Genomic DNA, 115,343 nt, shown 5'->3' on the forward strand with positions numbered 1-115,343 from the left:
CAGACAGACGAGAAGGCCCGACAACGTTTCCTTGTAGCGTTCCCGGGCTTTGTGTTGGAATGAGATGTTGTTATGGCAGATCGAGTTATGGCGACATCGCGGCGTCTATCGCATGGCCATCTTCGATGATGACGGCGGCTACCATTTGTCGTTGGTGAGGCAAACGGCGGCGGCACTGGCTCTTGGAGCACACGTTTCAGCCGCGCGGCCGGACACGGAAGGCGGCGCGTGCCACGGAGTCTTGTCACCGATTCTAACCACATTTAGGAGCTGCCATGAGTTCATCCATCGGTCCCCGTGCATCCGCGACGTTTGCTCTCGCGGCAATCTACGCCGCGCTCCCAGCGTGCCACACGAGCGAAAGAAGTATCCAGACTGTGGAGCTCGGCGCGCCACTTCAGCTTACCACTCCTGTCAGTGGTGATCCGTGCGAGCTGCACTTGGCAGCGGCTGTGGCCTGCGGCCGCACGATCGCCGTTCGCATAGTGGTTACTCCACAAACCGAAGAGACGCGAGAAGTTGCGAGAATTCTCCGGCTCGCTCTTTATGCAAATGCCGACGCGGTGATTGCCATGCGCGATGCGATGGGAAACACGGTCCATTTAACTGCTACTGCTGCACGATCAAGAGCGGATCAGTTGGACGCCGCGGTTCTCGATGAAGTCACTTGGGACGGCACAGCCGGCATTGCATTTCAAGAACTGCTTGACGTCCAGCCTCCCGAACCAGAAGGACGTTGCGAACTTAGTTGGAGGTGGGAAGCAGAATCAGACTTCGCAAGGCACCGCATTCGCGAGTATGAATACCTGAGACTGGACGCTCAAAAGAGGATTCGCAACTAGATCCTGGCCGATTGCAGACGGAAGTTCGCTCCACACTCAGGACATATACCTGCGGAACTGCCTCGAGGGCCGGGGAAGAAAGCGGGACAGGTACGTTTATTTTTGCCAGAGCATTGCGCTTTGCGGGCGGCGCGGCTGGAACTTCTCTTGCCTCGCATCGCTCGACCGACCCTTGGCGGCTACGTGTACCGCGTGCTCCATCGCGGCGTCGATCGCATGGGCACCTTCGCCGGTGGTGGCGGCTACCATTCGTCGTTGGTGAGGCGGACGGCGGCGGCGCTGGCTCTTGGAGCACACGTTTCGGCCGCGCGGCCGGCCGCGGAAAGCGGTTACGGCATGAGCAGACCTGATAAACGTAACTGTCCCGTTTTCTTACCCAATTTGAAGTGATCCCCAATCTGAGACATCCCTGCAAACCTTGCGGCATGCGCCCTTGTACCCCGGGATGCCCCTGCTGTGCCTAAGGATATCGCCTATACGCGATGGGGAGGCGCAATGTTGAAACTGGGCATGGTAGTGTTCTTCAGCATTTTAATTGCTTTGACGTCATTGGTCGCAAATATCTTCATTTGCTCGCTCCTGCCAATTCATGGACCAGCCGAAATGGACTGGTTTGTAACGGACACCCCAAGGGTGGCTACATGCATCTTGAAGTATTCCGTCCCCGGTGCGCAAATGGTGTCATTTGCACCAAGCCCCGAACTGGGCCCACTCCTCAAGCCAAGGCCAGCGTCTGAATTTGCCATCTGGACCCGGTCACAGGCATCCTGGCTCGCGTATGCAAATGCTGAGCCAATGGCAAGTAATTCATCTCCCTCGCGAGGGATGGTCGCATGCGGCTGGCCGCGTCCGCTTGCATGGTGCGAGATCGAGCCCATTTCCGGAGGCTTTCCCCTGCCGAAAGGATGGGGCGCATCAATGGTTCTCGGAACGAGACCCATGCCGCTCCGTCCAGTGTGGGTAAATGCTTTAGGCTATACACTAGCGATGGCATCAGCGCACATCCTGCTGTTCATAGGTACTCGACTCGTGAGGGGACGATTGCGTCAGGCTCGAGGATTGTGTCCATCTTGCGCGTACCGTATCACCGGAGCACAGTCATCTAGATGTCCCGAGTGTGGGGAGAGTATACGACGACGCGATTAGCGCATTTCAATTCCAAGTGTGGCCGGACTCGCGGCGCTTGCTCGGTTGCGCGATTCGGCTCATGGAGACGACCTCGCTCATGGTCGCGCTGGGTGTTTGCGGCCCCCGCTGCTCGGGGAAGAAACCGGGACAGTTAGGCGCGTGTCGGAGCAGTGGCGTGGCGCTTCGGGTGTGCCGGGCGCTTCTCTCGCCCCTTCGGGGCTTTGATCGTGTTTTGATGCTTTCCACGGGTTGCGCTTCGGCGCGGCGCGGCGGCGCTTCACGCGTGGCTGCATTCTCTGACCCCGCCGGGGTCGAAGTTCCCGGGAGCAGCATCGAAGACTCGCTTCACGCCCCGGCTGCTGGCGGTCACGCCTTCATCGGCGCTTTGCGCGTGGCCGATTGGCGCGGTGCGCCTTTTTCTCAGTGGGGTTTCGGCGGGGCTATTTCTACCATGCCGTCGCGGACGCGGCTGGGATACTTGCGCACGCGGAAGGCGTTTGTGTCGGCACACACGCCGTCGGCGAGGCGGAAGGGCCATTGGTGCAGGGGGCACACGAGGCAGCCGTCTTCGACGTGGCCGCCTGAGAGCGGTCCGCCGGCGTGCGGGCAGGCGTCATCGAAGACTGCGGCGTCACTCTCGCCGATGCGCACGACGCACAGCGGCCGGTCCGCCGCCTCGATGTAGCGCGCCAGGCCGATGCCGATGCTGTCCAGCCGGCAAAGTGGGATCCAGTTCTGCCCCGGGCTCGTCGGTGTTTCCGCCATGCACGACAAGTTTAGCGGCATCGCGCGCGATGATGTTAGACCACGCGCTCGCCCTGCTGCGCGGTGAGTTGGCTGAAGAGCGAGCTGAGGCGCTGCGTGATCGGGCCGACCTGGCCGTTGCCGATGATCCGGCCGTCTACGCGCGTCACCGCCGCGAGTTCGCCCATCGTGCCGGTGCAGAAGACTTCGTCGGCGCGGTAGAGGTCGGTGAGGGATAGGTCGCACACTTCGCAGGCGATTCCATTGGCGGCGCAGAGTTCGAGGACGGCAGCGCGGGTGATGCCCTCGGGGCAATGCAGCGTGTGCGGCGTGCGCACGATGCCCTGATCGACGAGGAACACGTGCGTGGCGTTCGTCTCGGCGACGAAGCCGCGCGGGTCAAGCATGAGGGCATCATCCGCCCCGGCCGCGTTGGCCTGGATCTTGGCGAGGATGGACTGGATCAGATTGCAGTGGTGGATCTTCGGGTCCATCGCATCGGGCGCGAAGCGCCGGATCGACGAGGTGATGAGCGACAGGCCCGTGCGCCCGTAGACCGGCGGTTTGTGCTCGGCGAGGACGATGAGCGTCGGCCCGGCCTGATTGAGCCGCGGGTCCATGCCGCTGGTGATCTTCACGCCGCGCGTGAGCGTCAGGCGGATGTGCACGCCGTCGGTCATCCCGTTGGCGGCAAGCGTCTGGCGGATCGCCTCGATGATGTGCTCGTGCGAAGGGATCGACTCGAACGCCAGCGCCAGGGCCGACGAGCGCAGCCGGTCGAGATGCTCGCGCAGTTTGAAGATGCGCCCGCTGTAGAGGCGCAACCCTTCCCAGACGGCATCGCCGCCCTGCACGGATGAATCAAATGGGCTGACTCCCGGCTCATCGCGCGGGATCAACAGCCCGTTGACGTAGTAAACGATGTCGCGATTTTTTTCGTTGAAGGTCTGGAGCATGGGAGAGTCGAGGCACTAGGCACCAGGCACTAGGCATTAGGGAAAGGCGTCGAATCCGGACGATCTCGCTTGAACTGAATCATGGTTCCACGGCTGTGCGCTTTTTCCCCTAGTCCCTGGTGCCTGTTGCCCATGCCTCTCCTATCGACTCAACGTCAGCCTAAACCCCATCAACCGCTGGTAGATCCCCAGGCACGACTTGTACAGGCCGTGCACGTTGCTGGGCATTGGCTCAGCCTTTGGCTTGTATGTGCCGAAACGCGTCGAATCTTCCACGGCGGCGTACCAGTGCTTGCCCCACACGCCGTCGGTCGGTCGCGGTCCCTTCTCCCAGCGGAGCATTTCCTCGCGAAACTCGATGCCCAGCGCCTTGCACAGCAGCCGCAGCATGCCCGGCGGATTCGCCAGCACTTCGCGCGCATCGAGCACGGGCGGCACGATGCCGGTGCGCCGGCGGACCTCTTCGAAGATCTCCGACTGCTGGGGCAGGCCGGTGTCCGCGAGTGTCGGGTTGGGGATTGCCTTGTGCAGGGAGATGAGCATGTCGCGCGGATCGCGGATGAGAAAGCAATGCACGACCTGGTCGAACCAGCCGCGACTGATCTCGGGCAGCATGTGGTGAGCCATGTGTTTCTGGTACCAGATCGCCTTGCCCTCGGGGATCGGGCCGGTGAGATGGTCGATGATCTTCTGCCAGTCGGTCTCGTGTTTCGCGATGACTTCATCAGCCCCGGGATGTTCGCGGCCGGTCTTCTTGAGGTAGTACGCGTAGAAGGGTTCATCGCTCACAAACGTGTCGGGCCGGCTGCCCCACGAGCGCATCATGGCGGTGGAAATGTTGCGCGGCCCGGACCACATGGCGATGCGCACGCCGCGCGGCGCCGCCCCCGGCGAGCGCGGCTGCTGCACCTGCCCGGGCGATTCGGACGATGATGCATTGGTCATCGACGCCTCCCGCGGCCACTGCCGACCACGGCATGTTAGCTCCGCGGCAGGCCCTGTTTCGACGGAGGCGCCTCATGAAAGCCGTTCTCTTCGCGCTGCTCACCGGCCTGTGCTGGGGCGTGGGCGAACTGTTCACGAAGATGGTGCTGGGCAGCGGGCGCGTCGGCGCCTTGACGGCGCTGGCCGTGCGCGCCAGCGTCGCCCTCCCGCTGATTCTCATCGCCGCGGCCATTCCGCTCTACGCGACGCGCACCGAGCCGCGCGACTGGATGCACGCGCCGCCGAAGGTCATGCTCAGTCTCATCTTCGGCTCGGGCCTGCTCGCGGGCGGCCTGGCGCTGGTGTTTTTCTTCATCGCGCTCAAGGCGGGGCAATTGAGCGTCGTCAAGCCGATTGCGTTCTGCGTCGCGCCCGCCATCGCCGTGCTGCTGGGCTGGCTGGTGCTCGGCGAGCCGATGACGGCGCGCAAAGGCATCGCCGTGTGCCTGATTCTCACTGGTGTGGTGTTGCTGACCGGGAAGTAGCGGCGCGCTGCACGCGTACCAAAACCATCGGCTCCCGCCGACGGCTATTGCCTGATGCCTCGATGCCTTGCTGCCCCGACGCATCGGTTCACAACATCCGGTCCAGCAGCCGATACTGCACCGCTTCGCTCACGTGAGGCGACTCGATCGTCTCGCTGCCTTCAAGATCGGCGATCGTCCGCGCCACGCGGCGGACCTTGTCGTATGCTCGCGCGCTCAGGCCCAGTTCACTCACCGCCTGGGCCAGCAGCGTGGCGCTTACATCGTCGATGACGGCGTACTTGTCCAGCGCCTTGCCGCTCAGCGCGCTGTTGAGCAGGCCGGCGCCCTGGCGCTTCGCCTGCCGCTGCCGCGCCACGTCCACCTGCTGGCGCAGCGTCTCGCTCGGCACGCCATCCGGCTTGGCGCGCAGCTTCGCATAGGGCAGCGACGGCACCTCGACGTGGATATCAATGCGATCGATCAGCGGCCCGCTCAGGCGCGAGAGGTACCGCTCCATGATGCGCTGGCCTTCGGCGCCCTTGGGCATGTCGCCGCGCGGCGTCGGGTTGAGCGCCGCGACCAGCATGAAGTCCGCCGGGAACTGCAGCGTCGAATGGGCTCGCGAAATCGTCACGATGCGATCTTCGAGAGGCTGGCGCAGCGTTTCGAGCACGGTGCGGCTGAACTCGGGCATCTCATCCAGAAACAGCACGCCGCGATGCGCCAGGCTCACCTCGCCGGGCCGCGGAATCGTGCCGCCGCCGATGATCGCCGGCCCGCTGGCGGTGTGGTGGGGCGTGCGCACCGGCCGGCGCGTGATGATCCCCTCGCCGCGCGTCACCAGCCCGCAGGCGGAATAAATGCGCGTCACCTCGAGCGCTTCATCCGGCGAGAGCGGCGGGATGATCCCCGGCAGCGCCTTGGCGAGCATCGTCTTGCCCGTGCCTGCCGGTCCGAGCATGAGCAGGTTGTGCCCGCCCGCGGCCGCGATGATGACGGCGCGCTTCGCCGCCTCCTGACCCTTGATCTCGGCAAAGTCCACCGACGCCTTGGCGCGGGTGATCATCTCCTGCACGTTCACGGGCGGCTCGGGTTCGATCGCCGGGCCCGTGCCGTTGAGCAGCGACACCACCGCCGCCAGCGTCGCCACGCCCAGCACCTGCACGCCCTCGACCGCCGCCGCCTCGCGCGCATTGGCCTGCGGCACGATCACGCCCTGCAACCCGCGCCGCTTGGCGTGCAGCGCCATGCTGATGGCGCCGTTGATCGGCCGCACGCGGCCATCGAGCGCCAGTTCGCCCGCGAAGAGATACTGGCGATAGTCGAACGTCAATTCGCGCTGCGGCGGGCGGATCGAGCCGTTGGCCATGAGCACGCCGATGGCGATGGGCAGGTCGTAGATCGGCCCTTCCTTGCGCAGATCGGCCGGCGCGAGATTGACGAGCAGGCGCCCATCCGGAAACGCGTAGCCGCCGTTGACGATGGCGCTGCGCACGCGCTCGAGCGACTCTTTGACCGCCGCATCGGGCAGGCCGACGACGGTGGTCTTGGGCAGACCGCTCTCGGCGAGGTCCACCTCGACCTCGCAGGGGTGGTCATCCAGACCGCTGAGCACGAAACTCTGCACGCGAGCCAGCATGGCCGGCAATCCTACCGCCGTCGCCCGTGCCTGACGAGAACCGAACAGTCATTGGTTTATGGCCCGATGCGCTGTGCGACTTCGGGACGTAACATCGATCGTTGCACCACCACCTTGCGGAGAACGCCATGCACGGCTGGCATCGACTCACGCTCCCCACGAACGCATGGACGCCCATCGCCCTTCTTCTCGCCCTGCTCGCGCTGCCCGGGTGCTCGACGGACATCACCGTCAATTCGTCGATTCACCTTTCCGCCGGGTCTACGGCGATGATGCGTTTCCAGCCGATCCCGCCCAGCGGCACCATCGACATGCGCAACGCCGGACCCGATCGAGCCGTACTCGAGTTCTACGGTCCCGACCAGGATTCACCCGGCTACGCCTATCGGCTGCTCACCGTGGATCTGCCCGCCGGCGCCTCGCGCCTCGAGTCCGTCGCCGGCGTGCAGCGCATCGAAGTCTCGATGCGCGGCGATGATGAGACGACGCTCGTCTACTCCATCCGCTCGCGCGAGGGCGTGGGCCTCACCATCAACGCCGGCCCGGGCGCGGTCATCACCGCGGGCGAGAAGGCAGAGCCGCCGCCCGCCGCCCCCGAGCCGCCCATCGAGCCGGAGCCGTGATGGCGCGCCGTCTTCGCCATTGAGGCCGAAGGCCTCATCGAGAGTAGCCGGTCGTCCAGGGAGCGCAGCGAGCGCGACGCCCGGAACGCCGGGCAGAGCACAACTCGTTGATGAATCGAATGTCATTGCACGTGCGTGGATTCCTGCCTGCGCAGGAATGACTGACTCCGGCATGCGCCGTCGGGGCACTATGCCGTCATGCCTGCGCAGAGCCCGCCCCTGCGCAGGCAGGGGCAGGCAACCAGTCGGACGTACTTGCGCGCTCGCGACGGGATCCCTGCAAGGCGTCCTCCGCCGAACGCGACGGACGGGCCAGAAAACGTCGCGAAAATTTGATCCGTTCCCCGATTTCGCCCCCTGTACGGGGGGAAAACATGTTATCATGCCCAGGTCCAGCGCCGCCCCGCGCAGCCGCGGGCTGCCCGATACGCCAGGATCGGCGGCGCGAGCCAAAGGGAGCCACATCATGACCTCGACCAACCACCGCTTCGCCTCGCAGCGCCTCTTGCTCGTTTGCATCACCTCCATCGCAGCGGCGTGTGCAGGGCCCTCTCTCGCGCAGAACGGCCTGCCTTACGTCATCGAAGCCCCGCCCGACACTATCGAATTCGGCAGCGCCGTCATCAGCGCCGGCGACGCCAACGGCGACGGCTTCGACGACGTGCTCGTCGCCGACCAGAAGTTCGAAGTGCAGGGGCAGCGGCGCGGGCGGTGGATCATGTACTCCGGCCGCACCGGCAGCGAACTCTGGCGGGCCATCGGCGCTCAACCGCTCGAAGCCTTCCCGATCTACGTGGCCGGCTCGTTCATCGGCGATCTCGACGGCGACCAGTGCGATGACCTCATCCTCGGCCAGCCCGGCGCTGCGGGCGGCCGCGGCCGCGTCGATGTCTACTCCGGCAGGTCCGGCGCGGTGCTCCGTTCCTACACCGGCGCCTCGCCTGAAGACTTCCTCGGCCGCGATGCTTTCGCCGTCGGCGATGTGAACGGCGACACGACGCCTGACTTCGCCTTCGTAAGCCGCTTCGACGCGCCCGGCTTCGTCTCCGTGCGCTCCGGCCGCGACGGCGAGGAACTCTTTCAGATCACGCGCGACTGGCCGCGCTGCATACGCCCGCTTGGCGACATCAATCGCGACGGCCGCGATGACCTCGGCGTGGGCTCGTGGGAACTCACGCGCGATGGCATGGGCATCGGCATCTACTCCGGGCGCGACGGGCGGCAACTGGCCAACCTCGGCCGGCCCAACTTCCAGGACGGGATGTTCGGCTGGCGCTTCGCCGGCGGCGTCGACCTCACGGGCGATCAGACGCCCGACATCATCGCGTCAGGACGCTCGGACGGCGCCAGTTACGCCTACCTCATCGACGGCCGCACGGGCCAGGCCACGCGCCTCTACGAACTCGACAGCGGCGTGCTCTACGACGAACTCTTCGGCGTCAACGTGCACCTTGCCGACGTCAACGCCGACGGCCGGGTCGAAGCCATCTTCGAAAGTTTCCTCGCCATGTATGTCTTCGACGGCTCGACGGGTCAGTTGCTGCATTTCTCCCAGCCGCATCTTGACTTCGACAACGCCTGGCAGGGCACCGAGGTTGCCATGGGCGATGTGAACAACGACGGCGCGGCAGACTTCATCACCGCCGACCAGGCCCCGCCCGGCCGCGTCATCGCCCGCGCCGGCGCGCCGATTCTCCTGCATCCGTTCCGCGCCAACTGGCGCATCAGTCGCGGCGTCGAGGAGTACACGGTCCAGGCATTCACCGGCCAGCCCGGCCGCCGCATCCACTTCCTCGCCTCGCGCGCCGGCACATCGTGCACCTACGTGCCGCAGCTGCTGACCTGCATCGACCTCACGCGCCCGATCGTCCGTCTTGGCGATGCCGTCACCGGCGCCGACGGCGTCGCGTCGCTGACGATCAATCCTTCGCAGGCCGGCCCCGGCCCCGTCTGGCTCCAGGCCCTCGACCGCGCCGACCCGGGCCGCCCCGCGGTGACATCCAATGTGCTGGAACTGCAGATCTTGGAGTAACCCCACGCGGAATCTGTTACACTCCCACTGATGACGGGCACGCTCGACACGGCGTGGATGATGGTGGGCTGGGGCCTGGGGGCCCTGGCCGCACTCGCGCTGCTGCTGGCCGTGCTGGCCGACCCGATCCGCCGGCGCTTCCGCAAAGCACGCCGCTGCCCGAAGTGCTGGTACGACCTCTCTCACACCCAGGGCCTGACCTGCAGCGAATGCGGTTACACCGCGCGCCGCGAGAAGCAACTCCTCAAGACTCGGCGAAGCCGCGGCTGGATCGTTGCATCACTGCTGCTGGGCGTCACTTCTGCCGTTTCCTTCCGTGTGCCGGCCGTGCGCGATCGCGGCCTCAAGGCGCTCATGCCCACGACCATTCTTGTGCTCATCGCTCCGGCGCTCGAGTCGGAGGATGCCTACGCCATCGGACAACAATCCGTGATGTCCTCGGCCTATGGAGGCTTCGGCTTGCCCGTGACCATCGCGCCGCCGCCCGACAACCTCTCGGCCGAACTGGCGGTGCGCATGGAAGACCGCGAACTCGCCAACTGGCAATGGGATCTGCTGCAGCGCCGCGCGATCCGGGCGTGCGCCGCTCAGTTCCGGCGATCCTTCGCGCCCGGCGAACCGTGGCGCACCACGCCGGAGCAACTGCTCGCGGCCAGCATCGCCAGGCACTATCCATCCGATCCCGACATCCTCAGCGACTCGCTAACGCTCGCCGGCTGCCAGGTCATCACGCGCCCGCGCTGGCCCGCCGGCCAGCCGCTGCTCATCGCCGTCGAGCCTCGCGCCTGCGCTTCGGCAAGGCCCGTCACTCTCCGACTCTCGCTTCCCGCCGAGTCTGATCGCGTCATCTATGACGCGGTCTGTTCTCCAGCGCTATCCGACACTTCGCCCAGGCCATTCGAACGCTACTGGACCGACCGTCTCCTGCTCGTCAGCGCCGATCCGCAGCCGGGCCAGAAGTTCACGCTGCGACTCGATGGCGCGCTGAATCGTGCCGACAAGCCTGCCGGACCGAACGGGCGCGACGCGATCACCTGGAGCTACAACGTCCCGCTGGACACAACCATTGCCGGCGATCTCGATGACATTCTCGTACCCGTCGCGAACGAAGCGTTTGTGCACGACTTCAAGAGCATGGTGCGCATCAGCATCATGCGCGATGAACTCTGGCTGCCTCGGCTCTGGCAGGTACTCGAATCGCTTGATGGCGCCACGTTCGCTGCGACTTTTGAGGTGCTTCATGGCGACCGAGTGATCGCCTCGGCGCAGGCATGGTGGGCTGAGGGTGAACCGATGCGGCCTCTGCCCTCCAGCGGCACGCTGCGTATCACAATGGTGGACGATGCGGCCATGCCGGCAGAGCGCGAACTGAACATGTTGACGCTGCGCATCACCTCGAACCCCGCGATGGCGCTTCGCCGCCTCGACGAGAATCGGTACTGGTCAGGCAGTTTCACCGTGCCCGTAACCTGGCACCCTGCGCTCGAGTTCAACGCACACGAGCGCGATCCCGCCGTGGAGCAGCCGCAATGAGCATCGAAGAGATGTGGGACATCATCGGCTGGAGCCTGGCGGCACTCACACTGCTCGCGCTGCTGCTGGCCGTGCTGGCCGACCCGATCCGCCGGCGCTTCCGCAAAGCGCGGCGCTGCCCGAAGTGCTGGTACGACCTCTCCCACACCCCCGGCCTGACCTGCAGCGAATGCGGCTACACGGCGCGGCGCGAAAAGCAGCTCTTCAGGACCCGCCGCCGCAAACGCTGGATCGTCGCCATGGTGCTGCTCTGGCTCGGCAGTTACTTCGCCTTCCGCGCACCGGCCATCGCACAGCGCGGCTGGATCGCCGGGATCCCCACCACCGCGCTCGCGCTGCTCTGGACGCAAGAGCGCATCGACCTCACCCAGACGCGCGAATTCGCAACGTTCGGCGGCGATCAGTTCTACCTGCGCCACCTCGCCGATGCACCGTTCACTGAGGAGATATTCGCGCGCCTCAGCGACGACGAACTCTCCGATTTCGACTGGCGCGTGCTCATCGAGGTTGCCCTGCGCACGGCCGATCAGCGCGATATCCACACCGACGTCCTCGGCGTGAGCACGTTGCACAACGCCGTCCTTTCGCACGCGCGCTACCGCGATCACCTCGACGACCCCGCGCTGCTCCGCCGCGCGCTGCTCGCCGGGTCATTCCAGGTGTCCACGCGCCGCCACTGGCCTCTCGGCGCGGACATCTACGCCGTCGCGTGGACCGATCTCATGCTGAGCTCAACGGCTGCCGAGGCGACTACGGTGTCGGCCGCGCCGCTCACGCCCGGCCTGCTGCCCATCAGCGGCGAACAGATGCGCGAGACGACGCGACAAGTGGACAGAGGATCGCGACTCAAGTATTTCCCACGGCGCGTGCTAGGCTGCGTGCCCTGGACCGACCACGCCATCCCCATCGGCAGGCCTGCGCAGCCGACATCTTCGCTTGAGTACACCGTCAGCGCCCGCCGGCAACTCAATAACATCGAAGAGGCGGATATGGGCGCGGAGTACGTCAGCGCCGAGTTCGTCGCCGAAGTTAGCACTCGCGTCTCCGGCTCAGTTGCCGACATGATGACGCCGATCATCGTACCGGAATTCGACGCTGCTCTGCGCACGCGCCTGCAGCCGCGCATTCACTACGGCCACATCGAACTGCCGCTCGGCAGTCTCGAGGATGCCTTTGTGCTGCTCGATGGCGCCACCTTCGCCGCGCACATCGAACTCATCCACCTCGGCCAGGTCATCGCGGCCGGCGACGCGTGGTGGTGCCTCGAAGATGACCCCAGCGCCAAGCCGCCCGCCAAATCCGTCGCGCCGCGCAGCACCTACGTCGATCTTCAGCCCCTCATTCCGCGCATCATCAACCCCGCCGAGCGCGGCTACACGCTACGCCTCACCGCCAGCCCCGCCGTCGCCCTGCGCCGCTTCGAATCGAACCGCTACTGGTCCGGCCAGGTGGAATGGACCGTCCAGCCGCAAGGCGAACTCACGAACGAACCGCCGCAGCATGAGGCCGTCGGTCTGCCATAACGGCCGCGGTTTGGAAATGCAGATTTACCGCAGAGACCGCTGAGCACCCTGAGGGGTTCAGGCAAATGCTTCTATCCCAACTCAAATGGTCTCATCTCCGCGCTCTCAGCGCTCTCCGCGGTTAGAAAATCTTCCCATCACCCCATCACCTCTTCCTCTCCCACACCAGATGCGACAGCTCCGGCACGATCAGATTCTTCATCGCCGTCTCGATCGCGTTCACCGAGCCCGGCATCGCAAAGACAAACGTGTCACCCTCGCCATCGCGCATCACCAGCCCCGCGATCGCTCTGCTGAGCATCGCCGCCGCCCCGACTTCGTTGTAACTCAACATGCGAAACAATTCGCCGAACCCGTCGAGCCGGTGCGTCAGCCGCGCTGCCACGATGTCGATCGTCGAATCGCGCTTGGCGATCCCCGTCCCGCCAGTTGTCAGAATGACCTGCACGCGCGCTTCGGCGATCCAGCGGTCCAGCCGCGCTGCAATCTCGCCCGGCTCATCGCGGCAGATCGCGCGATCCACCACCACCTGCCCCGCCGCCGTCAGCAGCTCGGCAATCAGCGGCCCGCCCCGGTCCGTCTCCGCCGTGCGCGTGTCCGAGACCGTCAGCACCGCGCACGCAACCGCCTGCTCTCCCGCCGCTTCCCGATGTTCACTCGTTGATTGTGATGGCATCGCCCATCATAGGAGCGTGCCCGAACGCCATGGCGCGCTGCGCATTCGTCGCCCGCATCACCTCGAACCAGCCGCCGCAAGAGCGCGACACCGACCGCGCACGGATAGCAGCAGATCGCGCCGACGCCGGCCCTTTTTCCCACGCCATCCCCGCCGCTCAGGCAAACGCTCAGGCGTGCCGCAACGCGCGGCGTATACAGTCGAAAGCACCCCAAGGAGAAAGCCATGTCACACACGATGCCCTCTCAAGATATGCTCTCTTGCATGCGCGATTGCGTCGAGTGCGCCAGCATCTGCGCGCAGTGCCTGCATCATTGCCTGCACATGGGCGGCGAACACGCCGCGCCCGACCATCAGGGCCTGATGCGCGACTGCGAAGAGATCTGCGGCGTCGCGGCCTCATTCATGTCGCGCTCATCGCATCAGATCGCCGACCTCTGCCGCGTCTGCGCCGCCGTGTGCACCGAATGCGGCGACAGTTGCGATCGACTCGCCAACGGCGATGCGCTCATGAAACAGTGCGCCCAGACCTGCCGCAGGTGCGCCCAGTCCTGCGAGCAGATGTCCACCGCCAACGTGTGAACGGCCCGCCGCCCCACGAGGGCGCAGGTCAAGACGAGCCGCGCCTGTGCGAAGCATCCTGAGTCAATCGAAGGGTGAGGAAGCTGCCGTTTGCACGCTCGTGGATGCCTGCCCCTGCCTGCGCAGGGGCGGGCTCTGCGCAGGCATGACGGTGCTGGCGCACCTTTGGGCCACTAAGGAAGCGGTGCTCGCCGAACACCAGCCTTCGGCACCCCAATCGCGCGGACGATGCACAAAGAGCGCAGGTCACGTGCAACCTTACGCGTCGCCGGCGCATCACCCCGGCGCTTCGCCGCCCTGAGCGCGGCTCCGCGAGTCGAACGGGCCACCCCACTACCATCCCCCGTGGCCATCATCTCTCACGGCATCGACCTCATCGAGATCGCGCGTCTCGGCCGCATGCTCGACGACCACGCCGAGCGCTTCCTCGAGCGCTGCTTCACCCCGCGCGAGGTGCAGTACGCCGCCGCCGCGCCGCGCAAGCGCCTCGAGCGACTCGCCGGCCGCTTCGCCGCCAAGGAGGCGATCCTCAAAGCGCTCGGCACCGGCTGGCGCGACGGCATCGCCTGGACCGACATGGAAATCCTCCCCGACCCCCTCGGCCGGCCCGTGCTCACCCTCACCGGCAAGGCCGCCGATCTTGCCGCCCGCGCCGGCATCACCGCCTGGACCATCAGCATCAGCCACACCGACACCCACGCCATCGCCAGCGCCATCGCGCTCGCCAGCGCCTGAGCCGCAAGCGGCGATCTCCGCGCAGCACTGAGCATCCGGTTTGCCGACGTGCCGCAGGGCCCGCGGCGCGGTCACTTCTTGAGGAACATCCAGGTGTGGGTCTGAAGGTAGCCGACGGGGACGGGGTCTTCGGTGACGACGACCTTGACGTTGCCGTTGGTGGCGCGGAGCGAGACGGGGTTGACGCCGTCGCCGAGCGTGGCGATGTATTGCGACGGGCCGCGCTGCTCGATGTTGGCCATGCCCTTGTAGCCGCGAAAATCGGCCCGGCCGTTCACGGCTTCGACGTCGTACACGCCGTGTGAATCTTCCTTGATGCGGTACTCGATGCTCCCGTTGACGGCGTTGATGTCCACGGGCTGCACGACGGGCTTTTCAGTGCGCACGATGACGTCGCCGTTGTCGGCCACGACAGTGACGGCGCCGCGCACGTTGACCAGATCGACGTTGCCGTCGGTCGTGTGGATGCGCACGCCATCGACGCGCGGCACGTTGATGAGCAGCCCGACCCACTGGTCGTACTCGTATGCGAAGCGCGTCGAGGTGGTCACGCGGAGCACGCTGTGGCCGGCATCGTCCTGCTCGATCTCGGCGGTGACGTCGATGAGATCGAGCGTCTGGTTGTCGCCGTAGGGGTAGACGACGTTGCCGCGCTCATCGCGAATGTCGTTGAAGGCGCGGAGTTTGCAGCGGACGACGACATTGGGAATGTCGGGATCGGCGATCACGGTGACCGGTCCACGGAACGATTCGACATCCACGGCGATGGCGTCACCCTGCAGCGGACCTTTGTCGAAGACGAGCCAGCGCTTGGCCCGGCTGCCGCACCCGCCAAGCAGGAGCAGAGCCAGGGCGAGGGCGACGGGCAGAGCGAGGTTGAGAGTCGATCGGCGCATCTGGTTCCTTATCGTCGCATCGCCGGGGCGGGATTCAACCTTTGCCGGCGGCGAGGAATGGTAGTGCGGCGTAGCCTCGCCCGGCGACGCTAAACTCAAGGTCATGATTCACTCACTGGTGCAAGCGGCAAGACCAAGCATTCCCGCCGGATTCATCCTCGCTGCGGCGCTGCTCGCCTCGGGCGCGGCCCGGGGTGATGAAGTCACCGTCACGTTTGATGCGGGGCTCCGCGCTGAGCCGGCGACGGGCCGGCTCATCCTCCTGATGGCCGAATCGCGCAGCGGGCTCGATCCGCTCGACGCGCCATTCTGGAATGACCCTCAGCCGATCTGCTCGATCGCGGTGACTGATGTCAAGCCCGGCGAGGCGATGCGCATCGGCGATGTGGAGGCGAGCTTTCCGGGGCCGATGTCGTCGCTCGACGGCGCGTATCGGGTCCGGGCCGTGCTCGACGTTGATCGCACCACCGGCGGGTTCAGCAACTGCGCGGCGAACCTCGTCAGTGAACCCGTCGAGGTCACCTGGCGCTCCGGCGCGGATGATCGCATCGAGATCGCGCTGAGCGGGCACATCGACGTGCCGCACATGCCCGACACGGACCAGGTGAAGGAAGTGGCGGTGCGCAGCGAGCGGCTCAGCACTTTCTTCGGCCGCGAGGTCATGCTCCGCGCCGGCGTCGTGCTGCCGAGCGATTATGACGAGCATCCGCAGCGGCAGTATGCGGCGATCTACCACGCGCCCGGCTTCGGCGGGCGGCACTTTGACGCGTGGCAGCGCGCCGGCAGTCGCGGCGGTCTGGGCGACCAGGTCATCAACATCTACCTCGACCCCGACGGGCCCAACAGCCACCACCTCTTCGTCAACTCAGCCAACAACGGGCCGGTGGGCGATGCGCTCGTGCACGAACTCATCCCGGAACTCGAAAAGCGGTTCCGGCTCGTGGCCCGTCCCGAAGCGCGACTGCTCACCGGCCACAGCAGCGGCGGATTCACCAGCGTGTGGCTGCAGGTGAACTACCCGGAGACCTTCGGCGGGTGCTGGGCCACCGGGCCCGACCCCGTGGACTTTCGCGCGTTTCAGCTCGTGGACATCTACGAGGATGAGAACGCGTACGTTGATGCAGCCGGCAATGACCGGCCGTCGGTCATCATGGGCGGGCGCACGGTGTGCACCATCCGCCAGGAGAACGGCATGGAGTACGCGCTCGACCCGACGGGCGGCGCGGGCCAGCAGTGGTCGTCGTGGATGGCGTGTTTTTCGAAGAGGGGTGACAACGGACAGCCGGTGTCGATCTGGGATCTGAAGACGGGCAAAATCGATCCCGCGCTGCGCGAATACTGGCAGCAATACGACGTGCGGCGGATCCTGGAAGCACGCTGGAACGACATCGGACCGCTCATGTGTCAGCGGCTGCGCATCATCTGCGGCGAGCAGGACAACTTCAGCCTCAACGAGGCGGTGACGCTGCTGCGCGATTCGCTCGAGCAACTGCCCGGCTGGCAGAGCCAGTGGGACACGCCCGAGCAGCGGGCCAGCCACGGTTACATCACGCTGGTCCCCGGCGGGACGCACATGAACCTGATGGTGTACGGCGTGCCGCGCCGCATCGCCGAGGAAATGGAAATCCACCTGCGCCGGAGCGGGTTGATCGAGTGACCGTCGCCGCAGCCGCGCCGCTATCATCGCGCGGGATGACGCACATCTGGCAACTCGCGCACGGCCGGTCTCTGGCGCTCGACCGCTATCGGCTGATGGCGATCGTGAACGCCACACCCGATTCGTTTTCGGATGGCGGCCGCTTTGCCGATGCATCGGCGGCGATCGAGCATGCGCAGCGCTGCATCGATGACGGCGCGACGATCATCGACATCGGCGGCGAGAGCACGCGGCCGGGCGCGCAGCGCATCGATGCCGCCGAGCAGTTGCGCCGCGTGCTGCCGATTGTTGAAGGTGTGGCCGCGCTGCCCGGTGAGGCGCTCATCAGCATTGACACGACGCGGTCGCAGGTCGCGCGAGCGGCCATTGAAGCGGGCGCCCACATCATCAATGACGTCTCGGCCGGGACGGAAGACCCGGAGGTATTCGACCTTGCGGCCAAATCGGGTGCGGGCCTGATTCTCATGCACCGGCTGCGTCCGCCAGATGCCGATTCGTACAGCGATCAATACGCCAGTCCGCCGCGCTATGGCGACGTGCTGGGCGAGGTGAAGGCGTGGCTGCGTGAGCGGGTGGACGCCGCGCTGGCGGCGGGGGTGCAGCGCGGGCAGATCGCGCTCGACCCTGGTCTGGGCTTCGGCAAGACCGTCGAGCAGAACTTCGAACTGCTGGCGCGCGTATCTGAATGGGCCGACACGGACCTGCCGATTCTCTGCGGCGCCAGTCGCAAGAGTTTCATCGGCCGGGCGACGGGTGTTGAGGATCCGGCCCGGCGGGTGATGGGCTCCGTCGCTGTCGCGGTGCAGCAGTATCTGCACGGCGTGCGGCTGTTTCGCGTGCACGACGTGTCGGCCCATCGCGAGGCGCTGGACGCGGCGGCGCGGCTCGGTGGAAGGGCGTAGGCCCGGGGTTACAATCGGACTCGGGCGACCGCGTCGCTCCAATTCGCCCCTTTGCAACAGGAAAGAGATCAGTCATGGCAGGCGCAGACACACTTGAATTCACCGATGGCAACTTCGAAAACGACGTGCTCAAGAGCAACGTGCCGGTCCTCGTCGATTTCTGGGCCGAGTGGTGCCAGCCCTGCCGCATGCTCGCGCCGACGATCGAGAAGCTCGCGACCGAATTCAAGGGCCGCGTCAAGGTCGGCAAACTCGACACCGACTCGAACCGCCAGGTCGCGGTGAAGTACGGCATCACCGCTATCCCGACGGTCATCCTCTTCAAGGGCGGCTCAGTCCATTCCAAGGTCGTCGGCCTCAAGAGCGAAGCGGACTTCAAGACGATGCTCGAAGGCGCGATCGCGGGTTGAGGGCGGCGTCTCAGGAAATCACGTGCTCGGTGGACTGCGCGCCTTTGCTGATCTGGTCCCAGCGCGTCTGGTCCATCATGGGGCCGTCGAGGTCATTATCCTCGAAGACTGACGCCGAGCGGCGCAACTTCAGGTACATGGGCAGGCCGAGCAGCAGCAGCGTGCCGACCGATGAGCCGAACGCGATGCCCGCGATCTGCACCCGGTTGTCCTTCGCCGGCAGGGCATCGACGGTGGCGGGTACGGCGAGGTTGGTCGTCGCGCCGTCAGTCCGGCGGCCGCGCTCGGCGTTGGAAGCGCTCACGAGTCCGATGGAATACGTTTCGAGCAGGCGCTGGACTTCGTCGCGGCCGGTCGTGGTGAGTTCGAGATTGATCGTGCCCGGCTCAGGCGAACCGATGACGAGGTTGGCCTCGAGGAAGGTGCGGAGATTGACCGGCTCGGCGAGGTCGGTGTAGCCGCGCTGGCGCAGGCGTTCGGCGATGCCATTGACGACTGTATCGCTCATGAGCATCTGCTCGTGCACGGTCTGCCAGAGGTTGATCTGGTTGGCGGTGAGCGGGAAGCCGGGCTTGCCCTTGGCTTCGATGGTGGCGTGGGCGGTGTAGGCGGTGGGCCAGAAGGTCATCACGCCGAAGTAACTGGCAGCGCCGAGAATCGAGATCGTGAGCACCATGAGAAAGAGGTTGGTGACGGCGCTGGAGCGGGCCCAGCGGCGGATCATGCGCTGCTCGGCGAGTTCGAGGTTGCGGCGGACATCCTGCAGCGTGCGGCGCTCATCGTCGAAGCCGCGCGCCTGGTGGGCTTGCTGCTTGACCACGTCCCGGGCCTTGTTGAGCCGCTGCGAGCGGTCGCGAATGGCTGTGCGCATGCGCTGCAGGCGCTGGCGGCGGAGCGCGGTGAAGGCGTCGCCGCCCGAGGCCGGCTGCTTCCCGGCCTGGTTGTGCTTGATCGTCTCTTTGAGTTGAGCGATCTCGGCCTCGCGCTGGGCCGTCTCGGCGGTTGCGGCTTTGAGCGACTGCTGCATCGAGCGGATGTGGTTGCTCAGGTCTTCGATGGCCTGGTCGCGGCGGGCGAGTTCCTCGCTGCCGGCTTCGGATGAACTCGATGCGCTCCGGGCGGCCTGTAGTTGAGTTTCGAGCGACTTGGTTTCCTCTTCGAGTGCGGCGATGCGCCGGTCGCGCTGCGCGAGTTCTTCGCTGCTGGCCGAATCAGTCTGGTTTGAGGCGGCGTCGGCGGCGGCCTGCACCTGGGCCTTGAGCGATTCGATCTCCTGCTCGAGCGCGGCGATGCGCTCATCGCGCGCGGCGAGTTCGGCGGGATCGGCGCCGGCGGACGGTCCTGCGGCGGGCGCGGCGGCGAGTTGGGATTCGAGTTCGGCGATGCGGCGGTCGCGGTCTTCGAGGGCCGACAACGCGGCGGCGCCGGCCTGGAGTTGCTCGGACTGGGCGTCGAGCGCTTTGCCCAGTTCCATGAGTTTGCGCTTGGCGGCGTCGAGTTGCTCACAGCGAGCCTTGAGTTCGGCGCTGGTCTTGCGCTGGGCGGCTTCGAGTTCGCTCACCTTCGCCTGGGCGGCGTCGAGTTCGGCCTGGAGCGAGTCGGCGCGCAGCGCGGCCTGCTCGAGTTGGGCCGCGTGGGTCTGCTCAGTCCTGCTCGACTCGGCCCGCGCGGTTTCGAGGTGTTCCTTGAGCGCGGTGATCTGCTTGCGGGCTTCGTCGAGTTGCGACTGCAACTGCTCGCCGCGCTCATCGCGGGATTTCGTGATCTCCTCGAGGCGCTGGTCCACGGCCTGCATCGCAGCGCGATGCTCCTGCTCGCAGCGGTCGCGCTGTTCCTGCAGGCTCGCGAGCTGCTGCTTGAGCTGCTCGCGGCTGGCGTCGAGGGACTCAGCGTTGGCCCGGTGCTCAGCCTGCGCGGCGGCGAGCTGCGAGCGCTCCGCATCCAGGGCGGATTTGGCCTTGCCGACCGCCTCGCGCTCCTGTGCCAGCGCGGTGCGGTCGGTTTCGATGCTCTGCTTGACCTGATCGAGTTCGCGGCGTTCGGTGTCGGCGAGTTCGCACAGCGATTCGACGTGCTTCTCGCGCTCGTCGAGTTCTGCGGTGCGCTGCTGGAGGGCCGCGACGGCCTGCTGCAGTTCGTTGCCGCGCTGGTCGAGTTCGGTCTGGCGCTTGTCGAGGGCCGCCTGCTTCTGGTGGATCGAGTCCACGACGGCGCCACTCTCCTTGGAGACCTTGCGCAGCCGCTCGAGTCGTCCCTCGACGTCGGCGATGATGTCGAGCACATCGTCGGTGGACGAATCGGCGCTTGCGGCGGAATGGGTCTGGGAAGCGGCGTTCTCCACGTCGTGCGAATCGGTCATGATCATCACCTCGAGGCTGCGGCGGGTGGTTCGAGCGCTCGGGGTCGTTATCGGCGTGAAGCGGGGCAGACTGAACCGCCCGCGGCCGGAAGGCAGGCGAGATTACGGCCTTTCCCGAAACGCCCGATGATTCGGCCTCTGCTAGGATTTCATGGCCGATCCTGGCCATTTCGCTGTTGAGGGATGTTGCGGAAAATGACGCCCACGCTCAGGGACATCGCAGCCAAAGTGGACGGCGGAGAGCGCCTCAGCCTCGAAGAAGGCATGGCGCTCTTTCGCACGAGCGATCTGTGGGGACTGTGCCGCGTGGCGAACCGGGTCCGCGAGCGGTTACACGGCCGGCGGGCATACTACAACGTCAATCGCCACGTGAACTACACGAACATCTGCGCGCTGTCGTGCAAGTTCTGCTCGTTCTACCGCAAGAAGGACGATGACGGTGCGTACGAGTACGACGTGCAGGCGATCGCCGACGAAGCGGCGGCGGCCGAGGCGGCGGGCGCGACGGAGATCCACATCGTCGGCGGCCTGCATCCGTGGCAGCCGTTTTCGTATTACACCGACATGCTGGGCGCCATCCGGGAGCGGGCGCCGAAACTGCACATCAAGGCGTTCACGGCCGTGGAGATCGTGCACCTGGCGCGCATCGCCAAGCGGCCCAATGACATTGCGGGCGTGCTGCGCGACCTCAAGGAAGCGGGGCTGGGCTCGCTGCCGGGCGGCGGGGCGGAAGTGTTCGACGATCGCGTGCACGACGAGGCGTTCAAGGGCAAGATCCGCAGCGACAAGTGGCTGCAGGTGCATCGCGAAGCACACAAACTCGGCATGAACACCAACGCGACGATCCTCTACGGCCACATCGAATCGCTCGAAGACCGCCTGCATCACATGGACTTGCTGCGCACAGCGCAGGATGAGGCGATCGCAGCCGGGCCGGGTTCGGGACGGTTTCAGACGATCATTCCGCTGCCGTTTATTCCTGATGACAGCGAACTCGAGCATCTGCCCGGGCCAAGCGGCGTGGAGAACCTGCGCATGCTCGCGGTGTGCCGGCTCATGCTCGACAATTTCGCGCACGTCAAGACGTTCTGGATCATGCAGACGCTGGAGATGGCGGAACTCATGCTGCAGGCCGGGGCGGATGACATCGACGGCACGGTGGTGTGGTACGACATCACCAAGGTCGGCGGCAGCGACACGCACCAGGAGACGGATGTGAAGCGCCTTCGCCGGGCCATCCGCGATGCGGGTTACGAACCCGTGGAGCGCGACACGCTCTATCGGCCCGTGGTGCGCGAAGGCGCGCAGTGGCGCGTGGCGGAGGCGGTCGCGGTCTGACGCGGCGTTAAGACGCAGGCGTGTTCGCGTTACTTTCGCGCCAGATGCCAGAGGATGATCCCGGCGGCGACGGCCACGTTGAGCGAATCGGTGCCCAGGTGCATCGGGATCGTCAGCCGCCGGTTACAGACGTCGAGCCAGTAGCGATCGAGGCCCTGCGATTCGCTGCCAAAGAGGATGGCGGTGCGCTCGGCGCGCGTCGTGGCGGCGCTGAGGGTCTCAGCGCTCGCGTCATTGGCCACCGTGGCGATCAGTTCGACGTTCCAGCGCTGGCGCAGCACACTCAAATCGGCGCGGAGGTCGGTCGAGCACACGATCGGCAGGGTAAAGACCGCGCCCATGGAGACGCGCACCACGCGGCGGAAGAACGGATCGCAGCAGCGCTGGCCGAGGAGCATGCCATCGGCACCCAGCCCGGCCGCGATGCGGATGATCGAGCCGAGGTTCTCGGAGTTGTGTGTCTCGGGGCAGACGACCAGCGTCGTGCGGCCGGCAGCGTTGATGAGCGAGTCGAGCGGCGGATTGACGGGCCGGCGGCCGCAGCCGATCACGCCCGAGTGGAACTTGAAGCCGAGGATGGCGTCGATGATCGAATCGGGCGCGACGTAGACGGGGCAGCGGCCGGCGGCCAGCGGCGCGATCTCATCCACTTTTCGCGACGTCACGAGTACGGAGTGCGCCCGGAGGCGGCTGGCAAGCAGGCGGCGCACGAGGTGCTCTCCCTCGGCGATGAAGAGCGACTCGTCGATCGCGGCCAGTTCGCGGTCGCGCGTGTTCATGTAGGGCCAGAGGCGCGGATCATCGGGCGAATTGACCGCGATGCAGTCATCGGACATGGCGAGATCGTATCGCGTCGCAGGGCCGTCCAGAGCTTCGGTTCGGCGTGGCGTGCCTATGCTCTCTCTTTGGAAAGTTCGGGAGATGGACATGCCCCTGGTGGTGACCGGTTCGATCGGGATTGACACGATTCACACGCCCAGCAGCAGCGCGGCGGAGGTGCTCGGCGGGTCGTGCACCTACTTCGCCGCGGCGGCAAGTTTTTTTCATCCTGTGCGCGTCGTGGCGGCGGTGGGGGAGGATTTTGACCCGCGATTCCTCGAGACGATCCGCACGTTTCCCGGCGTGGACCTCGAAGGACTCGAAACGCGGCGCGGTTCGGAGACATTCCGCTGGACCGGCCGGTACCACGACAACATGAACGACCGCGACACGCTGGAGGTGGACCTGGGCGTGCTGGGTGAGGCGCCGCCGCCCGTGCCCGAGTCGTTCCGCGATTCGCAGTTCATCTTCCTGGCCAACGCGTTTCCAAAGAACCAGATGCAGTTCCTCGAGTCGTTTCCCAAGCGCCGCCTGGCCGTGGCCGACACGATGGATCTCTGGATCAGCACCGAGCGCGATGCGCTCAACGAACTTCTCGATCGCATCGACGGGCTGGTGCTCAATGACAGCGAGGCGGAAATGCTCACGGAGATGAGCAACCCCGTCAAGGCGGCGCTGACGATCCGCGAGCGCTACAACCTCAAGTTCGTCGTGCTCAAGAAGGGCGAGCACGGCTGCCTGCTGGCGCACGAAGAGGGCATGGCGGTGCTGCCGGCGTACCCGGTCGAGTCGGTCGTCGATCCGACCGGCGCGGGCGACTGCTTCGCCGGCGGGATGATGGGCTATCTCGCGTCGATCAACCGCACCGACTTTTCGTCGATCCAGCACGCGCTGACGCACGGCACGGTCATTTCGAGTTTCACCGTCGAGGCGTTCAGCCTCGAGCGGCTGCGGCAGATCGGCATTGGCGACATTCACCGGCGGATGATCCAGTTTGCGCGTGCAGTGCGCGTGGTGTGAGCGATGGGCTTTAAAGTTGTTGACATCGAGACCACGCCGAACCCCAACGCGCTGAAGTTCAACCTCGACCAGCAGATCAGCACGGGGACGCTGAGCTTTCTGAGCGCGGCCAGCACGGCGGAGCATCCGCTCGCGGCGACGCTGATGCGCATCGACGGAGTGGTGACGCTCATGTTCCGCGGCGACTTTGTGACGGTCAACAAGCGGGCCGACGCCGACTGGGGACCGATCAAGGCGAAGGTGCGCAAGGCGCTGGCGGAGGCGGAGGCGCTGCCGGACGCGGGGTTTTGACGCGTCGCCGAGTCGGGCTCCGCTTCGCCGAACCTTCGGGTCGCGGCTACACGGGCGCCGCATCGCGGCTCATCCGTGCGATCTACAATGCGGCCGCATGAGTGAAATCAAACGCATCGAGTCTGAAACGCCGCTGGTCGATCTGATGCACGGCAGCGCGCGGTGGGAGATCCCCGTTCACGATCACGGCTTTGTCGCGCTGTGCGATGTCATGCCGCGCCTCGTGCCCGAGGGCCACACGGCGGACTTTGCAATCGTGCAGGCGGCGCGGGTGTCGTACGGCCAGGGGACGAAGAAGGTGCAGGAGGATCGCGGGCTGGTGCGCTACCTGCTGCGTCATCGGCACACGACGCCTTTCGAGATGGTCGAGTTCAAGTTCCACATCGCCATGCCGATCTTCGTCGCGCGGCAGTGGATCAGGCATCGCACCGCCAACGTGAACGAGTACTCCGCGCGCTATTCCGTCATGCCCGACCGCTTCTACCGGCCGACGATCGAGAACGTGCGCCAGCAGTCCACCGTGAATCGCCAGGGCGGCGACGAGCCGATCGACGTGGGCACGGCGCAGGAGTTTCTCGACTACCTCACAAGAGCCGAGAGCCTCTACGGCGAGTATGAGAAGCTGATTGAGAAAGGCGTGTCGCGCGAACTGGCGCGGTGCGGCCTTCCCGTGAGCGTGTACACCGAGTGGTACTGGAAGTGCGATCTGCACAACATCATGCACTTCCTCTCGCTGCGCATGGATCCGCATGCGCAGCAGGAGATCCGTGATTTCGCCAACGCCATGTACGCGCTTATCGAACCCATCTGCCCGGTGGCGATGGAGGCGTTCCGCGACTACCGGCTCAATGGCGTGTTCCTCACCGGCCTCGAACTCGAAGCGCTGCGCACGGGCGAAGCGCTGCGCACGGAGAACAAGCGCGAGTCCGCGGAGTGGGAAGCGAAGAAGAAGCGCCTCGGGCTGGGGTAGGGGTGGCGCATCGTCATTCGCTCGAAGGCGCTCGAATGTCTACTGAAACGAACAGCGGCTTTGACTGCGGCTCACGTCAGCGAGCGGCCGCCGTCGAGGCGGATGATTTCGCCGGTGATGTAGGTGCTGCGCTGGGCGAGGTACACGATCAGTTCGGCGACGTCTTCGGGTGTGCCCGATCTCTCGAGCGGGATGCGGGCTTCATAGGATTCGATCTCTTCCGGTGAGGCATCTGGCGGCCAGGCGACGACGCCGGGCGCGATGCCAACGACGCGCACCTTCGGCGCCATTTCGCGCGCCAGCGTGCCGACCATCTCGGCGATCGCGGCCTTGCTCATCGAATACGCGGCGTAGCGCTTGCGGGCCCGGCCGAGCGTCTGGGCATCGCACATGGCCACGACCAGCCCGCCGGCCCGCTGCAGCGGCGCTTCAAGCCCCTGTGTGAGCAGCAGCGGCGCCAGGGCGTTGATGCGCAAGTGCGCTTCGGCATGCTGCGCGTCGATTTCACCCCAGATCGTGCGCTCGTAGAGCGAGGCGTTGTGCACGAGCACATCGAGCCGCTCGTGCGACTGCGCGAAGCGCGCGGCAAACGCTTCGACGCCGGGCAGGTCGTTGAGATCGAGTGATTCGACGCTCGCAGAGACGCCCAGCGCGCGACAGTCGCCTGCGGTCTGCTCGGCTTCGTCGCGGCTCGTGAGGCGGGTGAGGATGACGTCATATCCCGCCCGCGCCAGGGCGAGGCACACGGCCCGCCCGACGCGCTGCGCGCCGCCGGTGATGAGCGCCAGCCTGCGGGGAGCGCCGCTCATGCGGCCGGCCCGCCGCTTTCGCCGCCGGCGCCTGGTTGGCCGGGCGGTTTGCCGGGCGCTGATGGGCCGCGCGGCCCGGCGATGCGCTTGCCGGCTTCGGTCCACGGATCGGCGAATTCCACGTGCTTGCGCGACGTCGGCTCATCGACGAGGCGCCGACGGGCAAATCGCGTGAGCAGCGCCACGCACACGGCCAGTACGATCAGCACGATCACCAGCAGCATGAGCATCGGCCCGGCCATGGTGAATGCGTGGTCGGTCGGCGGGCTGGAGCCGGAGGCGAGAGAAAGGAACCTTGGGGCCATTGCAGCAGTATAACCTCTTGAGAAAGACAGGAGGGCGGCCGTTTTCGGTCCCGAGCATGGGGGCCAGCCGACGTGGGTGGTCCGCGAACCTCCCGGTGTCCCGCAGAATCGTTCCAGAAGGGCGGAATGTGGCCCTGACGGCGCCGGTGCAGGGAATCGGCGGCAAGATCGCCGGTCCTGCCAACCGATGACACACCACGACCGCGCGGCTCCGTCCGCCGGTATCATCCCCACGACCCGTTCGATAACAACTCACGATGAGGCACGCATGACGCAGATACAAGCCGCGGCAACGACCCACACACGATTCTTCCGCCCCGGCCACCTGGCTGCGGTTGCCGCCGCTGCGGCGCTCGCTCTTGCCTCGGCGATGCCGGCGCGCGCGATGCAGGACACCGAAGTGCAGCCTGTGAGCGTCGCGGGCGGCGTCGATCTGGCCGCGCGGATGTGGGACGACTCGCTGCAGAGAGATCGCGAAGGCGTGTACACGATCCTGCGGTCCATCAGCGCCAGCGGCAACGCCGCCGAGAAGGCCTCGAATCTGACGGCGACGGTCGAGACCTATCTCGACTTCCTCCGCGCGCAGGGGGCGGAGCGGCTCAAGACCTTCAACGAGAGCATGGAGAAGCTCGACGGGCACCTCAAGGATGGCAATCTGCGCGAAGGCCTCGGCGATGCGCTGGCGGCGCATGAAGCGAGTCTCGAACCCGATGAACTGCTCGCGCTGCAGCCCGAGACGGGCCTGCCGTTCAAGGACGCGGTGCTCGCCGACCCGCGCGTGATCGAGCTGGTCACGCGCGCCACCAAAGCGGCGCGTGACGCCGAGAGCGCCGGCGAGTGGATCGTCGCGCAGGACCTCTTTTACCGCCTGAACACGCTCGTCGACCACCGCTACCAGAAAGACCTCGACCGCGTGTCGTATCGCCTGGGCCTGCTGCGGCTGTACGCGCCGGCGCGCCTCGATGAACTGATGAACGCGCAACTCGTGGCGATCGGCGAGAAGCCCCGGCCGCGCTGGGAGCACCAGGAACTCGACACGTGGGATGTCCATCTCGCAGGCGTTGATCGGGCGATGGTCAACGACGTGCTGTACATTTCCGCGACCAAGCACCTGTCGCAGACGGGCTACCCGGCGCTGCTGGTCGGCGGGCTGGGCGCGCTCGAAACGCTCGTGACCACGACCGATCTCAAAGAGACGTTCCCCGGCCTGAGCGACGCCAGGGCCGTGCAGAAGTTCACGGCATTCCTGCGCGAGGAGAGCGACTACTGGCAGCGCCAGGCCGCGGCGGACCGCTCGCGGGCGTCGCGCGTGATTGAGCGGATCGAAGAGAAGAATGCCGAGACGGTGAAACTGCCCCCCGAGGTGCTCTACCACGAATTCGGCGACGGGTGCATTTCGGTGCTCGACCCCTTCACCGACATCGTCTGGCCCGACGAACTGCAGGTCTTCCGGCGTCAACTGGAGGGTTCGTTCAGCGGCGTGGGGATCCAGATCATCATCGACGAGAACAACCAGTTGACGATCGTTACGCCGCTCAAGGATTCGCCGGCGCACCGCGCGGGCATCCAGGCGGGCGATGACATCGTGGCGGTGGACGGCCGCTCGACGGTCGGCATCACGACCTCGCAGGCGATCGACCAGATCACCGGGCCCAAGGGCACGCCGGTGACGCTGACGGTCCGCCGCGAGGGCGAGCCTGAGCCGATCGACTATCGCCTCGTGCGCGCCGACATCCCGATCGAAACCGTCAAGGGCTGGAAACTTCAGGACGGGAACGAATGGGATTACTTCATGAACCGCGAGCAGGGCGTCGGCTACATCCGCCTGACCGGCTTCATGCAGCAGACGGTGGACGACTTCGACATGGCCATTGCCGAGATGGGAGAAGATCTCCAGGGGCTGGTCATCGACCTGCGCTACAACCCGGGCGGGCAACTGCAGGCGGTGATCGACCTGTGCAACCGCTTCGTGTCGCGCGGCGTGATCGTCTCGACCGAGGGTCCCGGCAAGAAGGTTAATCGCGTGCACCGGGCCATGGCGCACCGCACCGCCGAGCGGCTCGCCGACATTCCCGTGGTCGTCCTCATCAACGAAGGCTCCGCCTCGGCCAGCGAAATCATGGCCGGATGTCTGCGCGACCACCAGCGCGCCGTCGTCGTCGGCACGCGCTCATACGGGAAGGGCAGCGTGCAGCAGATTTCCAACCGGGTGGACGGCGGCAACGCGCTGCTTCGCATCACTCTCGAGCATTACCTGCTGCCCAACGGCGACGAGATTCACCGCGAGCCTGAATCGACGCAGTGGGGCGTGGAGCCGCACATCACCGTGCGCATGACGCCCAAGCAGATCGGCGACTCGCTGACGATCCTGCGCGATGTGGATGTGCTGCCCGACGCCGAAGCCCAGCTGACGCCCGAGCAGGCCGCCCAGCGCGACCCCAACCGCCTGCTCACCGAAGATCTCGATCTTCAACTCCAGACGGCCGTGGTGCTGATCCAGTCGCGCCTTGAAAACGGCACCCACCTCGTCAACAAGGTGGGGAACCAGCAATAGGGGCCTCGGTGCAGACCAAAAGGTCGGATGAGCGATAGAAAAGGGGGTCTATCGCTCAAGATTCGGTGGGTTCTTGAGCGATAGCGGCCAGCTGCCGGGCGCGCGAAGCAGGTCGGGACCGCCGCTCTGGGCGCGGCCCGGCGGTCTTGCGTGTGGTGTGAATTGAACGCGTCCGAGCGTTTCACGTCGAACTGCCGGGCCGGCGCCGAGCCTTGTCCCGACCTGCGCGGACTCACTGCCCGAGGAGTTCCTCGAGCGCGGCGCCGGGGTCTTCCTGTTTCATCAACTGCTCGCCGACGAGCACGATGCCCACGCCGGCTTTGCGCAGGCGCTCGACGTCGTCGTGGGTGCGGATGCCCGACTCGCTGATGAGGATGCGCTTGTCTTCGACCATGTCGAGCAGGCGCAGCGTGTGACCGAGGTCGGTGGTCATGGTGCGCAGGTCGCGGTTGTTGATGCCCAGCAGCGTGTAGCCGGGATGCGGAAAGCCGATGTGGTGCCGCACGCGCAGCAGGCTCTCGACGTCGTGCACCTCGACGATCGAAGTCATCTTGAGTTCAGTGGCGAGAATGAGCAGGTCGACAAACTGGCCCTCGGTGAGGATGTCGGCGATGAGCAGCACGGCGTCGGCGGAAGCGGCGCGGCTCTCGTAGATCTGCCAGGCGTCGATGATGAAATCTTTGCGGAGCACGGGAAGGGGCACGCGGTTGCGGATGCGGCGGATGTAGTCGAGATCGCCGCCGAAGCCCTCGGCGTCGGTGAGGCAGGAAATCGCCGCCGCCCCGGCGCGGTGGTAGGCTTTGGCAATGGGCGCCGGGTCGAAATCATCGCTGCGATACTCCTCGCGGAGCCACCCGGCCGAAGGACTCTTTCGCTTGATCTCGGCGATGACCGATACCGTGCGCGGCGGCCGGTCGGCGGTGACGGCCTGGAAGAAGTTGCGCGGCGGCTCGGCCTCGGTCGCTCTGGCCCGAATCGATTCGAGCGAGACGGCGGCGCGGCCGCGCTCGACTTCGAGGCGTTTGCGTTCGACGATCTGGCTGAGCGCGTTGGGGATGGTCATGGCGGCGCCGGCTGTTATAGCGTCGCCGCCTCCGGGCGACCACGCCGCCCCAGCCGAGTCGAGCGGCATGAGTTGGATAGTACTGACCATCGGCCTGCTCGCACTCGGAGGATTCGCCGCATTTCTGATCGGCCGGCCCGGCTGGCTGCAGCGAACCGCCTGCCCGCGACCGGTTTCGCCGCCGCGTCTGGTCATCATCCTCACCTGGCAACTGCTCATCGCGCCCGTGCTCATGGCGGTCCTCGGCCCGCTGGTGCTCTCCACGGTCGCCGCCGAGCAGGCGACGATGCGCGACCTGGCGCAGCAGACGCTTGTCGCACAGGCGATCACGCTGCCGCTGGTGGCGCTGTTCTTCTGGATGGGTCGGCTGGACGCCGAGCGCGCGTGGGTGCGGCAGGCGCTGGCGGGGCTGGACCGCGCCGGCCGGCGCGCGGGCCCGGGCAAGGCCGTCGGCATGGGCATTCTCGGGCTGGTCGTCGGCTGGCCGATCGTGCTGCTCACGAGTGAAGCGGCGGGCTTCATCCGCGAGATCATTACCGGGCAACGCTCGCCGCTGATCGCGCACAAGACGCTCGAGCAGATCGGAGCCGCGAGCCCGGGCGATCCATGGCTCATCGCGATGGCGCTGGCGGTGGTGGTGATGGCGCCGGTGATCGAGGAAGTGATCTACCGCGGTGCGTTGCTCGGCTGTCTGCGCGGGTTCTCGCGCTCGCCGTGGACGGCCATCGTGCTCTCGGCGGCGCTGTTTGCGGCGATGCACATCGGCACCGCCGCCGACGTGGCGATTCCCGGCCTGTTCGTCTTCGGCGTCGGCCTGGGGATCGTGTACGAGCGATCGGGCACGCTGCTGGCGCCGATGGTGATGCACGGCCTGTTCAATCTCGGCAACATCGTGCTGCTGCTGGCGCTGTCGCCGGGCGCGTAGCGCAGAGACTCGCTTTCCAGATGCAGATTCACTGGCCCGGAACAGGCTCTGCCTGTCTCCGCGCTCTCGGCGATCTCCGCGGTGAAAATGCTCCTCGAACGACCTGCGGCGGCGCATCGTGCCGGGAATTTGCATCAGAATCGTGTAAATCGGGCGCAGGATTGCGCGGTTTTCGGGCATAATGATGGCGGCCCGCCGCGCGGCGGGCGAACCTGTGGCCCGGTGCGGGATCTGACCCAAGGAGAGTGGCGCATGAGAGGCTGTGCGAATCGGTGGGCAAGGGCGATCGGGACTTTCGCAGTGGTCGGTGCGGCCGCCGGCGCGGCGGCGGTGGCGGCGGACACCATCACCTTTGAAGAACTCGGCCCGCAGCCGTGCAACTTCGTCGATACCCAGGCGCTGAGCGACGAGTACGCCGCGGTGGGCGTGCTCTTCGCGGGCCCGCAGCCGGGCCAGGGCGGTGCGATTCTCGATCAGTGCAGCAACTTCGGCATCAACGCCCGCAGCGGCGTGCACTTTCTCGCCTTCAACACGTCGGTCGGCTACCCCCGCTGGCCCGAGACGATCACCTTCACCGAAGGCGCCGGCCGCGTCGAACTCTTCGCCTCAGCCGGCATCCAGAGCGGCGTGCTCACGGTCGAGGCGTTCGACGCGGCCAACAACCTCGTCGACACACAGTCGGTCAGCATGTCCACGGGGCTGTACTCGATGGTCGAGGTGCTCGGCGACATCGATCACATTGTGATTTCGGCGAGCACGACCTTTCTCGTCATCGACGACCTGTCGTGGGATGTCAGCGGGCGCTACAACCTCAACGTGAGCGGGCAGTGCCCGGGAACGGTAACGGTGCGCTGGAGCGGCGCGACGCCGTCCCAACAGCAGGGTCTCGTCTTCGGCGCCGACCAGGGATCGACCATCATTCCCACCGGTCCTTGCCAGGGCACCATGCTCGGCGTGCAGGGCCAGGTGCGGCTGGTCAACACATTTGGCACCGGCAATGGCGCCGGCACGATCAGTGGCCTGGCCGGAACCAGCGCCTGCGGGCACTTCCTGCAACTGGTCGAATCAGGATCGTGCAACACAAGCAACGTGAGGCAGATACCATGAGGATCGCGGAGGATGCCGACGAAGGTCGCCGGCACCTCTGAGCATCCGTGGATTTGAGCTAATGAAGGAGAAAGAGATGAAAAGTCGGATTTGTGCGGCGGCCGGACTCGCAATCGCGCTGAGCGGTGCGGCGGTCCTGGGCCAGGACTACGTCTACATCCCCAACGACAACGAGAATTCGCCGGGCCCGTCGAACAACGCGTTCCCGTTCAACGGCGGCTCGCCCATGCGCGTTCAACAGGTCTTTGCGGCAAGTCAGTTCGGCGGGCAGGGAGGCGCCATCACGGAAATAGCCTTTCGCGTGGATGAGAGTTCGGGCGGCCCGTTCAGCTCGGGCAACATCGACACCGAAGTTCGGCTGTGCCACACCTCGGTGAATCCGACCGCGATGAGCACCACATTCGCCGACAACTACGGCGGCGACGTGACGGTGGTATACGACGGATTCCTCAGCCTCTCGAGCAGCGGCAGCGGCTTTGACATCGTGATCGATATCGATGACTCCTTCATCTACGACGGCGTGAGCAACCTCCTCGTCGAGTACAAAGTCTTCAATGGCGCGGGCACCACGCAATTCGACGCCGCTGGCACCGGACTGGGCAACGGCGGCCTGTCCACGATCGATCGCCTCTGGGCCTTCGGGGCTGAGGCCACGACGGGTTCTTCCAATGGCGACGATGGCTACGTTACGCGGTTGACGATCGAGGCCGCCGGCGGATACGTCCTGACGGTGCGCGGCACATGCCCCGGCACACTCACCATCGAGTGGCGGGGCGCCACGCCCAGTCAGCAGCAGGGTCTCGTCTTCGGCGCCGATCAGGGATCGACCATCATTCCCACCGGTCCTTGCCAGGGCACCATGCTCGGCGTGCAGGGCCAGGTGCGGTTGGTCAACACGTTCGGCACCGGAAACGGCAGCGGGTCGGTCAACGGTCCGGCGGGCACCGCTGCTTGCGGTCACTATCTGCAATTGGTCGAAGCGGGTTCGTGCAACACGAGCAATGTGCGGCAGATTCCGTAACGACTGCTCGACATCGCGATCATCAACAAAGCCCAGGCAAGGCCTTGCCTGGGCTTTTGTCTGTTTTTTCGGCGCCTGAACACAGCGCCCTTGCATTTCGCGGCGAAACGTGTCACAATGGCGCCGAACCAAGGGTCTGAACACGAAGGGGAACCGAGATGAACTTTTCGAATCGTCTGCTGCCCATCGCGGCGGGTGGCGCGTGGCTTGCGGCGGTGGCCGCCGTTGCCGCCGACACCATCACGTTCGACGAGCTGGGCCCGCAGCCGTGCGACTTTGCCCAGACGATGCCGCTGACGGATGAGTATGCCGCGCGAGGCGTGACGTTCGAGGGTCGCCAGCCGGGCGAAGGGGGGGCGATACTCGATGGCTGCAGCGGCTTTGGCGCACAGCCGCGCAGCGGCGACAACTTTCTCGCGTTTGACATCTTCAGCAGTTACGCGACGCTGCCCGAGTTCGTGTACTTCGCCGGAGGGGCGACCCGCGTCGAGTGCTATGCGACCTCGCCGATGAACGGCGCGTTTATCCTCACGGCCTACGACGGCGCGAACAACGTTGTGGACATGGCCGATGTCACGCTGGTGGCGGGAACGTGGTCGCGCATTGAAGTGAGCGGCGCGATCGATCACGTCCGCATGTCGTCGATCTCGTTTCTGGTGGCGGTGGATGATCTGTCGTGGGAAGCGCCGGGCGGATATCGCCTCGAAGTGACGGGCCAGTGTCCCGGCGCCGTGACGGTGTCATGGAGCGGCGCCACGCCGGGTCGTCGGCAGGGGCTGGTGTATGGCGACCTGCCCGGCAGCACGACGATCCCCGGCGGGCCCTGCCGCGGAACCGTTCTGGGCATTCAGGGGCGCGTCCAGCTCGTGAGGGTGTTCGGGACGGGCGATGGCGCGGGGTCGGTCCTGGGCATCATCAGCGCGGGCTGCGGCGGCCAACTGCAACTCGTCGAAACAAGTTCCTGCGACACGAGCAACGTGGCGGCGATTCCGTAGCGCTTCGTGGCAATCTGATTGGCAGTCAAAGCCCAGGCCACGCCTTGCCTGGGCTTTTCATTGCGTTCAGAAACCGCACCACGCGGCCCATACACTTGCCGCGATTATGACCAGCGACAGCTCATCCCGGCCGCGCATTCTCACCGGCGACACGCCGACCGGCCGCCTGCACCTTGGGCACTACGTCGGCAGCCTCGAGCGGCGCCTGGCCATGCAGGAGACGCACGACTGCTACTTCCTCGTCGCCAACGTGCACGCCATGACCACGCGCAGCGACAAGCCCGACGAGATCCGGGCCGACACGCTCGAAGTCCTGCGCGACTGGCTGGCGGTGGGCATGGACCCGGAGCGCAGCACGATGTTCGTGCAGAGCGAAGTGCCGGCGATCGCCGAACTGACGTTCTTCTTCTCGATGCTGCTGGGCTTCGGGCGGGTGATGCGCAACCCGACGATCAAGGATGAGATCATCGTCAAGAACCTCGGCGACACCTATTCGTTCGGCTTCCTGCTCTACGCCGTGGGGCAGACGGCCGACATCCTCGCGTTCCGGCCCGAAGCGGTGCCGGTGGGCGAAGACCAGGTGGCGCACATCGAGATGACGCGCGAGGTCGCGCGGCGGTTCAACCAGGTGTACTGCGGCGTTTCGGACCAGGTCGCCGACGAGGAGCACCTTGCAGCCGGTGGGCTGTTCCCGATTCCGCGAGCCGACGTCGGCCGCGTCGGCCGGCTCGTGGGCACCGACGGTGTGAACAAGATGAGCAAGTCGCTGGGCAACGCGATCTACCTCTCGGACACGGCCAAGGAAGTGCAGAAGAAGGTCAACAAGATATTCACCGGCCGGCAGAGCGCGACCGACCCGGGCGATCCGAACAACGTGCTCTTCCAGTATTTCGACGCTTTTCACGGCGACAAGAGCCGCGTGGCGGAGCTGCGCGAGCAGTATGCCGCGGGCAAGGTCGGCGACGGCGACGTGAAACGGGAACTGGGCGAGACGATCAACGCGCTGCTCGAACCCATCCGCCAGCGCCGGGCCCAGTATGAGGGGCAGGATCAGAAGATCCTCGAGATCATCCGCGCCGGCTGCGCCAAGGCCAATAACACGGCCGAGCAGACGCTCGCGGCCGCCAAGAAGGCGATGCGGATGCACTTCGGCGAGCGGTCGTTCTCTTATCGGTAAGGCCCGCACAGACGGGACCAGTTGCCCGGACTCCCGCGCCTGGCGGTTGATGCCCGGGCGGCGTTGCGCCGATGAAACCAACGGTTATCCGTTACTGCGCCGCCATGAACCGCTGCACCACCTACGCGCGCTTTTCCGCTTGGCGCCTGCTCGCAGGCGGCGCTGTCATTGCTCTTACGGCCGGGGCGGCGCTGGCTCAGAACGGCCTGCCCGTCTTCGAGACGCGCTATGCGTTGAGCTACGAGTTCCCGCCTGAGAGCATTGAGGTTCTGCCCGGCGCGTTTCGCACGTCGATCACCGGTTCGGAGAAAATCCAGCGTGACGAGCGCGAGACGACGATGCGCTACGACGGCTCGCTGGGCTTCACGCTGGCGGCGCGGCCGCTGACATCCAGCGACAACCTGCCGCAAGGCGCGGTCGATCTGTACGTGCGGCTCACCGACGTTGAAATGCGCTGCCGCGCCGGCCGGGGCTCGTATTCGATCATCGTCAATGGCGAAGGCCTGCGCGAGGTGCGGCCGATGTCGGGCGAGACGCGCTTCGGGCCGCACGATCAGTACGTCGGTTCGCACACGGTTTCGAGCCTGCTGGCCAAGCCGAGCACGCTGCGGTTCTCGAATGGCGCGCTGCTGGCCGCCCCGGCCGAATCGCCGATGCTCTCGACGCTCGAGTGCTCGTGGATGTACACCGGCATCACCTCGATCCTGCCGCCGCTGCCCTCGAAGGGCATCGTGCCGGGGCAGACCTGGACAGCCGGCATGCCCGTGCGCCTTTCGGTGTTCGGCCAGCCCCAGATCATCCGCTTCGATCTCAAGTTCGAGGAATACAACGAGAGTACGCACGTCGCTCGGGTGTCGTGGAAGGCGAACCTCGTCAACACGTCCGTCATGCCCGCGGCGGGAATCCACCACGTCGGTCAGGACGCCGTGGCCAGCGGGCTGATCTCCGGCGAGGTGCGCTTGCACGTGGACAGCGGCACCGTGCTGGGCAGCACCATGAGCGTGGACCTGGACATCAGGCACATCAAGTCATCCAAGACGACGGTTCACTGCGACCTGAAGTACGTCCTGGAGAATCTCGATCTGGCCCAGGCCGGGCAGCCATCGCTTTCGACCGCCGGGCCGGAGGAGATGGGCGGACAGCCCTGAGCCGGGGGGCGGGCCCGGTGCGGCCGATCGGCCGGCGGGGCCTCGCGTACCATTTGGCGTCGGGCGGGAGTGGCTCGGACGAGGGCCGGGCTCGACGGGGGAGCGCCAAGCGCTGCCGCCTGCGTGTCTGAGGGGCTTTGCAGGGCTCCGGAAAGGGACGGCCTGACGTGTGTGGAATCGTCGCCTACATCGGCTCCAAGCCGGCGCTGCCCATCCTGATGGAGGGGCTCAAGCGTCTCGAATACCGCGGCTATGACTCGGCCGGGCTGGCCCTGATCAATGGCGGCCTGCGGGTGGTCCGCTCGGTGGGTCGCGTGAGCGTGCTCGAAGAGAAGGTCCGCAAGGAAAAGGGCCTGGATGGCACGCTGGGTATCGCCCACACCCGCTGGGCCACGCACGGCGTCCCCTCCGACTCCAACGCCCACCCGCACCGCGACGACCCCAAGCCGCGCGGCCACGGCATCGCCATCATCCACAACGGCATCATCGAGAACTACGCAAGCCTGCGCACCTGGCTCGAAGAGAAGGGGCACACCTTCACCTCCGACACCGACACCGAAGTCCTGTGCATGCTCATCTCTGAATTGTACGACAAGGACAGCGGCATGACGCTGGAGCGCGCCGTGCAGGCGGCGCTGCGCGAGGTGACGGGCGCCTACGCCATCGCCGTCATCTGCGAGGAGGAGCCTGATGTGCTCGTCTGCGCGCGAAAGGGTTCGCCGCTGATGATCGGCGTGGGGCAGGGTGAGTACATCGTGGCCTCAGACGGCAACGCGATCGTGGCGCACACGACGCAGGCGTTCGCGCTCGAAGATTACCAGGTGGCCCGGCTGTCGCGCGACGGTTTCCGCACGACCACGCTGGATGACGTGCACGTCACGCCGCGCATCCAGGATCTGGAGATCGAGCTGCAGGAGATCGAACTCGGCGACCACGAACACTTCATGCTCAAGGAGATCTTCGAGCAGCCCAACGCGCTGCGCAACACGCTGCGCGGGCGCACCGATTCGCGCGAGGGGCGCGTCGTGCTCGGCGGGATCGCTGAATATGCGCGCGAGCTCGTCAAGGCGCGGCGGTTCATCCTGCTGGGCCAGGGAACGGCGCTGCACGCGGCGATGATCGGCGATTACCTGCTCGAAGACCTCGCCAAGATTCCGGCCGAAGTCGAATACTCCAGCGAGTTCCGCTATCGCAATCCCATCATCGAAGATGGTTCGGTGGTCATCGCCGTCAGCCAGTCGGGTGAGACGGCCGACACGCTGGCGGCGCTGAGCGAAGCGCGTGACCGCGGCGCGCTGACGCTGGGCATCGTCAACGTGGTGGGTTCGTCGATCGCGCGCGGCACGGACGCGGGGGTGTACTTGCGCGTGGGGCCGGAGATTGGCGTGGCGTCCACCAAGGCGTTCCTGGGGCAGGTGATGGCGCTGACGCTGCTGGCGCTGTTCATCGGGCGGCGGCGGTTCCTTTCGGCCGACCAGGTGAGCCAGTACCTGGCCGAACTCGAAGCGACGCCGGACCGGATTGAGAAGATTCTCGGCCAGTCGGAGGCGATCCGGGACGTGACGGCCAAGTACATCGACCGCGAGAACTGGCTGTTCCTGGGCCGGGGGCACAATTACCCTGTAGCGCTCGAAGGCGCGCTGAAACTGAAGGAGATCAGTTACATCCACGCCGAGGGCATGCCGGCGGCGGAGATGAAGCACGGCCCGATCGCGCTGATCAACGACGGCATGCCGTGCGTCTTCGTCGCCACGCGCAACAGCCAGTACGACAAGATCGTGACGAACATCCAGCAGGTGCGCAGCCGCGGCGGCCGGGTGATCGCCGTGGCCACGGAAGGGGACAAGGCGATCCGCCAGCACGCCGACGAGGTGTTCTACGTGCCCGACATGCCCGAGCCGATGCAGCCGCTGGTGACCGCGGTTCCGCTGCAACTGCTGGCGTACCACGCGGCGGTGCTGCGCGGCCACGATGTGGACAAGCCGCGGAACCTGGCCAAGAGCGTGACCGTCGAATAAGCCTGCAAGTCAGCGAAATCCCCGTATCCCGGAGCCGGCGGCGGCGCTACAACCGCCCGCGTCGGCCTACGCTATTGGCGTTTTCCACGACGCACGGGGAGCAGCAGTCCGTTGTACAGCCGGCTGATCCGAAACTGGGAGGTGCGCCTCGCGCACCGTTATGGCCGCGACCACGTGCCGCTGCCATTTCGCGTGGGTGCGGACTGGTGGAGCGATGAGTTTCCATCCATCGCCGACGAAGACGATCTCGATGGCCTCATGGCGGTCGCGGATGAGTGGACCATTGACCCGGAGCGGTTCCTTCCCCGTTTCGAGGGCGATGTTCCCTTCACGGTAAAGGAAGGGCTGATTGAGTACCCGAGCCGGGGCGTGACCAGCGAGGTTCGCAACCGCACCGGCTACATCGCCTACCGGCCGCTGCGCAAGGGCTGCCCCATGGTGCTGGCCGTGCCGGCGTGGAACACCGAGCGATGGAAACTCAAGACGCTGCTGCCCAGCGTGCGGCAGTGCGGCTTTGGCGGGGCGTCGCTGAGCCTGCCCTACCAGGACGAGCGCCAGCCCGAGAACTGGAAATACGCCCAGGCGCTCATTTGCTCGGACCTCGGCCGAACCATGCGCTCGATGCAGCAGAGCGTGCTCGACACGATGGATGCGGTGAGCATTCTGCGCCAACTCGGGCACGAGCGAATCGTGCTGGTGGGCTTCAGCGTGGGCTCGGCGGTGGTGAACATGCTCGACGCATTTGATCCCCGGCCGACGGGCGTCATCTGCGTGCTGTGCGGCGACAACTTTGCCCAGTGCGTGATGCAGGGCATCTCGACGCGCCACGTGCGCAAGGCGGTCGAGCCCCACATCGACATGGAGCGCCTGCACCGGGTCTGGCGGCCGCTCTCGGCGTCTACGTACGTGCACCGGCTGCGCGACATGTCGCGCCCGCAGCGCATCATGCTCACCTCGCGCTATGACTTCACGTTTCCGGTCGAGACGGGCCGGCGGCTGCGGTCGCAGTTCGAGGAGCACGAGGTGCCGCACGAGTGGCGGGAGATGGGCTGCGGGCATTACACGCTCTCGTGCGCCCCGTTTTCGCTGCGGTTCCTGATATGGCTCAAGACGAAATTGCGGCAGGCGGCGGCATTACCGGACGCGCCCGCGAGGGTCTGACGGCGGCGCGGCCTGGCGCGGGCGGGGGCGACCGCACGCTCCAACTGGCGCTCAAGTGCGTGCCCCGAACGCCGATACTTCGAGAGAGGCCCGCGCGCTCGGCCGCGCGGGCTGCGGCGGTCCAGCACGCCAAAGGGGATGCTCCTTGCCGGCCAACCGACTTCGCAACGAACAGTGGCGACGCAGCCTCGAACAGATCTTCGAGCGCGGCGGCGGCCTCGAAATCTCCTTCCCGCGCGCGACAGGCGACGACGCCGGCGCGGAAGATGGCGCCACGTCCAATCTCATCTGGCGCGTGCGCATCCTCAGCCTGTGCGATGACGAGATCGTGCTCGAACAGCCCATGGCGCTGGGCGAGATGATGAATCTCGAAACAGGCGTCGAACTCGTCGTCGTCATGGCGGTCGGACAGAACCGCTGGATGTTCACGACGCGCGTGCTCGGTTCGGCGGAGTTCTCGCCCGTGCCGGGGCGGTCAGGCGGCGCGTTCCGCGTGGCCGTGCCCGAGAGCGTCGAGCGCTGCCGGCGGCGGAGCTTCTATCGCGTATCGACGACGCAACTCGTGCTGCCCAAAGTGACCTGCTGGCCACTGCTCAATCCGGATTCGGTCGTGCTCGCCGAGAAGACCAACGAGATGCGCGTGCTCGCATCGCAGAATCCCGCTGAGGATGAGACGTACGAGAACGTGGATGAACATCTGACGATGCCCGAGGTGGGGCCGCCGTTCACGGCCACGCTGGCGAATATCGGCGGCGGGGGCATCGGCCTCGTCGTCGAGGCCGGCGATGCGCAGGCGCTGACGCGGCATCGCGTGTTCTGGCTGAGCATCGCGCTGCCGCCCGAGATCGCCGTGCCCCTGGCGGTGACGGCCAAACTGGTGCACACGCACATCGACTCGAGCCAGAAGACGTACTGCGGTCTCGCGTTTGAGTTCGGCCACAATCGCAGCCACCAGAAGTTCATCGTGGACCAGATCCGCCGCTGCGTGACGATCCAGCAGGAAGCCCAGTTGCGGCAACTGCGCAAGAGCGCCTAGGGCGCGCACCGTCGTTCCCGCGCGCGGGTGTGCACGCTGTATCAGTTGCATTCAAACACATAATACGGCCGGCTGCACGTTCGTGGATGCCTGCCTGCGCAGGCATGACGGTGCGGGCGCACCTGTAGGCAGCGGGCCCTCACCGGCGCGGGCTCGTCTTTGCCTCCGGGCTCGCCCGGGAATGACGCCACGCGCGGCTGGCCGCTATCATCCCCGCCTGCCAGCGGAGGATTTCGCATCATGGATCGGACGCTCATTGCCGACGCGTTTCAGAGCGGCCAGGTCGGCTCAAAAGTACGCATCAAGGGCTGGGTGCGCACGCGCCGCGACAGCAAGGCCGGGCTGAGCTTCGTGCACGTGAGCGACGGCACGTGCTTTGACCCGATCCAGGTCGTGGCGCCCAGCAGTCTGTCCAACTACGACTCGGTCGTGCTCAAACTCACGACCGGCTGCAGCGTGGATTGCACGGGCACGCTCGCCGCGAGCCAGGGCAAGGGGCAGCGATTCGAGATCCAGGCCGAGTCGATCGAACTCCTCGGCGACGTGGAAGATCCGGACACCTATCCCATCAGCCCCAAGCAGCATTCGTTCGAGTACCTGCGCACCGTTGCGCACCTGCGGACGCGCACGAACACCTTTGGCGCCGTCGCGCGCGTGCGGCACCGCCTGGCGCAGGCGATTCACCAGTTCTTCGACGCGCGGCGGTTTCTCTGGGTGCACACGCCGATCATCACGGCTTCGGATGCCGAAGGGGCCGGCGAGATGTTCCGCGTGAGCACGCTCGATCTGCTCAACCTGCCGCGCCGGCCTGACGGGCACGTGGATTTCGAGCAGGACTTCTTCGGCCGCGAGTCGTTTCTCACCGTTTCGGGGCAATTGAACGTCGAGACCTACTGCTGCGCGCTGAGCAACGTCTATACCTTCGGCCCGACGTTCCGCGCCGAGAACAGCAACACGGCCCGTCACCTGGCCGAGTTCTGGATGATTGAGCCGGAGATCGCCTTTGCCGATCTGCGCTATGACCGGCTGCTGGCGATCGATCTCATCAAGCACCTGCTGCGTACCGTGCTGGCGGACTGCGCCGATGACATGAAGTTCTTCGACGATCGCATCGAGAAGGGCATCATCGACGCGCTGCAGCACGTCATCGACTCGGAGTTCGTGCACCTCACCTACACCGACGCGGTGAAGGAACTGCAGGCCAGCGGCAAGAAGTTCGAGTACCCGGTCAACTGGGGCGACAACCTGCAGTCCGAGCACGAGCGCTACCTGTGCGAGCAGGTGCACAAGAAGCCGGTCGTGGTGACGGACTATCCCAAGGACATCAAGGCGTTTTACATGCGCCTCAACGACGATGAGAAGACGGTGGCGGCGATGGATGTCCTCGTGCCGCGCATCGGCGAACTCGTCGGCGGCTCGCAGCGCGAAGAGCGGCTGGCGGTGCTCGACCGGCGGCTCGACGAGATGAAACTGCCCAAGGCGGGCTACTGGTGGTACCGCGACCTGCGCCGCTACGGCACCGTACCCCACGCGGGCTTCGGCCTGGGCTTCGAGCGCCTGCTCATGTACGTCACCGGCATGGCAAACATGCGCGATGTGATCCCGTTCCCGCGCGCGCCGCGGTTGGCGGAGTTCTAGACCGAGTCAAAATCAGGGAGACGCGGGTGAAACGGCGGGATCTAGAACAGCATCTCCGGGATCATGACTGCGAGCGCGTCCGCCACGGTCGCCGGCACGACGTTTGGCACAACCCGATGAATGATCGCGAATCGACCGTGCCTCGTCATCGGGAAATTGCGAATCCAACGGCGCGCGCGATCTGCCGGCAATTGGATATTCCTGTGCCCCGCGGTATCTGATCAGGCACTCGCGCGTCGACTGCGAGACTTCTCGACTTTCGACTGCCGATATTTCCGTAACTCTGCCATGGCGTCTCGTGCCCGCTCGAAGGCTTCGGGAATACTCTTCGCCTGCGTCTGGACCGCTGGATCCATCGGAGAGGTCACGGCGTACCAGCCCCGTCCAGCATCCTCAAGCGTCAGGACGAGCTTTCCGTCGGTCACGTTGTAGCGTTTCGCTTTCGGCATCTCGTGATCTCGGGAGATGGTATGCGATTGGCCGACTCGACTTCCAGCGCGTGACGCCGATCCATGTACGACGCGCTCACACAAAGCCATCACCGGTACTCCACCAGTTCCACCTCGATGCCATCGGGGTCGTAGAAGTACGCGCGGCGGCCGGGCTCATAAGAGTCTTCGATCTCCGTCTCGATGCCGCGCTGGGTGAGCCAGGCGACTTTGGCGTCGAGGTCATCGACGACGAAGCCGACGTGATTGAAGCCGACGCGGCCGTACTCGGGTTCGTCTAGCCGACCGGCCTCGGCAGGGTCGGCCTGGAAGAGCGCGAGATACGAACGGTCGTCGCCGATGTGGATGGCCGGCGTCTCGGGCGAGCCGGGCTCACGTCGCCAGCGGATCTTCAGGCCGAGCAGTTCGCCATAGAACTTCGCGGCTGCATCGAGGTCGGAGACGGTGAGGTTGACGTGTTCGAGCCACATGAGAGCCTCCGGAATAGCGGGTGAACGGCTTGGTTATGGAGCCTACGCGAGCAGATCGGGCGCCGCGACTAAAGGCCCGTCGGACCGGTCGAGGGAAAGCCCGAGTCGATTCAGCGGCGCTCGTTCCTACGATCCTCGCCCTGATTGGCCGGAATGAGCGGGAGAAGAAATGTCATGAGCCACACCGTGTGTCTGCTGCCCGGCGACGGGATCGGCCCGGAAGTCACCGGCGCTGCGCGGCGGGTGATTGACGCGGCCGGCGCCGACCTCCAGTGGATCGAACTCGACGCCGGGGCCGGCGCGCTCGAGCGCACCGGGCACCTGCTGCCCCCGGCTACGCTCGAAGCGATCGCGCGGCACTGCGTGGCGCTCAAAGGGCCGCTGACCACGCCCATCGGCACCGGCTTTGCCAGCGTCAACGTCCAACTCCGCAAGACCTTCGACCTCTACGCCGCGGTGCGGCCGGTGCGATCGATGCCGGGCATCCGGACCCGCTTTGAAAACGTCGAGATCGTCGTCATCCGCGAAAACACCGAGGGCCTGTATTCGGGCATCGAGCACGAGATCGTGCCCGGCGTGGTCGAGAGCCTCAAGATCGCCACGCGCAAGGGCTGCGAGCGCATCGCCCGCTTCGCGTTCAACTACGCCAGAGAGCGCGGCAGGAGCAAGGTGACGGTCTTCCACAAGGCCAACATCATGAAGATGTCCGACGGCCTGTTTATCGAGTGCGCCCGCCGCGTGCACGAGGAGATCGGTGCGGGCGTCGAATACCAGGAACTCATCATCGACAACGGCTGCATGCAACTCGTGCAGAACCCCGGGCAGTTCGACGTGCTGCTGCTTGAGAACCTCTACGGCGACGTGATCAGCGACCTGTGCGCGGGGCTGGTGGGGGGCCTGGGCGTCGTGCCGGGCGCGAACTTCGGCGATGCGTGCGCCATCTTCGAGGCGGTGCACGGCAGCGCGCCGACCATCGCCGGGCAGAACATCGCCAACCCGCTAGCGGTAATCATGAGCGGCGTGATGATGCTGCGGCACCTGGGCCTGCGCGAGCCGGCCCGGCGCATCAAGGACGCCTATAACGCGGTCTTGACGGACGGGAGAGCCGAAGAACTCACGCGCGACATCGGCGGCAGCGCGGGCACCACGGATTTCGCCGAGGCGATCATTCGGCGGTTGTGAGCCCGTGACCGCCTCTTCCGGGGCAATTCGGGCCGCCGGCGGCGGTTTTCGCTTGAGTCGGGCGGTTTTTCGTGTATCTTCTATCAGTAACCGCGTTCGCAACCGGCCCAAGGAGCCCCACATGGCGATGAAGATGGCGAATGAGATCGAGGCCTTGGCGCCGCTGTTTGAACACCTCGACGCCCTGACCGGCCGGGCCGACATCGCCGAACTCGAACGCGCCATGCGGGCCGTGCACGTCACGCCCGATGACGTGGCCGAGCACCTGCGCTACTGCGATGAGCACTACAAGCGCAACCTCATCCGCGAGGGCAAGTGGTACCAGGTGTTCGCGCTGTGCTGGAAGAGCGGGCAGCGCAGCCCGATACACGATCACACGAACACGACCTGCGGCGTGCGCGTGCTGCTGGGTCGCGGCGTCGAGACGGTTTACGAGCCGTCGCCGTGCGGCATGATGATGGCGACACGCTCGCACGAACTCAACGTCGGCGACATCTGCGCCAGCCAGGACAGCGACACGCACCAGATTTCGAATCTCCAGCCGGCGGGCCAGAACCTCGTCACCCTGCACATCTACTCGCCGCCGCTGCGCGAGTTCCATACCTACAGCGCGACCGACGGCACGGTGAACCGCGTGCGCGACGTGGGCAACGGCTGCTGCGAGGTGGTGGAGACGATGGACATCGCAGAGTTCATGAGCCGCTAGCCGGCGTCGATCCCGCCCCCGCCTTCGCTCGGGTCAGGCTCTGCGCCGGAATGACGGGTTTGAGCAACAGATCCTCAGAGGCGCGGCTCGTCTCGGCCTGCGGACCAGTCAATCCCGGAACTGCGGATTGCAGCATTTCCATTGACCGCATCGTCGTCCCGTTACGAGTTCTTCCTTGTAAGCAGGCGATGGTCGCCTGCATCTGAAGCCGACCTGGTGCGAGCCGGTGCGCCGGGTTCTGGGCAGTCATCGCAAGGAGAACCGTCATGCATTTCACAAATCGAAACGCCGGCTGCATCCTCATCGTGGCGAGCGCGCTCGCCCTGGTCGGCGCCGCGGCCAGCTCTTCTCTGGCGCAGAACCTTTTTACGAACGGGGACTTCGCCTCGGGCTTTACCGGCTGGACGCAGCGGAACACCGCCAACGGCTTGGGCTCGCCTGGCTCGATCGTCAACTTTCAGACCAACCAGGGCCAGCCGGCGTCGCCCGCGGCGCGCTACGTCGTGGGCCAGCGTGTGTACTACATCGGCCAGGCCGAGGGCGTCGAACTCGTGCAGCAACCCAGCCTTGTGAGCGGCGGCACGTATGAGATCACCTGCGACTGGGCGGCGGTCTCGCACCCGCAGTACATCAACGGCGAAGGCGGCATCTTCGAGATCCTCGTGGACGGCCAATCGATCGCGTACGACCGCGTGGGCATCATCCCCAGCAACACGACGGTGCGCGGCACACTCACGGTGCAGTTCACCGCACAGCGCAACGGCGCGCACGAGATCGGCGCGCGCATCAGCCGCCCGCACACGATCGATCCGTATTCTCCGACGCAGTACGTGGACCATTTCAGCCTGACATCCATCGGCCGTCGGGCGCTCACGCTGACGCGGACGGGCTCGTGCCCGGGCACGATCAACTTCACCGTGAACGGCGCTACGCCCTTCGGCTACGTCGGCGTGGTCACGGCGCCGAGCGTGGGCGTGTTCATCATTCCCGGCCACATGACCTGCGCCGGCACACAGTTGAACCTGTCGCCCAGTGGAATCCGCCTGCTCTTCACGGCGCCGGCGGATGGCAGCGGCGTCATGTCGCGCAACGGGTACATCGGCAGCGGCGCGTGCGGCTGGGTGTACCAGGCCATCGATGCGACGACCTGCCGCGTGAGCCAGTAAGCGCCAGCAGCACGCGCGAACGTATTGCGGGACAGGTGCGGAAACAAACGCACCTGTCCCGTTTTGCCTTTCCCGTCGCGACGATGGACATTGCGGAGTTTAAGAAGAAGTAGGACGTCGCTTCAGCCAGTCCGCTGCGCAGGAGCCAAGCAGGGCGGCTGCGAGCATCACGATTCCGTACGCAAGCCAATAAACCGTATCGATGACGGTGAGTACACCGAGCGTGCACGTCGGCCATGCGAATACAGTGGCAAGCAGCCGAGGCTCGCTGGCTGTCAGCAGCAGTCGCCCGATGAGACCCGCGCCAAAGGAACTCAGAAGTCCACCGAAACCGATCGCTATCACGGTGCCAGGAGCGGATGCGAGTTCGAGGTTGACAAGAAGGAACAGACCGGGAACGCAGCCGGCGATCAATGCCAGAACATAGTACTGTACGTGGGTGCGCACCCTTTGCTTGCGCTCAAGCACAATCGCCCTGGTAGTCCACACGGGTAACCCGCACTCTGGGCAGCACTGATCCTCGGTGTGGGCTCGCAGGTCGTACTGGCAGCGGGCACAGAGCATCGACAGATGCTATCACGCCGGGCGGCGCTGAAGACGATTAGGCTGAGCGGTCACCCGTCGGCTTCCGCCGGCGGCTATTCACCTTTTGAAGTGTGTTCAGTCTCGATGCGAGCTCGATGCATAGCGGCGGTCGAGTTTCTGCGCGCTGCGAACAAGGCTCATGAATTCAGCGCGGTAGCCGGCTTCGTCGAGGCCGCGCGCTTCGCCTGCCAGTTCGAGTGCGAGGTCGAAGTCGGCGTCGCCCCGGCCGATGGAATCGCGCAAGGTCATGCCAAACGCCGCCACGGCCGCCGCCCAGCGGAAGTCGGCCGAAGCCTGCCGCCAGTCGAGTTCGCCGTCGCGCACGGGGACCTCGAGGTAGCGGCTCGTCACGCCGTCGGGCTGCTTGTAGCGGAGTTTGACGGTGCACAGCTCGCCGGATTCGAGGCCCTGCTCGGAAGTCACGAACTCCGGCTCGCCCGCCGGCCGCTGGTAGCGCAGCGGGTCCACCCCCCACGGCACAGGCCGGCCCGCCGGAACGATCTCGTAAAGGGCGGTTACACTGTGTCCGGCGCCGATGTCGCCCGCGTCTTTGCGGTCGTCGTTGAAATCGCGATCGGCCAGCGCGCGATTCTCGTAGCCGATGAGGCGATAGCCCGCGACGGCGGCCGGATTGAATTCGACCTGGATCTTTACGTCTTTGGCGATGGTTTCGAGCGTGCTGGCTGCCTGCTCGCAGAGCACGCGGCGGGCCTCGTGGAAGGAGTCGAGGTACGCGTAGACGCCGTTGCCGCGATCGGCGATGCTCTCCATCATCGATTCGTTGAGGTTGCCGCGCCCCACGCCGAGTACGGTGAGGTAGACCTTGCTCTGCGCCTTGCAGGCGATGAGATCGAGCAGGGCGTGGTCGCTGGTCATGCCGACGTTGAAGTCGCCGTCGGTGGCGAGCAGCACGCGGTTGATGCCGCCGGGTATGAAGTTGTGCTCGGCAACCTCGTAGGCGAGTTGAATGCCCGAAGCGCCGTTCGTGCTGCCGCGAGCGCAGAGGTCGTCGATGGTGTGGAGTATCGAGCCGCGATGCGCCACGGCGGTCGAGGGCAGTGCGACACCGCTGTGTCCGGCATAGGTGACGATGGCCACGCGATCGTCATCGCGCAGTTCATCGACGAGCAGGCGCATGCCCTTCTTGATGAGCGGCAGGCGGTCTTCAGGCTCCATCGAGCCCGACACGTCGAGGAGGAACACGAGATTGGCGGGCGGCCGCTGGGCCGCATCTGCCTCGCGGCCGACCAGGTGCACGCGCATGAGGCGATGCTCGGGCGTCCACGGGCAGGAGGCAACTTCGGTATGCACGGCAAACGGCTCGCCGCCGCTGGGCGGCGCATCGGAATAGGAGAAGTAGTTGATCATCTCTTCGACGCGCACGGCGCTGTGGGGCGGCAATTCGCCGTCAGTGATGAAGCGGCGGATGTTCGAGTAGGATCCCGTGTCCACATCCACGGCGAAGGTGGACAGCGGCTGCTGGGTCACCCGGGCGAACGGCTGCTCTGCGACCCGCTCGTAGCGATCGCGGCTGGGCGGCAGCTGGCGGTAGCGGTAGTCGTGATGCGTCGATGTCGGGCTCCAGCGGGTGGAGGGGCTGTGGAGATCGGAGGACGCATAGGACAGGCCGGGCGCGGGCCGGGTGGACTCGTAACTGGCCACCGAGTATGAGTTTGTGCATCCCGGCAGCAGAGAAGCCGCCGCCAGGCCTGCCCCCATCACTGCCGCCAACGCCAGCCGTCGGTTTAAAGACCTGCTCACGATCTGCTCCTTCCAGCGCGGACAATGGCACAAGCGCCCGCCCCACGGGCGGTCTCAGCCATGAAGACGCGGGTCGCGGCGGGATATTCCCCGCAAGCGGTGGATCGCAAACGCGTTGGCCGAGGTCGAGCAGGAGGCCGAACCCGGGGCTCGCCACCCTGATTCCCCCGCGCGGGGTAGAACGGCGCCCGTTCATGGGCGAGAATAGACGATCGTGCATACTTGGGGCGCAAGGGCGGATGGCGACACATCTTCGAGGCTCTCGGGTGCTGGTGCCGGCCACGGTGTTTCTGGTTGTGGGCGGTTTGTTTGCTGCGCTGTGGCGCGTCGTCGGCGAGCAGGATGCGCGAGACATCCGCCTGCGGAGCCAACTGTCCTCCGAACAGGTGGCGGTGCGGATCAAAGAAAAAGTCGAGGTCTGCTTCAACGTGCTCCGGCAGTTCCGCGAGGACTGGGACCGGGGGCAGGTGGAGTCGCGCGAGCAGTTCGAGCAGCGATCCGAGTCAATCGTGATTTTCTTTCCCGGGATTGTCGCGCTCGACCTGGTCGATGATTCGGGCGGCGTGATCTGGGCGGTTCCGCTCGCCGACGAGGGCGGGCAGCGCGTGGGCCGCAACGTGGCATCCAACCCGACGGCGCGCGAAGCGTTTCGCCAGGCGGCCTCGAGCGACTCGATGTGCGTGACGCCCCTGCTTGATCTGAGGGATCGCATGCAGGGCGTTGTCGCCTACCTGCCGCTGCGCAGCCAGCCCGACCGTCTCATCGGCGCGTCAGTTCTGGCGCCGGCGCTGATCGAGAGTTCACTCTCCGTGGCGCTCAAGGACGCGTTCCGCTGGGTCGTGTACGACGGGGAAGAAGTCATCTACGACTCGATGCGGGACGAGAACAGCGGTGTGGGAGCAATGTTCGCGTTCTCGCCGCCCTTCAAAGTTGCCGACCGGCAGTGGACGGTGGCGCTGACGCCGCTGGAGGGCGCGTCGGGCGGCGTGCAGCAGATGGGCACGCACCTGATCCTCGTGCTCGGCCTGCTGGCGGCGGCGGGTGTGACTTTTGTTTCTTCGCGTCTCATGTCGAGCCAAGAGCGGCTTCGCGACAACGAAGAGCGGCTGCGCGCCGTGGCCGAACACATCCCGGGTGTCGTCTACTCGTACGAGTCGTCGCCGGGCCGGCCGCGTTCGCTCATCTACCTCGGGCCGGGGCTGGATGTGATCCTCGGGCCGAAAACAGCCGCGCGCGTGGAGCAACGATTTGACGCCTTGTTCGAGCTGCTGCATCCGGACGATCGGCCGCGCATTGCCGAGGCCGCCACGCGAGGCGCCGCCCGGGGTGAAACGGTGGATTGCGAGGCGCGGCTGTTGACAGACGACGGCAGCTACCGCTGGATCCGCACCCTCAGCCGCCCGCTCATCGTTGATCGGGATCGGACGCGATGGCACATCGTGCTCATCGACATTTCCGAGCATCGCCGCGCGCTCGATGCGCTGCGCGAGAGCGAAGAGCGCTACCGGCTGCTGGTCGAGTCGAGCCCGGTGGGCGTGATGATTCACCGCGGCATGAAGTTCGAGTTTGTGAATCCGGCGGCGGCGCGGCTGCTGGGCTACGACCGCGCCGAAGATCTCATCGGCCAGCACGTAAACGTGACCGTCCCCGCCGACTCCCGTGAGACGGTCCGCGAGCGGATTCGTCAACTGGACGCCGACTACACCCCGCATCGCTACGGCGACGAGCGCCTCCTGCGGCGCGACGGCACGGAGATCGACGTTGAAGTCATTGCCAGCACGATCATCTTCGGCGGTGAGCCGGCGAGGCAGGTGCTCATCCTCGACACCTCCGAGCAGCGCCAGATCGAGCAGCGCCAGCGCCTGCTCATGCAGGAACTCGATCACCGCGTGAAGAACAACCTCGCGTCGGTGCTGGCCCTGCTCGATCAGACCGCCGCGAGCACCAGCGACATCGAGGAGTTCCGCGCCCGGTTCGCCAATCGCATCAAGGCGATGGCGCGAACGCACGAGATGCTCGCGCGGGCCAAGTGGAGCGGCGTGCGAATGATCGACACGATCCAGCTGTGCCTGGCGCCGCTCATCGTGGAGGGTTCGGACCGCATTCGCGTCAGCGGCCCGTCGCTGCTCGTGCGGCCTCGCTCGGCGGTGCCGCTCGGGCTGGCGCTGCACGAGCTGGCGACGAACGCGCTCAAGTACGGCTCGCTCTCGACCCCGGGCGGGCGCATCGACATCTCCTGGACGCGCGAAAATGGCGCCGTCTCCATCTGCTGGTCCGAGAGCGGCGGGCCGCCGGCGCAGTGCCCGGCCGAACTCGGCGTGGGGCTGCGCCTGGTGCGGGGACTGGTCGAATTCGAACTCGGCGGCAGCGCCGCTTTCGACTTCACCTCCGCCGGACTCGCGTGCACGCTGCGCATCGACGCGGCGGCCTTAACGCAGGAGCCCGCCTGAAGACCAGGCGGGCTCGCCGTGCGGATGAGAAGTGCAAGACTGGTGCAGCGAAGATCAGCGGAACGTGTAACGCAGCACGTTGCTCACCTCGCACCGCGCCGGATCGATCGCCTGAAGATACACGGTCCGCCCGCGGGCGGCAGCGGGTACGTTGACTCGCAGCGTGGCCTGCTGATTGGCGTCGGCGACGGCGCTGCCGGTGAGGCGCGGCTCCGCGATGCCGAGATTCACTCCGGGGCAGCCGGGCACGCCGCTCGAGCCCATCGCAAAGCCGACGATGAAGTAGATGCGGCTGCCGGGCGCGGCGCTCACGGCAATGAGTTCGTTGCTGGCGCCGGCGCCCTGGCCGCGCGGCCCGAGAATCGTCAACTCTTCGGGAATGAGCAGCACCGGCTGTGAACCGTACCCATTCGGGTCGTCGGTTGCGTCGGCGAGGATCACGCCCGTCTCGTTGATGCCCTTGGCGCGGAGCACGTGCCACTGCGCGTGGGCCGGCGCGAGCAGATCGGTCAGCCAGGTGACCTGTCCGCTTTCATAGATCCACCCCTGCTTGGGCTCCTGGAATGACTCGTAGTTGCCGACGACCTGACCGCGGTCATTGACGTCGTTGGAAATCGCGCTGGAGACGGATGGATCCCAATTGCCAATGTCGGTGCGCACCCACTGGCCGTTTTCCTTTGTCCAGAGGACGGCGGAGTCGAAGTAGGACACGAGCGGCCCGGCGCCGACGAACATGGTGCCCGAGTCGTTGATGGCCGTGGCGAGCAGGCCGTCGAGGTACGTCGGCGTCCAGCCCGATTGGCCCGGCTCCCACACGGTCGTGGCGCCGAAGTAGCGGTTGCTCTGCCCGACGATGATGCCGTTCTCACTGATGTCGGTCGCCTGGCCGGCGCCGAGATTGATGTACTGGCCGCCGCTGACGACGAATGCATCGCCATTGGGGTGCCCGCCGGGCGGATAGTAGAAGCCGACCACCTGGTCGCGCTCGTTGAGTCCCTGCGCGTAGGTGTAACTGTGGTGTGGATCGATGAGCCAGTGGTTGGTCTGCCCGTCCCAGAGGAACGCCTGCGGCCAGATCACGCCCCACTCGTACATCCAGCCGGTGATGTGGGCTTTGTCGTTGATGGCATAGCCCGAGGTGTAGATGCCTTCGATTTCGGTAAGGATGGTGACCTCGCCGTCGGCGTAGTGGAACGGGCGAACCTGCTGGTTCATGAGCACGCCGCCGGTGACTTCGTTCGAGTTGTTCAGGCCCAGGCCGTCCGCGCTGGTGGCGCCGTTGGGCAGCGGCAGGGGAACGACGCGATAGCGGCGGTCGCCCGCGGAGGCCTCGGCGGCGAGGGCGGCGCTGAGGGCGAGCGCGGCGGCGAGCAGGAGGCGCTGGGGTCGCGCGGCAGGGGTGCGGTGCTTGACGGTCGTGGCGTTCATGGTGGATTCCTCCCGGCGCCGCCGATGGCGGGCCTGTTTCACTCGGGAATGGCGGGTTCGATCCGCTTTTTGCGCGCGGCCGACCCGGCACTGCATCGGATATGTCCCGGCGTGTGGGCGGTCTTGCAGACGGGACGATTGTTTTTGGCCGAATCGGCTGTCGCGTGCTTACACTCGGCGCACAAACCGTTCGAGCAGCCGGATGAGCAGGCTGAGCATTACGGCCATGACGGCGGCGGGTACGGCCCCGAGCAGGGTCAGACGCGAGTCGTTGCGGGCCAGTCCGCGGGCGATGAAGTCGCCAAGTCCGCCCGCGCCGATGTAGGTCGAGAGCGTGGCGATGCCGACGGTGAGTACCGTCCGGGCGCGGATACCCGCGATGATCACCGGCGCCGCCAGCGGCACCTCGCGCAGGGAGGTGTTGAGGACGATCGGCAGCAGGGCGTAGAGCACGAGCGCCGTCACGGCCGGGGCTCTTCCGAGCAAGCCATACAGCGCAAAGAGAAAAGCGAGCATCGCCAGGCTCGGGATGGTCTTGGTGAGATGTTCAATGAGAATCACTCGCGCAAGCCTCCGGGCGCGGTGGAGAAATAATGCAGTACTCTGGTTCAGGGAGTTTTAGGCGGCCACTCCGCGTTCGGAGGGAAGAAATGGCAAACAGGTGGTCCGCCCTGACGGCATGATCCGATCAGCCGTGCTACAGATCATGCAGATAATCGCCGGTCGTTCCGAGGCCGCGTCGTGAAGAAAGAGAGAGAACCATGAATTACTCGCGCGTTTCCTGTTACGCAGCTCTGCTGGCCGCGCTGATGCTCACCGGGTGCCAGAAGGCCTACTACGGCACGATGGAGGCTTTTGGTGTGCACAAGCGCGAGATCCTCGTCGATCGAGTCGAGGAGGCTCGCGATGACCAGGAGGAGGCAAAGGAGGAGTTCCAGACGGCGCTGGATAAGTTCACTTCCGTCGTGACCGTGCCTTCGAGCGAACTCCGGGCCAAATACGATGAACTCAACGCGCAACTCAAACGCTGCGACGGCAAGGCCGAGGATGTGCGCGATCGGATCGCCGCGATCGAGAGCGTCGCCGAGGCGCTCTTCAGCGAGTGGGAAGCGGAACTCGAACAGTATTCGAGCGCCGATCTGCGGCGGCGCAGCGAGGCGACGCTTGAGCAGACGCGCGATCGCTACGACGAACTCATGCGCGCGATGAAGCGTGCCGAGTCGAAGATGGAGCCGGTGCTCGTCGCGTTTAACGACCAGGTGCTCTTTCTCAAGCACAACCTCAATGCGCAGGCGATCGCGTCGCTGCAGGGCGAGGTGGCCGGAATCGAAAATGATGTCGCCGCCCTGATCGCCGAGATGACGGCGGCGATCGCCGAGGCCAACGAGTTCATCAGCCAGATGAACGACGAGAGTTAGCTCCTGCGCAAGAGAACGCGGCTCCGGGATTCCGGAGCCGCGCTGGACATGATGGTGCCGAATTGGGAGATGCGACCTCAGCCGCCGCCGTTGCCGCCTCCGTTGCCATTTCCACCGCCACCGCCGGGACCGCGGCCGCCGCCGCGCCCACCGGGTGCGGGCGCCGGGCGCTCGTTGGCTTCTTCCTCTTCATTCTGGAACTGGTCGTGGCCTTCCTTCTGGACGGCAAGGAGCTTTTCGAGCGCCGCCTTCGAACCGGCCGAGTCGCCGGCGATGATGGCCTCTTCCAGGACGATCGCGGCCTTGATGGCCTTGATGATGGCCAGCCGCACGTCGCGCGTGTAGGTGGCGGTGTCGCTGCCGTATTTCTCTTTGGCCTGCGGGGCCATGTGCTCGGGGTCGATGAGCTGCTTGGCGCCGATGAGCGACGCCTCGATGACGCCGATGCGCGTGAGATCATCCGCCTGCGTCTCGGCGGTGAATGAGGTGCGGCGCAGTGCTCGAAGCGCCTGGCCGGCCTGGCGCATGTGGCTCTCGAACGTGGCGGGCGGCCCACCTTCGCCGCCGCGGGGCTGGCCGACGCCGGCGCCGCCGCGCGGCCGGCTTTCGAAATAGGTCTTGAGTTCTTCGCGCGTCAGGAAGCCATCCTGGTCGGCGTCGGCGACCGGGAACATCTGCTCGACGAAGCGGCCGGGCATTTCATCCTTTGCGAGTTTGCCGTCGCTGTTGGCGTCGTTCTCCATCATGCGCTCGACGACGGCGTCCACGTCGAACGGTCGCTCGCCCGGCGGCGGGCCGCCTTCGCCCCCGCCCTGGGCCAGAGTGGAAGTCGTCAGGAACGCGCCGGCGATGACCGCCGCGAGTGTGGCTGCTTTGAATGTCCGCATTTGATTTCTCCTCGTGAATGCAAGGTGTAGTTGACAGATGGATGCTCTGTCCGCACAACGGCGGATCAGCAAGGCTATTGCTCCTGTTCGCGCCGGTGAACTGCTCATCTACCGCACCGGACCATCGCCGGTTGCGGGCTGGTCACTCGGGCTGGCGATTGGGGTCCGTGTATTGCGGGTACCACATCGCGTTTTCCACGGTCTCTTCGATCGATTCATCCCGCAGCAGCCGGCCGAGATCGAGTCGCTTGGCCTCGCGCACCACCGCAATCGCGATGCGTTTCGAGACGTGGCGCAGGTCCCCCTGGTCGGGGTAAAGTGCGCCTGCCGCCAAGCGCTCGGCGGAGATGCAGTCAGCCAGCGCGCGGGCGGCGACGAGGAACATCGAGTCAGTAACCTGCCGCGCTTCGGCGATGATGCAGCCCAGGCCGAGACCCGGGAAGACGAAGACGTTGTTGCCCTGGCCGATCACGTGCCGCCTGCCGTTGTACTCGACCGGATTGAATGGGCTGCCCGTAGCGATGAGGGCCCGCCCGTCGGTCCAGCGGATTGCTTCTTCAGGCGTGCACTCGGCTTTGGACGTGGGGTTCGAGAAGGGCATGATGATGGGCCGCTGCACGTGTTTCGCCATTTCGCGGATGACGTCTTCGGTGAACACGCCGGGTTCGGCAGTGGTGCCGATGAGAATGGTCGGTTTGACGCGCGCGACGACTTCGAGCAGCTCAAATGGACCATTGCCGCGCAGGTCGCATGCGTCGAGGTCCTGTCGATCCCACGCGAAGGCGCGCTTGTGCGCATCGCGGATCATGCGCTCGCTGAAGATCAGCCCGCGACTGTCGAGGAAGGCCTGGGCGCGTCGGATGGTGGTTTCGGTCGCGCCTTCCTCGCGCATCGCGTCGCGCACGAGCCGACCGATGCCCACGCCCGCGGCGCCGGCGCCGAGATAGACGATGCGCTGGTCGCACAAACGCTCGCCGGTCTGGCGCAGCGCGGCGAGGATGCCGCCGGTCGCCACCGCCGCCGTACCCTGAATGTCATCATTGAAACTCGTGATGCGCAGGTGATATCGATCGAGCACCTGGAACGCCGTGTTCTTGTGGAAATCCTCCCATTGCAGCAGCGCGCGCGGGAAGACTCCGGCGACGGCTTCGACGAACGCCTCGATGAATTCTTCGTACGGCTGGCCGCGCAGCCGGCGGTGCCTCCAGCCGCGGTAGAACGGGTCGTTGAGCAGTTCGGCGTTGTCCGTGCCGACGTCGAGGCTGATGGGCAGGCACTGCGACGGGTGGATCCCGGCCGCGGCGGTGTAGAGCGAGAGTTTGCCCACGGGAATGCCCATGCCGCCCGCGCCCTGGTCGCCCAGGCCGAGGATGCGTTCGTTGTCCGTCGCGACGATGAGCCGGATGTTGCTGTCGGGCGAATTGCGCAGCACTTCGGCGATGCGGTCAATCTGGTCCGGGGTGATCCACAGGCCGCGCGGCTGGCGCATGATGTGGCTGTAGCGCTGGCAGGCCAAGCCGACGACAGGCGTGTAGACGATGGGCATGAGTTCCGGCAGGTTTTCGATGAGCAGCCGGTAGAAGAGCGTTTCGTTGCGCTCGCGAAGCGCATCGAGGCCGATGAACTTCTCGAGGTCATCGCGCTTGGCGCGGAGGTGTTCGAGTTCGAGCGTGACCTGCTCCTCGATGGTCTGCACCGCGGGCGGCAGCAGGCCTTCGAGGTGAAACTCGCGCCGCTCGTCCACGGTGAAGGCGCAGTCCTTGTTGGTGCGGGGGTTGCGGAGCAGCGCCTGCCCGGTGGCGACGGCGGGCGTAGCGTGACGACGCGGCATCTGAACGACTGACATGGGTGGTTCCTTTCCGGCGACCGGACGATTCGCTCCGGCGGCGGCCAGAGGAACGTCGGGCGTTACGAAGGAACGATCGCCGCGCAGCGTCGCGGGACCAGAGAGAATCGGACCCCGATTCTTGCCGAGCCCGCGGCCCCACCTGGTGCGTGAAATCGGCCAGCGGGTCCGGAAAGTGGGTAGGCAAGAGCAGCATCTCGGCATCCCGAATGCAACAACGTGAGCATTCCCGCCGCCTCCGCTCTCCGCGCGGAGGCGGCTGTCTGCGCCGTTTTCAGGAGCCAGCGAGGCGAGAGAGGGCGCCAACCAGGCGATTCAGCGCCTCGGCGCCATGGTGAAAGTGCAGTGAAGGCTCGATGAGTTCGAGTTCGGAGAGCAGAATCACGCCATCGGTACGCTCCACCACGTCGATGCGCGCGAACAGCACATCTTGTTTCGCGGCGTCAAGCGTGGCCCTGGCAAAGGCGACATGCCGCGGATCGAGCCTGGAACATGGTTCGACCCGTTCAACGCCGCCATCGAAGCGAGGGGTCTTGCGAATGGCGTGAGTTACCTTCCCGTCGATCCAGACAATGGAAACCTCACCACCCGCGTTGACTTCTTCAATGAACGGCTGAACGAGCATATCGCGACATGCGACCTCTTCGCGCAAGAACGACTCCGCGGCGTCGGTCTCACCCGTGCCAAAGCGGCGCGTCTTCCACGATGCGGCCGAAACAGCAGGCTTAATGACGATTTGCGTCGAGTCGAGGACGCTGATGGACTCCGTGACGGTCTGTGGCGATCCGCGCCGGATCAGCGCTGTGGGAATGATCGGCACGCCCGCCTCGGCCAGTTGAAACAGGTAGCGCTTGTGCATGTTCCACAGGACCGTGGAGAGTGGGTTACAGAGCACGGACTCTGACGCCGCGCGCCGCAGCCAGGCCGCGAATTGGTCGGGCCGTTTGTGGTAGTCCCACGTGGCGCGCAGCACACAGACGTCGAAGTTCGCGGGATCGTGCGCCGGGTCATCGCTGTCCCAGTGAAGCACCTGCGCCTCGAACCCCGCATCGCGCAGCGCGGCGAGCAGCGGCGCTTCGTCGAAGTCCGGCTCGGGCAACTCCTGCATGCCGACAAGCGCCATGCGCCGAGGTGAGCGGTTTCGGGGCATCGTGAACAGCGCAGGTTACTTCGCCGCTTCGAGCACGACGCAGTCAAGCCCGAAGTAGGCATTCTGGTCAACTCGCTTTGGATTGCCTCCGACCACTTCGGCTCGCAGAAGCAGTTTGCCGCCGACAGGCCCGTGCACACCGAGGTCGATCGGGCCGCTGGCCTTGCACACGCCCTGCGCGCCGCTGAAGAAGTCAACCGGCTCGCCGGCCTTCTCCCCGTCGATCGAGAACTGCACGATGCCGTAGTCCCAGCTCCTGGTCGCGTGCAGCATCACCTTGACCGGAGCGTTCGATTCACTGGGCACTTCGATCTCGATGAAATCGCCGACGTTGGTCGCGCGCACCCACAGGTGGGCGTCGTTGCTCCACGTTTCGCGGCCGAAGCCCTGCATCGCCTGCGGGCCATAGGCGAGTTCGTCCGAGTGGCCCGCCACGTTCATGCCTTCGCATTCAATAGCGCCGGCGATGGTAAACGGCGGGGGCAGCGGTGGCGGGTCGAGCGCGCCGCGTGACGCTTCGCCCGGCTGCGGCGACCGGTTGTGCGAGACACCCGGCCGGGCGTAGAAGAAGGTCGTGGCGGCGTAGCCCACGTTGCAGTCTTTCCAGTGCCACACTTCCATGTCGAACTTCAGCGATTTGCGGAACGGAATGGCGTCGAGCAGGCGCACGCGCGATACGGCGGTGTGGCCGTAGTTGCCCGGCCCATCGCAGCGCGGCTGGGCGTGGAAGGGCCCGGCGAATGGATCGGGGCAGCACCAGGCATAGCCGTAATAGTCTTCCGTGCCGGTTCCAAAGTGAGAGGGGAACGATTCGCCGTCCACGTAGATCTTCTCATCGCCCTCGCCCCACCACTCGATGACGGGGTTAGTCACGGCGAGCGAGTCGCCGACGTACACGCCCTTGCCGCTCAGTTCGATGTAGTTCCAGTCCTGCATCGGGCGCGTCGGGATCGGATCCTGCTGGCGCCAGGCGGCGTGGAAGTGCATCGAGCGGTTGTCCCAGATCCACCACGTGGTCGAGACGGTCAGCTCGGCTTCGATCTCCGCGTCTCCGAGGTATTCGAGGCTGATGGCGCCCTTCTTCTGATAGGGCATGATCCATCGCGAGGTCAGCACCGCCGCGCCATCGGATTCGACGGTGCGATACCAGTCGTGGAAGGTGTTCACGCCGATGCCCGAGCCGAAGAAATCGCCCGCGGGCGCCCAGACCGTCGGCGCATCGTCGAAGTTGGCTTTGATGACCAGTTGCCGCAGCGCATCGTCGTAATCATCGGCCTTGATGCGGCAGGTGATCGTCTCAACCGCGGCTGGTCCGGGCGCGAGCGTCACTTCGAGCCCCGCAGTAGCCTGCAGCATGCCCTGTGCGCGCAGGGTTGGTCCACCCGACCTTGTCGCCGCCGCCGCGAGGGCGCGCTGCACGGCGTCGACGCGCCCCGCCGCCTCAGCCAGTTGCGCGGTGGTGAACGACTCGACTTCGGTCCCCGGCTCATAGGTGCGGTAGTTCACCTGGTAATAGAAGCCGCTGCTGTCGCTGGTGATCTTGCAGTGCTTCGCGTAAGGAACCGGGAGATAGAGGTTCCATCCTCGGCTGCGCGTGGCAGAGAGCGGCTCGCCGATGGTGACGCCGTCGACCGACCACGTGCCGCCGAGCAACTGGTCCATCGGCGCTTCGAGTGCCGGCGTCTCGCTGCCATCGAGGTAGATGCGCAGTGTGCCCTTGGGATTGGCCGACCAGATGCGCACGACCGCGCCGGGTCCGTCGGCGTCCATCATGACCCACTCGGTGCGCCCGCCGTTGACTTCCTCGCGGATGTACTGGCTCGCATCGCCGTTGGCGAACCAGGTCTCAGCGTCACTCGCGCCGGTGGACTTGCGGTCATAGCTGCTCGCCTGGCTGCACGTGAACCACGGTTCGGGCAGCTGCGCGATGGCCTTGCGGTCAGTCATCTCGCGCAGCAGCGATTCCAGCGAGATCGCGTCAGCGGCCCGCGCCGCCGGGGCCAAAGCGGCGGCGCAGCAGACGATCAGAAGGAACGAGCATGCGGCGAAGGTGCGGCGGTGGAACATCACAAACCTCCCGGAGAAACGGTCGATCCGACTGCGAAACGGTATCGCACCCGACCCGCCGGGTCGTGCCGCTCAGGCAGATGCCGCGAGCACTTCATGGAGCAGAATCGTCGTGATGATGCGGTCGAGGTCCTCCCGCTGCTCGATATGGTGTACGTGGATGCCCTGCGCAGCGAGCCGGCGATAGAAGACCTGGTGACGGGCCGCGTGATGCAGACGATAGAGGTTGCGAAGCGCCTCGAGCGGCGTCGAGAAGTTCCCCAGCGACTCGGGCAGGATGTAGCGCGAGCCGCGCATCGTCACGGGCTGCGGGCACGCCACATGCACGCTGCGATGGCCCGCCGCGGCCAGCGCAAGATGCGACGCCACTTCTTCGCATGGTTCGCCGCCGGCGAACGCGGAGATGAACACGAGCATCTCGCGACCCTTTGACTGGCGCAAGCCCATTGCGAGCGCTTCCACCGCCCGCGCTGCACGTGGCGGGAGCGAACCATCGCAGCTTCGGCGCTGGCAGCGCCGGCAGGCGCACTCATCGGGCTGCACGATCGCGCCGCACTGCGGGCACCGCTGCGGCATGTTGGCCACGAGGTCCGGCGCGAACTCGCTGAGGAACTGATCCATGCGACCGCGGGGCGTGGCGTGATCGGGGAATTCATCCGCGAGCACGTCGTCCAGGCGTCTGCCGGGCCAGAGGTGTCGCGATCGCTTCCACGCCCGCCGGACGGTTGCCTCTACAGGCTGCTGCGCCTGGTGGTGCAGCGAGGTCAGCAGCGCCTGGCGCGGCATTTCGACCAGGCGCCTGATGAATCGGTGCATGCCGATGCCGCCGCGGCCCATCGTCTGCCGATGCACGCCCCATTCGTCATAGAGCGACAAGTGCAGAGAGATGTTCTCGTCTCGCGCGAGGGACGCAAGCCGAGCGACCAGGCTGGCGGCGTTTGCAAAGCCGCCGCTCTCCCGGGCGCCGAAGCACATGTCGATCGACGCATCGAAGATGATCCGGATCGTGAACTCGCGCGGCTCCTCGTACTCGCGCACCATCAGCCGGCCGCGCCTGGCCGTGGCTTTCCAGTCTACGCGGCGCACGCTGTCTGCGGGCTGGTGTTCGCGCAGTTCGCGGAAGTCCGAGCCGGCGCCTCGCGTCACGTGCCGGCGGGCCGTGTCGCTCGTGAGCGAACGGCGCTGGAGGAGTGCCGAACTGAGCTGCGAGCCCGAGAGATAGTCGGGCGCCACCACGAATCCCTGGCGATCGCCGAGCAGTTGCGATTTCGAGAACAGCCCCAGCAGACTCCGCGTGCTGACGATGACGCCGGGAATGACATACGACCCGGCGTGATCCAGCGAGAATTCGAAGTCGAGGTGGAGGCTTGAATTCGAGCGGAGTGATCCGCAGTACCCACCGGGCTGCAGCATGCTCACTCCCGCGGGCACGACCGGCACGATGAGGCAATCGAACACGGATCGCAGAGGATGCAGATCAACGCCAAGGTGAAATCGTCCGCCGATGATTGCGGCGTTCTGCTGGGCGAGAGACGTGATGGTCAGTCTCGCTGAGCCGATGCTTGCCTGCCGCCACCGCACGAGTTCCAGCACAAGGAAATCGACGAGCATGTAGAGGACAGCAAACACCCCGCCGAGCAGGGGCGAGCGCAACAGGACCGCGGTCAGCACGGATCCGGCGACCAGCACGGCCATTGCCAGCGCGAGGCGATGGTCAGACCAGGATCGTGGATTGGATGGCTTCATCGATCACCTGCCGGGCGGTTATGCCCGAAACTTCGGCCTGCGGCGTGAGCATGATGCGGTGGTTCGCTACGTGCACCGCCAGCGCCTTGACGTCATCGGGCAGCACGTGATCGCGGCCGCCAAGCAGCGCCCTCGCGCGACTGAGGTGGAGCAGGTCGAGCCCGAGCCGAGGGCTGGCGCCGAGCACGACGTGCCGATGCTCTCGCGTCGCGGCGCACAGTCGTACGATCAAGGACAGGATCTCGTCAGAGATCGTCACATGCGAGGCAATCTGCTGCGCGAGGCGAATCTCGTCGGGCCGGCTCGCAGGTTCAATCGCAGGCAGGGTGCGCCGATGCGCCGCCAGCAGCTGCTTCTCCTCGTCCGCGGCCGGATAGCCCGGCAGCAGGCGCATGGCGAAACGGTCGAGTTGCGCCTGGGGCAGCGGATAGGTCCCTTCGTGCTCCACCGGATTCTGCGTCGCAAACACGAAGAACGGCGGATCGAGCGCGATCGTGTCTCCCTCGATGGTGACCTGCCGCTCCTGCATCACTTCGAGCAACGCTGACTGCGACTTCGCGGGCGCTCGATTGATCTCATCGGCGAGGATGACGTGCGCGAAGATGGGACCGCGATGCAGACGGAAAGTCGCTTCGCGCGGGTCGAAAACGTTGCCGCCGAGAATGTCGGTGGGAAGCAGGTCGGGCGTGAACTGGATGCGCCGGAACGTGCAGCCCATCGCGCCGGCCAGCGTCGAGACCAGCAGCGTCTTGCCCACCCCGGGCACGCCCTCGACGAGGACGTGCCGGTCGGCGAGGATGGCGCACATGAGCAGGTCGATCTCCGCCTTCATGCCCACAACGCGCTGGGCGATCCGTCCGGCAATGCGCTGCGCGATCTCGGCGGCAAGTGCGAACTGATCAGGAGTCGCTGCAAGTCGGTCGTTCAATGTCGCCCATCCTCTCGAGATGATGCATGATGCGAAGGCTGTCCCAGTAGCAGTCGTCGAGCACGGCCGGGTCGGTGCGCGCATGGAGCGATCGGAGATCGAGTTCCATGACGTGAATCATGCGCTCCTGTACGCCCTGCGGGATGCGCCGCCGCTTGCACGCCGCGCGCAGGCCGTGTGGCGGCTGCGGCCGAAGATCGAGCCGGTCGATGAGCGTGATGCGCACGAGGCGAACGAGATCGGCCGTCACTTCCCACGAAACGCCGCTCCTGCGATCGCGCCAGGCACGATCGAGCGACCGATCCAGCGGGACGGAAGCGTGCACGAAGTGCGCCGCCACGTCCGCGCGGCGCCGCGAGCCGATGAGCGCGAGCAGGAGCACCGCGACGATCGACAGACCGATGATCGGCACGAGTGATGAGAGCGGGAAGTAGCGAGGGACATAGCCGGCGCCGCCGCCAATGCCTGGGGCGCCCTCGGCTCCCTCGAGGCGGAACTCGATGCGCCGCCAGCTGCCGTCGGGCAGGCGCACCTCACAGAACGAGTGCCGCTGGTTCTCCACGAGTCGGGTTTCGACGCCCACCGCGTTGGCGACGACGAAAAAAGCGCGCGAACGATGTCGGCACACGCCGCGGCGCTGCAGCGCGACCGTAAGGAATTCGTTGCGCTGCATGCGCGTCCGATCGATCGGCCCGACGGTGAAGCCGGCGAAATACGACTGCAGGCGGCGCACGGTTCCGGCGTAGGTCGGCGCCGGCAGGTCGCCGATCGCGGCCACCACCTGCTGCGCATCGGCGGCGACGTTGGGCGGCAGCGGCGCTGCGGAAGGCTCGAACGGAACCTCCGGCAGCGCCGCGAAGGCGTAATCCGGCGGCGCGATGATCGTGTAGCGCAGCCGCACCTTTCCGCGGTAGTTGCTCGACACATAGAGGCCGTCGCCGTCGTCCTGCGCGAACGTAATGTCCACGTCAGGCGATGTGCGGCACTCGACAATGATGCTGCCCGGCGCGGGCGCGGGGAGGGGCACGGGCTGGGTTGAACGGAAGACGACCTGGACGTCGGCGCGATACGCCTTGCCCCGTTGCGGCGCCGGGCCCAGCGGGCCACCCTCGACCATCGGCGCAGGATGAAACTGATACGCGGAGTCGACCGTCGAGAACACATGCAGCCGATGCGTCCAGTAGAGCGGCGGGTCGAACGCCTCATCCCGCCGCGCATACACGCCGTCAATCGAGGTCTCGAGATCCATGTCCGGCGATCGGCCGAAGTCGAGCGTGGCCGGATCGAGCGTGGGATCAGGATCGAATTCGCGGTAGACCGGCTGGCTGGGCATCGAAGACCAGCCGCCTGCAGCAGCCTTGGCGGCTCTGGCTTCGGTTGCGTATGCGGCCGACCACTTGGCGCCGGTCGATGCGCGAATGGAATCGAAGGAAAATGAAAGTCCGCCAACGCGGCTGAGCGCATAGACGCCGCACGCGATCGCGGCGACGACGAGCAGCGGCGCCAGAAGCGCGCGGTATCGAGATAACCATGCGCCGATGCGGCCGAATCGATGTGCGACGGGTTCCGGCTCGACTGCGTCGGGGAGCACGGCCGCAAGCCGCTCGGCGAGAGTGGCGCCGTCCCGGCACTCGGCGCTGCTGCCGCCCTGGCCGTACACGCAGCGCTCGAGCAGTGCGGTGAGTCGCTGAAACTCCGCGGGGGTGGCAAAGCCGCTTTGCTGCAGGCGGTCGCGCAGTTCGGCAGGAGTCAGGCCGCCGGGGGGACGATCCGCCCCCGCGCCGCCTTGAGGATGAGGCGCTGGTAGAGGTGGAAGAAGGTGTCCTGCTCCCGATCGGCCACTGTCACTCCCGTGCCGCTGCCACCGGCGCGGCGACTTATCCTACGGAAAGCCGGGCGCGGCGACCAAGGTCGCGGCAGCCGGACGTGCGCTGGGTAATCGCATGAACGGGATCACTTCCGCGAGGCGGCCGGCGTTTTCTTCCGCGTCCGTGCACCAACCACGGCGAGTTGGGCCGAGCTTCAAAGACAATGTGGTCGTGGACGGCCGCATCATCACCGGCCAGAACCCCGCCTCCGCCCGCGGCGCCGCGAACGAAGTGGTCAAGACGCTGGCGACGAATCAGCGCGACGACGACAATTAAGGCCGCGGGCGCAGCCGCCGCTCAATTGCCCGCCGCGCTCGTGCGGCCGCGCGCGCTGCCCCCCGTCGCCCCCGCCGCTTCGCGCGGCGTACGGCCGTACAGGACGGCCAGGCCAATGAGGGCGAGGATGGTCATGTCTACGAACAGCAGCGGCGCGAAGACCGGGGCGCCGTAGATGAGCCGGTTCATCAGCGCCACATCGCGCTCCTCAAGGCCCGCGGCAAGGTGGAGGTAGAACCCAACCAAACCTACGAGCGCCCCGGCCACCATCACCAGCATGCACATGCCGATCTCGAATCGCGTCAGACGCCGCACGAACGGCAGGACAAGAAACGCCACGCCGAATGCTCCGGCTGCGACGGAAACCCACTCGACGTCGTAGAAGAAGCCGTTCTGCGCGTGATCGGTGACGCTGAAGGCGAAGTTGCCGATGTAGCCGCCCAGCGCCAGCAGGATGACCCACAGCGGCCAGTCGGGATCGTCCGCATCGACCATACGATTCATGATGAGCAGCAGGCCCAGGCCGGTGTAGGCCAGCGGCGCTGCGAAAGGCGCCGAGTAGACGAGGCTCTTGAGCGTGCGCGCCTGAAAGAACGAACTCTCGAGGTGATACATCGCCCCGGCGATGCCCACGGCGATGCACGCCCAGCCGACGAGATGCCCAAGCACCGACCAGCCGAGCAAGCGGCCGCGCGCGTACATCCACAGCGCCGGCACGAGCAGCAGCGGAGCGCCCAATGACAGTCCCAGCGGGATGTACTCCGCGTGGTGGGCGAAGAAGTTCATCTGGTGCGCGAGATAGATGTCCGCCGCGAGCCCGGCGATGTTGAGCAGCGCGAACAGTTCGATCCACACGCGGTGATCGCGCAGCAGGCTACTGGTCCGGCGCTGCATGTTCGCTCCGCAACTTCCTGGCTTCATCCTCGATGCGCACGGTGTGTTCGAGGATGGGGTAGTTGCCGTGCCACTGCACGAAGTCAGCCCCGCCCATGAAGGCGCCGTGCTTGGCCGTGCGGCCGTAGTAGTGCCACAGGTCGAAGTAGTCGAACTCGATGGGGTGCGTGAACGGCCCGCCGACGATGAGCCCCTCGGCTCGCAGCGCATCCATGGTGGCGCGCACGGCGGCGATCTTCTCGTTGGTCGCCTTCACCACCGCATCGCCCTGCTCATACACGCGGTTGACGATGGTCTCGGTGTGGCAATGCATGCATACGGCTTTCATCTCTTCGCGGGCCCGCACCGCGCCGGGGCGCTCCTCGGTGATCTCGGCAAAGAGGTAGTAGCCGAGCCGGTCGGAGGGGTCGTGCGTGACGGCCATGCCGTTGAGGCCGCTCATGTGGCAGGTGGCGCAGGTGGGCACGAACATGTCGCGCGTGGTGAGTTCATTCGGCGGCGCGCTGAGGTTGAGCTGATCGCGCTGGGCGTGGAACATCACGCCGTGCTTGCTCTCGGTGTAGATCTCGATCTGCGAGTGATCGGGCCCCATGTGGCACTGGGCGCAGGTGGAAGGCAGGCGGGCGACCTCGACCGACGACGTGTGGCGCGTGTGGCAGGCGGTGCAGGTGCCGATCGTGCCGTCGGCATTGGGCTTGCCGACGGAGTGGCACGAGGCGCAGCCCGAAGCGATGGCCGCCTCGCCTTCGAGCGCCGCCAGCGCGTTGGGCGGGCGGTTGACAGCGCCGGGATGAAACTTTTCGGCGTGGGCGATCTGCTCGGGCGTAAAGTCGCGCGCGCCGGACACCGCCGCCCACGAGGGAGCCGCATGCCGGCTGCGCAGAAACTGCTGGTACTCCTGTTCGTGGCACGAGCGGCAGTTCGCTGCCGTCACGTGCGGATTGATCTCAAAGCCGTAGTGCTCCTGCGCGCTCTGGCCCTGCTGCGCGCTGTGGCAGTCGAGGCAATTCACGTTCTTCTCCGCGTGCACGCTGAGTTCGAACTCGTGCACGATGGAATACTGCGTGCGCGAATGGCACTCAGCGCACTTACCCGTGGCACGGACGAACTCGGGGCTGGGCTGCTTCGTCACCACGGCCGGACGGAAGGAGTTGATCATGACCACGAGGGTGATCAGCGTCGCGCCGATGATGACGGCGACAAAGACATTGGCAAACTTCATCGATGGCTCCAATTGCCGAATTCAAGTCATTCAATGCATCCTATTGCGCGGAGGCGCGCGGGCCAACTGAAGCGAACGGCTGAGGCGGGTATGAGGGTGACTTCATTCAGCGCGGCGCGGTCGAGAAGGTGACCGCCACCGGATCGAGCGGCCATCCATCGGCGCTTCTGAAGCCGCTGTAACCGATGCTGTTGAGCGAGAACCGGTACGTCCTGCCCGGCTCGAGGCGCACGGGCAGCACGAAGACGCGGTCATCCTGCTCGAAGCGGCCGCGCTGCGTGGAGGGCGGCGTATCCGCCGGCCGGCCCACGACCGACATGCCACCAGGGTTCATGGGCTTGTCGAACTCGATGACGATCGCCTCGAGGTCGGGACTCACATCGCGCGCCCCATCGGGCGGCGTGAGCCGCACGACGTGAGGCAGCGCCGCCATTCGATCCTCGATGTCCTGGGCCACCTCGTCGAAAAGCGCGACGATGCGCGGCATGAATGACGCGAGTGTCGGGTAGGTCTCGCGCGACTGTTCATACTCGGCGAGCAGTTCGGAGAGTTCGGGTGTCCAGAGGAAGCCCCGCGCCACTTCGTTTCGCAGCGCCGCCGCCGCCTCGCGATCGCTGCCGTGGGCGACGAGGAAGCGGTGCGTACAGGCGCGGACCATCGATTCGTAGAGCATGGTCTGGGCGCTGCCGTAGGCCTGTTGTTTCATGATCGCAGCGCGATGGCGGTAGATCTGCTCCGCTGCGGTCCGCATCTGCCCGATGTTGGCGTCGACGAGCGGGTTGCAGAATGAATGGCAGAACTCGTGCGTGATGGTGCCGGCGTCATCGGCGCTGAACACGGGTAGTCCCGCGTCGTCAAAGCGGCTGGCGCCGATGATGGGGAGGATCTCAAGCCGGCCGTCAGGGTAGACGACCTTCACGCCGTAGTTGCCGCCGCCGTTGAGCAGGCCGACGATGCCGGTGAACGAAGCGCCGGGCGAGGCGCCGAAGTAGCCGTCGATCCACTGGCGATAGGGCCGGCGGGCGATCTCGGCTTCGAGTTTTTGCGCTGCGGCGTCGTAGAAATCGCGGTGCGCATCGAAAAACTCGAATGCCTTGCTGTCATCGGCAAACTGCTGCAGCGCGGCGAGGAATTCCGTCGCCGCCTGAGGCGACCAGCGCGATTCGAGTTGAACTTTCGGATCGTCGAAGGGAATCTTCGGCTCCAATTGCGGGCCGCCCTTGAGATGCACGGCATACGACGCCACGGCGTCGTAACTGATGCCGCGCTCGGCGCGCAGTTTCGCGGCCAGTTGAATCGTCGCGTGCTCCTTGAACGGCCCGAAGTGCGCATCCACCTCCTGCACATACGTCGCCGTCGGCGCCATCGTGTATTCGCGCGCTCCCACCAGGCGAAACACGATCGACATGAGTTCGACCCGCTCGTCTACGCGCACCGGCACGGCCATCGCATCGGGTTGCTGTGACCGCACGCGCCCGGCCAGCGAGAGAAACAGACCCAGCGCGACCGTGGCCATCCACGATGTGCGACTCGCGCTGCCGATTCGGTTCGTGTGCATGATGCGCCACTTCTAGCGGGACGCGCTGCCGGTGTCAACGCTGCGGCGGCGGTCTCTGCCCGCCTCGCTGGCAAAGGGACGCCCCAGCCCCGGCCCAGGCCGCTTCCGGGGCCTGGGCCCTCACGAAACGGCCCGCCGGGGTGATTTGCCCGTTTTGAGGAAAACTCCGACGGAGTTGTACAATAAACTTGACAGAATGTCGAATAAACTGTACACTAGCGGAGATGAAGCCCCGGCACGATATCGACAACGCCGTTCGCCAGCACCGGTTGATGAGCGGCCTGACCCAGGAGGACCTCGCGGACCGGGTTGGAGTCACCCGCCAGACCATCCTCTCGATCGAGAAAGGGAAGTACACGCCCTCGGTCGCGCTGGCCCTGGCGCTGGCTCAGGTGCTGGGCGCGACAGTCGAGGCGCTCTTCAAGTTGAAAGCAGGCGATGAAAATGAGTGAGGCGCGATTCACATTTCGATGGCCCTTCCCGATGGCGACGCTGGCCGGGGGCGCGCTGGTCGTTGCCGGGTTCTTTCTGACGGGCGTGAGCTGGTGGTTCTTTCTTCTCGCGGCGGCCGGGGCGCTGGGCCCGGGGCTGCTTCGCGAACTGGAGATTCTTAACGATCGCGATGAGTTCCAGCGCCGCGCCGACCACCGCGCGGGCTACTTCGCATTCCTCGTCACGGGGTTCGTCGCGTTCCTGATGGTGGCGTTCATCCGCTCCGGCGGGGTGTTCGAACATCCGGAGCGCCTGCCGAGTTTCCTGCTGGCGCTGCTCTGGTTCACCTGGTTCTTCACTTCGCTGCTCTCGTACTGGGGCGCGCCGCGCACGGCCGCGCGCACCCTCTACGCATTCGGTGCGGTCTGGCTGGTGTTTGCCATCCTGAGCAACCTTGGCGAGGAGTGGACCGGTTGGGCCGCGCTGCTGCTGCATCCGCTGCTTGCCGTGCCGTTCCTCGCGCTCGGCTGGCTCGCCACGCGCACGCCGCGCCTGGCGGGGTGGCTGCTGCTTCTCGCGTCGGCCGGGTTCATTGTTCTGTTTGAAGTGCCGCGCCTGCAGGCCGGCGGGCTGCCTTCACTGGTCGATGACGGCGCCATGCTTCTGTTCATCGGCCCGCTGCTGGCCAGCGGTATCTCGCTACTCAGTGAAGGTCGAGGCGAGAGTGAAGACGAGTCCGACGACGATGCCGCGCCCAGCAGCGGCATCACACCTGATTGAGTCACCATCAACATGCGGCCGACGCATGTTCGGCCGCCAGACAGGAGGAAGCATCATGAAACCGCTACTGAGCATCATCTGCTGCTGCGTGGCAGCCGGCCTCATCGGCCTGGGATTCGCAACGCCCCAGGCGCCATCAACCGCCCCCGCCCCGGCAACCATCGCCAAAACGCGCATCGGCATCTTCGATTCGCGCGGCGTCGCACTGGCCTACGGCCGCTCGAAGCGAGCGGACTGCATGCTCGCAAAGGTCGAAGAGATCAGTAAGGCACACGACCAGGCCAAAGAAGCGGGCAACGAGAAGCGGGTGCGCGAACTCGAAGCCCAGGCCATCGCCATCCAGGATGAGATCCACAAGCAGGTGTTCAGCGGAGCGCCGATTCCCGAAGTGCTCGCCCTGATCAAGAAGGACATGCCTGCGATCGCCAAGGAAGCGAACGTGGCGCTTATCGCCGGCGACGTGCTCTACCACGGCGACGACGTTGAACTCGTCGATGTCACGCTGCAGATGTGCGCGCCCTTCGAGCCGGATGCGGCCACGCTCAAAATGATCAAGGACGTAATGTCCAAACCGCCCGTGCCCGAATCAGAGTTGCGCACCGATCGCTGATCGCCAGCGATGGATGGCAAAGCGCCCGCGGCAAAAACGCCGCGGGCGCCGTTTCGCGTTGAAGTCGCGATTCAGCTCATCCGGATCGGCTCGAAGCCCTTGCGATACTCGCGCCGCACGATGGTCTTGTTCGCGTCGGCGTGGTTCGTGAATGTGAGTTTCGGGCGATCCCAGTTGAGTACCTGCCCCGGATACCTGCACGCCTTCACGGCCAGCAGGCCAGGCTCGGTGCAGCGCAGTCCCGCTTCGAACGGCGCCCAGCGGTGCGGCGTGTCCTTGCCCAGCGCCTTGTCCACCCACGCGTGCCAGTGACTGAACTTCTCGTACGTCGGCAGTCCCGGCCACGCCAGCCCGTCGGTCTTCTGCCCCTCGCGCCAGATCTCGATCGGGCCGCTGGGCGCGAGCACCATGGTTCCGCCCTCGCAGACCACAATGGTGAAGATGCCGCCGGGCCAGTCGCCGTCGCCCAGGCCGAGTTGCTGGCGATCCGGCTGCAGGCCGGTGTCGTAAAAGTAGAAGTTGCAGGTGCTGTTGGCGAACCTGGGGCTGTTGACCTCATACGTCAACGTCGAGAGCACTCGATCGGCGTGGAAGTTCGAAACGTCGCGGCTGTGCGTGCGCGAGCACACCTGCGTCGGGCTTTGCAGTTCGGGGAAGGCGTAGAAGACCACGTCGGTGAGATGAACCACCCAGTCGGCGATCTGCCCGCCGCCGTACTTCCACCAGCTGCGCCACTGCCGCTGGACCATGTTGGGCCGGCAGGGCTCGAACTGGGCGCCGTTGAGCCAGAGGTCGTAGTCGAATCCCGCGGGCGGATCGCACGGTTCTCCGAGCGCGCCATCCGCAAAGTAGTGCCCGCCTGAGAGCGCGCCGCCGCCGAAGGCGATGTGCACTTCGATGACCTTGCCCAGGGCGCCGCTCTTGAGAATGTCCACGGCAGCGCGGCGGGCCTCAGATTCAATGCGCTGCGCGCCCGTCTGCGTCACGAGATCAGGCCGCCTGGCAATGGCCCGACTGAGCAGTTCCAGTTCCTCGAGTTGCTGCACGAGCGGCTTCTGGCCATAGACGTGCTTGCCGCGCGCCAGCGCCATGGTCATGATGGCGCAGTGCGAATGGTCGGGCGTCGCGACGATCACCGCGTCGAACTTGTCGCCGTATTTATCGAACGCTTCGCGGTAGTCGGCGCAGGTGAACGCATCGGGGTGGTCCAGAGCCGCCTGGGCCAGCGCGTTGGCGTCGATGTCGCACAGGCCGACGATCTCGGCATCGGGATGCGAAGCGATGTTCTTGCGGTCGGCGCCGCCGATGGTGCCGATCACGCCGATCGAGAGCACGCGCAACCTGGTGTCGCGCAGAAACGACGAGCCCAGCGCCGGCAGGCCCGAGAGGGTAACGCCGGCGACGGCGGCGGAGCGGACGAACTCGCGACGGGAGAGATGCTGAGCGGCCATGGGGTGTCTCCAGGCTGGCGGGGGATGGGGGCCGACTGTCCAATCTTTGCCGGCCGCCGGGAGATATCGAATCCCGGTCTGCGCCGGTTTCGCCATCTGGTCGGGTGCAACCGCCGTTTGCGGCGACCGTACCACGAGTTACGAAAATCTTCGTCATTTCTGAATCCGTTCTCTGGACTTGACGAAAAGCTTCGTGTATCGTCGCCCAACAAGCAGGCAGGAGCGATCGATGGCGCGCAAGAGCGAAGAACGCAGGCCGACCGAAGCCGAACTGGCGATCCTCGGCGTCATCTGGCGGCGGCAGGCCGCCACGGTGCGGGAGGTCTTCGATGACCTCAGCCAGATCCAGGACGTCGGCTACACGACGGTCCTCAAACTCATGCAGATCATGACCGACAAGGGCCTGCTCGAGCGCGACGCCTCCGTTCGCCCGCAGGTCTACCGGGCCACCCGGCCGCAGAAGCAGACACAGCGTCTGCTGCTGCGCGATCTGCTCGATCGCGCCTTCAGCGGCTCGCCGGGCCATCTTGTTCTGCAGGCCCTGTCGATGCGCAAGTCAACGCCTGAGGAACTGCAGGAAATCCGCGATCTGCTCGATCGTCTCGAGGAGCGTGAGCCATGACGTGGGATCTGGCGCCGGCCACTTCGACTCTCACCGCCCTCGGCTGGGCGGTCATCCACTTCACCTGGCAGGGCGCGGTCATTGCCGCGGTGGTGGCCGCCCTGCTTGCCGCCGCGCGCGATCGCTCGGCGCCGGCCCGCTACGCCATCGCGTGCGCGGGACTGCTGGGTTGCGCGCTCTCGTTCGGCATGACCTGGGCCATCCTGCTTCCGGGGTCCGTTGCGGCTCCGTTGGATCTTGCCGAGATAGAAGGGCTCATCGCCGCGCTGCCGGCCGAAGAGGCCGCGCTGCGGCCGGTGGACATCGTCGCCTGGCTGTGGCTGCTGGGTGTGCTGCTGTGCTCGCTGCGCCTGGCGGCGCAGGCGCTGGCGGCGCGCCGGCTCAAGACCAGTCTCGTCGAGCCCGCCGAACGGCGCTGGCAGCGCATCCTCGACGACCTGTCCAACGAACTCGGTCTGCGCACATCCATCCGACTCCTTCGCAGCGGCCTGGCGGAAACACCGATGGTCGTCGGCTGGATCGCGCCGGTCGTGCTCGTGCCCGCGGCGGCGTTTGCTTCACTCACGCCCGAACAGTTGAAGTCGCTGCTCGCGCACGAACTCTCGCACATCCGCCGGGGCGATCACCTCATCAACGCGCTGCAGGCGATTGTTGAAACGGTGCTGTTCTACCACCCCGCGGTCTGGTGGATCTCGCGCCAGATCCGCATTGAGCGCGAGAACTGCTGCGACGACATCGCAGCGCGCGCCGCCGGCAGCGGCCGCATCCTGGCCGAAGCGCTCGCCCGCCTCGAATCGATCCGCATTACTCCCCCTCAAACCGCTCTTGCAGCCAATGGAGGTCCACTCATGAATCGCATTGCCCGTCTGCTCGCTCTGCCCGCTCCGTCTCACACTTCGACGCCGCGCTGGCCGGGGGTGGCGGCGCTCGCCGCTGCGGCCGTGCTCACCGTCGGCGGCCTGGCCCAGGCCACCGCCATGAGCGGCATGCTCAGCGAGCCTCCCACGCAGGAAGAAATCGACGCCTGCCTCGAGACCGCCATCGTCCGCCTGCAGGAAGGAATCGACGCGGGCCAGCTTTCCACCGACGATGCTCTCGCGCGCCTCGATGCGCTCCGCGCTCACGTCGCCGCGCGCGGAAGACGCGTTGTCGTCGCTGCGCCGCCGGACGCCAGCCGTCGAAGCGACGAGCCATCCCGCGCCGCCGCAGCGGGAATGACGGCGCGTCACCTCGCGGTAGCCAAGCAGCATCTTCAGGAGGCGGCGCGCGCGGGCCAGATCAGCGAGCAGGAGATCGGCGAGCATCTCAAGTCGCTTGAGATGGCGCTCGCCCAAAGCGCCAGACTGCACGCCCACGCCGAGGAGGCAGCCGGGGCCCTCCGGCGCGCCGAACCGACCGAGCCCGAGGAGATCGCGGCCGTCGAAGAAGACCTCATGCCGCTGCTCCGTCTGGCTGAGATTCATGCCGATCGATCCACGACCGATGTCTCGGCGCTGACGCGAAAGATCGCCGAGTCATTGCACACCGGCGATCTGTCCCCTGCCGAAGCGCACGAACACTTCAGCGCGCTGCGGCAGGTCGAGACGCTCCCCGAGCAGGCGCGCGATCACATCGACATGGCTCTGCGCCTTCGCAGCGAAGCGGCCGCCGAAGTCGCCGCTGCCGATCAGGCTGCGCGGGAGCTCGACGCCGTCGCGCGCGATGTGCACGCCGCCGTGCTGGCCGGCCAACTGACGTCCGAGGAAGCGCACGCGAAACTGTCGGAGATTCAGCGCGCCAAGGCCGATCGGGCCCGCCTCGCCGCCGAACTCGAACTGGTGCAGGTCCGGCGCGACCAGGCCAGAGCGGAACTTGAACTTGCCCGCAAGCGTGATGCGCACCGGGGTGACGTTGAAGTGCCCATGCTCGCTGACGTTCCGCTGCTGCACCGCCGCCTCGCGGGGCGCGCCGATGAAGCGGCGGCGCTCCCGCGCGAAGCCGCGCCCGAGGCCATCGACCCGCGCGCTCCGGCCGCGGCTGAGTCTCGCGCCTCGAGCCGGCGTCAACTGCACGAACGACTGATGGGCCTGCTTGAGCAGTTGCGCGACGAGGTGGACAGCGGCGCCATGACCGTCGAAGAAGCGCGGGCCGTGCTCGATGCGCTCAAGGCCGAACTCGGCGGCGGCGATCGCTGAGTCCCCTGGGAAGAAGAATCTGCCCCGGCCGTCCGCCGGCGCGAAGCACGCCTTCCGCTTCGCGCCGGCTCTCTTTTTGAGCGGCACTTCAGAACGCAATGAGCGGCTTGATCATGCCGTCTTGCTTCGTCTGCATCATCGTGAAGGCCTTGCGGATGTCGGCGAACCGGAAGCGATGCGTGGTCATCGGCAGCGGATCGACGCGCCGGCGCTGGATGAGCCGCATGAGCCGGGCCATGCGCTCGGCGCCGCCGGGGCACAGCGCGGTGCGAATGGTCTTGTCGCTCATTCCCACGCCCCAGTCAAGGCGCGGGATGGGCACCGTATCGCCGTCGCCGTGGTAGCCCACGTTTGAAATCGTCCCGCCGGGGCGCGTCGCACTCACGCATGCCGCAAAGGTACCGGGCGAGCCGAGCGCTTCAATGGCGGTATCCACGCCTTCGCCGCCCGTGGCCTTGCGGATCGCTTCGACGGGATCTTCCTGCGTGTAGTCGATGATGAGATCGGCGCCGAACTTCCGCGCCATGGCGGCACGATCGGGCTTGCTCTCGACGCCAATGACCAGCCCTGCGCCGCACAGCCGCGCGCCGACGGTCGCAATCATCCCGATCGGCCCCTGGCCGAACACCGCCACCGAGCCGCCGATGGGAATGTCTCCGTGTTCGGCTGCGATGAAGCCCGTCGAGAGCATGTCGCAGCAGTACACCGCCTGCTCGTCGCTCAGTTCATCGGGAATGGGCGCCAGATTGGCCAGCGCATCGTTGACGTGGAAGAACTCGGCCATGTTGCCGTCTTTCACGTTGGCGAACTTCCAGCCGCCGAGCATGCCCTGGCACTGCGACGTGTACCCGCGCAGGCAGTTCGTGCAGTGGAAGCACGGCGTGATGGCGTTGATCGCGACGCGCTGACCGATTCGGAACTTTCCCGCCGCCGCAACCGCTTCGCCCAGTTCGTGAATCACGCCCACCGCCTCGTGACCCAGCGTGAGATTCGTACGCGGCCCGATCGCGCCGGCGACGGTGTGCGTGTCGGACGTGCAGATGAGTGCTGCCGTCGTGCGGATGATGGCGTCGTTGGGCCCCGGCCGAGGCAAGGGCTTGTCCACCACGCCGACTTCCCCAATCCCGTGCATCACGAACGCTTTCATGGTTGATGTCATGACAGACCTCCTGGCGGGGCTCAATAGCGCATGGGCGCACACAGCGGCAGGGGGATGCCGTCTGCGATGTGCGCGTTGGTCAATTGTCCACGGCCGCGGCCCGCGCCCCCATGCGGAAATGCCCCTGATCTGCAGAAGCGCCAGAGCATTACCACTCTGCAACGCCTGTTTCCGCGCCAAATGAGCGGTGCGCCGGCCGGCGCCTATCCGGGGCCGCGGCAAGCGAAAGCGACTTCACAATCGCGGATCGACCGGCTCGCTCTCCATCGCCAGCACGGCAAACACGCACTCATGCACCCGCCGCAACGGCTCGCGCCGCACGAAGCGCTCGAGCGACTCGACGCCGAGGGCAAACTCCGCCAGCGCCAGCGAGCGCTTGCGGTTCAGGCCGCGCTTGCGCAGGCGGACGAGATTCTCCGGCGCGGTATACTCCGGGCCGTAGATGATGCGCAGATACTCCGGGCCGCGACACTTGATCGCGGGTTGGAGCAGGCCCTTCGTGCCGCGCGCGATGAAGTCGAATGGCTTGACGACCATGCCCTCGCCGCCTCGGCTGGTCAGTTGCATCCACCATTCGATTGCCTGGGCGGTGTCAGCTTCTTCATTCAGATTCACTGCGCGAAACGGCGTCGCCAACAGCAATCGCTCGTCGGCGGCGCAGAGGCGAGCAAGCGTCTCCATGTGCCACTGGTGATCGCGGCTTGCATGCACCGCCTTCTCGCTGGCGAGCAGGTGGAACGGAGCGAGCTTGAGATCATCGATTCCCGCCACGGGCCAGCAGTAATGCCGGTACGCGGTGGTAAACTGATTGGCCATCTGCCGCCGCTGTGCAAACTTCTGCCTCAATGGCGCTACTCCGTCGCCGTATACAGCGTGGGCTGCATCGAGCGCGGCAACCGCTTCGCCCAGCGCGTGGCGCGCCGCCGAGCCGACGGCAGCGTACTGCTCGCGGAGCAGCGCCTGCGCCTTGGCCGACCACGGCATGAGTTCGCAATCCAGACACAGCCACGACGTTTCCAGTTCGTCCCACAACTTCGCACGATCGACCGCGCTGTGCACACGCTGCAGAAGCGCCCGCTCAAGCGCACCATCGTCGAAAAACCGGCGACCCGTGCGGGTGTAGCAGATGCCGATGTCCTGCGTCCCGTCGTGTGGCCCGTTGACTCCGAAGCGCTGTCTCGCGGCTTGCGCATCCCGGCAGATGACCACGACCGCCCTTGATCCCATGTGCTTTTCTTCGATCAAGACGCGTCCGACGCCGCGCGTGCGGTAGTGTTCGAAGGCTTCGGCGGGATGCTCGAGGTAGCCCTCGCGCTCACTCGTTTCGCTTGGCGACATCGTCGGTGGCAGGTAGATGAGCCATCGCGGATCGGCGGCGAAACGGCTCATGACTTCGAGGGCGGCGGTCGCGTTCTCTTCGCGCAGGGTAATGTTTCGATGCAGCCGCGTGTCGATGATGCGCTTGCCCGCGACGTCAGCAAGGTTGAGCGCCGTGTCGTGCTGCTGCTGAGCGGTGAGTTGGATCACGTCAACTTCCGGCCGCAGCGGCCGGGCCGGCGCCGCATATGGCCGCTGCGCCTCCACGGAGATGAGTTCGCGCGTCGGGTAGCGCAGCGCCGTGAGCGATCCGCCGAACACGCATCCGGTGTCGATGCAGATGGTGTTATTGAGCCAATCGGCCTGCGGTACGGGCGTGTGCCCGTAGACGACCATGGCCCGCCCGCGGTACTCCGCCGCCCAGTTGTAGCGCACGGGCAGACCGAACTCATCCGTTTCGCCCGTCGTTTCGCCATAGAGACAGAACTCGCGCACGCGACCGGAGCCTCGCCCCTGCATGTCCTCCTTGAGGCCGGCATGCGCCACGACGAGGCGACCATCGTCAAACACGTAATGGCTCACGAGGCCGTCGATGAACACACGCACGTGTTCGATAAACTCGGGCGGCTGGCCATCGAGTTGGGCAACCGTTTCGGCCAGGCCGTGCGTGAGCTGCACGTTCTTGCCGCTGAGCTGGCGCAGCAGTTTGATGTCGTGATTGCCGGGAACGCAGTGGGCCTTGCCCTCGGCCGTGAGGCGCATCACCAGCCGCAGCACCGCGGGCGATTTCGGGCCGCGATCGACGAGATCTCCAAGGAAGACGAGCGTGCGCGCTGCGCCGTGCTCATCTGCAGGCGGCGTGACGAGCCAATCGCCTTCCGCACGATTCGCCTCGCGATGGACGGCGTAGCCGAGGCGGTCGAGCAACTCGATGAGTTCGTCGAAACAGCCGTGAATGTCGCCGATGATATCGAAGGGCCCATGTTCGTGCTTGCGATTGTTCCACAGCGGCGTGCGCGAAAGCAGCGCCGCGTCCACCTGCTCTGGCGACTCCAGCACCCAGGTGTGTCGAAAGCCCTCGCGGCGCAGGCCCCGCAGGTGGCGCCGTAGCGCCAGGCGCTGATTGCGGACGACGTGCGGCCCGAAGTCGCGATCCGGGCGGGTGCGGTTGCGGTCATGGCACAAGCGCTCGGGCAGATCGAGCACGATGGCCACTGGCAGGCAGTGATGCTGCCGCGCGAGATCGACGTATTTTCGCCGATCTTCCGGCCGCAGATTCGTCGCATCAACCACCGTAAGCAGCCCGTTCTTGAGTCGCTTTCCCGCGATGTAGCAGAGCACGTCAAAGGCATCGCCCGTGGCGGCCTGATCGTTCTCATCGTCGGCAACCAGGCCGCGGCAGTAGTCTGACGAGATCACCTCGGTGGGCTTGAAGTGCTTTCGCGCAAAGGATGATTTGCCCGAGCCCGAAACCCCGACGAGCACAACCAGCGACAGTTCCGGAAGTTCGATGTTCATCGCACCGCCTCCGATCCAGAATGGAAGGCGGAATGCGCATCGCGCTTGAACACTCCCATCTGCGTCGGGCTGCCGACCTCGGCATCCTCTGGACCGACCGGCAGGAAGTGCACGCGGTAGCCATGTTCGTTCGCCACGCGGCCCGCCCAGTGCCGGAACTGATCGCGAGTCCACTCGAACCGGTGGTCGCGATGGCGAAACGCCCCGGCCGGCAGCGTTTCCCAGCGAACGTTGTACTCACGATTGGGAGTGGTGATGACCACTGTTCGCGGCTTGGCAAACTCGAACACCGCGCGTTCGAATGCCTGCAGGCGGGGCTGATCGAGGTGCTCGATCACTTCGACGATTGCCGCCGCGTCGAAGCCCGACAGGCGGTCGTCGCGATAGATGAGTGAACCGTGGCGCAGGTCGATGCGCTGGCGCAGGTGCTCAGCCATGCGCTCGAAGCGCAGCCGCTCCGCCGCGCGCTGCAGACTGCCCAGCGAAACGTCGACGCCGACGATGCGCGTGAACTGCTTTTCCTGCAGCAGCAGTCGCAGCAGGTTTCCTTCGCCGCACCCCAGGTCGAGCACGCTTGCGGCGCCGCCGCCCTTGAGCGCGCTGACAACCGATCCGAGGCGCTGCTGATTCAGGCTCAGAGGCCGCTCTATGGCTTCTTCTTCCGCTGCGTGCTCGGCTTGGGCGGCATCGGGGTCCAGATCGTTCTCACCCTCCGTGAGCCGCGCGAGCGCATCGCGCGAGAGTCGAGACTGGTACTTGAGATAGCGCGTCGTGATAAACTCGCGATGCGGATGCTCCTTGAGCCAGTCCTTTCCGCGAACGAGCAACTTCTCGACTTCATCCTCGCCGACCCAGTAGTGCTTGTCGTTGTCAAGCACGGGAATGAGGATGTAAAGATGCTGCAGCAGCGACTGAAGAGTTGTCGTTTGCTTGAGCTCAACGGAAAACACGTGACCTTCGCCCCATTCGGGAAATGCCTCGTCGAGCGGGTGAGCCGCGATCTGCACTTCGTACCCCAGCGGCTCGAAGAGCGAGCGGATCATCGCTTCACCGCCGCGGCAGGAAACGACGGCGATGCGGGCGGCCAGTGCCGTTGCGCACTGCACGAGCTGTGGCCGCTCCTTGCAGCGGCCGTTCATGGCCGTGGCAAACAAGCCGTTCATCGCCACACTCAGGAACGAAGAGGCGACATACGGCCGGTCGTTGACATACTGATCGAGCCCGCGCTGGCCGCGCATCGACCCGCCTCGGCGCACGAGGGCCACGGGATCGACATCAAGCAGCACCGCCACCTGGCAGCGCTGTTCATCCGCCTGAGGATAAAAAACGTGCACATGGCCAAACGACTGTTCGAAGGTCTGCACCCGGGCCGGGTTCTTGTGCAGCAGATAGCCCAGATCCGTGGCGGGGGATCCATCGGGAAAGCGGGTTGCGGCAATCGTCAGCAGCATCTCGGTTCATCGTAACAGCGCCGATCGACGCCGCGCGACGCTCCTGAGGCGCCACGTGGAGGCGGAGGCGTTGCGGCGCAGACGGTGCGTGCCTGCAGCGCCGGTGGGCGCGCATCTTCGGCGTGCCGCGACGCCGCATGGAGCGGCGCGCAGCGCTATCGATGCAGATGCGTCATCAAGTCTCGACCGAGCGGCGTCAGCGCACCGTGTAGCGCCCGCGGCCCTGCTTCTTGAAGAGGTCTTTCCGCTTGAGCAGGGTGAGATTCACCATGGTGCGGAAGTTGGCCGCGTTGGTCTTGTAGCCGCTGCGGAGCACGGCTTCTGCGGCATCGCCCACGCTGAGCACCTTGCCCTTGAGCGCGTCCTGCAGCGCCGCGGTGAGCGTGGTCTTGTTCATGGACCTTGTCCGGGCGGCCTTGGAGCGGCCGACGCCGCGCCGCGCGACGCGGCCGCGCGGGCGAGCGCCGCTCGATGGGATCGAGGCGGCTGTTCCGCCGAGCGCTGCGATCTCCGCGTCGATGTGCGCCAGCTCGCTTTCCAGTTGGCGCCGGCGCGATTCGACCTGGCCCAGTTGCGAGGCGCGGCGATCGAGTTCGCGTCGAAGTTCAGCGGTGGAAATCCGAGTGAGTCGGGGTGCGGCCATGATGACATGCCCTCTGAATTGCGGTTTGGGTCTCTTCGCCTGGCCGGTGCACGCAAGCTGGGGATGCATCGGTGGAACCACTCGGCCGAGCCGCCGAGTTCACAGGTTAGTATACGCCGCAGGCGCAGCGCGCCGCCACCGCCGGTCGATTTCGACCGGCCCGCTGAAGTTGGGGGGACAACTATGCAGCCGGTGTGGCCGATCAGGCAGCCACAGGTGGGGCGATGCGAGAGCAGGCCAGCCTCAGACCCGCTTGGGCGAGCCCTGGCCATCCGTCTCATCGAAGACATCATCGAGGCGCGCCAGTTCGGCGAGAATCTCCTTTCGCCTGGCCTGCAGTTGCGCCAGTCGCTCCTGAGGATCCTGGCGTGGACGCCGCGGCTGCCCGCTGTTCCGCCTGCGATGTCTCGGCTTGCTCACGTGCCGTACCTCTGTGCGCAGGCGGTTACGGCGATACGCGCCGTCAGCGCGCCTGCGGTGGTTTATGTTCACGATTCAAGTGGAACCACTCGCGCCGCGATGCGGCGTGATTATGCAGGCGCTGTTCGACGCGCCGGCGAAGCGCCGCGTGAGCGATGACACCCAACCAAGTGGCCACCAGATCATGCGGGTGCATAATACCATCTATATTGCCTATCCACTATCGTTTCTCAATTTATGCGCTGAGAAATTGAAAAATGTTTGTTGTTGAGCCGGTCTTCTCGGGCCACTGCCGGCGTCGCGCCATTTTTGCGCCGCATCCGACGGCCGCCGCGCGGAATTCGGGCCGTTCCACGGCCGCTTTCGCGCTGACCGGGTCTCCTCGCCGCGGCGTCGGGAGGCGGCCAGGGCGCAGGCTTCAACATTATCCACATTTGCGGATACCAGAGTCAGCTATATTGGCCTCCCGCCTCGGCAGGAATTGAACCCGCCCCGGCGGCGGAACCCCCGCGCTCGATCAAGTCGACCGCTCCGAGGTGCGAGCCGGCGGGCCGCGCCCGCCGAGGGCCCGGCCTGTTCGATCGCCTCGGTCACGGCCGTGGAATCGTCCGGAACTGACGCCGCAGGCCGGGCAGCGCGAGCGGCGTGCCTTCCCTTTGCGGACCGGTCGCGGGTGGAAGATGGACGGCGCCGCCGAGTGCGCGCTGGAGTTGTCGCGCCGGATCGAGGGGCCGGCCGCCGACGATGTCTGGCCGGATCGCCTCGCCTTCGGGCGCTTCGGGCCGTGTGGCCAGCTCGACTACCCGTGAAGACGGCGGCGCCGGCTGGGGGTACGCGCAGCGATCGCCACTCGTCGGCCGTGCGGCCGACCGTCAGGCGATGCTGCGCAGCGCCCCGATTCCACCGGCCGCCGGGAGAGCGTCGAACTCGGTCCACGCGGCTGACGACAGTTGCGACTCAGTCATGAAGACCATGTTGACAGCCAGTCCGGCAGGCTCGTTGAGCCCGCGATCGAAGGACTGTCCAACGTACCGAGGCGACAGAGAAACGCCGACATAGACGCTGCCGTCGAGACGCACCGGGCGATCCAGCCGCAGCCTCATGATCTGACTGCCGCCCGACGGGCTCCCGATCGCGATGCACGTCCCGCAGATCGGCGATGGATTCTCATCATGGAACTCGAACGGATCGGTCACGGCGAGGCTGAATCGGCGGCTCAACAGAAGTGCCATTTGCTTCGGAGGCTCCTTCTCTCTATTCCAAAGGAAGCGGATCGATCTTGATGATGCGAATCGGAATGCCGCCCGGCCCGTAGACGGTGAATTCAGTGCCTCCCCCAGGTTGGCCGAATTGTGGCTTTACCCGAGTAGGAGGACACGTACTGCATTTGGAATCAAACTCGATGCGGGCGCGCCGCGTCGGTGCTCGTTCGAGGGCTAGCGAATGTTGAGCGTCGAGGCCGGTGTCGTATACATCCCTTGTCACGTAGTTTCGTCCCGGCCTGCCACCTCGCAAGAGTCCGGTGCGTCCCATTGCCTCCATTTCTGCGACACTACCATATCGAACACAAGAGATGCCACACCGCACTCGCGCCGTGCTTCCTGTCAAGCAGCCTACAGCCTTCGGTGCGGCACGTCCCGCTAGGCCAAGGTATCCTATATTCCGAAAGGAATCACCAAGAGAGTGCATATCGCCTTCAACGACTGCTGTAGCGATTCCATCCGCCCAGTTGTTCGCCGCGCCCCAACCTATCTTGCAGACGAGAACAGGAGTGGTCGAGTCGGGTGAGTCCTGGCGCGCCGTCTCAAGCGTGCGGTGGATACGCGACTCTTCCAGATATTCGTCATCCATCAAGTTCAGACTCGTTCCCACATAGATCACGGACTCCTTGACGACGAAGTCGATGGTTCGCTTTGCGCCAACAGCCAAATCGCACGCATCGCCACCAATGTCAGTCGCAGTGCCCCACAGCACTTCCTTTGCGTAGAAGAGCCAATCATTCAATCCTCCCTTCCCGTCGGGGCCGAGGAGGCCGATGAAATCGAGTTGTCCGATCGGTTGACCATCCACGTAAAGGTACAGCGTCGCGCCGCCATAGAAGCCGATCGGATCCCTCTCCAGCCACCTCCCCAGGACCGGGTCGTACCAGCGGAAGCGGACGGTGTACTGGCTGGTCTCGGGGTTGAAGACGTAGCCGTCCCAGGCGATGGGGTTGTCGGGGCCGTGGACGAGGGATGTTCCACTGCCAGTCGAGTTGAATGAGACCTGGCCGTTGGGCAGGGCCGCCTGGGCCGAGTTGCCCGTGAGCGCCTGGAGGGTCAGGAGATCATTGCTGTCAATCACGCCGTCGCGGTTGAGGTCCTGCTCGACCATGTAACCGCCCTGACCGATCGAGTTGTTTCCCGAGCCCATGGTCGCCAGGATGGCGTTCTTGTCCGCAGCGCTCGCCGCGCCGTCGTTGTTCACATCGCCGCCGAAGTGGTGGCGCGCCTTGCCGTAGGCTTCGTAGGTGTTGCGCTCGACCACGCGCGCATTGCTCGAGTCCACCATCGCCACGGCGCTGAACTGGGCGTCGCTGAGGTAGTAGAACTCCTCGTCGTAGGTGTCATCGGCGTCAAGATCGCGCCGGCGGAGCACCGCATCGTCGATGTAGCGCTTGCCCCAGACGATCTGGGCCCGCTCATCTTCAGTGAAGCCCGACGACCACGAGCGGTCGATGCGTTCTTCGAGAAGTTGCCAGTTGGCCGAGTAGTACATGAGGCGCATCTCGTCCAGGCCCGGTCCGCCGACGACGGGGTTGCGCGACCGCTTCACCGTGCGCCAGTGCAGGGCATTGTACTCATACTCGCCCAGCGGCGTCGTGCCGACGGTGACGGATGTGAGCCGGTTCCACGCATCGTGCGTGTAGTACATCGTGCTCGTGCCCGTCTGGTTGGGCGACTCGGTCATGTTGCCGGCGTCGTCATACGCAAAGGGCAGCGCCGGCGGGCCGGTTACCGGCGTGAGGTCCTCGATCTCATTGGCTGCGTTGTGGGTGCGCAGTTGATCTTCAGTTGATTCATACGCGCCATCGCCATCGCTGTCGCGCCACGAGGTGTCCCAGTTGCCGAGCATGTCCAGGGCCCACTTCTGCCCGCCGACCGCAGACGACCACGAGCCGCCATCGGCGCCGCGGTCCGCCTGCTCGAGGCGATCGAGACCGTCATACGAATAGACAAAGTCGCGATCAACCCACGTCGCGCCGGGCCGAGCATCGCTCATCGAGAGCCGATTGCTCGTGCGGTCATACGTGTAGTCGAGTTCGATCAGCGGCGGCAGGTTCGGCAGGCTACCGAGACCGGTCGTGTAGGCGCCATCGACCCACGCCTGTTTCTTCACGCGGCCGAAGCGATCCCAGCCGGGATACACCCCCGCGTTCTGCGTCTGGTACGCTTGCGTGCGCCGCTTGCCGTTGTGGCTTACCGTCCGATCCAGTTGCACATCCGCCGTCGCGTAATCGACGGCAGCAATCATGCCCAGGCCGAGGTGTTCGTAAAGCACAAGATCGGTCTGCGAGCCATCAAGGACCATGCGCGTGAGGCGCGCAATGTCATCGTCGAGGCTGCTCTGCGAACCATAGTGATGATCGAGCACTGAACCATCGGGATACGTCAGCGTGCTCAGCCGGCTGCGGTTGCCGGCGCTGACGGCCGCCGAGTCGTAGGCGTACTGCACGCGCCGCGTGTTGCCCGTCGGCACGCCGCTGCCGTCGTAGGTCACCACGCCGTCGTAGTCCTGGTAGATCTGCTCGATCTGCCAGAGCGGCGAGTAGGCAAACTCAGCCTGGTTCTTTGCGGTCGTGCCCGCGACGTCGGTGTATGAAGTCACGCTCTGCAGCCGGCCGAAGTCGTCGAACTGCACACCGATGGAGAGCGCCCAATTGTCAATATCGCTGCCCGGTGCGAGCGTCACAGCGTCGAGCGTCACGCGCCCGAGCGCATCGCGGCTGTAGGTGTGGATCGTCTCGTTCTGATCCTCAACGCTGAGCAGTTCGCCGAGCCGGTTGTACTGGTAGAGAACCTGGTACGTGCGGCCGGTTCCCGCCTCGCCGGTGGTCTCATCCGGATAGTGGACCGCGCCTAGCAGGCTGTTGGAATCCAGCAGCGAGCCGCCCGCTGTGGTCACGCCGTAGAGGTACTCGGTCTCCTGCACTTCCGAGTCGTTGGGGTCGGTCGTCTCGGGCAGGTGTGCCACCTGCTTGCGGATGTTGCCCACGCCGTCGTAGACAAACGACGTGACGCGATTCACGTCGTCCTCATCGCCGATGTCGGTGACTTCCCAGCGGTCGAGCGTGCCGCTCCAGGCGATGGCGATGCCTGACGTGTCGTCGTAGTTCTCCACGACGGCGACGCGGCGGCCCATCATGTCGTAGGCGAACTTGGTCTCTTTGCCCAGCGAGTCGATCTGCAGATCGACCAGGCCGCGCGCGTTGTACGCCGTGGCCTCGATGATGAAGTTGTTCCAGAAATAGGAGTCGTAGTCGGGCGTGGTGGACGGCGGCCAGTCGGCGGGTGGATTCTGGCCTTTCTCAAACTCGTTCGACGTATAGCCGTCGCCGACGCCAAAGTTGGCGCTGCGGATGCGCCTGCGGAAGTCGTCGTAATAGAAGCCCGCATAGAGCGGAACGGCGGTGTCCTTGGTCAGCGCACCGGCGCCGGTCGCATCGTGCAGACGGTGGAACGTGCTCACCAGGTCCAGCGTGCCCCGCCGAGGCGAACTCGCATCACGGTCGTACTCATACGCCATCTGCTCAATGACCTCGTCGGTCGCGATGCTGCCGGACACTTCGCCTTGGTTGTCGATCGGCGGCGAACCATCGCGCCCGGGGCCGTGGTCGTACAACTCACCATCGTGCACGACGTAGCGCGTCTTCATTCGGCCCATGCCGTCGTAATCCGATTTCACAACCGGCCAGTTCGGATCCCACATCACCACCGGCCGACCCACCGGGTCGTACCACCGGTTGGATTCAAGAAATGACGGCGATACAGCCGTCGGGTCGATTGCGATCGACTCGCGATACGGCAGGCCGCGCTGACTGAACTCGCGCTTCACGTACAGCCCGCGGTCGGTGAGGTCCTGGTCGATGTCGGTCGGCTCGATCTGGAACAGCGCCTGCTCAAGCACGCGATCGAGATTGTCATACTCGACGATCTCATGCGGCGGCAGCGGGGAGATGGTGCGCATCGGCCTGCTGCGGAAGTCGTAGTGCACCTCGGTGTCGCGCACCACCGGGTTCATGCCCGACATCTCGCCGGTGAACAGGCGCGTCAGCGTCAGGTTGCCATCGCCCTGGCCCTGTTCGGGCTCGCCGGTGTGATCCCAGTCGTAGAAGAACTGGGCGACAGTGTCCATGCTCTGTTCATCCGTGCCGGTGCGCACTTCGAGCACGCGATCGAGCACGTCATACGCGTGATACTCGGTGATTGTGCCGTTGGCGTCGGTCATGAACTGCACACGGCCGAGGTCGTCGTACTCGATCGAAGTCGTCTCGGGGCTGTGGCCGGTGTCCCACCAGTCCAGCGTCGACTCGACGAGTCCCGAGAGCGAGTGCGTCACTTCCGCGCGCGACAGTTGCGTGCCAAGGCTGTAGTCACCTGCGGCGGGGTCGTAGTTGGCGATGTTGTCGATGGCGTAATCGCTGCGGCCGATGACGTCGTTATCCACGTTGAACCAGGTGACATTCGCAGGGCCGTTGGTTTCACTGCCGTTGGTCGCGGGCAGGATGACGGCGGCGTAGTAGGTGTCGAGCGTGGATCGCCCGGCGAATGGCCGCATTTCGCGATAGGTGTAGGTCGTTACGTCGCCGGGCAGCGTGATGCTGCGAATCCGACCGGCGATGTCGTACGCGTAGGTCGTGGTGAGCGAGCCGCCGTCGCTGTTGCGGCCGTCCCAGTCGTTGTTCGTCAGGGTGGGCAGGTTGATGGCTGACGGCAGGCCGGTTGTGTCGGAGTTGCGGGTGACAGAGAGCACCTTGCCGGCTGGCTCGTAGGCGCCGGAGGCGTCGAAGATGCGCTTGGTCAGCGCGCCGTCGGCCGCGAGCGACCACGTGTTGTTGCCCAGCGTGTCGAAGAGTTCGGCGGATGAGTAGACGTCGCCGGTGCCGGTCGGCCCGTTTTCGGCCGCCAGTTCGGCTTCGCTGGCCATGCTCGTCCACTTGATGGCGTCGCCGGAGTGGAACGCGTAGCCGAAGGTCGTCGTTTCAATTTCATCAGCGGTCGGGGAGGCGGACTCCGTTCGATAGCGTCGCAATTCGGTGACGAGCCAGGGTCGGTTCGCGTCGAAATCGCAGTCCCAGATCTTCGTGTAGTTCGCAGGATCTGAGTCGTAGCCCTCGCGGAGGCGCTGGCTCTGCACGCGGTGATCGCTGTAGGTGTAGGCGTAGACGAGGCCGGAGGTGGTGCTCGCGACGTAGTCGGCTTCGGTTGACGCCGTGCCGATCGTGTAGTCGGACACGGCGGATGGCATCATCGCGAATGCCGTCTCGCGCAGGGCCGTGTACTCGTAGGCGGTGACCCACATGCGGCCGTCGGGGTCGCCGGAAGCGCCCGGCTCGACAAGGGCATACTGCATCAGATAGGGCGTCGGCGCTTCGGTTTCGCCGAGGTCAGCCCAGTCATAGAAGTGGTAGCGGTAGACAGAGGCCGAGCCGCCGACGTACTCGTCGATCTGCGTGGTCTTGAGAGTACCGACTTGCGGGTCGTGGTACGCATATTGGAACCGCTGGGACTCGCCGGAGCTGCCGCTGCATCCGCAGCCGGTCTGCACATATTGTCGGGACACCTTGCTGCCGGATTCTTCGTACGCGACGATTTTCGAAGCGAGGTCGATGAGCTTGGGAGAGCCCGGTGCACCAAGTTCGTCCCCGTCGTCGAGCATGAGCAGAGCGGCGGCAGCGGATTCGACGTCGGTGTATCCAAACTCCTCCGCGTATGCTTCGATCTGCTCGGCGCCGATGATCATCTTCAACTGATGGTCTTTGCCGATGACGGTGAGCCGCCCGTCGCTGCTGATGCGGCTGGTTACAGATGTGTCGTGGTAGCGGTACTGTGTGATGCGGACTCGGTCGGCGGGCTCGCCCCCCGTGCCTTCACCGTCGACTCTTTCACGCACAATGACCTGAATGAGATCGCCTGCGGTTCCCACTTCCGTGGAGGTAAACTGATTCGGATCTTCGTCCGCCTGGTACAGGTATTCGATCATGTGCGTTTGAATGGGCACACCGGCCGGCGTGAAGCGCACGATCTGGATGCCCGTGAGCGTGCCGTCCAAGCCGTATCGATCGCTCGTGTTCCAGAAGAACCTGATCTGGGCATCCGGGTTCGCGGGATTCGCGGCGCTTCGACAGTCGATCGAAGTCAGCCTGGCGACCGGAGGAGACGCGCCAAAGTCCGTGTAGTTGTACGTCCACGAGTTGCCGTACATGTCGCGGCGCTGCTTCATGAGCCCGACTTCGTGTGCATCAACATTCTGGCCACCGCTGGCGAGATAGTCGATCTCCCAGGCGCCAGGCTCTGTTTGCCGCCACACCGAGTACTGCACCGAGTCAATCGTCAGTGTCGTTGACTTCAGAAACAGATTGGTCGGGCCCGCGGGGCGGTAGAGTTGGTCAAGCCCCTGCACATACTCGACTTTGTCCCAAACGGGAGGCGTGTTGCACCAGGGTACCTGGTTCTCTCCGCTTTCGACCTCCTGAATGAACCAGAATGGAGTGGCGGTCCAGTTTCGACCGACGAGATTCGCTCCCGAGTAGTTGTGCTGGCTGGAGTAGTCTCGCCTGATGGTGAACGATCCACCCGCGAGCGGAACTGCCGCATCCGTAAAGCTCTCCCACTTGTCGCCGTAGGCGACGTGGACCGGCTGCTCGGTCAGCAGCGGGTTCGGGCAGGCCGACCCGCTCCCATCGCCGGTTCGCGTTCCCGGATCCTTCGTCGGACTCTCGCTGAGGACCAATTGCGAAGGGTCGAAGGCGCAAAGCATCCACTGAAACAGATCCGACAGCGTGGGCGCCTCGCCATGGAAGTAGTCACCATATACGGCAACAAGCTGCATCAGCCAATACCCGAGCTCGGCCGAATCGCAACTGGCAGCCTTGGCCAGCATTAAGCAGCAGGCCTCCTCGTTGAACGCCTGGCGCGGGTTGTTGTGCTGCACCGGATCAAAGGCAATGAGCTGGAAGTAGCCCGAAGCGTCCAAATCAGAACAGCTGATGTAGCTGCTGGGGATGACGGTGATGCGGCACTTGCTGTTGCGGACACAGATCTCAAGACCCTCGCCGGGGTGATCAAGGTCCGGCGGGCACGCCAGATCGATCGTACTGAACGTATACGGCACGTCCACCCACTGCGCCATCTCGCAGGTGTTGGTTTGCTCGTAGAGATCGAGGTTTTCTCCGGTAGGAAACGGAGCGTCGACCACTTGCATGGTCCACTCGGACTCGCGATTGAGAAATGAGGGGCAGTGGGTGATGGTGAGGCCGGGATCGGTCCACGCGTACTGCTGATCCTGGCAGTCTTCGACCAGCGGCGTCACATTGTCGTGCCACACGTTGCACGAACATAGCGAGAACTCGCTTGGATTCGCGAGTGTCGCGGTGGCCTCCCACCAAGTGAAGTACGGCTTAAGCGTCCAGCCGGTTGCGTTCTCGCAGGTGTCTTCCTCGTCGATGAATGCGTACTCGTACGACAATTCGAACGTGACGTAGAACTCCGTATCCGGCCCGAACGCGACGAACTCCGTGCAGGGGTTCTGGGCCGAGACGATCCGGGGCGCAAGCGACATCAAGGCGATTGCGCCAGCGGCCGCGAGTGGAGCCGGGGCCGTCAGCCTGCCTGCCGTTTGTGAGAGCCGGGCGATGAACCGCTGCGAACCTCGAACGCCGCTAAGAACTCGTGTGCACAGATGCATGCGTGTCGCCCTTTGCTACGGTAAACAGCTTTGAATACAGCCACGTGAGCTCCGGTGGATGCCGCTGCCGTACATAGTGTGGAGTGTCCATAAACTATGCACAGATGCTGGCAATGTATCCGCATGGCAAGAGATGTGTCAAGACGACAGACGACAGAATGTGCATAGCCGGGCCCGGTCCTCAGGTACGCTGCGGTACACGGAGCCGGCTGCAAATACAGGAGTTACCACCGTGCGAGGCGCGTCCGAAATATGTAGAGAAAAAATAAAATGGTGTCTGCGGCTTGACATTGATGCCGAAGCGCGTCATTGTGTAGACGTGGCGCGGGCCGCGGCCGAATCGCATCATGAGAACGGAGAGCGAACATGAAGAGCGTGTTTGTGTGCGGAATGCTGCTCGGTGTACTTGGCGTGTCTCTAACCACGCATCGCGGGTCCTCCGGCTCGGCCTTTCGAGGGCAGGAGTTGGTCTCAACCCTGGCGATTGAAGTCGGACTCGATCCGGAGTCTCTGGCGGTCGCCGGTTGCGATGCATCTGAAGCGGAACTCATCCTCAGTCATCTGAGCGAAGCGAGCGAGATTCGGGCGGAGTACAGCCTCGCGCTGACGCATCTGGAGGAGACGGCGGCGGCGCTCGCGGCCGCGGCGGAGGTCTTCTCGCTTGATCCAGATGATCAGTCGCTTCGCTCGCAGTATCTGCAGGCGGTCCAGAGCGTGCGGGGGGCCGAAGAACGTGCGGCGGTGATTCGGGCTCGACTTGTCGAAGTGGCATTCGAGGGGCTGGCCCCACAGTTGCGCACCGACTGGGACGCTTCCCAAACGACACGCTCCTTTCGGCTCCCTCGGGCATTCTCGTTCGGGTCGGGCGCTGCGGCGGAAGCCAACGATCTTGAGCGTTGCCTGACGGCGGAGCGTCGCGCTGCCCGTCTTGGCCGGCAACTCAAACCTGAGCTGGCGGAGCGCCTCAACAGCGTGCGCCTCGATGGGCCCGTTGTGCTGGCAGAGCAGCGTCGCGCGGCACACCTGGCGCTCATCCATGGCGTTTTCGATCGGTACTGAGTGCGTCGGCATTCCACGCGGCGAGGAAGGCGGTGGCGGATTCGATTTGTGCGAGCGAAGGCGATGGCGTGGGTAGCAATCGGGTCGGTGACGACCTCGTCGGCAGCGCTTGCTGCGGTCAACCCGCCGCCGCAGATTCAACTGCCGGCTGAAGTCGACCTGGCCCGCCTGGTGGATCTCTGCGCTGCGCGCATGGGTCTGGCCATCGAGTACGACGCCGCAGTGCTCAAGGGACGAGCCACGCTGCGACTCACCGATTCTCTGACCGATGCCGAGTTGTGGGAGTTGACCAACCGGATTCTGGCGTTACGCGGCTTTACGACCGTGAGCGTACCCGGGCAGCAGGGCGATCAGATGCTCAGCGTTGTGCGCGTCGGAGATGCAGCCGGGCTGGTCGGGATCGGATCGTCCGCATCGCGCGCGCCGGCGGGGTTCGTCGCTGTCGTGAAGCGGGTCGAACATCAGTCGCCGGCGAGGATCGTTGAAGCGCTCAAGCCTGTTTTGTCACGCTCTGGCGGATCCGTGGTGACGCTTGGCGAGAGTGATCTGCTGCTCATCACGGACTTCCAGCCGCGCGTGCGGCAGGCGGTCGAGTTGCTCGAGCGCATCGACACTCCCGGGCCGGCCCCGACGGTGGAACGCATCGCAACGCGGCATCTGCCCGCGGCCCGTCTCGCTGCGATGCTGAGTTCGATCGCCGCGGCGCGGGACGGCGTCACCGGAGCGAATGCATTCGGTCGCGTGATAGCCGAGCCTGGCGATCGCGCGGTCGTGCTCATCGCGCTGCCTGAAGAGGTGGAATCCTGGCGGGCGCTCATCGAGCAGTTCGACCGAATTCCCGCCGTCGAGACGCGCACCTACAGCCCGCGCTACTTCGGGCTCGACGAAGTCGCGGCCCTGGTGGAGCAGACGGTCAAGCCCGCCGGCGCAGCCGGAGACCAATGGCGGTTGGTGCGCGATGAACTCACCGGCTCGATCATCCTCACCGCTACGCCAGATCAGCACGAGCAGGCGCACGCGCTTGTCGAGCGGCTCAACGCGGCGCCCGTCGAGTCGAGGCGGCCGATGCGGAGTTTCCAGGTGCGCAACCGGCCGGTTGCGGAAGTGATTGGCGTGCTCGAGCGGCTGATGAGCGCGGGGGTGATCACCGAGGCTGCTGCGTCGGGCGAATCGCAGATGAATTCGACCAATCCTGCGGGGTCCGCTATGTCGCCCGATGTGCCGCGCACCGTGCCGGGCACCGAACCACAGCCAACGCCAGCCGAGCCTGCAACCGGTCGCGACACTGGCGCGGCCCAATCAGCCAAGGTGCCGCGCGACTCCGAGACTCCCGCTCTCACACTCACCGCCGACGAAGCGACGAGCACCATTATCGCCATGGGCGAGCCGCGCCTGCTCGACCAGGTGCGCCGGCTCATCGATGAACTGGATGTGCGCCAGCCGCAGGTCATGGTCGAGATCCTCATCGTCAGTCTCACCGATAGCCAGACGCTCGATCTCGGCGTCGAACTCGAGAAGATCGAGGTCAGCGGAGACGTGCGCATCACACTCTCCTCGCTCTTTGGCCTGAGCAGCGTCACCGACGGCATCCGCAGTGTCGGCAATGCGCGCGGCGGGAGCGCACTGGTGCTCAGCCCGGGTGATTTCAGCGTGGTCGTGCGCGCCCTCGAGACGGTCAACGATGGCCGATCGCTTAACGTGCCGCGCGTGCTGGTGAACAACAACCAGCAGGCGTCGCTCAACTCCGTGCTCCAGCAGCCCTTTGTGAGCATCAACGCCTTTGACACGATCGCGACGACTTCGTTCGGCGGGACGCAGGATGCGGGCACCGTCGTGACGGTCAAGCCCCAGATCGCCGAGGGCGATCACCTCATCGTGGATTACTCGGTGACGCTCAGCGCGTTCGTGGGTGAGTCGGCGGACCCGTCACTGCCGCCGCCGCGGCAGGAGAATCGGCTGCAGAGCATCGCGACGATCCCGGATGGCTACGTCGTGGCCCTGGGCGGGATCGAAGTGACGAGCCGGAGCAAGGGCGTGTCGCAGGTGCCCGGCCTGGCGGGGATTCCCATTGTGGGCGAACTCTTCAAGAACCGCTCGCGCACCGAGAGTCGCAGCCGCTTTTACATCTTCATTCGCCCCTCGGTGCTGCGCCGGCTGGACTTTGAAGACCTGCGCTACCTCAGCGAGGCACCAATGGAGGCCGGCGGCATCGACGACGGATGGCCGGTGGTCGAGCCGCGCGTGATTCACTGAAGATGGAGGAAGCATGCCGGTTGCTCCCACTGTGGATGGCGAATTCGTTGAGCGCATCGAGCGTGACTTCGCGCGGCGGCATCTCATCTTGGGGACCGGTCGTGAGGATGATGAACTCGAACTCCTCGTGAGTGAAACGACGAGTCGCGCGGCCATCCACAACGTCGGGACGTTCCTCCAGATGCGAGTCCGGCCGACAATTGAAGAGGCAGAACAGATCGCACGCATGATCGACGAGGCGTATGCGCAGCACCGCAAGGCGGGCGGGTGGAATGCCCCTGCGGCCGGCGTTGATCGATCGGGCGCGCCTGACAAGGGTTCAACGGCCGTCGCCCGCTGGCTCGAGCAGGCGGATCGCGATCTGCTCAGCACGCAGGGCAAGGGGCCGGTGATCCAATTGGTGGATGCGCTGCTCTTCGAGGCGCTGGGCAAGGGCGCCAGTGACGTTCACATTCAACCGCTGTCGGATCGGACCGTGGTGCGCTACCGCGTGGACGGCGTACTCCACGATGTCCACCAACTTACGGCCGAGATGACCTCCGGCGTGGTCAGCCGCATCAAGGTCATGGGGCGCATGGACATTGCCCAGCATCGGATTCCCCAGGATGGACGCGCCACCGTGACCATCGGCGGCCGACCGGTCGATCTGCGCCTGAGCACGGTGCCCACGAGCTACGGCGAGCGAGCAGTCGTGCGACTTCTGGACAGCGCGCAGCAGTTGTGCGACTTTGAGCGGCTCGGAATGCGCGAGGACGTCGCGCAGACGTTCCTGGCGCGGGCCACGCAGAGCAACGGCATCATCCTCGTCACCGGCCCCACGGGCAGCGGCAAGACCACGACGCTCTACTCGACACTGCGCCTCACGGCATCACCGCAACTCAACATCATGACGATCGAAGACCCCATCGAGTACGAACTCTCGACGGTCGGGCTGGCGGTGAGCCAGATGCAGGTGAACAACAAGAAGGGCATCACCTTCCCGACGGGACTGCGGCACATCCTGCGCCAGGACCCGGATGTCATCATGGTCGGCGAGATCCGCGATGCCGAGACGGCGCGGGTGGCGATCCAGTCGAGCCTGACCGGGCATCTCGTCTTCTCGACATTGCACACCAATGACGCACCAAGCGCTGTGACGCGTCTGGTGGACCTCGGGGTGGAGCCATACCTGGTGAGTGCGTCGCTCTCGGCGGTGCTCGCCCAGCGTCTGGTGCGCACCACGCATCAGACGTGCCGGGGAGCCGGGTGCGATGAGTGCTTCGGCACGGGACTGAAGGGCCGCACCGGACTGTTCGAGCTCATGCCAATCGACGAGCGGTTGCGGCAATTGATCTGCGAGGGCGCGGCCCTCGCGTCGATCAGAGCCGCTGCACGGCAAGCGGGGATGCGGACACTCGGCGAAGAAGGGCAGCGCCTCGTGGATGAAGGCAAGACAGTGCCGCTCGAAGTGCACCGCGTGGTGCAGATGGTCTGAATGGAATTGCGATGGAACTCTGGCGTTACACAGCGGTGCGAACTGACGCGGGGCAGGTGCTGGCGCCGCGCCGCGGTGAACTCATGGCCGAGTCCGCGGTGGAAGTCCGGGCTTCGCTGCGTCGCATCGGCTGGCAGGTCGTCGAGCTGCGCCGCGCGAGCAAGCCGATCGCGATGCCGATTCAACTGCGACACGCCTGGAACCGCCACCTCCGCCGGCGCCGCAGGGATCAACGGGCGGAGATCTTCGAGGGCTTATGTTCGCTGCTCGAATCGGGGCTGCCGCTCGTCGAATGCCTTGAGGTGATGGGCGAGGAGCGGGATCGCTGGTGCGGGCGCTCGCGGCGACAAATGCTCATCGAATGGCGTGAAGCGATGCGCAGCGGCGCCGGCCCCGCCCAAGCGATGGCGCATCACCCGTCGTGGTTCGACGGCATCGACTGCGCCATGGTCGAGTCGGGCCAGCACGGTGGAATGCTGCCGGGCGTGCTCAAGCACATGGCCGAGCGGGAGGCGCGAGTCGGTCAGTTGGGGCATCAGCTCGTCGCTGCACTCACCTATCCGGCGATTATCACCGTGGCCGCCGTCGGAGTCGCCGTGTTCCTGAGCGTGAAGACGCTGCCCGACCTTGCGAATCTGCTCTCGACGGCGAAGATCGAAGTGCCTGCTCTCACACGTTGGGTTATGGCGGGCGGCCAACTGGCAGCTCGCTGGGGCGCGGTGCTGCTTGCGCTCATTGTGTTGATCATCGCCGCCGGAACCATGGCCCTTCATACCGCGGTTCGGCGGTTGCCACATGCGGCGCGAATTGCTACGGCCTGCACGCCGCGAGTGCTACGCACTTGGGCGGTGGCCCGGTTTGCGCAGAATCTCGCAGACCTGCTTCGCGCCGGTGTGCCCGCCGTCGAGGCGCTGCGCGTACTCTCGACCACGTTACCTATCGCACTCAATCGCGTGGTGACCAGCGCCGCAGCTGACATCGAATCAGGCGCCGATCTGGCGCAGGTGCTCGACGATCCGCTCTGGTTCTCGGCGCAATTCAGGCGCCTGCTCCACAGCGGCCAGGCGGCCGGCGAACTCGAGGCGACGCTGGAGCGCATGGCGCAGCGCGATGAACGCCGCACCGAGCGGCAGATCAACCGGCTGGCGACTCTGCTCGAACCGGCGGCCATTCTGACGCTGGCTGCTCTGGTCGGCACGGTCGTGCTCGCGGCGGTGCTGCCGCTTACGCGGCTTCAGGAGGTGATACGGTGACTCAGCGCGCGATGCAATCTCGCCGCGGCATGACGCTTGTCGAGATTCTCGCGGTGGTGGTCATCCTCGGCCTCATCGCCACGACTCTGCTTGTCGGCTTCTCCGGCACGTTCGGCAAGGCCAAGCACGAACTGGCCAAGAGCGGCATCGGCCTGCTCGCGGGCAAGGTCGAGACGTATCGAATCGAGAAGAGCGACTGGCCAGGCAACGAAGTGGGTCTGGCGGTGCTCAGCGCTCCGCACGCGACACCGGCCGCGTCGTACTACGTGAATGCCGATCAGCTCATCGACCCGTGGGGGCGCCAGTATCTCTACGTGATGCCCGGCCCTGACGGCCATCCCTTTGAGATTCTCTCGTACGGAGCCGATGGGCAGCCGGGCGGCGAAGGCGAGAACGCGGATCTGTCATCTGCGAATCTTCGAGGGAAGGCGGATCAATGATCGTCCGAGTTGTTAATTCGCGATTGCAGCGAGGATTCACACTGATCGAGATGCTCGCCGTGGTCGTGCTGCTGGGGCTCATCTCGTCGACTGCAGTCGTCTCGCTGAGCAGAGCAGACGAGGCGGGCGCGCTGCAATCAGCTCGCTGGGGAATTGCGAATCTCGATGCGCAGGCCCGGCTGGCCGCGCGAACCGAAGGTGGCGCGGTCGTGATTCGCCTTCTGGATGGCGGGGCGCGTATAGCCGCCAGCACCACGTCCGCATCCGAGGGACGGTGGTCGGCTTCATTTGATTGCCCTCGTTCCACACTCATTCGATTCCTCGAGGGAGGCGGCGGACAGGAATTTGACGGCATCTTCATCGACCGAACCGGCCGCAGCGCCGACGCGACATTGCAGATCTCGAATTCGTCAGGTCGCTCGGAGCAGTGGTTCGTCCACGGTCTCACCGGCGAGATCAGTCGGTTCGATGCGAACGGAGGCGGGCCGTGAAATGCTCATCGCGTCGCGCCATGACGCTGATCGAAGTGCTCGCCGCCACGGTGGTGCTGGCGATCCTCAGCAGTGTGTGTGCTTCGTTGCTGCGCAGTGTGCCGGCTATGACCACGCTGTCCGCGACCGACGCGGCATCCATCGACATGATGGCGCTCGATGACGCGGCTGATGACCTTCTCGCCGATGCGAGCCTGCGTGAGCGCCTCGTCGCCGACGCAAGTGGTGAACTTCTGATGCCTTGGCCCGGGCTTCCGGCCCGCGCGTCGATCCGGATTCGTCGTGTCGAACATGAGTCGACTGCCGAGAAGCCATCGCACGCCTGGCTGGCATTCTCATGCGAAGAGTTCCTCATCTGGCGCCGCATCGAACTTCCAAGAGAGAACCCGGCTCCATGAAGCGACGTGGCATGACCATCCTCGAATTGCTCCTCGCCCTGGCGCTGTTGGGCGTCTTGTGTTCGCTGCTGACTTCATGGCTCGTGACGGTGGCCCGGCTTTCGGCGGAGCGAGGCCCGCGGCTCGAATGGCGATCGGCAGCGATGCGCGTTCTCGATGGGATCGGAGATGATCTGGCGTGCGGGGATTTCGAAGCGACCGCCCGCAACGCAAAGCTCAGGCCGCGCGTCGAAGCGCAGGAGCCGGCGCGCCTTCGCATTCGCACTCGAAGCACATCGACGCAGTCTCCGGACAACGCCGGTCCTGGAATCCACGAGTACCGCTTCGACCGCACGGCTCAATCGCTCGCAGTCGCCATCACGTCGACGGCGCGATCCACATCACCGGTGAACCGGCAATTGCTCAGCGGCGTCGCCGACTGGCAAGTCCAACTGGATGAGGAGGATCGCGTCCTGAGCGTGACCATCGTCTCGCGCCACGGCGACACATTGAGCAGGAGATTCACATGGCCCTGATCTCCTTGACAACGAGTCGTCCGCCTCGTCGTGGCGTGGCGCTATTGCTCGCACTCGCGATGATCGTCCTGATCGTTCCCGTAGCGCTCGGCTTCACGCAGCGCGCTCTGCTCGCCGGGATGGATGAACGGGTTTCGGAGCAGGGACAGGTTGCTGATTCGATCCGGACTCAACTGGAAGCAGGGCCGCTTCAGAACTGGCTGTCCACCGAGTCAGGCAAGGTCGCTCTCCCCGTTGAAGCGCCGACACCACGCGTTGACGTCCTCCACGAGCACTGGGAATTCGACGATTGCGAATATGAGGTGCGCATCACGGCGTGGGATCAGTGCGGCATGGCGCCGTGGGAGGTGATCGCCACCGGCTCACCGCTTCGCGCTGCCGTTCCCGCACGCATTCTCGAGCGGGCGAGACCTGTCGCCTCCGACCGGCCGCGTTCAAAGCCTCTCGGTCTCGATCAGGTAGCTCAGTTCACTCTCGATGCAGGTGGCCCGGTGCTGCCCAGTGCGTTCCCGTCGCCGGACGAGCGGGATGCGTCTTCGCCCGGCGCCTGGATCGCCACGCATCCCGTCGGGGAATATGGATCGATCAACGTGAACACGGCGCCGTTGCCGCTCATCCAAGCCGCTTTCGGGCAATCCGGTCGTGGCGGCATCGAACTCATCCTCGCCGCGCGTCGCGAGGGGCGGGTTGGGCCTCTGCCCGCAGCCGTCGTCGCCGAGGACGCCGGCGCTCAACTCAACGCGAAAGTGCAGCTGATCGGCGCGAGCGCCTGCTGGGCACTGCGCATCGATGTCCGCGTGGGGCTTGTTCGCCGGTCGTGGTGGAGTGTCTACCGACAATCTTCCGGAAGATGGGAGTGCGTGCAGCGTCTTGTCATACCCGACTGATCCAATTCGATACTGGGCAAGACGACGGGCGGCAGTCTTGATTGCCGGCGCGCTGGTGCTTTGCGGCACAATGACCTGGGCCTTGCGGCCCGTCCGGATCCCACCGCCGCAGCATTCGAGTGTCGGACTGGCGGGCAGGGAAACTCCACCAGACGCGCAGAGCGAGCACCGGGCCGATCGCGCGATTGACCTCGCTGTCTTCGATGTCAACCTCTGGCACGCGCCCGAACCTTCTCCGATCGCGGCCGTCGAAGCCGAGCCTCCCCAGCCGCCGCCGAATCTCGAACTCATCGCGATCGTGGCCGAAGGCAGCCGCTATCTCGCAGCGCTCTACGACGCGACCTCAGATCGACTGCACATTGCCGGCGCCGGCGAAAGCATCGGCTCACTGCAGATCATCGGCGTAGACGCGGGCGGCGTCGAACTGCGCGGCCCGTCGAGGCAGTTCAGATTGACGATCAGGACGCTCGCTTCGGGTCCGCGCGAATCAATCGATGCGATGCTGCTCGCGCGCCAAGAACAGAGTGAGCCATGACGCCGCGGCCCACAGCCCCTGAACATCTCGTCTGGCCCGCCGAGCGTTTCTTCTGGGGTGTGCTGGATACTTCGGCGCTGCCCAGTCGCCTGGGCCGATCGCGGCCGGATCCGAAGCAGCTCGGATTCCTCTTCGAGGAAATGCTTCCCTGCCCCATCGAGGACGTTCAGGCCGTGTACCTGCCCCAGCCAGGGCGGCGCTTCATCGCATGCGGCATTCTTCGAACGCAGTTGGAACAGCTCCCCGCGGCGACGCTCACGCTTGCGCCGCAGTGCGCGCCTTCGGACATCATCGGTGATGCGCCATTGGATTGCCGCCAGATCAATCTGCTCACCGGTCCGTTCGAACCCGCGCCGCTGCGGCGACTTCGGCGAGCGGCGCGGCGCGACTTGATCGCGATTGCGGCGCTGCTGCTGCTCGTGCTCTGGCTCGGAGCGCAGCGGCGCATCACAGCGCTTGATGCCGCCCGGGCCAACCTCGACGAGATGCGAGGCGGCGTCTATTCGAGCCTGCTGGACGCCTCGGCGCCGCCATCGAGTCAGCCGCCTGCGCTGCGCCTGCTGGCGGAACTGCGGCAACTTCGCGCCACGCGCGCGGAGCGATCTACTTCGCTCCCGCAACCCGAGTCGGCGCGTTCACTCGAAGCGCTGCTGCGCCAGTGGCCCGGCGATCAACCAGTCCGCACCGAGTCGATCAGCATTACGTCTAGCGCGATAACGGTCATCGGCGTGCTGCCCACACCGGAGCAGGCGCAGCGCTTTGCGGGCGCCTTCGAGGCGCTTCCGGGATGGCAGGCGAGGCAGCCGCAAGTGGATTCGACCGGCGATGGCGTGCGCCTCACGCTCCGGTGGCGTCGGGCCGCTGACCACGATCCGCGCCCATCAGGCGCAGCGCCGGCAACGGGAGGCGGGCTGTGAAGGCGGTGCGGCCTGGCATCATCAATGCGCTCGGCGTGACGGCGGCCGCGCTCTTCATCGCTCTGGCCTTTCGCCAGATCCGCCTTGCACGCGACCGCTACGACGCTGCGCTCGCCTCAGTCGAGGCGCTCCAGCGCGACGCCGCCGAAATCATCGACCTGCGCGCTCGGCGTAAGGTCGTGGCCTGGAAGCAGCGGCCGACGACGGATATGCTCGCCGAAATCAACGCGGCCCTGGTCGAAGCCGGCATCCCTTCATCGCGCCTGCGCGGCATCGGCGAAGGCGCTGACACCCCTCTTGCCGGCCCGGGCGAGCAGAACCTCCCTTTACGCCGCCAATCGCTCACCGTGAATCTCGAATCGCTGGCCCCGGCGGAAATCGGGAGCTTTCTGCACCACTGGCTGCTCCTGCAGCATCAGTGGAGCGCTGATCGACTCGAACTCATCCATCGGCGCGGCGACGCACAGAACGACACGTACGACCTGCGCCTGCACATCACCGCCGTTTACTATGCAGGAAGTTGACCTGCGGAATCGAGCGCCACATGAACCCCGCCGTCAATCGAACACTCCTGATCGCCGCGCTCGGGTGCATGATGATGGGCAGCGGATGCGCGGCTCCGCGCCCCGCCGGTCCGTACCAGAGCGTCTCCGCCGCGCAGCGCGACTCGATGCGCGCCCAAAGGCTCACAGCGGAGGCGGCGGATCTGACCGGTTCCGATCCGCAGCGGGCGGAGGATTTGCTGCGCGAAGCCCTCACCGCTGACCTCTACCACGGCCCGGCGCACAACAACCTCGGCGTCATTCACCTGCAGCGCGGGCAGCTCTACGAAGCCGCGAACGAATTCGAGTGGGCCCGCAAACTCATGCCCGGCCACCCCGATCCGCGGCTCAACCTGGCGCTGACGCTCGAGCGCGCCGGCCGCATCGATGAGGCGCTGGCCGCGTGCGAGTCGGCCCTGCAGGTCTACCCCGGGCACACGGCGGCGACCGAGGCGCTCGTCCGTCTCCAACTCCGCCACGGCCGCGCCGATGAGCGGACGACGGATCTGCTTGCTGAGATTGCCATTCGCGGCGAGACCGAGCATTGGCGACAGTGGGCCCGAGCCCGGCTTGCGCTCAGAGCCGAGTGAGGGGGGCCGCGCCTCTGCGGCCGCGTGTCTGGGCGAGGACCTTTGCGGCTCAACGGCGCCGGGCTCATTTGGCGCAGAAGAAACGCCCCTGCAGGGCAGGGGCGTGAAACGAGGCGGACGGGATTCGAACCCGCAACCACCGGATCGACAGAGGAACCTTGCCCGAGCGCGAGACTCGTAAACGACGGTAGGGACGAGGGTTGCGGATTGCAAGCGGTGCGGCTATTGCGCGGTTTTGCGGTCGTTTTCGCGGCGGAGCGCGGTGCGCACCGCGCAGCGAGGTGGCTACCAGTCATCCTTCGCCAGATCTTTGTTGCGCTGTTCGAGGCGCCACGTGCTGAATGAGTGCCGCTCGATCCTGCGCAATGTTCCTTCGAGGCCGTTGGTCTTGAAAAGTTCATTTCCGGCGGCCCTTGATACCCTGGCTCTAGCCTTCTCGATGGTCAGCCACGAGAGATCTTCTGCCAGCAGTTCAGCCGCTTCCGTAACGGTGAGCCAATCGCTCGGCTTGACCTCGACCACGCCCGGTGTCGGGAAGATGCGGGCTAGATCGAGGCTGAGGCAGCCGGATTCCAGAACGGCATGCTCCGCGAGCACGGCAGTCCGCGGGCGCGTACCGACCGACCAGATGTTGCCGGGCTTCACTCCGACGGAAAGCACAATCGGACGCTCCGACGCGGTCAGCCGCTCTGCGGTCGCAGCGATGGCGGCCGCGTCGAAACGCCCCAGCCCGAAGCCGAGGAACACCTCGCAAGCCTGTCCGCCGATACCCGCACCGCCGACCAGCACGACTCGACCCGGAACATCTACGATGAGGATACCGGATGCGTCGATCGCGGTGGCCACGGCCCGAGCCAGTCCAACCAGACTGAATCGCCACTGCTCAAAGTCGCGGGGTTCGAAGAAGGCGACGCCGCAGCCATGCAGGCACCGGTGAACGCAGACCAATCTTTCCGGATCGTCGGGGTGCGCCTCGAATCCAAGGTTCGGCACCACACACTCATGCTCGCACCCGTCATAGATGATCTCTTCCGCCTGCTCGTGCGGCGTGAGAATTCCCACTGCTTCGATCGACGCGAGCCACTCCCGCGGCCATGCACGCGCATCATGTGGCGTTAGCACGCCATCTCGCAGATGCTCAATTCGAATCAGCAACTCAGGCAGCGGCTCAGACACGTGCGATCCCCCATTTCACGAGATACTTCTTTGCCACCGCGTCGTAGCCATGGTCTTTGAGATTGCACCGGTCCGGATAGGTGATCTCAAATGTCAGCGACTTGCCACGAGATCCGTTCTGCCCGCGAAACTTGAAACATAGCTTCGCTTGGGAAACGTGGAGTGTCGAGAGCGGAACCTTTGATTTGTCGATGGCTTCATCTACCAGCGCACGAAGCACATCAGGCACATCCGGTGTCGCGCGACCTGAAAGCACCAGTCGCCGATATCCCTTGCCCGGGAGATCGAATCGGAGAAGTCGAATCTCGACTCCGGCGATGTTGTCCGCAGGATTCGTCTCGAAAGTGAAGTCGCCTCGCTTCAACACAGACAGGTCGTAGGGTGGTTTCGACTGAGGATCGGGGAGCGCCTTCAGCCCGAGCATCACCTTGCAGAACGCCTCTGCGATTTGCTCCCTCTGCTGCTTATCCCCACCCGCCACCATCTCGAGGACGCCGTCCTCCTTCCGATAGACAAAAATGATCTCGCGAGCCGTACGTCTTGCGTGACGTATGAAGTGATCCTGATCGTCATAGCCGAGATCGGTCTTAGGACGGCTCTCGGGATAGGCGAAGCAGCAGAATCGGTCGGGATCGCGTCGTTCAACCGTCTCGATGTGACACCGCCTACCGTACCCTTCAACCCTAAAGATTGCACGGAGTGTCTGGCCGAGTCTATCACGGTGCTCTTCGTCATCTTCCACCTGAAGTCGCTTTCCCACGGTCCATCGCTGCCACCGGCTCTCCGCAAAGCGGTCAATCTCGTTGTATCCCAGAACGCGCTCCACGAGCTTTCGATCCTCGACGAGCGCGAGCAATGCTCGCTCGCAGTCATTGGCCATGCCGTCGAGTTGAGGCGCCCAACGGCGCTTCCAGAACACCGCGTCTTCGTAGATGAGCCGCGACCCGCCATCGGTAGCAAGTTCGTTGACGGTGATCAGGTCGATATCAACGGAGTCCTGAGTGATCGGCTCCAGCGCGTCCAAAGCCCCGATGATCGGAGCCGGATCGCCGTCCTCGTACTCGTCCCACTCGAAGTCACTGAGTAGGCTACGGCTCTCGAAATAGCGCTGGAGCAGGGGCTTTGAAATGCTCCTGAGGATTCGCTTCTGGGAGTACTGTGCCATCCGCCCGGGTTCTCCAAGGGCCACTATCCCACTGACACCATGATCAGAAAAGACACCATCCGCCACAATGTCAAATCGCCTCTTGGTCCACCCGCGCGGAGTGCGGAACGTCATTGATGGTTGCCCGACCGCGATTTCTCGCCGAACACGTCGGCATACCGTCGGCGCTGTTCCGTGCCGGTCGTCCGCTCCAGTTCGGCGAGCAGTTTGCCCACGTTCAATCCCATGCGTCACCTCCTTCCCGCCGCTCTCGACCTCGTGAACCAGCGGGACGATGAGTGTCCGAGCATGGGCCAGGGTCAGGGCAAGTCGAAGGCGCATCTGGGGGGCAGTTCTGGGCCGCCAAATCGGCACCCCGGCGGTGCATGGCGAGCACGCCGCCAGCCAGAATGCCGGCGATCTCGTCGAGCCGCTCGCCGGCCGTCAGTTCACCAGGATCATCATCGCGCAGGTACATCGGCACGCTCCGAAGGCGGAGAGTGGACGACAGCGTCCGAGACGCTTGGCTCGGCGGGCCGTGCGGCCCGCTACTGGTTAACTACGCAAAGTGTGGGGAGAACTGCGCGCGAAGGCGCCGGCAGGCGCTGCGCACGGCAGGGGCCACGCGTCGGGAGGCGCTGCGGAACCTCACGACGGCGCGATTGATGCGGCGGATGTGAAGAACCCGGCGAGATATTCGGGCACGCGCTGGTCGAGCCAGAAGCGCGGCGCCCAAGGCCAGCGGCCGCCGATGAACCCCATGTGCCCTCCGCTGCGCATCAACTCAAGCGTCACCTTGTCGGACATCTCACCCGGCTCGGGAATCACATGGGTCGGCACGAGCGGATCATTGCGCGCGTGAAGCAGCAGCGTCGGGACGTTGACGTGCCGCAGCAGCACATCCGTGCGCGTGCGGGCGTAGTAGTCCTCCGCATCCTTAAACCCGTTGAGCGGCGCGCTGACGCATCGGTCAAAGACCGAGAAGGTTCGGATGCGGCGCAGTGCCCCGCGATCGAGCGGCAGGCCGAGGTCCATCAACTGCAGTTTCCGCAGAATGTCGCGGCGGAGGCTGCGCAGCAGGTACCACTGGTATACGCGCGACAGGCCGCGCCCGATCCGCCCGGCCACGACGCCGAGGTGAAATGGCGCCGACACCCCCACGGCCGCGACCACCGGAAGCGAATCGCCGCGCTGACCGCTCTCGCCGAGCCACTTCAGGCATATGTTTGCGCCGACGGAATACCCCACCGTCGCGATCGGCGTGTGCGGTTCGCGCTGACGCAGGTGATGCACGAGGTAGTGCAGATCGCTCGTCATGCCACAGTGGTAACTGTGCGGAAAGCGGTTCGGCTCGCCGCGTCCGCGGTAGTTCAGCAGCACGCCGCGCCATCCGCGCCGCTCGCACTGTCGCAGCAGACGCCGGACGTAGGAGGATTTCATGTCCCCTTGCAGGCCGGGGAGAATGACCACGATCGGCCCGGCGCGCCCCACCCAGTCCAGCCGGACGAAGTCGCCATCGGGCAGATCGAGGCGCTCGCAGCGCGCGTCAAGGCGGACACGGCCAGCGAGCAGCGGCCAGATCGTCTGTCCGTGCCCGCCGGGCAGCCACCAAGTGCCCCTGAAGGCGGCGCGACTCATGGGTGTGAGGTCTCGGCCAGCGAGGTGAATGACCCGCGCGCGCAGCCAACCGCCCACGGCGTCGGTCTCGCCATTCCACCCGGTGTAGAAGGCCGACAAAGGGTGAAGACTCGCGTGAGAAGCAGGAACATGGCGACGCTCCCAAGGGGCTTGCCGCAGGCAGATCCAAGTGCGGCCGACCCACGCCGCGGAATCATCGGCCCTGCCCCAAGTGCGTGCCGTTCGAAAGAAAGCGGATTGGCCGAACTGCGCGGTTTATCGGAGTTGATTATCCACATATAGTACCTTTCCAGACCCCTGTGTCAATCACCGCAGGGCGATCGTGGCGCGCGGGCGTGGCGGTCGGCCTGCGCTGGTGCATGCGGGCCGGCCGGCGGCGACTAAAATCGACCAGAGTATCCACAACGCGATTGACTTGCCGTGCGCCTCGGCTTCCAGCCGCGGTGTGGAGCGGAGGACTCCATGATCAGAACACTGGCCCGCCGAACCATCTTCGCCGCCCTCGTTGCGGCGGCCGTGCTCGCGCTGCTCTGGCAGGTCCGATGGCGCGCCGTTCCGGTGGAGGGGTTCGAAGTACAGGCACGTGAACTCATGGTCGAGACGATGGGCACGGGAACGCTCGAGTCGCGGGTCTCAAGCACCGTCTCCGCGAGGATTCAGGGCCGAATCGTCGAACTGGCCGTCGATCAGGGCGATGCCGTCGAAGCCGGACGGGTACTCGTGCGTCTGGACGATCTTGACCTCACGCGGCAAATCGACGTGGCCGCAGCCGTCGTCGAAGTAAATCGCGCTGCGCTCAATCGCATCGAGAGCGATCGGCAGCGGGCTGAGGCGGTGCTCGCTCAGGCCCGGCTGGAGCACCAGCAGGTGATCGACACCTTTGCTCGAGGCGCATCATCGCCAACAGAGCGCGATCGCGTCATCGAGCGACTTGCCATCGCCGAGGCGGAACTGGCGCGGGCGGATGCAGCGATCGTCGAGGCCCGGGCCGCGCTGGCCGCCTCAGAGCGCTCGCTCGACCTGCAGCGCGCCCAACTGGACGACACGGTGATTCGCAGCCCGCTTTCGGGCCTGGTCGTTCGGCGTGATCGTGAGGTCGGCGACATCGTTGTGCCGGGATCTTCCATTCTCCGCCTGATCGAAACCGGGACGCTCTGGGTGTCGGCGTGGGTGGACGAGACGGCGATGGCGGCGCTGCACGTCGATCAACCGGCGCGGATCGTCTTCCGCTCCGAGCCGGACCGCGAGTACCGCGGGCACGTGGCGCGACTCGGCCGCGAAGTTGATCCGGAACTGCGCGAGTTCATCGTCGAGGTCGTCGTCGACGAGTTGCCCGCCGCCTGGGCGGTCGGCCAGCGCGCCGAGGTCTATATCACGACCGATCGCGCTCCGCAGGCGCTCGCCATTCCGGCGGAATACCTGTTCGCCCGCGAAGGGGTCGGCGGCGTGTGGGTGAATGAAGAGGGGCGGGCGCAGTGGCGGCTGTGCGAGACCGGTCTGCGCGGTCGCGCGTTCGTCGAGATCACGCGCGGCCTCGAAGCCGGGGATGTGGTTCTGCGACCCGCCGATGTCGCGGCCGAACGAATGCTCCGCGCCGGCCGGAAGGTGGCGCTGCAATGAACCTGGCTCTGCGCGACGTGCGGCACAATCTCGGGCGCTTCGGCCTCACCGCCGTGGGCATCGGCCTGCTGCTCATGATCGTCATGGGCATGGGCGGCATCTACCAGGGCATCGTCGAGGATGCCACGCTTCTCGTGGATGAACTCGACGCCGATCTCTGGCTCGTTCAGGCGGAGACCCGCGGCCCCTTTGCAGAAGTCTCGCGCCTGTCACCCAGCCTCGAGGACCGGGCGCTGGCGGTGCCCGGCGTGGAGAACGCGCGCCGATTCGCCACGCACACGATTCAACGTACGCACCGGGGGCGTCCGATGCGAATGGTGATCGTCGGCTTGGCGTGGCCTCAGGACCGCGGAGGGTGGATTCCCCTCATCGCCGGCCGGCCGCTGGCGCAGGGGCGCTTCGAGTTCATTGCCGATGAGTCACTGGGCATCGCCGTTGGCGAGCAACTGCAACTCGGGCGCGACGTCTTCACGGCGGTGGGAATCACCAGGCACATGGTCGGAACCGGCGGCGACGGCCTGGCGTTCTTCACGGTCCGCGACGCACAGTCGATTCAGTTCGACCTTTCGCCCGAGGCCGTGCGCTTCGAACGCGAATCGCGCCGCGCGCGGGCCCACGACCTCGACCTGGCGCTGACACAGCCGGCGCTGCTCGATCGCGCCCGCCAGCCCGCGTCGACATTGCCCGCCATTGCCCCACCCATGGTGAGCGCGGTCCTCGTCGATCTGGCGCCCGGAGCGGATGGCAACGTCGTCCGCGCCACTTTCGAAGGCTGGCCCGATGTCTCAACCTACACCGGCGATGAGCAGCGTTCCCTCCTGCTCGAAGGGCCGGTGGACCGGGCCCGGCGGCAGATCGGGCTCTTTCGCGCCTTGCTCGTGCTCATCTCCGCTCTGGTCATGGCCCTGATCCTCTACACGCTGACCTTGGACAAGATCCACGATATCGCCATGCTCAAACTCATCGGCGCCCGCGATCGCATCATCCTCGGCCTTGTGCTCCAGGAGGCTTTCCTGCTCGGCGCGATCGGATACGTGATCGCGTACTTCGTGGGGATGCAGGTGTATCCCTTCTTCCCGCGCCGCGTCATCATCACCGGAGAGATGCTCGCCTGGCTCGCCGCGGCAGTCGCCGTACTCTGCCTCGCCGGAAGCGTGCTGGGCATCTGGAAGGCCATGCGCGTCCAGCCCAACGAGGTGCTCTCATGAGCGCGCCCGCCTCCTCGCCTTCTCCAGCGATCGAAACCCGCCGGCTCACGAAGATCTACGGAAGCGGCAACACCGAGGTGACAGCCCTGCGCGACGTGACCTTCACGCTCAACCGCGGCGAGGTCGTGGCGCTGCTGGGCCCGAGCGGCTCGGGCAAGTCCACGTTGCTGGGCATCGTCGGACTGATCAATGCGCCGACGCGGGGCGAAGTCATCCTCGACGGCACGCCGGTCTACCGCGATTCGCGCGTGCTCGTGGACGTGCGCCGCTACCGCCGCGAGCGCATCGGCTTTGTCTTCCAGAAGTCCAACCTGATACCCTTCCTCTCGGCGCGCGAGAACGTGCAGGTCGCGCTGGAGATCGCGGGCGTCAGAGGCAGCGCGGCCCGCCGCCGCGCCATGGAACTGCTCGAAACGCTCGGCCTGGCCGACCGCGCGCATCACCTGCCCAGGGCGCTCTCCGGCGGCCAGCAGCAGCGCATCGCCATCGCCCGTGCCCTGGCCAACCGACCCAGCCTCATGCTCGCCGACGAACCCACCGCCGCGCTCGACGGTGAGCGCGGCAGGCAGGTCATGCAACTCTTCCGCGATCTCGGCCACCAACACGGCGCGGGCGTCCTCGTCGTCACCCACGACCATCGCGCGCTCGATGTCTTTGATCGCGTCCTGGAGATGGAGGATGGCGCACTCCGCGCCCAGCCGGAGATCGCCGCGCCGATCGCCCCACACTGAAAGGCCGCACAGCTGCGTGGCTACTGCCTGCGCCCGCTTCGAACCGCCCCTGAATGTAGCTTCCGCGTACACCCAACCTGGCAACCCGGACTTCGCGCGCAGGTATTTCCGTGTTCGCCTCGGGGTCCGATCCGAACCCTGCTGTTAAATAACTCGGTTGTCAACCAGAGAGGGTGAGAGTTTGAGAGGGTTGGGGTCGATTGACGATCCGAACCCCCGGGGTTTGGATCGGGGTGCCGATCGGGCGTTTCGGAAAAGAGAGCGCGGGCTTCGCGGCGCCAGCGGCGCAAGTCTTTGGAATCACGCCACTTTGCGCGACCTGTGCGGCAGGTGGCCGCTGAGCCCGATCTGTCAACAAGAACGCCGCCGAAAACTCGCGGCGGCGTCGTGAACTCCCCGATCCGAACGGTTTCGAACCGTTGGCTAATCGGGAACCGGGCATGATAGCGCTCGCGCGGCGTTAACCAAGCGGGTCGAGCCGCATTGGCGCGGCAAAAAACGCGGGTGGCGGAGAGTCACCGGAAGTGGCCGCGCCGCTCGGAAGGCGGCGACCGCCGTTCGCCAGCCGCCTCCTCTGCGGGGATCAGCGGCTGCGCCTCGCGCTCGCGCGCTGCAAACCGGACACCACGTCCGAACTCGGCGCGGGCGGGTTAACCGCGCGCGAGCGTTGTGGAGAGCCTGGAGACCCATGGCGGCCGGCGTTGGAGCGGCATAGGGCTCCCTTCGATAGAAACCCAAACGGATGCCGTCTTCCGGCTATACTCCACAGGAAGTGTTCGACGATACACTGTGTTGCAGATGATGTTGGAGGCACGATGGCGAAGCGAAACCACCTGAACGGCGACTCCGCCCTGCTAATTCCCGAACTGAAGACCCCCAAGGAAGCGTTCCGGGATCTGCGGAACTATCTCGCGGGGCAGCATGTTGGCGCCACGCGCGATGACTCGCTGTTGGAAGAACTGCTCAAATGTCTGTTCTGCAAGCTCTATGCGGAGATGGGGCGGACGGGCGAACTGCTGGCGGACCTCGAACCGTTCACGCTCGCGAAGCAAGTTCGCGGGATCTTCGCCAAGGTTCGGAAGGACTTCCCCGACCTGTATACTAAGGACACTGAGATCCTGCTGGCGCCTGATGCCATTGCTGAAGTGATGCGACAGTGCGCGTTCTCGTTGGTCGACGCGTCGACTGATCCGATCGGCGATGCTTTCGAGGTGTTCGTCGGTAGCGAATCGAGGGGTCGCGCCGGCCAGTTCTTCACTCCACGGCCCGTGACTGACCTGCTGGTGGAAGCGGTAGATCCCAAGCCAGGCGAAACCATCATCGATCCCGCATGCGGCGCCGGCGGGTTTCTCACTTCAGCGGCGCGCCATTTTCTCGACAAGGGCGTGAAGCCGAGCGAGCTGGGAGCCTTGGTCTCCAACCACTTGTACGGCATCGATAAGGACGAGTACCTCACGAAGTTGGCGAGGCTCCATGTCGCTCTGCTAACCACGGGACACCCGAGGATTCATTGCGCGGACAGCGTCTCGCTGCAGAATGGAAGCGCACATTTTCGGAGCGAACTTCCCGCTGAGGGATTCGATGTGCTGCTGACGAATCCGCCATTCGGAGTCCGCATCGTTGCCGCCCGACCTGACGTCCTTCGGACCTTCAGTTTGGCTCGCAAATGGCGACGTGATCCGGAGACGAACCGGTGGGTACCGACGGGCGAGCTTCAGTCGCAGGTACCGCCGCAGGTGCTATTCTTGGAACGAAGCCTGTCACTGCTCAAGGAAGGCGGCCGGCTCGGCATGGTGTTGCCTGAGAGCATCCTGTCAAACAAGTCCTATCGCCATGTCATGGAGTTTCTGTCGGATGCCGCAGAGGTCGAAGCGGTGATTGGCATGCCGGACGCTCTGTTCAAGACGTCTGGCAAGGGGGGTACCCATACAAAAACGTGCTTGCTCGTCGCCACCAAGCGGACGGAGCGGGTGAAGCGGAAGCCTTCGATCTTCATGGCTGAGGCGAAGTGGTGTGGGCACGACTCGCGCGCCCGCGTCATTCCACATAATGATCTGCCGAAAATCGCGGCCAACCTGAAGGCGTACCGGGCGAAGAGGAATCTTCCTGCATCCACGCTCGGCTTCCTGGTTGACAGGGAGAACATCGTGGACAATGTGCTGTGTCCGCGGTACTACGACCCACAGATCGTCATCGAACTGGCTTCCTTAGAACGCACGCACGATCTAGTGCGATTTGGCGATCTCGTCAAACGCGGGGTACTGTCCATTGCCACCGGCGACGAACTTGGCAAACTCGCTTATGGCACGGGCGACATTCCGTTTATCCGCACATCGGATATCAGCAATTGGGAGATCAAGGCCGATCCCAAGCACGGAGTGGATCGGAGGACGTTTGAGCGGATTAGGAGCAAACAGGATGTCCGGGCCTATGACCTACTTATGGTGAAGGATGGCACCTACCTGGTCGGCACCTGCGCCATCGTGACGCCGAATGATCGAGAGTTGATCTACCAGAGCCATATTTACAAGATCCGGGTGAACGATAATGAAGGCCTCGTCGACCCCTTTTTGTTGCTGGCCATCCTGAGCTCCCCCGTCGTTCAGCGCCAGATCCGTTCAAAGCAGTTCACCCAGGACATCATCGACAGTCTCGGTGACCGGATTCACGAGCTGGTTCTGCCGATACCCAAAGACGCGAAGACGCGGGAAAGCGTGACCGAGATGGTCAAGACCGCGTCACGAAAGCGTGTTGAAGCACGGGAACTTGCCCGCGATGCTCGACTCGCGGTGGCCGGCGCCGGGTAATCAGGCCCAGCCTCGTGCCTCGTAGTTGGTCGCAACCCGCCGGAGTAAATTGCGAACCTCGGCGAGCCCCAGGCTGCCTTGGATGCGATTCCCATCCGCTGACACCCAGCTAATGTTTTCCGGTGAGTGGCCAGACGCGGTCGCATTCGGATCGTCGAGCTTAAGGGGGTTCAGATGACCGACCTGAAAGTCGGACTTGCCATGAGACGGGTTCATAAGCTTGTCGTGGAACTCTGCAAACGACATGGGGTCGAGCGTGATCGGACACCGGAACGGAGCGAGGTCCGGTGCCAGCACACCCTGAGCTTGTAGCATTTCGCGAGACCGTTGCGGGAACCCGTCAAACATGCACAACTGCTGGACCAACGTGTATTCTATGGCCATACACGTCTTTCTGGCAGCAAAGTGGACAGAACGAGGATGAACCTCCCACCTCTTTTCCCGATTCGTCTTGTGGTCACCAGTCAACACACGATCCGTCAGGTAGGTCTTGACCTTGATCTTGTCCTCCAGTACCTTGCGGAAGAACGGAGCGTCCGGACTGGTCGCCGGGTCCGTCAGGTACTTCCTGAGCTTCATCGTGCGCAGCATCGTTGAGGTTGACACCCACTTCAGGTTGCCCCGGCGGTGAATGCGAGTACCGTCCGTTGGACGATCCTGATAGTCGAGCGGTACCTCGTAAGGCAGCAGTGAACGGTCAATGCAGAGCCGCATGAGCTCGCCGTTCTCGGGCAAATCGAGCCAGCCAGCCCCGAGATCCGCCAGCAGATCACGCGCGATGGTGACGCACTCCTCGAACGTGCATTGACGCGGATCACCAGTGAGCTGTTCGTACCAACGAGAACGGAACTTGGTGGTCTCAATCGCAGGGACCTTTACCAACTCGATCAGGAACACGTGGCGCAGGATCGCGCTGGCCAGCTTCGGATAGTGTCCCTGAAGCTTCTGCTTCAAGGGCGGCATAAGCGCTGCGATCTCGGGGTGTGCCTCGACGAGAGGCCACACCTTGCGGACCAGCGCGGGCATGCTGAATCTGTCCGCCTCCAGGATGGTTTCAATCTCGTGCTGAATCACGGGCATCCATCCCGGCGTGCGCGGTGAAAGCGATCGACAGTGACGGTCGGCAGCAGCGGGTGTCGTGACATCGCCTGAAGCATATGTCATCCGAGCATGGCCGGTGGGTCGCCATATCGATGGGAGCCTGCCCGTGGCGTGCCATGACCGCCAGACGTCGCACGAACCGTTGTGAAATCGCCCGCAGCGGGTGAGACGACGGGTATGACCTCGCAGCGAGCGGAGACAAGGCCGCACATCGGCCCCTTCGCCAAGTCCTTGCAGAACAGTGGCCTGCAAACGCCAGCGCAGCCGAGGTCTCTAGGCTGCGTCTCCAGCAAACCACAGGGCCGGCTGCGTTTGCAACCGGCCCTTCAATAGAGGGTGGGATAGCCCGGATCGAACGGGGCTCCGTCGCTCACGCCCGAATTCGCCATGATTGGACGGCCGAGCGGGTCTCTCCAAGGCATCGCCGGCAAGTGTATGTGGCGATTTGGGCGTCATTTGACGGGGCACGTTGGAATTTCAGGCTCTGCGTTATCGCGCGCGGGACAGCGCCGCTCCGTGTCCGCCCGCGCCAGTCAGACCCCGCAACCAAGCCAGGGGCACGGACCGCTGCAGGTGGTCCCAATGGAACTGATTGGAGTAGTTGCGTAGACATCCATAGCAGCTTCCATTGGGATCGCACTGCGGATTCTCGCATCGTTCGAGCTGGCGCATGGCCTTGGTGATCACCTCGGACAATCGCTCCTGAATGCGCTCTGCGTACCCGGCTCCGCCCGGTATTCGATCGTAGAGGTACAACTCTCCTTCATTGCCGGACTCCGAACTCGCCCGGAAACCGCATACCAGGTCATTTCTGGAAATCTCCAGGAGGTCGCACGCCGCGTTGGCAATAGCCGCCGCGAGCGTGTGCCAGAAGGCCAGGTCCCCTACTTCAGAAATACTCCCGCCACTGAACTGCACCTGGAGCACCGATGTCGAGAAGTCGTGCGCCAGGGCCAATGGACGGAACATGCCGGTGCATCTTCCACCCCAGGGAGACTCATGAGGACCCCGCCCGCCGACAGTCCGCTGCGCCCCACAGCGCAGACAGACATGGAAGCCTCGCTTCTGCTTTCCGAGGTTGGCACGGAACAAGCGAGACTCTGCTCCCAGAGCGGACCGCACACCTCGCAGGCCAGCGCATGGCACAAATGCGCTTTCGTCAGCCCCCTCGGCTAGGAAGACTTCCGTACTTGGTGGCGGCCGTCGCCGGAATAGATTTGGCGGCGCCGGCCTCTCGGAGGCGCTCGTCGTGAATCCCAGCGGCTGTATGAAGTGGAAAGCCTGAGGGCCCGCCGTGGCCTGCCCTTCTTGCGCGAGCGCAATCGAGATGCGATGACCGGGAAGAAACCTAACAGTCTCGAGCCGCGGCTCACGCCTTTCGAGATCAATTCCCACGCTCGTCAGCGAGAATCCATCTGCGATCACCTCCGCACCGGGCGCATACTCAGAAATGCCCTGATCCCGCGACCGCTCCAATCGCATCTTGCTCCGGAAGTCACCGGCCCGTACGGTCAGTTGCACAACATCCTGTGGAAACGCATAGTTCGGCAGCCAATGCTCGCCAGCGAGAAAGTCGATCACGCTCCTATCGCACACGTCTGAGGCCAGTCGTTCCACGCGTTCCGAGGCGGACGCGAGAGCCGTCGCTCGCTTGCGATCACCCTCCTTCCATGCCTTGTCGGCTTCTTCCCGGAGTTCATTCAGCTGAAGCTCGTAGGCACGCAGATGGGCTCGAAGCCCCTTATGCCACGCGGTGCGATCCGCCGCATTCGAATCGCGAGCGAACAGGCTGTCGCTTGCTTGCGCGATCGCATCAGTCGCAGTGAGCCCCGGGATGTTGGGCATGAACGCCCCGACCTCGGCAGTGAGCTCGTGGGCGTGATCATGGCACCACGGAGAGAAGAGGTCCGCCGGACGAGCGGGACCATCGACGGTCTTTGGGAAGAAGCCCAGATGTTTGTCGGTGTCACCCGCTCGAATCTGCCCCAGCGACCGTGGCTGTTTGTCGAACTTCTGCATTTCTCCAGATTCCAGCAACCACAGCAGAAACCGTCCAAGAAGCAGGCTGTTCACGTGCCGCTGGGTCAACACGCGATTCTGCGTATGGACGGTCGGCACCGGTACCCGACCGGCGACCATATCCAGTGGCCGAAAGAAGTGGTGGAGATCGTGCGGCACAGACCGAGCAAATGTCACCGCATGCGCCAGTGACTGGTTCCGCCTTCCGGCTCGCCCGGCGCGCTGCAGATAGTTCGACGTCGATGGCGGCACGTTGCGAAGCAGCACTGAGTCCAGGTCGCCAATGTCCACACCCATTTCAAAGGTCGTCGAACAGCTCAGCACATTGGACGCACCAGTCTTGAACTCGTCTTGGTATTCTCGACCATGCTCCAGGCTGAGTTGCGCCGTATGTTCGCGCACACGCAAGGGCAGCGGTTCGGCCTTGTACCGGCGGATGAGATGACGAGTGGGCGCTCCTTCCTGCGCTGTGGCGACCTCCACAAGTCGACCCTTGCACTCAAAGACCTCGCATTGCCCACCCATGGCGTGCACGGTGCGAGCATCGCAAGAGTGACAGCGGTACCACGGTCCCCTGCCGCTTGCCAGAATCGCGTCGGCGGGAACCTGAAATAGGCCGGTGCCGAGCCCATGTAGTATCGCGCCTCCCTCGGCTGTCAGCACGTCCCACAACGCTTCGAACGTCTCGTCCATCAACGCTTCGGACACCGGTCCATACAGGTTCAACGCCTTCTCAAGCACATCTCGCAGGTGGCTCCGCTTTATGGATGTCCCTCGATGACGGGAGGGGGCCCGGTAGGGGTTCCATCGCAAGGGCCGCATGCCATCGCGGCTCAATCCCGCGGGATCTTTGTGAACCGCGACCTGTAGAGGTCCTTTGCG

General features: G+C 65.4%; 93 protein-coding genes (1 of these 93 running past the window's edge). 54 read left to right on the top strand and 39 right to left on the bottom strand.

Annotation, left to right across the window (positions count from 1 at the left end; genetic code table 11):
- Window positions 1-275 precede the first annotated feature (275 nt).
- Window positions 276-842, top strand: coding sequence for a hypothetical protein (locus IT430_20045; GenBank protein ID MCC6910231.1), 567 nt, complete (start codon window positions 276-278; stop codon window positions 840-842).
- Between the two features lie 1,548 nt (window positions 843-2,390).
- On the opposite strand, the gene IT430_20050 is transcribed toward IT430_20045, so the two are convergent.
- The 3 genes from IT430_20050 to IT430_20060 all read right to left on the bottom strand — a co-directional run bounded on the left by IT430_20050 (window position 2,391) and on the right by IT430_20060 (window position 4,615).
- Entirely contained in the window at window positions 2,391-2,735 is a 345-nt protein-coding gene (locus IT430_20050) for a Rieske 2Fe-2S domain-containing protein (protein MCC6910232.1), read from the bottom strand.
- A 35-nt stretch (window positions 2,736-2,770) separates the two neighbouring features.
- Window positions 2,771-3,670 carry an aminotransferase class IV gene (locus IT430_20055; protein ID MCC6910233.1) on the bottom strand — a complete coding sequence of 300 codons (900 nt, stop codon included), beginning with the start codon at window positions 3,668-3,670 and terminating at the stop codon, window positions 2,771-2,773.
- A 141-nt stretch (window positions 3,671-3,811) separates the two neighbouring features.
- Window positions 3,812-4,615 (bottom strand): hypothetical protein, encoded by an 804-nt coding sequence (locus tag IT430_20060; GenBank protein MCC6910234.1) that lies wholly within the window; start codon window positions 4,613-4,615, stop codon window positions 3,812-3,814.
- A gap of 74 nt (window positions 4,616-4,689) precedes the next feature.
- Here IT430_20060 and IT430_20065 point away from each other — a divergent pair, with 74 nt between their 5' ends.
- Window positions 4,690-5,139 carry an EamA family transporter gene (locus IT430_20065; protein MCC6910235.1) on the top strand — a complete coding sequence of 150 codons (450 nt, stop codon included), beginning with the start codon at window positions 4,690-4,692 and terminating at the stop codon, window positions 5,137-5,139.
- 88 nt (window positions 5,140-5,227) lie between these two features.
- Here IT430_20065 and IT430_20070 read toward each other — a convergent pair whose 3' ends face one another.
- Window positions 5,228-6,760, bottom strand: a complete 1,533-nt coding sequence (locus IT430_20070) for a YifB family Mg chelatase-like AAA ATPase (protein ID MCC6910236.1) — start codon at window positions 6,758-6,760, stop codon at window positions 5,228-5,230.
- 128 nt (window positions 6,761-6,888) lie between these two features.
- Between IT430_20070 and IT430_20075 the strand changes: the two genes are divergently transcribed.
- From IT430_20075 to IT430_20090, 4 genes are all read left to right on the top strand, one after another.
- Window positions 6,889-7,383, top strand: coding sequence for a hypothetical protein (locus IT430_20075; protein MCC6910237.1), 495 nt, complete (start codon window positions 6,889-6,891; stop codon window positions 7,381-7,383).
- Between the two features lie 466 nt (window positions 7,384-7,849).
- Window positions 7,850-9,415 carry a hypothetical protein gene (locus tag IT430_20080; GenBank protein ID MCC6910238.1) on the top strand — a complete coding sequence of 522 codons (1,566 nt, stop codon included), beginning with the start codon at window positions 7,850-7,852 and terminating at the stop codon, window positions 9,413-9,415.
- 30 nt (window positions 9,416-9,445) lie between these two features.
- A complete protein-coding gene (locus IT430_20085; protein MCC6910239.1) occupies window positions 9,446-10,948 on the top strand; it encodes a hypothetical protein in 1,503 nt (500 codons plus the stop codon).
- Window positions 10,945-12,471, top strand: coding sequence for a hypothetical protein (locus tag IT430_20090; protein MCC6910240.1), 1,527 nt, complete (start codon window positions 10,945-10,947; stop codon window positions 12,469-12,471). The genes IT430_20085 and IT430_20090 overlap by 4 nt, the downstream gene beginning before the upstream one ends.
- A gap of 145 nt (window positions 12,472-12,616) precedes the next feature.
- On the opposite strand, the gene IT430_20095 is transcribed toward IT430_20090, so the two are convergent.
- Window positions 12,617-13,147, bottom strand: a complete 531-nt coding sequence (locus IT430_20095) for a MogA/MoaB family molybdenum cofactor biosynthesis protein (protein ID MCC6910241.1) — start codon at window positions 13,145-13,147, stop codon at window positions 12,617-12,619.
- Window positions 13,148-13,372: 225 nt separating this feature from the next.
- On the opposite strand from IT430_20095, the gene IT430_20100 reads away from it, so the two are divergent.
- A complete protein-coding gene (locus tag IT430_20100; GenBank protein ID MCC6910242.1) occupies window positions 13,373-13,729 on the top strand; it encodes a four-helix bundle copper-binding protein in 357 nt (118 codons plus the stop codon).
- 345 nt (window positions 13,730-14,074) lie between these two features.
- Window positions 14,075-14,464, top strand: a complete 390-nt coding sequence (gene acpS / locus IT430_20105) for a holo-ACP synthase (protein MCC6910243.1) — start codon at window positions 14,075-14,077, stop codon at window positions 14,462-14,464.
- Window positions 14,465-14,535: 71 nt separating this feature from the next.
- Here acpS and IT430_20110 read toward each other — a convergent pair whose 3' ends face one another.
- Window positions 14,536-15,360 carry a DUF4097 family beta strand repeat protein gene (locus IT430_20110; protein ID MCC6910244.1) on the bottom strand — a complete coding sequence of 275 codons (825 nt, stop codon included), beginning with the start codon at window positions 15,358-15,360 and terminating at the stop codon, window positions 14,536-14,538.
- Between the two features lie 103 nt (window positions 15,361-15,463).
- On the opposite strand from IT430_20110, the gene IT430_20115 reads away from it, so the two are divergent.
- From IT430_20115 to trxA, 3 genes are all read left to right on the top strand, one after another.
- Complete coding sequence (locus IT430_20115) at window positions 15,464-17,017, top strand: hypothetical protein (GenBank protein ID MCC6910245.1); 1,554 nt, start codon at window positions 15,464-15,466, stop codon at window positions 17,015-17,017.
- Between the two features lie 35 nt (window positions 17,018-17,052).
- Window positions 17,053-17,919: a dihydropteroate synthase gene (gene folP, locus IT430_20120; GenBank protein MCC6910246.1), complete on the top strand. Its 867-nt coding sequence runs from the start codon at window positions 17,053-17,055 to the stop codon at window positions 17,917-17,919.
- 74 nt (window positions 17,920-17,993) lie between these two features.
- Window positions 17,994-18,329, top strand: a complete 336-nt coding sequence (gene trxA / locus IT430_20125) for a thioredoxin (GenBank protein MCC6910247.1) — start codon at window positions 17,994-17,996, stop codon at window positions 18,327-18,329.
- Between the two features lie 10 nt (window positions 18,330-18,339).
- Here the strand turns inward: trxA and IT430_20130 are convergent, their stop codons facing one another.
- Window positions 18,340-20,688 (bottom strand): hypothetical protein, encoded by a 2,349-nt coding sequence (locus IT430_20130; protein ID MCC6910248.1) that lies wholly within the window; start codon window positions 20,686-20,688, stop codon window positions 18,340-18,342.
- Window positions 20,689-20,883: 195 nt separating this feature from the next.
- Between IT430_20130 and mqnE the strand changes: the two genes are divergently transcribed.
- Window positions 20,884-22,026 (top strand): aminofutalosine synthase MqnE, encoded by a 1,143-nt coding sequence (gene mqnE / locus IT430_20135; GenBank protein ID MCC6910249.1) that lies wholly within the window; start codon window positions 20,884-20,886, stop codon window positions 22,024-22,026.
- A 29-nt stretch (window positions 22,027-22,055) separates the two neighbouring features.
- Here mqnE and IT430_20140 read toward each other — a convergent pair whose 3' ends face one another.
- A complete protein-coding gene (locus IT430_20140) occupies window positions 22,056-22,862 on the bottom strand; it encodes an RNA methyltransferase (GenBank protein ID MCC6910250.1) in 807 nt (268 codons plus the stop codon).
- Window positions 22,863-22,953: 91 nt separating this feature from the next.
- Between IT430_20140 and IT430_20145 the strand changes: the two genes are divergently transcribed.
- From IT430_20145 to IT430_20155, 3 genes are all read left to right on the top strand, one after another.
- Entirely contained in the window at window positions 22,954-23,865 is a 912-nt protein-coding gene (locus IT430_20145; protein MCC6910251.1) for a sugar kinase, read from the top strand.
- Between the two features lie 3 nt (window positions 23,866-23,868).
- The gene (locus IT430_20150) at window positions 23,869-24,156 is read left to right on the top strand and encodes a NifU N-terminal domain-containing protein (protein ID MCC6910252.1); all 288 of its coding nucleotides are present in this window, start codon (window positions 23,869-23,871) and stop codon (window positions 24,154-24,156) included.
- 97 nt (window positions 24,157-24,253) lie between these two features.
- On the top strand, window positions 24,254-25,126 hold the full coding sequence (locus IT430_20155) for an FAD-dependent thymidylate synthase (protein ID MCC6910253.1): 873 nt from the start codon (window positions 24,254-24,256) through the stop codon (window positions 25,124-25,126).
- 71 nt (window positions 25,127-25,197) lie between these two features.
- Here the strand turns inward: IT430_20155 and IT430_20160 are convergent, their stop codons facing one another.
- Complete coding sequence (locus tag IT430_20160) at window positions 25,198-25,935, bottom strand: SDR family oxidoreductase (protein MCC6910254.1); 738 nt, start codon at window positions 25,933-25,935, stop codon at window positions 25,198-25,200.
- Window positions 25,932-26,240, bottom strand: coding sequence for a hypothetical protein (locus tag IT430_20165; GenBank protein ID MCC6910255.1), 309 nt, complete (start codon window positions 26,238-26,240; stop codon window positions 25,932-25,934). Before IT430_20165 ends, IT430_20160 begins: the two co-directional genes overlap by 4 nt.
- Before the next feature lie 268 nt (window positions 26,241-26,508).
- Between IT430_20165 and IT430_20170 the strand changes: the two genes are divergently transcribed.
- Complete coding sequence (locus tag IT430_20170; GenBank protein MCC6910256.1) at window positions 26,509-28,794, top strand: S41 family peptidase; 2,286 nt, start codon at window positions 26,509-26,511, stop codon at window positions 28,792-28,794.
- Between the two features lie 232 nt (window positions 28,795-29,026).
- Here IT430_20170 and trpC read toward each other — a convergent pair whose 3' ends face one another.
- Window positions 29,027-29,947 (bottom strand): indole-3-glycerol phosphate synthase TrpC, encoded by a 921-nt coding sequence (gene trpC, locus IT430_20175; protein ID MCC6910257.1) that lies wholly within the window; start codon window positions 29,945-29,947, stop codon window positions 29,027-29,029.
- On the opposite strand from trpC, the gene IT430_20180 reads away from it, so the two are divergent.
- From IT430_20180 to IT430_20230, 11 genes are all read left to right on the top strand, one after another.
- On the top strand, window positions 29,925-30,782 hold the full coding sequence (locus tag IT430_20180; GenBank protein MCC6910258.1) for a CPBP family intramembrane metalloprotease: 858 nt from the start codon (window positions 29,925-29,927) through the stop codon (window positions 30,780-30,782). The two genes, trpC and IT430_20180, sit on opposite strands and share 23 nt — an antisense overlap.
- A 252-nt stretch (window positions 30,783-31,034) precedes the next feature.
- The gene (locus IT430_20185) at window positions 31,035-31,889 is read left to right on the top strand and encodes a hypothetical protein (protein ID MCC6910259.1); all 855 of its coding nucleotides are present in this window, start codon (window positions 31,035-31,037) and stop codon (window positions 31,887-31,889) included.
- Between the two features lie 76 nt (window positions 31,890-31,965).
- Window positions 31,966-32,910: a hypothetical protein gene (locus IT430_20190; GenBank protein ID MCC6910260.1), complete on the top strand. Its 945-nt coding sequence runs from the start codon at window positions 31,966-31,968 to the stop codon at window positions 32,908-32,910.
- 158 nt (window positions 32,911-33,068) lie between these two features.
- Window positions 33,069-33,905 carry a hypothetical protein gene (locus IT430_20195; GenBank protein MCC6910261.1) on the top strand — a complete coding sequence of 279 codons (837 nt, stop codon included), beginning with the start codon at window positions 33,069-33,071 and terminating at the stop codon, window positions 33,903-33,905.
- Between the two features lie 106 nt (window positions 33,906-34,011).
- Window positions 34,012-35,082, top strand: a complete 1,071-nt coding sequence (trpS, locus tag IT430_20200; GenBank protein ID MCC6910262.1) for a tryptophan--tRNA ligase — start codon at window positions 34,012-34,014, stop codon at window positions 35,080-35,082.
- Window positions 35,083-35,153: 71 nt separating this feature from the next.
- A complete protein-coding gene (locus tag IT430_20205) occupies window positions 35,154-36,230 on the top strand; it encodes a hypothetical protein (protein ID MCC6910263.1) in 1,077 nt (358 codons plus the stop codon).
- Between the two features lie 167 nt (window positions 36,231-36,397).
- Window positions 36,398-38,248, top strand: a complete 1,851-nt coding sequence (gene glmS, locus IT430_20210) for a glutamine--fructose-6-phosphate transaminase (isomerizing) (GenBank protein MCC6910264.1) — start codon at window positions 36,398-36,400, stop codon at window positions 38,246-38,248.
- Between the two features lie 111 nt (window positions 38,249-38,359).
- Window positions 38,360-39,409 (top strand): hypothetical protein, encoded by a 1,050-nt coding sequence (locus tag IT430_20215; GenBank protein ID MCC6910265.1) that lies wholly within the window; start codon window positions 38,360-38,362, stop codon window positions 39,407-39,409.
- 145 nt (window positions 39,410-39,554) lie between these two features.
- Window positions 39,555-40,445: a flagellar brake domain-containing protein gene (locus IT430_20220; GenBank protein ID MCC6910266.1), complete on the top strand. Its 891-nt coding sequence runs from the start codon at window positions 39,555-39,557 to the stop codon at window positions 40,443-40,445.
- 240 nt (window positions 40,446-40,685) lie between these two features.
- Window positions 40,686-42,083: an asparagine--tRNA ligase gene (gene asnS, locus IT430_20225; protein MCC6910267.1), complete on the top strand. Its 1,398-nt coding sequence runs from the start codon at window positions 40,686-40,688 to the stop codon at window positions 42,081-42,083.
- A 26-nt stretch (window positions 42,084-42,109) separates the two neighbouring features.
- Window positions 42,110-42,304: a type II toxin-antitoxin system HicA family toxin gene (locus IT430_20230; protein MCC6910268.1), complete on the top strand. Its 195-nt coding sequence runs from the start codon at window positions 42,110-42,112 to the stop codon at window positions 42,302-42,304.
- 317 nt (window positions 42,305-42,621) lie between these two features.
- Here IT430_20230 and IT430_20235 read toward each other — a convergent pair whose 3' ends face one another.
- Complete coding sequence (locus tag IT430_20235; protein ID MCC6910269.1) at window positions 42,622-43,002, bottom strand: VOC family protein; 381 nt, start codon at window positions 43,000-43,002, stop codon at window positions 42,622-42,624.
- Between the two features lie 174 nt (window positions 43,003-43,176).
- Here IT430_20235 and IT430_20240 point away from each other — a divergent pair, with 174 nt between their 5' ends.
- The 3 genes from IT430_20240 to IT430_20250 all read left to right on the top strand — a co-directional run bounded on the left by IT430_20240 (window position 43,177) and on the right by IT430_20250 (window position 46,056).
- Window positions 43,177-44,184 (top strand): 3-isopropylmalate dehydrogenase, encoded by a 1,008-nt coding sequence (locus IT430_20240; GenBank protein ID MCC6910270.1) that lies wholly within the window; start codon window positions 43,177-43,179, stop codon window positions 44,182-44,184.
- A 121-nt stretch (window positions 44,185-44,305) separates the two neighbouring features.
- Window positions 44,306-44,890 (top strand): cysteine dioxygenase family protein, encoded by a 585-nt coding sequence (locus IT430_20245; GenBank protein ID MCC6910271.1) that lies wholly within the window; start codon window positions 44,306-44,308, stop codon window positions 44,888-44,890.
- A gap of 266 nt (window positions 44,891-45,156) precedes the next feature.
- Window positions 45,157-46,056 carry a hypothetical protein gene (locus IT430_20250; GenBank protein MCC6910272.1) on the top strand — a complete coding sequence of 300 codons (900 nt, stop codon included), beginning with the start codon at window positions 45,157-45,159 and terminating at the stop codon, window positions 46,054-46,056.
- Between the two features lie 99 nt (window positions 46,057-46,155).
- Here the strand turns inward: IT430_20250 and IT430_20255 are convergent, their stop codons facing one another.
- Window positions 46,156-46,524: a hypothetical protein gene (locus IT430_20255; GenBank protein MCC6910273.1), complete on the bottom strand. Its 369-nt coding sequence runs from the start codon at window positions 46,522-46,524 to the stop codon at window positions 46,156-46,158.
- Between the two features lie 192 nt (window positions 46,525-46,716).
- On the bottom strand, window positions 46,717-48,402 hold the full coding sequence (locus IT430_20260) for a VWA domain-containing protein (protein ID MCC6910274.1): 1,686 nt from the start codon (window positions 48,400-48,402) through the stop codon (window positions 46,717-46,719).
- Window positions 48,403-48,668: 266 nt separating this feature from the next.
- Here IT430_20260 and IT430_20265 point away from each other — a divergent pair, with 266 nt between their 5' ends.
- Entirely contained in the window at window positions 48,669-50,852 is a 2,184-nt protein-coding gene (locus tag IT430_20265; protein ID MCC6910275.1) for a PAS domain S-box protein, read from the top strand.
- A 54-nt stretch (window positions 50,853-50,906) separates the two neighbouring features.
- Here the strand turns inward: IT430_20265 and IT430_20270 are convergent, their stop codons facing one another.
- Together IT430_20270 and IT430_20275 are read right to left on the bottom strand one after the other, a co-directional pair.
- Window positions 50,907-52,280, bottom strand: a complete 1,374-nt coding sequence (locus tag IT430_20270) for a hypothetical protein (protein ID MCC6910276.1) — start codon at window positions 52,278-52,280, stop codon at window positions 50,907-50,909.
- Window positions 52,281-52,448: 168 nt separating this feature from the next.
- A complete protein-coding gene (locus IT430_20275) occupies window positions 52,449-52,841 on the bottom strand; it encodes an ABC transporter permease subunit (GenBank protein ID MCC6910277.1) in 393 nt (130 codons plus the stop codon).
- Between the two features lie 200 nt (window positions 52,842-53,041).
- On the opposite strand from IT430_20275, the gene IT430_20280 reads away from it, so the two are divergent.
- Entirely contained in the window at window positions 53,042-53,698 is a 657-nt protein-coding gene (locus IT430_20280; protein MCC6910278.1) for a DUF2959 domain-containing protein, read from the top strand.
- Window positions 53,699-53,775: 77 nt separating this feature from the next.
- Here the strand turns inward: IT430_20280 and IT430_20285 are convergent, their stop codons facing one another.
- The 10 genes from IT430_20285 to IT430_20330 all read right to left on the bottom strand — a co-directional run bounded on the left by IT430_20285 (window position 53,776) and on the right by IT430_20330 (window position 68,140).
- Window positions 53,776-54,585 (bottom strand): hypothetical protein, encoded by an 810-nt coding sequence (locus tag IT430_20285; protein ID MCC6910279.1) that lies wholly within the window; start codon window positions 54,583-54,585, stop codon window positions 53,776-53,778.
- A 142-nt stretch (window positions 54,586-54,727) separates the two neighbouring features.
- Entirely contained in the window at window positions 54,728-56,431 is a 1,704-nt protein-coding gene (locus IT430_20290) for an NAD-dependent malic enzyme (protein MCC6910280.1), read from the bottom strand.
- A gap of 274 nt (window positions 56,432-56,705) precedes the next feature.
- Entirely contained in the window at window positions 56,706-57,581 is an 876-nt protein-coding gene (locus IT430_20295; protein ID MCC6910281.1) for a hypothetical protein, read from the bottom strand.
- Window positions 57,582-57,596: 15 nt separating this feature from the next.
- A complete protein-coding gene (locus IT430_20300) occupies window positions 57,597-59,648 on the bottom strand; it encodes a DUF2961 domain-containing protein (GenBank protein MCC6910282.1) in 2,052 nt (683 codons plus the stop codon).
- A gap of 72 nt (window positions 59,649-59,720) precedes the next feature.
- Window positions 59,721-61,394 (bottom strand): DUF58 domain-containing protein, encoded by a 1,674-nt coding sequence (locus IT430_20305; GenBank protein MCC6910283.1) that lies wholly within the window; start codon window positions 61,392-61,394, stop codon window positions 59,721-59,723.
- On the bottom strand, window positions 61,363-62,322 hold the full coding sequence (locus IT430_20310) for a MoxR family ATPase (protein ID MCC6910284.1): 960 nt from the start codon (window positions 62,320-62,322) through the stop codon (window positions 61,363-61,365). The genes IT430_20305 and IT430_20310 overlap by 32 nt, the downstream gene beginning before the upstream one ends.
- Window positions 62,294-63,982, bottom strand: a complete 1,689-nt coding sequence (locus IT430_20315; protein MCC6910285.1) for a hypothetical protein — start codon at window positions 63,980-63,982, stop codon at window positions 62,294-62,296. Before IT430_20315 ends, IT430_20310 begins: the two co-directional genes overlap by 29 nt.
- Window positions 63,983-64,487: 505 nt before the next feature.
- Window positions 64,488-65,360 (bottom strand): hypothetical protein, encoded by an 873-nt coding sequence (locus IT430_20320; GenBank protein ID MCC6910286.1) that lies wholly within the window; start codon window positions 65,358-65,360, stop codon window positions 64,488-64,490.
- Entirely contained in the window at window positions 65,341-66,582 is a 1,242-nt protein-coding gene (locus tag IT430_20325) for a hypothetical protein (GenBank protein MCC6910287.1), read from the bottom strand. Before IT430_20325 ends, IT430_20320 begins: the two co-directional genes overlap by 20 nt.
- A gap of 106 nt (window positions 66,583-66,688) precedes the next feature.
- Window positions 66,689-68,140 carry a DUF4932 domain-containing protein gene (locus tag IT430_20330; protein MCC6910288.1) on the bottom strand — a complete coding sequence of 484 codons (1,452 nt, stop codon included), beginning with the start codon at window positions 68,138-68,140 and terminating at the stop codon, window positions 66,689-66,691.
- Between the two features lie 224 nt (window positions 68,141-68,364).
- Between IT430_20330 and IT430_20335 the strand changes: the two genes are divergently transcribed.
- From IT430_20335 to IT430_20345, 3 genes are read left to right on the top strand one after another with little or no spacing between them, the layout of a single operon-like run.
- Window positions 68,365-68,592: a helix-turn-helix transcriptional regulator gene (locus IT430_20335; protein ID MCC6910289.1), complete on the top strand. Its 228-nt coding sequence runs from the start codon at window positions 68,365-68,367 to the stop codon at window positions 68,590-68,592.
- Entirely contained in the window at window positions 68,585-69,352 is a 768-nt protein-coding gene (locus tag IT430_20340; GenBank protein ID MCC6910290.1) for a hypothetical protein, read from the top strand. The genes IT430_20335 and IT430_20340 overlap by 8 nt, the downstream gene beginning before the upstream one ends.
- Before the next feature lie 55 nt (window positions 69,353-69,407).
- The gene (locus tag IT430_20345; GenBank protein ID MCC6910291.1) at window positions 69,408-69,962 is read left to right on the top strand and encodes a hypothetical protein; all 555 of its coding nucleotides are present in this window, start codon (window positions 69,408-69,410) and stop codon (window positions 69,960-69,962) included.
- A gap of 71 nt (window positions 69,963-70,033) precedes the next feature.
- Here the strand turns inward: IT430_20345 and IT430_20350 are convergent, their stop codons facing one another.
- A complete protein-coding gene (locus IT430_20350; GenBank protein ID MCC6910292.1) occupies window positions 70,034-71,413 on the bottom strand; it encodes a Gfo/Idh/MocA family oxidoreductase in 1,380 nt (459 codons plus the stop codon).
- A gap of 229 nt (window positions 71,414-71,642) precedes the next feature.
- Here IT430_20350 and IT430_20355 point away from each other — a divergent pair, with 229 nt between their 5' ends.
- Window positions 71,643-72,035 carry a BlaI/MecI/CopY family transcriptional regulator gene (locus IT430_20355; GenBank protein MCC6910293.1) on the top strand — a complete coding sequence of 131 codons (393 nt, stop codon included), beginning with the start codon at window positions 71,643-71,645 and terminating at the stop codon, window positions 72,033-72,035.
- Complete coding sequence (locus IT430_20360) at window positions 72,032-74,209, top strand: M48 family metalloprotease (GenBank protein ID MCC6910294.1); 2,178 nt, start codon at window positions 72,032-72,034, stop codon at window positions 74,207-74,209. Before IT430_20355 ends, IT430_20360 begins: the two co-directional genes overlap by 4 nt.
- An 88-nt stretch (window positions 74,210-74,297) precedes the next feature.
- Here the strand turns inward: IT430_20360 and IT430_20365 are convergent, their stop codons facing one another.
- The 7 genes from IT430_20365 to IT430_20395 form a co-directional block, all read right to left on the bottom strand.
- Window positions 74,298-75,356, bottom strand: coding sequence for an NAD(P)-dependent alcohol dehydrogenase (locus IT430_20365; protein MCC6910295.1), 1,059 nt, complete (start codon window positions 75,354-75,356; stop codon window positions 74,298-74,300).
- Between the two features lie 246 nt (window positions 75,357-75,602).
- A complete protein-coding gene (locus tag IT430_20370; protein ID MCC6910296.1) occupies window positions 75,603-78,203 on the bottom strand; it encodes a polynucleotide kinase-phosphatase in 2,601 nt (866 codons plus the stop codon).
- Window positions 78,200-79,654: a 3' terminal RNA ribose 2'-O-methyltransferase Hen1 gene (locus IT430_20375; GenBank protein MCC6910297.1), complete on the bottom strand. Its 1,455-nt coding sequence runs from the start codon at window positions 79,652-79,654 to the stop codon at window positions 78,200-78,202. The genes IT430_20370 and IT430_20375 overlap by 4 nt, the downstream gene beginning before the upstream one ends.
- Before the next feature lie 196 nt (window positions 79,655-79,850).
- A complete protein-coding gene (locus IT430_20380; GenBank protein ID MCC6910298.1) occupies window positions 79,851-80,297 on the bottom strand; it encodes a hypothetical protein in 447 nt (148 codons plus the stop codon).
- A gap of 243 nt (window positions 80,298-80,540) precedes the next feature.
- Window positions 80,541-80,717, bottom strand: a complete 177-nt coding sequence (locus IT430_20385; GenBank protein ID MCC6910299.1) for a hypothetical protein — start codon at window positions 80,715-80,717, stop codon at window positions 80,541-80,543.
- An 872-nt stretch (window positions 80,718-81,589) separates the two neighbouring features.
- Window positions 81,590-81,949: a hypothetical protein gene (locus IT430_20390; protein ID MCC6910300.1), complete on the bottom strand. Its 360-nt coding sequence runs from the start codon at window positions 81,947-81,949 to the stop codon at window positions 81,590-81,592.
- A 22-nt stretch (window positions 81,950-81,971) separates the two neighbouring features.
- Complete coding sequence (locus tag IT430_20395; GenBank protein ID MCC6910301.1) at window positions 81,972-89,537, bottom strand: hypothetical protein; 7,566 nt, start codon at window positions 89,535-89,537, stop codon at window positions 81,972-81,974.
- A gap of 492 nt (window positions 89,538-90,029) precedes the next feature.
- Between IT430_20395 and IT430_20400 the strand changes: the two genes are divergently transcribed.
- The 13 genes from IT430_20400 to IT430_20460 all read left to right on the top strand — a co-directional run bounded on the left by IT430_20400 (window position 90,030) and on the right by IT430_20460 (window position 101,017).
- Entirely contained in the window at window positions 90,030-90,722 is a 693-nt protein-coding gene (locus tag IT430_20400; GenBank protein MCC6910302.1) for a hypothetical protein, read from the top strand.
- A gap of 63 nt (window positions 90,723-90,785) precedes the next feature.
- On the top strand, window positions 90,786-92,975 hold the full coding sequence (locus tag IT430_20405; protein MCC6910303.1) for a hypothetical protein: 2,190 nt from the start codon (window positions 90,786-90,788) through the stop codon (window positions 92,973-92,975).
- Between the two features lie 13 nt (window positions 92,976-92,988).
- Window positions 92,989-94,449: a type II/IV secretion system protein gene (locus IT430_20410; protein MCC6910304.1), complete on the top strand. Its 1,461-nt coding sequence runs from the start codon at window positions 92,989-92,991 to the stop codon at window positions 94,447-94,449.
- Window positions 94,450-94,460: 11 nt separating this feature from the next.
- A complete protein-coding gene (locus IT430_20415) occupies window positions 94,461-95,702 on the top strand; it encodes a type II secretion system F family protein (protein ID MCC6910305.1) in 1,242 nt (413 codons plus the stop codon).
- Entirely contained in the window at window positions 95,699-96,142 is a 444-nt protein-coding gene (gene gspG / locus IT430_20420; GenBank protein MCC6910306.1) for a type II secretion system major pseudopilin GspG, read from the top strand. The genes IT430_20415 and gspG overlap by 4 nt, the downstream gene beginning before the upstream one ends.
- Window positions 96,139-96,633, top strand: coding sequence for a type II secretion system protein (locus IT430_20425; protein ID MCC6910307.1), 495 nt, complete (start codon window positions 96,139-96,141; stop codon window positions 96,631-96,633). Before gspG ends, IT430_20425 begins: the two co-directional genes overlap by 4 nt.
- Before the next feature lie 20 nt (window positions 96,634-96,653).
- Window positions 96,654-97,031 (top strand): hypothetical protein, encoded by a 378-nt coding sequence (locus tag IT430_20430; GenBank protein MCC6910308.1) that lies wholly within the window; start codon window positions 96,654-96,656, stop codon window positions 97,029-97,031.
- Window positions 97,028-97,546: a prepilin-type N-terminal cleavage/methylation domain-containing protein gene (locus tag IT430_20435; GenBank protein MCC6910309.1), complete on the top strand. Its 519-nt coding sequence runs from the start codon at window positions 97,028-97,030 to the stop codon at window positions 97,544-97,546. The genes IT430_20430 and IT430_20435 overlap by 4 nt, the downstream gene beginning before the upstream one ends.
- On the top strand, window positions 97,537-98,433 hold the full coding sequence (locus tag IT430_20440; protein MCC6910310.1) for a hypothetical protein: 897 nt from the start codon (window positions 97,537-97,539) through the stop codon (window positions 98,431-98,433). The genes IT430_20435 and IT430_20440 overlap by 10 nt, the downstream gene beginning before the upstream one ends.
- 82 nt (window positions 98,434-98,515) lie before the next feature.
- Window positions 98,516-98,968 (top strand): hypothetical protein, encoded by a 453-nt coding sequence (locus IT430_20445; GenBank protein MCC6910311.1) that lies wholly within the window; start codon window positions 98,516-98,518, stop codon window positions 98,966-98,968.
- Window positions 98,965-99,885: a hypothetical protein gene (locus IT430_20450; protein MCC6910312.1), complete on the top strand. Its 921-nt coding sequence runs from the start codon at window positions 98,965-98,967 to the stop codon at window positions 99,883-99,885. The genes IT430_20445 and IT430_20450 overlap by 4 nt, the downstream gene beginning before the upstream one ends.
- The gene (locus IT430_20455) at window positions 99,882-100,409 is read left to right on the top strand and encodes a hypothetical protein (GenBank protein ID MCC6910313.1); all 528 of its coding nucleotides are present in this window, start codon (window positions 99,882-99,884) and stop codon (window positions 100,407-100,409) included. The genes IT430_20450 and IT430_20455 overlap by 4 nt, the downstream gene beginning before the upstream one ends.
- Before the next feature lie 20 nt (window positions 100,410-100,429).
- Complete coding sequence (locus IT430_20460; protein ID MCC6910314.1) at window positions 100,430-101,017, top strand: tetratricopeptide repeat protein; 588 nt, start codon at window positions 100,430-100,432, stop codon at window positions 101,015-101,017.
- A gap of 285 nt (window positions 101,018-101,302) precedes the next feature.
- Here IT430_20460 and IT430_20465 read toward each other — a convergent pair whose 3' ends face one another.
- The 3 genes from IT430_20465 to IT430_20475 form a co-directional block, all read right to left on the bottom strand.
- Window positions 101,303-102,013, bottom strand: coding sequence for a hypothetical protein (locus tag IT430_20465; protein ID MCC6910315.1), 711 nt, complete (start codon window positions 102,011-102,013; stop codon window positions 101,303-101,305).
- A 172-nt stretch (window positions 102,014-102,185) separates the two neighbouring features.
- A complete protein-coding gene (locus tag IT430_20470; GenBank protein ID MCC6910316.1) occupies window positions 102,186-103,472 on the bottom strand; it encodes a hypothetical protein in 1,287 nt (428 codons plus the stop codon).
- A gap of 513 nt (window positions 103,473-103,985) precedes the next feature.
- Complete coding sequence (locus IT430_20475) at window positions 103,986-104,975, bottom strand: hydrolase (protein MCC6910317.1); 990 nt, start codon at window positions 104,973-104,975, stop codon at window positions 103,986-103,988.
- Window positions 104,976-105,437: 462 nt separating this feature from the next.
- Here IT430_20475 and IT430_20480 point away from each other — a divergent pair, with 462 nt between their 5' ends.
- The 4 genes from IT430_20480 to IT430_20495 all read left to right on the top strand — a co-directional run bounded on the left by IT430_20480 (window position 105,438) and on the right by IT430_20495 (window position 111,341).
- Complete coding sequence (locus IT430_20480) at window positions 105,438-106,595, top strand: efflux RND transporter periplasmic adaptor subunit (protein MCC6910318.1); 1,158 nt, start codon at window positions 105,438-105,440, stop codon at window positions 106,593-106,595.
- The gene (locus IT430_20485) at window positions 106,592-107,803 is read left to right on the top strand and encodes a hypothetical protein (protein MCC6910319.1); all 1,212 of its coding nucleotides are present in this window, start codon (window positions 106,592-106,594) and stop codon (window positions 107,801-107,803) included. The genes IT430_20480 and IT430_20485 overlap by 4 nt, the downstream gene beginning before the upstream one ends.
- Window positions 107,800-108,534 (top strand): ABC transporter ATP-binding protein, encoded by a 735-nt coding sequence (locus IT430_20490; GenBank protein MCC6910320.1) that lies wholly within the window; start codon window positions 107,800-107,802, stop codon window positions 108,532-108,534. The genes IT430_20485 and IT430_20490 overlap by 4 nt, the downstream gene beginning before the upstream one ends.
- Before the next feature lie 815 nt (window positions 108,535-109,349).
- Complete coding sequence (locus IT430_20495; protein ID MCC6910321.1) at window positions 109,350-111,341, top strand: N-6 DNA methylase; 1,992 nt, start codon at window positions 109,350-109,352, stop codon at window positions 111,339-111,341.
- On the opposite strand, the gene IT430_20500 is transcribed toward IT430_20495, so the two are convergent.
- Together IT430_20500 and IT430_20505 are read right to left on the bottom strand one after the other, a co-directional pair.
- Window positions 111,342-112,415: a hypothetical protein gene (locus tag IT430_20500; protein MCC6910322.1), complete on the bottom strand. Its 1,074-nt coding sequence runs from the start codon at window positions 112,413-112,415 to the stop codon at window positions 111,342-111,344.
- Window positions 112,416-112,931: 516 nt separating this feature from the next.
- A protein-coding gene (locus IT430_20505; protein MCC6910323.1) for a DEAD/DEAH box helicase crosses the window boundary here: on the bottom strand, window positions 112,932-115,343 show its 3' portion. Its footprint extends 2,475 nt past the window's final position; 2,412 of the gene's 4,887 nt are visible here — the last part of the coding sequence; its start codon lies beyond the right edge, outside the window; its stop codon occupies window positions 112,932-112,934.

This window comes from Phycisphaerales bacterium (assembly GCA_020852515.1).
In the GTDB taxonomy this organism is placed as follows: domain Bacteria; phylum Planctomycetota; class Phycisphaerae; order Phycisphaerales; family UBA5793; genus UBA5793.

Bases quoted from the DNA above. Each gene is read 5' to 3' on its own strand.
- IT430_20045 (MCC6910231.1), top strand. From the start codon at position 276: ATGAGTTCATCCATCGGTCCCCGTGCATCCGCGACGTTTGCTCTCGCG.
- IT430_20050 (MCC6910232.1), bottom strand. From the start codon at position 2,735: ATGGCGGAAACACCGACGAGCCCGGGGCAGAACTGGATCCCACTTTGC.
- IT430_20055 (MCC6910233.1), bottom strand. From the start codon at position 3,670: ATGCTCCAGACCTTCAACGAAAAAAATCGCGACATCGTTTACTACGTC.
- IT430_20060 (MCC6910234.1), bottom strand. From the start codon at position 4,615: ATGACCAATGCATCATCGTCCGAATCGCCCGGGCAGGTGCAGCAGCCG.
- IT430_20065 (MCC6910235.1), top strand. From the start codon at position 4,690: ATGAAAGCCGTTCTCTTCGCGCTGCTCACCGGCCTGTGCTGGGGCGTG.
- IT430_20070 (MCC6910236.1), bottom strand. From the start codon at position 6,760: ATGCTGGCTCGCGTGCAGAGTTTCGTGCTCAGCGGTCTGGATGACCAC.
- IT430_20075 (MCC6910237.1), top strand. From the start codon at position 6,889: ATGCACGGCTGGCATCGACTCACGCTCCCCACGAACGCATGGACGCCC.
- IT430_20080 (MCC6910238.1), top strand. From the start codon at position 7,850: ATGACCTCGACCAACCACCGCTTCGCCTCGCAGCGCCTCTTGCTCGTT.
- IT430_20085 (MCC6910239.1), top strand. From the start codon at position 9,446: ATGACGGGCACGCTCGACACGGCGTGGATGATGGTGGGCTGGGGCCTG.
- IT430_20090 (MCC6910240.1), top strand. From the start codon at position 10,945: ATGAGCATCGAAGAGATGTGGGACATCATCGGCTGGAGCCTGGCGGCA.
- IT430_20095 (MCC6910241.1), bottom strand. From the start codon at position 13,147: ATGCCATCACAATCAACGAGTGAACATCGGGAAGCGGCGGGAGAGCAG.
- IT430_20100 (MCC6910242.1), top strand. From the start codon at position 13,373: ATGTCACACACGATGCCCTCTCAAGATATGCTCTCTTGCATGCGCGAT.
- IT430_20110 (MCC6910244.1), bottom strand. From the start codon at position 15,360: ATGCGCCGATCGACTCTCAACCTCGCTCTGCCCGTCGCCCTCGCCCTG.
- IT430_20115 (MCC6910245.1), top strand. From the start codon at position 15,464: ATGATTCACTCACTGGTGCAAGCGGCAAGACCAAGCATTCCCGCCGGA.
- folP (MCC6910246.1), top strand. From the start codon at position 17,053: ATGACGCACATCTGGCAACTCGCGCACGGCCGGTCTCTGGCGCTCGAC.
- trxA (MCC6910247.1), top strand. From the start codon at position 17,994: ATGGCAGGCGCAGACACACTTGAATTCACCGATGGCAACTTCGAAAAC.
- IT430_20130 (MCC6910248.1), bottom strand. From the start codon at position 20,688: ATGACCGATTCGCACGACGTGGAGAACGCCGCTTCCCAGACCCATTCC.
- mqnE (MCC6910249.1), top strand. From the start codon at position 20,884: ATGACGCCCACGCTCAGGGACATCGCAGCCAAAGTGGACGGCGGAGAG.
- IT430_20140 (MCC6910250.1), bottom strand. From the start codon at position 22,862: ATGTCCGATGACTGCATCGCGGTCAATTCGCCCGATGATCCGCGCCTC.
- IT430_20145 (MCC6910251.1), top strand. From the start codon at position 22,954: ATGCCCCTGGTGGTGACCGGTTCGATCGGGATTGACACGATTCACACG.
- IT430_20150 (MCC6910252.1), top strand. From the start codon at position 23,869: ATGGGCTTTAAAGTTGTTGACATCGAGACCACGCCGAACCCCAACGCG.
- IT430_20155 (MCC6910253.1), top strand. From the start codon at position 24,254: ATGAGTGAAATCAAACGCATCGAGTCTGAAACGCCGCTGGTCGATCTG.
- IT430_20160 (MCC6910254.1), bottom strand. From the start codon at position 25,935: ATGAGCGGCGCTCCCCGCAGGCTGGCGCTCATCACCGGCGGCGCGCAG.
- IT430_20165 (MCC6910255.1), bottom strand. From the start codon at position 26,240: ATGGCCCCAAGGTTCCTTTCTCTCGCCTCCGGCTCCAGCCCGCCGACC.
- IT430_20170 (MCC6910256.1), top strand. From the start codon at position 26,509: ATGACGCAGATACAAGCCGCGGCAACGACCCACACACGATTCTTCCGC.
- IT430_20180 (MCC6910258.1), top strand. From the start codon at position 29,925: ATGAGTTGGATAGTACTGACCATCGGCCTGCTCGCACTCGGAGGATTC.
- trpC (MCC6910257.1), bottom strand. From the start codon at position 29,947: ATGGTCAGTACTATCCAACTCATGCCGCTCGACTCGGCTGGGGCGGCG.
- IT430_20185 (MCC6910259.1), top strand. From the start codon at position 31,035: ATGAGAGGCTGTGCGAATCGGTGGGCAAGGGCGATCGGGACTTTCGCA.
- IT430_20190 (MCC6910260.1), top strand. From the start codon at position 31,966: ATGAAAAGTCGGATTTGTGCGGCGGCCGGACTCGCAATCGCGCTGAGC.
- IT430_20195 (MCC6910261.1), top strand. From the start codon at position 33,069: ATGAACTTTTCGAATCGTCTGCTGCCCATCGCGGCGGGTGGCGCGTGG.
- trpS (MCC6910262.1), top strand. From the start codon at position 34,012: ATGACCAGCGACAGCTCATCCCGGCCGCGCATTCTCACCGGCGACACG.
- IT430_20205 (MCC6910263.1), top strand. From the start codon at position 35,154: ATGAAACCAACGGTTATCCGTTACTGCGCCGCCATGAACCGCTGCACC.
- asnS (MCC6910267.1), top strand. From the start codon at position 40,686: ATGGATCGGACGCTCATTGCCGACGCGTTTCAGAGCGGCCAGGTCGGC.
- IT430_20235 (MCC6910269.1), bottom strand. From the start codon at position 43,002: ATGTGGCTCGAACACGTCAACCTCACCGTCTCCGACCTCGATGCAGCC.
- IT430_20240 (MCC6910270.1), top strand. From the start codon at position 43,177: ATGAGCCACACCGTGTGTCTGCTGCCCGGCGACGGGATCGGCCCGGAA.
- IT430_20245 (MCC6910271.1), top strand. From the start codon at position 44,306: ATGGCGATGAAGATGGCGAATGAGATCGAGGCCTTGGCGCCGCTGTTT.
- IT430_20250 (MCC6910272.1), top strand. From the start codon at position 45,157: ATGCATTTCACAAATCGAAACGCCGGCTGCATCCTCATCGTGGCGAGC.
- IT430_20270 (MCC6910276.1), bottom strand. From the start codon at position 52,280: ATGAACGCCACGACCGTCAAGCACCGCACCCCTGCCGCGCGACCCCAG.
- IT430_20280 (MCC6910278.1), top strand. From the start codon at position 53,042: ATGAATTACTCGCGCGTTTCCTGTTACGCAGCTCTGCTGGCCGCGCTG.
- IT430_20285 (MCC6910279.1), bottom strand. From the start codon at position 54,585: ATGCGGACATTCAAAGCAGCCACACTCGCGGCGGTCATCGCCGGCGCG.
- IT430_20290 (MCC6910280.1), bottom strand. From the start codon at position 56,431: ATGTCAGTCGTTCAGATGCCGCGTCGTCACGCTACGCCCGCCGTCGCC.
- IT430_20295 (MCC6910281.1), bottom strand. From the start codon at position 57,581: ATGCCCCGAAACCGCTCACCTCGGCGCATGGCGCTTGTCGGCATGCAG.
- IT430_20300 (MCC6910282.1), bottom strand. From the start codon at position 59,648: ATGTTCCACCGCCGCACCTTCGCCGCATGCTCGTTCCTTCTGATCGTC.
- IT430_20305 (MCC6910283.1), bottom strand. From the start codon at position 61,394: ATGAAGCCATCCAATCCACGATCCTGGTCTGACCATCGCCTCGCGCTG.
- IT430_20320 (MCC6910286.1), bottom strand. From the start codon at position 65,360: ATGCAGCGCCGGACCAGTAGCCTGCTGCGCGATCACCGCGTGTGGATC.
- IT430_20325 (MCC6910287.1), bottom strand. From the start codon at position 66,582: ATGAAGTTTGCCAATGTCTTTGTCGCCGTCATCATCGGCGCGACGCTG.
- IT430_20330 (MCC6910288.1), bottom strand. From the start codon at position 68,140: ATGCACACGAACCGAATCGGCAGCGCGAGTCGCACATCGTGGATGGCC.
- IT430_20335 (MCC6910289.1), top strand. From the start codon at position 68,365: ATGAAGCCCCGGCACGATATCGACAACGCCGTTCGCCAGCACCGGTTG.
- IT430_20340 (MCC6910290.1), top strand. From the start codon at position 68,585: ATGAGTGAGGCGCGATTCACATTTCGATGGCCCTTCCCGATGGCGACG.
- IT430_20345 (MCC6910291.1), top strand. From the start codon at position 69,408: ATGAAACCGCTACTGAGCATCATCTGCTGCTGCGTGGCAGCCGGCCTC.
- IT430_20350 (MCC6910292.1), bottom strand. From the start codon at position 71,413: ATGGCCGCTCAGCATCTCTCCCGTCGCGAGTTCGTCCGCTCCGCCGCC.
- IT430_20355 (MCC6910293.1), top strand. From the start codon at position 71,643: ATGGCGCGCAAGAGCGAAGAACGCAGGCCGACCGAAGCCGAACTGGCG.
- IT430_20360 (MCC6910294.1), top strand. From the start codon at position 72,032: ATGACGTGGGATCTGGCGCCGGCCACTTCGACTCTCACCGCCCTCGGC.
- IT430_20365 (MCC6910295.1), bottom strand. From the start codon at position 75,356: ATGAAAGCGTTCGTGATGCACGGGATTGGGGAAGTCGGCGTGGTGGAC.
- IT430_20370 (MCC6910296.1), bottom strand. From the start codon at position 78,203: ATGAACATCGAACTTCCGGAACTGTCGCTGGTTGTGCTCGTCGGGGTT.
- IT430_20375 (MCC6910297.1), bottom strand. From the start codon at position 79,654: ATGCTGCTGACGATTGCCGCAACCCGCTTTCCCGATGGATCCCCCGCC.
- IT430_20380 (MCC6910298.1), bottom strand. From the start codon at position 80,297: ATGGCCGCACCCCGACTCACTCGGATTTCCACCGCTGAACTTCGACGC.
- IT430_20390 (MCC6910300.1), bottom strand. From the start codon at position 81,949: ATGGCACTTCTGTTGAGCCGCCGATTCAGCCTCGCCGTGACCGATCCG.
- IT430_20395 (MCC6910301.1), bottom strand. From the start codon at position 89,537: ATGTCGCTTGCGCCCCGGATCGTCTCGGCCCAGAACCCCTGCACGGAG.
- IT430_20400 (MCC6910302.1), top strand. From the start codon at position 90,030: ATGAAGAGCGTGTTTGTGTGCGGAATGCTGCTCGGTGTACTTGGCGTG.
- IT430_20405 (MCC6910303.1), top strand. From the start codon at position 90,786: ATGGCGTGGGTAGCAATCGGGTCGGTGACGACCTCGTCGGCAGCGCTT.
- IT430_20410 (MCC6910304.1), top strand. From the start codon at position 92,989: ATGCCGGTTGCTCCCACTGTGGATGGCGAATTCGTTGAGCGCATCGAG.
- IT430_20415 (MCC6910305.1), top strand. From the start codon at position 94,461: ATGGAACTCTGGCGTTACACAGCGGTGCGAACTGACGCGGGGCAGGTG.
- IT430_20425 (MCC6910307.1), top strand. From the start codon at position 96,139: ATGATCGTCCGAGTTGTTAATTCGCGATTGCAGCGAGGATTCACACTG.
- IT430_20430 (MCC6910308.1), top strand. From the start codon at position 96,654: ATGACGCTGATCGAAGTGCTCGCCGCCACGGTGGTGCTGGCGATCCTC.
- IT430_20435 (MCC6910309.1), top strand. From the start codon at position 97,028: ATGAAGCGACGTGGCATGACCATCCTCGAATTGCTCCTCGCCCTGGCG.
- IT430_20440 (MCC6910310.1), top strand. From the start codon at position 97,537: ATGGCCCTGATCTCCTTGACAACGAGTCGTCCGCCTCGTCGTGGCGTG.
- IT430_20450 (MCC6910312.1), top strand. From the start codon at position 98,965: ATGACGCCGCGGCCCACAGCCCCTGAACATCTCGTCTGGCCCGCCGAG.
- IT430_20460 (MCC6910314.1), top strand. From the start codon at position 100,430: ATGAACCCCGCCGTCAATCGAACACTCCTGATCGCCGCGCTCGGGTGC.
- IT430_20470 (MCC6910316.1), bottom strand. From the start codon at position 103,472: ATGACGTTCCGCACTCCGCGCGGGTGGACCAAGAGGCGATTTGACATT.
- IT430_20475 (MCC6910317.1), bottom strand. From the start codon at position 104,975: ATGAGTCGCGCCGCCTTCAGGGGCACTTGGTGGCTGCCCGGCGGGCAC.
- IT430_20480 (MCC6910318.1), top strand. From the start codon at position 105,438: ATGATCAGAACACTGGCCCGCCGAACCATCTTCGCCGCCCTCGTTGCG.
- IT430_20485 (MCC6910319.1), top strand. From the start codon at position 106,592: ATGAACCTGGCTCTGCGCGACGTGCGGCACAATCTCGGGCGCTTCGGC.
- IT430_20490 (MCC6910320.1), top strand. From the start codon at position 107,800: ATGAGCGCGCCCGCCTCCTCGCCTTCTCCAGCGATCGAAACCCGCCGG.
- IT430_20495 (MCC6910321.1), top strand. From the start codon at position 109,350: ATGGCGAAGCGAAACCACCTGAACGGCGACTCCGCCCTGCTAATTCCC.